Below are 114,393 nucleotides of genomic sequence, written 5' to 3'. Positions count from 1 at the left end.
CGGCGCCGAATTTACGGCGGCCGTATTCCCGTTCATCCTTCGCGGCGTGAACCTGCTCGGCATCGATTCCGCCTACTGCCCGCTCCCGCTCCGGCAGCGGCTCTGGGAACGGATGGCTTCCGATCTGAAGCCGCCGCGGCTCGAAGCGATGGTCCATGCGGAAACGACGCTCGACGGGCTGCCGGACGCTCTGCAGCATATCCTGCAAAGCGGCGTCCGCGGGAAGGTGATTGTGAAGCTGAAGTAAGCGCTCCGCCTGCGGGAAGCGACAACTTCTCTTCGAGAAAGAAAAGCCCGACCGGTCAAACCCGGTCGGGCTTTCGTACGGCTGCCGTCCCAACTGCAAGCCGCTTATCCGGCAGCAGGAAGCTTAACCTTCTGCCCCGGGAAAATCAGGTTCGGGTCGTTGAACTGATTCAGCTCCTGCAGCTTCTGCCACGTGGTGTTGTGCTTCTTGCCGATTTTCCAGAGCGTATCGCCGGACTTCACGATGTACACCCCGCCGTCCGTCGCCGCTGGAGCCGCCGGAGCAGGCTTTGCAGCTTCCGGTGCCGGTGCTGGCGTCGTCGGTGTAGGAACGGCCGGTACCGTTGGCGCAGGAGGCGCCGGTGGCGTTACCGTGCCGGATGCCTTTTTGACCGCGATGCGGCCTTCGACCTGCGGGTTCACTTCGCCCTTCTTCTGGAAGTACTTGATCAGCGATTCCTCCAGCGAAGAATAGTCGCCCGCGAGCGGGTAGTCCTTGAACATCTTGTAATCATCTCCGCCTGCAGCCATAAAGTCGTTCGTCGCGAGCAGATACATTTTGTCCGGGTCAATCGGCTGGCCTTTCACTTTGACCCCGGATACCCGTTGGCCTTTCGGCTGCGCAGGATCGAGCTCGAAGGTAATGCCGCCGACCTGCGGGAAGCCGCCGAGCGGGTCCGGATAAGCGGATACGCCGTGCTCCAAGGCGGCTACGATGTCGGAGCCCTTCACTTTTTTCGTCTGAATGTAGTTGCCGAACGGCAGTACGGTGATGACCTGCCCCTTCGTAATCGGGCCTGCGGCGATCGAATCGCGGATGCCGCCGCCGTTCGTGATGGCGACGTCGGCGCCCGTCTCGTCGATCATCGCGTCGGCGATCAGGTTGCCGAGATTCGACTCGCCCTTGCGCACGACTTCGCGGTCCCCGACGAGCTTGACGGAGGTGGAGCCCACTTTTTGCTGCAGCACTTTCTCCTGCTCTTTTTTCACGGAATGAATAATCTCCAGAACGGCCGGGTCGCCCGGCGTCTTGTCCTCGTCGGCGGCTTTTTTCGTGATCAGGCTGGACACCTTGTCCTTCAGCTTCCCGTTCTCGAACGTCAGGTCGACGCGACCGAATTGCTTAAGATACTCACCGGTCTGGGCGATCAGCACGTTGCCGACCTTCATGCCCGTATCCAGCTTCGTATGGCTATGTCCGTCGATGATGACGTCGATGTCCGGCACCTGCTCGGCCACCTTGATGCTCGTGTCGATGCTGGACTTGTCGACGCCGAGATGCGTCAGCGCAATAATCGCGTCGACTTTGCCTTTCAGCTCTCCTACAATCGCCTTCGCCTCGACGGCAGGGTCCGTGAACGTGAGGCCCGCGACGTTGTTCGGATGCGTTTTATAAGCGGTTTCAGGCGTCGTCAAGCCGAAAATGCCCAGCTTGATGCCGTCCACTTCCTTGATCACGTAAGGGTTCAAAATGCGGGTGCCGTCCGCTTTTTTCGTATTGGCGCTCAGCACCGGAAATTTCGCTTTGCCCGCCAGCTCCACAAGCCGCTCGTAGCCGTAGTTGAAATCGTGGTTGCCCGCGGCCATGGCGTTGTATCCTGCGGCATTCATGATGTTCACGATGCTTTCTCCGCGAACCAGATTCGCAATCGTTTGCCCGTGGAACGTATCGCCGGCATCCAGCACAAGCGAATTCGGGTTCGTTTTCGCGTACTCCTTGATGAGCGCGGCCATTTTGGCGAAGCCGATCCCTTCCTTGCTCTCGTCCACCCGGGAATGCGTGTCGTTCGTGTGGAAAAGCGTAATTTTCGTCGTGCCCTTCTTGCCGCCCGCGTCCGCTGCCGACGTTTCCGCCGCCGCTGCCGGGGCTGCCGCCGATACGAGCATGAGCGCGGCCAGCGCCGGGGACATCCATTTTTTCCAACCCTTCATTCGAAGCTTCTCCTCCCAATCGAATCAGTTTGGCATGTCCCTTTTAGTTTAGCACAGATATATAAATGGAAATTCTGCCCTGTGTAAATTTTTCGTAAATTAAAACGGTTCGATGGGGGAAGCAGACCCGGCCATGTATAAAAAACACAATTGTGTTTTTTCAACTGGTATCATACAATGAAAATGCTTAATTTTGGCAAAAGGGGAACGTAACACATGTTTGGAAGGTTGGCAAAAGGCTTGCTCGCGGGCTGCATCGCGGTCGGGATTATCGCCGGTTCGGTGTATCAATGGGGGAGCTATCCGTATGCGGACCAGGTCGCGGTGCTGGCCTATCATCATTTGGACGATACGGATCGGAGCAACGTCACGATCACACCGGAGCTGTTCCGCAAGCAAATGAGCTACTTGAAGGAAAAAGGCTATAAGTTCCTGACGGTATCGGAATTCCGCGATTTCATGAACGGCAAGGAGGTGCCCCGGCAATCGGTGCTCGTTACGTTTGACGATGGCTACGAAAGCTTCTATACGCACGGATACCCGATTCTCAAGGAGCTTGGCATACCTGCGGTCAACTTTGTCGTGACCAAGGATTTGGCCGATCCGAAGGCGCCTACCTTAACCGCTTTGTCCGAGGAGCAAATCCGGCAAATGGCCTCGGAAACGGACTTTATCGATTTTCAATGTCATTCGCACGATCTGCATCAAAAAGTGGACGGCAATCCGCTGCTCACCAGCCTGCTGCATACGGAAGGCCGAATTGAAACGGTGGCCGAATACGGCGAGCGGATTCTGAAGGATACCCGGGCTTGCGTAAGCCGGCTCCATGCCCTTCATCTGCAGGACGTGGATATGTACGCCTACCCGTACGGCATGTACGACCGGCAGGCATCGGAACTGGTCGGGCAGGCCGGCATTCGCTACGCTTTTACGGTAAAAAGCGGCATGGTGACGCGAAAGGACGACGTCATGCAAATTCCGCGCATCAATGCCGGGAATCCGAGCATTACGCCGGAAAAGCTGCACCGCACGATCATGCGCCGCGCCGTGAAGGCGAAACTTCCTTCTTTTGGAAGCGGGGAATAAGGCAGGTTAGTTTAGCGACGAAAGCTCGGCGTCCCGCTTCCTCCGTCTTCATGGCGGCCGTCGAACCACAGCTTGCGGTAATCGACCCAGCCGAGCGAGCTGATCGAGACGTCCCGCAGTCCTGGCGGGTACAAGGCGGACTGCTGCCAGCGGTACCACAGGACGACGGCTCGCTCCCGCAGGAGCGCTTCTTCCAGCCGGCCGAGCAGCTCTAACCGGCGAGTGCGGGAAGGCTCCCCGGGAAGCTCGGCGCACAGACGACCGGCCCATTCACTCAGCTCCGGAGGCAAGCAGCGCCTTACGGGGCTGTTTGCGTTTGCCAGCAGGGCGAGCAGCGTCCACTCCGCATCCTCTTGCACCGGCTGCTCCAGCAGATACAAATCCGCCGCAGCGAGCGTTTCTTCCTCGAACAAAGCCTCGTACGGCACAAACGAAAGCTCCAGGCGAACGCCGTGCGGAGCGAGCGCCCGCTGCAGCCACGCCGCATCCCGCTCGTGGCCCGCTCCGGCGTACGTGACGAGCCGCAGCGTCAGTTCGCGCCTGCACGCCGGGGTTCCGTAGGCATGACGAGATGTGGCATGAAGGCCGCTGCTCTGGCCATCCTTACGGTCTGGTGCATGAGGCGAAGCTGTGGCGTCGGCGCTTCCCTCCAAGTCCCGGATAAACCGGTTTGCCAACGGACCCCGGTTGCCGTCCAGCTCTAACTGGACCGAACCGCTTCGCAGCACGGCGGCCAGCAGCTCCCGCAGTCCGGCGTCCGCCCAAGGCGAGGCGGGGCCGCCACGCCAATTCAGTACGATAAACTTACAGCCCCGGTCGATGTTCGTTTCCTCCAGCCAGTGCTCCTGCAATCGGCTCTCTCCGCTTTCGCGGTTAGGACGGAAGTGGCGGAAGTTCAATCCGCCCAGCTCGGCTTCGTCCTCGGCCTCCGAAGCTTCATTGCCGTCGTAAGCGGATGGCAAGCACCACATCTCCACGCGGTCCAAATGCGCCCTACGCTTGTAATAATCCGCAAATGCCTCAAGCGCAAGGAACCGGCTCTCCCGTTCCGCCAAGCGGAACGGTCCCGTGCCGACAGGCCGGAAAGCAAAATCCGCCGTCAGCCCGGCCGGAACGATGGAGGCCGCCGGAGAGGCAAGCAGCCCGAGCAAAAAGCCGAGCGGCTTTCGAAGCCGGATTTCCAGACGGAATTCGTCCAAGGCCGCGACGGCTTCGAGCCCTTCGTACAACGGCGCATAGGGCGACTGCGGCTGACCGGCGGTGCCGCGAAGCCGCTCCAAGGTGTAGGCGGCATCCCGGGCCGTCAACGGTTTTCCGTTATGGAAGCGCACATGCTTTTGAAGCGCGAATATCCAGCGCTCGCGGCTTTCCTCGTCCGCCGCCCGCTCCCAGTGATGAGCCAGCCCCGGCAAAAAGCGGTCTGTCCCCCGGTCACACCTTACCAACGTATCGAACAACTGCCTGATCATATGCAGCTCCGTACGCCGCGTCGTATAGGCCGGGTCCAACGGGCCGAGCTGCCGGTAGGACGGGAAACGGAGCACCTCGACGGGTCCCGCTTTCTCGTCCGGCGCCGGTTCCCTGCGGTACCCGAACGCCTCCTGCAGCAGCTCCGCGAGCTGTCTGCGGCCGTCCGGCGTGTCCGGGCCCAGCTCCGCCAAAGCCATAGCCTCGCGGAGCCGTCCATGGGCCAGCCGCTCCTTCACCTGCTCCAGCAGCAGCCTGTCGGGCTCCGCCCGTAGCTCCAGACGCGAACGGTTGCCGCGACCGCGTCCCGGTTCCCACCTGATCCACTCTCGCGCCTTCATCCCCCGAAGCAGCAGCTTCACGTTGCGCTCCGTGCAGTGAAGCACTCCGGCCAGCTCCGCCAGCGTCGCTTCCGTTCCGCCATCCAAGCCCCGGGGGCGCAGCCCCCGGTACAGCTTCAAGTAATGCTCCTCCAGCCGCATCGCCCTCCGACTCCTTCTTCCATTTCATAGTGTATCTACGAACCAAAAGGGGAAATGATTTGCTCCCAGTTTACACTTTTTATTCCCCTTTTTCCATTTACAATTAGAGCTACGTCAACGCACAAAAAAGGGGCTGTTTGCATGAAAGCACAGGAGCCGTCCGTCCGCGCGATCGCTTGGGTGACCGCAGTCTGCCTGCTCGGCGATTCCATGCTCTATATCGTGCTTGCGGTGTACTGGCAGCATTACGGCTTGGACGCCCTCTGGCAGGTCGGAGTTCTGCTGTCGGTCAACCGCTTCGTCCGTCTGCCGCTCGGGCCGCTGATCGGCTGGCTGTACAGCCGGCTGCCGAAGCGAACCGGCGTGCTTGCCGCCGTCGCTCTGGCCTGCGCCACGACGCTGGCGTTCGGCTTCTTCAGCGGCTTCGCGCCGCTGCTTGCGGCACGGGCCTTATGGGGCGCAGCCTGGTCGATGCTGCGCATCGGCGGCTACCTGACGGTGCTGGAGGCCAGCGGCAGCGGCGAACAGCGCGGACAGCTGCTCGGCCGCTACAACGGGATCATGGGCGTCGGCAGCCTCGTCGGGATGCTGGCCGGCGGCCTGCTCGCCGACCTGCTCGGCGTACGCGCGGTGGCGCTGCTGCTCGGCACGGTCACGCTGGCCGGCCTGCCGTTCGCATGGCGCTTCGTACCGCCCACCGTCACGCCGTCCGCCCCGCCGCGTTCAGACGCTTCGGTACCGCGGCAGCCGCGGCTGGCTGCCGCAGCGCTCCTGCCGCTGCTGTCCGGCTTCACGACCGCGCTCGTCTTCTTCGGCTTGCTGATGTCCGCCCTCAGTCCGCTCATCGCCGCCCGCCTGCCGGACCGCGGCACGCTCACGCTCGCGGGCTTCACGCTCGGCGCAGCCTCCGCCGCCGGCGCTCTGCAGGCTCTGCGCTGGGGCTGGTCGCCCTTCCTGTCTCCCTGGTTCGGGAGACAGGCGGACGGCCCCCGCGGCCGCCTGCCGCTTTACCTCGCCGCGCTCGGTCTGGCGGCTGCCGCCTTCGCGCTGCTGGCGCTGCCGCTGCCCTTCGGCCTCTGGCTTGCGGTCCTGCTCGCGGTGATGCTGGCGAATACCGCCATCACCACGCTCTCGGACACGCTCGCCGCCGACGCCGCCGCGGGCAGCCGCGCCGTCGCGTACATGACGACGTATACGATCGTCGTCGATATCGGGGCCGCGCTCGGTCCGCTGGCCTCCTTCGTCCTGCTGGGCGCGTTCGGCCCCGGAGGCGTAGGCTTCGCCTGCGCCGCACTGATGGCGCTCACCGCCGCAGCCTGGCTCATTTTTCATCGCAGACCGCGTATGCTATAATGTGCGGCAAAAGGACAACAAAGGAGCGAATCGAGATGCAGCGGTTCGAAGCGGTGCTGCACCGGCCCGAAGGGACGGGGACGTGGACGTACTTCACGCTGCCCTTTTCCGTGGAAGCCGTCTTCGGCAGCAAAGGACAAGTCAAGGTAAAAGGAACGGTCAATGGCGTGCCGTACCGAAGCTCCGCGATGCCGCATGGCAACGGCACCCACTACATGGTCGTAGGCAAAGCGATCCGCGATGAGGCCGGGGTCGCGCCAGGCGATACGGTGCAGGTCACGATGGAGCCGGACACGGAAGAGCGGACCGTCGGGGTGCCCGGAGATCTGGCCGACGCTCTGCGCCAAACGGCGGAAGCCGCGGCCCGATTCGACCAGCTGGCGTATTCGCACCGGAAAGAGTTCGTGGACTGGATCGAGTCGGCCAAGCGGCCGGAAACGCGGGCCAGCCGGATCGGAAAAACCGTAGCGATGGTGCTGGAAGGAAAAAGGCCCAAGGGATAACGGGCGCTAAGAGGGGGTGCAGCATGGAACTGACAGAAGTAATGACCCGGCTTGAAGCGCTGGGCACGGAGCAAAACCGCAAAGTGTACCGAAAACACGGCGCCAAAGAGCCGCTATTCGGCGTCAGCTTCGGCAATCTGGACAAGCTGAAAAAAGAGATGAAAACGAACGACGCCTTGGCCGAACAGCTCTGGAACACGGGAAATACGGACGCCCGGACGCTGGCCGTCATGATCGCCGATCCGAAAACCCGAACGCTTGAGCAGTTGGAACGGTGGCTGAGCGATATCGACTATTACTGCTTGACGGATATGCTGGTGACCCATCTGGCAAGCAAATCCCCTTTGCTGCCAGAGCTTCTGGAGCGTTGGACGGCTTCGGACCGGGAATGGGTCGGACGGGCCGGCTGGCAGCTCATGGCGCACGCCGCCATGAAGAGCAAAACGCTCGGCGAGGACTACTTTCTCCGGCAGCTGGAGCGCATCGAAGCCCGCATCCATTCCAGCCCCAATCGCACCCGCGATGCGATGAACGCCGCCCTGATCGCGATCGGAATGCGCGGCGAAGCTTTGGAAGCCGCGGCCTTGGCAGCCGCAGCCCGCATCGGCAAGGTCGAGGTCGACCATGGCGATACGGGCTGCAAGACGCCGGACGCGGCGGCTTACATCGCGAAGGCAAAGAGCCGGAAGCGTTGACCGCCGCACGAAGCACGGACACAAGCAAAGGAGCGCATCGCCGCAGAAGGGATGCGCTCCTTTTTATCCTAACGTGCACCTCTCCGGCGCGTGTTGCGGCGTTGCACGGCGGGTGAGCGGCTCTCATGGGCGGACGACGGGACGTATCCCGGGGAAAAAAGTATGTGCAGGCGCAGAGCTTATTGGAAAATAGAGGAACGCCAGTTCCTTTATTTTCACCATCGTGAAGTAGTTAGGCAAAATAGAGGAACGCACGTTCGCTAAACATCCGATTTGAGGTGGAACAAATAAAATTCGACAAGAATAACGAATCCGGGTTCCGCTACTTCCCACAACCTCTTCGACTCCGGCCATATAAAGGAACTGTGGTTCCTTTATATGGAAACCACTGCACTCATCGCGCTCAGAAACGCTGCCAAGAGAGCGGCAAAGCGAAGACTCCCAGCCTCGGACCGCTTGTCCCCCTGCTCCTGCCTTACTGCGCCGCAGCCAGGATCGAACGCTTATCCCCTGCCTTACTGCTATCAGGATCGCACGCCATCTTCCCACGCCTCACTCCGCAGCACCCGGCAGCGCTCGCCCTCTCCCCCGCCTTACTCCACAGCAGCAGGCAGCGCTCGCTTCTTCCCACGCCTTACTCCACAGCAGCAGGCAGCACTCGCTTCTTCCCCCCGCCTTACTCCGCAGCAACCGGCAGCGCTCGCCCTATTCCCCGCCTTACTCCCCAGCAGCAGGCAGCGCTCGCTTCTTCCCACGCCTCACTCCGCCGCAACCGGCAGCGCTCGCCCTCTCCCCCGCCTTACTCCACAGCAGCAGGCAGCGCTCGCTTCTTCCCACGCCTTACTCCACAGCAGCAGGCAGCGCTCGCCCTCTCCCCCGCCTTACTCCACAGCAGCAGGCAGCGCTCGCCCTCTCCCCCGCCTTACTCCACAGCACCCGGCAGCGCTCGCCTCCTCCCTCCGCCTTACTGCGCCGCAGCCGGGATCGGCCGCCGCATCAGCTCCAGCCGTTCGAAGCCGTACTGCTCATACAGCCCGTGAGCGTCCTTGGTGCCAAGGACCATCCGGGTATCCCGCACCGCCGGATGCTCCACCAGAAACTGCATCAGCGACTTGCCGAGCCCACGGCCCCGGTGATCGGGGTGCACGATCACGTCGCAAACCCAGGTGAACGTGGCGTAATCCGTCACCACCCGCATGAAGCCCACCTGCGTCTCCCCATGGTAAAGGCCGAAGCAGAGCGAGTTTTCAAGGCTGCGCAGCACCGTCTCCCTGCTTCGGTGCGCAGCCCAGTAGCTTGTCTGCAAAAGCGCATAGATGACATCCGGCTCCAGCTCCTCCCAGCTATCGTTAATGCGGTACGGCAGTGTATCGTGCTTCCATTCCATCTGTACCCCTCCTGGTTGATTTGGTTTCGTTCATGTCGTTCAGTATAATGGAGACAGATGACACCGGCATACTTTTTTCTCTCATCTGTACCCGTACAAAATCAAGGAGGACTCTGCGCATGAGCACGAGCATGAACATGAATACGAGCACGGGGAGTACGGGCTGCAAGTTCGAAGCCATCAAAGCGGACATCCAGCGCAAGCTCGCTTCCGGCGGCATCCGGCCGGGCGCCAAGCTGCCTTCGATCCGCGACGTTTCCGTCCAGTACGGATGCAGCAAAAATACGGCCATACGCGCGTACGACGAGCTGGAACGGGAACACTTGATTTATTCGGTTCCCAAAAGCGGCTATTACGCCGTCGTCCGTTCCGAACAACCCTCCTCCGCCGAGCAGTTGGAGCGAATCGACCTCGCCACCGCAACGCCGGACCCGGCGGTTATGCCGTATGCGGACTTCCAGCATTGCTTGGACCAAGCGATCGAGCTGTATCAGGACCGGCTGTTCTCGTATGCGGACCCGCTCGGTTTTAGGTCGCTCCGGCAGGCGCTGCAGAAGCATCTGACCACGGCGCAAGTCTTCGCCGAACCGGAGCGGATTGCCGTCGTCTCCGGCTCGCAGCAGGCGATTCACATGCTGGCCAGCATGCCTTTTCCGAACGGCAAGACGGCCATTCTCGTCGAGCAGCCCACCTACTTCGGCATGCTCCGCACGCTGGAGCTGCTGGGCATGACGGCCATCGGCATCGCCCGCACCGACGAAGGCATCGATCTGGACGAGCTGGAGCGGCATTTTCGGACGAACACAATCAAATTTTTTTATACCGTGCCGCGTTATCACAACCCGATGGGAACGAGCCTGAGCCAGGAGCAAAAGCAGGCCATCGCCCGGCTGGCCGAGCGCTACGACGTCTACATCGTGGAAGACGATTACTTGGCCGATCTGGAAACGAAGCGCCGCGCGGACCCGATCTACAGCCTGAACCGCTCCGGCCATGTCATTTATGTCAAAAGCTTCTCCAAAGTAACGCTGCCCGGTCTGCGGCTCGGTACGGCCGTCGTGCCCCAGCCGCTGCTTGAGACGTTCCGCCTGTTCAAGACGTCTACCGATTCGAGCACGTCCGCCTTATCCCAAGCGGCGCTGGAGCTGTACTTGACGTGCGGCATGTTCGACCGCCACGCCGCGCAGATGCGCGAGCATTACCGCACACGGATGGAGGCACTCCGTACGGCGGCCGCCCGTTACCTGCCGCAGGAGGTCGGCCTGCGCGTGCCGGACGGCGGCGTCTTTGCCCGGCTGCTCGTGCCGCTGCCGCTTGAAGCAGACGATCTGCTGGCGGCGCTGAAGCAGCAGAACGTCGCAGCCTTGCCCACCGCGCGAAGCTATCTGCGCACGTTCGCGAAAGACAACGGCCTGCGCCTGAGCGTCATGCGCGCGAACGAAGCGCAGATCGACGAAGCGGTCCGCCGCATCGCCGACTGGATCGGGCAGGCGCGCCGCCGCAAGCCGCAGCTGCAATGGGAACCGGTCGTGGACTGGATCTAGACGAGAAAGGGGATAACCAAGTGGCCTACGAGGAACGCCTGCCGCACGAGCGGCTCCAGCCTTTTATCAAATGCTTGTGGCGCTTGGAGCGTACCTATGACCAGACGAATGCTGCCAACGACGGCGAAGTGCTTTGGCCCGACGGATGCGTCGAGCTCATTTTTCATTACGGCGCGCGGTATTCCAACGATCAGGCGGATCTGCCCCGGGCATTCCTGATCGGAACGCTGTCGCGGTACCATCACCTGAAGACGCACGGCGCCGTCCGCTTGTTCGGCGTCCGGCTGCTGCCCTGGGGACTGCGCGCTTTTCCCGCCTTCCGGCAGACGGCCCACAAGGACCGGATGCTCCCGCTGAGCGACGTGATCGACCCGGCACGGACGCAAAGCCTGGAACGGCAGCTGGAGCAGGCCGGCCCGGACCAAGGCATGCGGCTGCTCGAAGCCTTCCTGCTGGCCGAGCTGGAGCCGGGAGGCCTGGACCTTCGCTTGCTCGGCGTTTTGGCGAAGCTGTACCGGGAGCCGCTAACGTATGACGTTCCCGCCGCGGCCAAGGAAAGCGGCTATTCGCTGCGTCAGTTCGAGCGCATTTGCTCCAGGCTCACAGGCATGCCGCCGAAGCAGCTCAGCAGAGCGTCCCGCTTCAATCAGGCGCGGCTCCGGATTTTTTTCAATCCGGCCGTCGATTTGCATGAATGCATGACCCATTTCGGATACTACGACTATGCGCATTTTTCCAAAGACTTCAAGCAGTGTCTCGGCATCACGCCCAGCGAATACCAGAAATGGATTCTGCGCCTGCGGAAAGGCATGCGGAAAACAAAGGATGTCGTTTTTTTACAAGACGAGAGCCCGAACGGGATGCTATAGTTCTAGCAGTCGAAGCTCTTGAACCACGCGAAGGAGGACAAGTCATGATTAAAAAAATGGCAACGGCTGCCGTTTATGTGGAGGACCAGCAAAAAGCGAAAGCGTTCTGGACGGAGAAGGTCGGCTTCGAGGTTGTAGCCGAGCGCCCAATGATGCCGGGAGCGAGCTGGCTGGAGGTGGCGCCGAAGGGAGCGGAATCCGCGCTGGTGCTCTATCCGAAAAGCATGATGAAGAACTGGGCCGAGCTGAGACCCTCCATCGTATTCGAATGCGACGATGTCGAGAAGACCTACGAGACGATGAAAGCGAACGGGGTCGCCTTCGAGGGCGAGCTGCAAAAAATGCAGTGGGGCACCTTCGCCACCTTCCTCGACGAGGACGGCAATTCATTCTTGATCAAAGGCTAGAAAAAAAGAGACCGCCCAAACGCCGAAACGTTTGAGCGGTTCTCATCGTTTAAGGCATACTCCGAACCGTGCGGACGGACGCGCGCTGTTCTCATTTCCCCGCCGTATACTCGGCTACGACCGAGTCCGAATTCAGCCTCCCGCTCACCGCCTTGATCACGAACCGATACGATTGAGATGGGTCCTTTTTCGCTACGGTATAGCTGTAGGCGGTCGTTCCGTCAGAATGACGGACTGTGTCCGTCCAGTTCGGGCCCACTGCATCGTTCTGCTCGTAAATGCGGTAGCACCCTCCACGGCCGATCCCGTGCCCGGAGCGTTCCAAGTCAGCTTGACTTGCCCGTCCGCCGTCAGCGTCGCTTTGGCGTTTTCCACCTTGTTCGGCTTCACCGCCGTTTTCTTAATGCTGTAGGCGTCGTATAGCTCCGTGCTTCCGCCCTTCGTCGTCGTATAAGCTCGGAAAGACAGCGTATCGTCCCGGACGGTTACCCCGGTGAACATCTGCTTTTTCGGCTGGCCGGATACGGCCGCGTACGGTAAATCCTGATCTTTGGGCTTTTGAACACTCCCACCACCTGCGCTAATGGCGCTGAGGTAGGGGATTCTTGCGAACAGAGAAGCATCCTTCTCTTCTTGAGCAAGCGATCCCTGCGGTTCCCGCAGTTCAGTTGGCCTTCGCCAACAAACGCAGTCCTTCTTGCAAAATGTTCATGCTGGCATTGTGGTCACGGTCATGGTGCGTGCCGCATCCTGAACAGGTCCACACTCGCAAGTTTAGATTTTTCACTTCGGGGTTGCGCCATTGGCATACATGACAAAGCTGACTGCTTGGATAGTTTTTGGCGACCGTGCTGATCGTGCGACCATACCACATTGCTTTATATTCAAGCATCGTGCGAAGGGTTGACCAGCTTGCTTCAGCAATGGACTTTGCTAACTTGTGATTTTTCATTAGACTTAGAACCTGCAAATCTTCCAGACAGATCGTTTGGTTTTCACGGATCCACTTGGTCGAGAGTTGATGCAGAAAGTCTTGCCGAGCGTTAGCGATTCGCTCATGCATGCGAGCGACTTTTTGCTTCGCTTTTAGATAGCCCGATCCACCTTTCAGTCGACGAGACAAACGTCGCTGCCAAAACGCAAGTTGCTTTTCGTAGGTGCGCAGGTGCTTGGGACTCAGAGCGTTTTCTCCGCTGCTGCAAACGGCAAACGACTTGATGCCGAGGTCTATGCCGATGGCAGTATCAACCTGGGGAAGCGGCTGGATGTCTACTTCACACAGGATCGAAACGAAGTACTTGCCTGTACCGTTTCGACGCACCGTAGCAGACAAGATCCGTCCTTCGATTTCACGGGACTTGGCGAAGCGCACCCATCCCAGCTTCGGAAGTTTCAGCAGATCGCAGGCAACGGCAATATTGCCGTTCGTGAACTTCGTGGTGTAGCTTTGGACGGGATTGCGTTTGCTCTTGAAACGAGGCGGATCGTTTTGCTTTCGAAAGAAGCGATCAAACGCATCTGCCAGGCTGCGAACAGCGGATTGCAAAGCAATGCTGTCCGCGTCCTTGAGCCAAGGCCATTCCTTTTTCAACGCTGGCAGCCCGGTTGCACAGGTCTGGTAAGACAAGCCTCTGCCTGTTTCTTGGAAGGTGTCGTTCCACCTCGCAAGGAAGTGGTTAAAGACAAAGCGAGTGCATCCAAACATCTGATGGATCAGCGTCGTTTGCTCCTCCGTAGGATAGATGCGAAAGCGAAAAGCTTTATGATGCAACATGCAGGAATTTACCTCTTTTGGTGATTTTATGACAATTATAGCACATATGTTCTTATTCATATACAAGAGATGCTGATTCATCTCCCCCTTATCGAAGAGGGAGTCTTCTCCGCCTTAACGATAAAATTAATCCACCTGCCACTTTCAAAGAGAAAAAGGGACTCTTCCATACGCCTCAAGACAAGCGTGCGGAAAGTCCCTATTGTATTGTTATTGTGAAATGTTTTGTCCGGTCCAGCTAGTACGCCAGCCGCCCTTCCCGGACGACGACTTTCCCGCCCTTGACGACCGTATCGACGTGGTTAATGCCGAAATGATACGGCACGTAGGCCAAATTGGCTGCGTCGAAAATGACCAAGTCGGCCTGCTTGCCAGGCTCCAGGCTGCCGACCCGGTCGCCGCGCCCGATGGCATGCGCCGCGTTGACGGTCACGGCGGTCAGCACTTCTTCCGGCGTCAGCCCGAGGTTCAAGCAGCCGAGCGTCATGACGAGCTGGATCGACTCCGTCGGCGAGCTGCCGGGGTTATAGTCGGTCGACAGCGCGACGGCGAGGCCGAGCTCGATCATGCGGCGCGCGCGGGCATGCTGCTTCAGCCGCAGGTTGAACGAGGTCGCCGGCAGGCAGACGGCGATCACGCCGGCATCGCGCATCGCCTCGAAGCCGGCGTCGGTTGCGGCCAGCAGATGCTCGGCCGAGATGCAGCCGAGCTTGCCCGCAAGCTCCGCGCCGCCGAGCGGCTCGATCTCGTCGGCGTGGATTTTCACGCCGAAGCCGAGCGCCTTGGCCGCCGCCAGAATCTCCTCGGATTCGGCGGGCGAGAACACGCCGTGCTCGCAGAACACGTCGCAGAACTCGGCGAGTCCGAGGCGCTTCACCTCCGGCAGCATTTCGCGGATCACGAGCTTCACGTAATCGGCCGAGCGGCCCTTGTATTCCTCCGGCACCATGTGCGCGCCCATGAACGTCGAGACGAGCTCGACCGGATGCGCTTCGTTCAACCGCTTCGTCACCCGAAGCTGCTTCAGCTCGTCCTCCAGCGTGAGGCCGTAGCCGCTTTTCGCCTCGCACGTCGTCACGCCCTGCAGCAGCAGCGTATCGAGACTGCGCTTTGCCTTGGCGTACAACTCGTCCTCCGTCGCCCCCCGCGTGGCGCGGACCGTGCTCAGAATGCCGCCGCCCTGCGCCAGGATTTCCAAATACGTCGCGCCCTGCAGCTTCATCGCCAGCTCGTGCTCGCGCGAGCCGCCGTGCACCAGATGCGTGTGCGGGTCGACCAGCCCCGGCGTCACCAAGCGGCCGCCGGCGTCAAGCTCCTGCGCGACCGGCAGGCCCGCGAGCTGCGCGCGCACGTCGGCTTCGGAGCCAGCGGCGACAACGACGCCATCGCGCATGGCTACGGCGCCTCCTTTTACAACAGGCACGTCCGCCATCCGGCTGCCCGTGCGCGGACCCGCTTCCCCCGCCATCGTGATCAGCTCGCCGATATTGTGCACGAGCAAATCGATCCGTTGTTGCTCCATTTTCCATCACCTCGACAAAGTCGTCCGACCCGGTTTCGTTCGGGCCGGACGGAATATACAGCAGCAGGCGGTTCACGCAGCCCGCCGCTTCCCCCGGCGGGTGCGGCGAACCGCAGCTAGGACGCTTTATTCAGCCGCGCCTTCTTAAATGCCCAGCATCGGGACGCGGACGCCGCGTTCCTTGGCCGTCTGAATCGCCAGCTCGTAGCCCGCGTCCGCATGGCGGATAACCCCCATGCCCGGGTCCGTGTTCAGCACGCGGGACAGCCGCTCCTCCGCTTCCTGGGAGCCGTCCGCGACGACGACCATGCCGGCGTGGAGCGAATAGCCCATTCCGACGCCGCCGCCGTGATGCACCGAAACCCAGCTTGCGCCGGACGCCGTGTTCACGAGCGCGTTCAGAATCGCCCAGTCGCCGACCACGTCGCTGCCGTCCTTCATCGCTTCCGTCTCGCGGTTCGGCGAGGCGACGGAGCCGCAGTCGAGGTGGTCGCGGCCGATGACGATCGGCGCGGACAGCTCGCCGCTGCGCACCATCTCGTTGATCGCGAGGCCCATCTTCACACGCTCGCCGTAGCCGAGCCAGCAGATCCGCGACGGCAGGCCCTGGAAGGCCACTTTCTCGCGCGCCATTTCGATCCAGCGGCGCAGGTGCTCGTTTTCCGGGAACAGCTTCAGCACGAGCTCGTCGGTCTTGTAGATGTCCTCCGGATCGCCGGACAGCGCGGCCCAACGGAACGGCCCTTTGCCCTCGCAGAACAGCGGACGGATGTACGCCGGCACGAAGCCCGGGAAGCTGAACGCGTCCTTCACGCCTTCATCCAAAGCGACCTGACGGATGTTGTTGCCGTAGTCGAACACGACGGAGCCCAGCTTTTGCAGGTCGAGCATCGCCTGCACATGCGCCGCCATCGACTGCTTCGACAAGCGGACGTATTCCGCCGGGTTGCTCGTGCGCAGCGCCGCCGCCGCTTCCAGCGAGTAACCCGCAGGCACGTAGCCGTTCAGCGGATCGTGCGCCGACGTCTGATCGGTGACGAAATCCGGCACGATGCCGCGGCGCACGAATTCCGGGAAAATTTCCGCCGCGTTGCCGACGAGGCCGATCGCGAGCGGACGGCCCTGCTCCTGCGCCTCGCGCGCCAGCTTGAGCGCTTCGTCCAGATCGTGCACCATCACGTCGCAGTAGCGCGTATCGATCCGGCGCTGAATGCGGGTCGCATCGACGTCGACCCCGATGACGACGCCTTCGTTCATCGTGACGGCCAGCGGCTGCGCGCCGCCCATGCCGCCGAGACCCGCGGTCAGCGTCAGCGTCCCGCGCAGCGTGCCGTTCGCATGCTGGCGCGCCGCTTCGGCGAACGTCTCGTACGTGCCCTGCAGAATGCCCTGCGTGCCGATGTAAATCCAGCTGCCCGCCGTCATTTGCCCGTACATCATCAGCCCTTTTTTGTCCAGCTCATGGAACGTATCCCAATTCGCAAAGGCCGGCACGATCACGGAGTTGGAAATGAGGACGCGCGGCGCTTGACTGTGGGTTTTGAAAATGCCGACCGGCTTGCCGGACTGCACGAGCAGCGTTTCGTCCGCTTCGAGCTCCGTCAGGCACTCGACGATTTTGTCGTACGCTTCCCAGTTGCGCGCCGCCTTGCCGATCCCGCCGTAAACGACGAGGTCTTCCGGACGCTCGGCCACCTCCGGGTCCAGGTTGTTCATCAGCATGCGCAGCACCGCTTCCTGCTGCCATCCTTTGGCCGTCAGCTTCGTGCCTCGCGGCGCGCGAATCGTACGTTTATTTTCCATCGTAATCTCTCCCCTTGGGTTTAAAAGTGAGGCGTTACACAGACAGATCATTCTTCCGATCGCTGTTGTCCCCGGATTTCTGGATTATATAACCCCCTTAAAGGTTGAAATCCGGAGACAAAGGCGAACACTGCGTTTCTCCAGAACGATTCTGTCCGCTTCGCTAACTTTTTCACTGAATTAATACAACCTTGGCTAATCTCGCTTCATCGTGCCGGCCAGAAAGTTAAGAATGACGTGCAGTGCCGTACGCACGGTGGCCCGGCGCGGGTCCTGCATCGGATCGACGCAGACGATATCGAAGCCCTTTACCTTCGGATGACGGCCAAGCATGAACACCGCTTCCATCAGCTGCCAGCTCGTCATCCCCGCAGGCACCATCGCCGGGACACCCGGCGCATAGGCCTGATCGAGCACATCCATATCCACCGTGACGTAGATCGCGTCGGTGCCGCTTCCGGCCACTTCAAGCGCCTGCGCGACGAACTTCTCCACGCCCTCCAGCGCGACCTGCCGCGCCGTAAACTGCGTAATGCCCTGCTCCCGCGCATAGTCGCGGTACGGCTTCGAATTGGCGAAGCTGTGCAAACCGATCTGCGCAATGTGCTTGCCTTCCACGGCGCCGGATTCGATCAGGCCGCGGATCGGCGTTCCATTGGATGGTCCGCCATCCTGCAGGTTGCGCACATCCATATGCGAATCGATCTGGACGATGCCGACCGGCCCGCCGATTTTGTTCCGGAACGCCTTGACGGACGGGCACGTGATCGAATGATCCCCCCCGGCGATAATCGGGAACAAGTCCGGCAGCGCCTCATACACGTTCGTCAGCCCCTGCTCGATGTTCGTATGACAGCGCAGCAGGTCGGTAACGTGCATTTGAATGTCGCCGAGGTCGCGGGCTTTCAGCTCCTGCAGATCGACGTCATGGTCGATGCTGTACGTCGTCACGTTCGCGAACAGCTCGCGCAGCGCATTCGGCGTCATCGACGCGGCGGAGACGCTGATCGACGTCTTGGACAGCGGCACCCCGATGAAGCCGAAGTCGACCGGCGCTTCCCCGTCCCACGGCGTGAGCCACTGGGCCACCTTCGTCTCGAACCGGTCGCGCCAGTTCGACCGCCGCGCCAGCTCCGGCGGGTTTAACAGATCAATCGTTTTCACGCATAAGCCTCCTTTTGCCTTAACGCGGATTCCAGCATCCTCTGCCGCCGAAGAACCCGCCGTTTAACCACCTATATCGTTAACAGCATCCTATGATTAGCTGTCTTAACGGTTAATGGCCCAAATAAGCCTGCTTGACGACATCCTGCGAGCGCAGATTGTCAGCGGTGTCGTGATGGCTGATCTCGCCGTGCTCCAGCACGTAGCCGCGGTCCGCCACCGACAGCGCCATCGCCGCATTCTGCTCGATCAGCAGAATCGTCAGCCCCTGGCGCTTGATCGTCTTGATCGTCTCGAAGATCCCTTTTACGACGATCGGGGCCAGTCCCATCGATGGCTCGTCGAGGATGAGCAGCTTCGGCTTTGCCATCAGCGCCCGCCCGATCGCGAGCATCTGCTGCTCGCCGCCGCTCATCGTGCCGCCCAGCTGGGTCCGGCGCTCCGCCAGCCGCGGAAACATCGCATAGACGGCATCCATCTCCTGCTTCAGCTCTCCCTTGCCCGCTTTGCGCGAATAAGCGCCCATTTGCAGATTTTGCTCCACCGTCAGCTTCGGAAAAATGCGCCGCCCTTCGGCTACCATCACGATGCCTGCCTCCACAAGTTTATGCGTCGGCTGGCCGATGATGTCTTTGCCTTGATACAGAATGGAGCCCCTCGAAGGGATGACGCCGCAAATGGCGTTCACGGTCGTCGTTTTCCCCGCGCCGTTCGAGCCGATCAGCGTCACTACTTCCCCCTGCTTGACCTCCAAAGACAAGTTCCTCACGGCGTGAATGCTGCCGTACGATACGTTCAGATTGCGAATCTCAAGCAACGGGAATCCCCTCCTCGCTCGCCGTCTTGCCGATGTACGCCTCGATGACGGCCGGACTGTTCATGATCTCGTGCGGATCGCCGTCGGCGATCTTCTCGCCGTGGTCGAGCACCGCTACGCGGTCGCACAGCTTGCATACCATGCCGACGTTGTGCTCAATCAGGATCAGCGTCGTCCCGCTGCTTCGAATGGTACGGATCAGCGCTTCCATCTCATGAACCTCCTGCCCGTTCATCCCCGCCGTCGGTTCGTCCAGCAGCAGCAGCTTGGGGCCGGAAACGAGCGCCCGGGCGATTTCCACCCGCCGCTGGTTGCCGTACGACAGGCTGCCCGCCTGCTCCTGCTCGAAGCCCCGCAGCCCGACAAGCTCCAGCACCCGCAGGCTCGCTTCCGTCACCTCGTGCTCCTCCCGCTTGGCGGAGCCCAGGCCGAGAATCGCCGACCAGAGGCCGGACCGCGTGCGGCCGAACATGCCGACCTTCACATTCTCCAGCACCGTCTCTTCCTTCAGCAGCCGGATATTCTGGAACGTCCGCGTCATCCCCTGCTGCGCGATGCGGAACGGCTTCAGGCCCTGGATCGTCCTGCCTTCGAACATGATCGACCCTTCATTCGGCTGATACAGACCGGTCAAAATATTAAAGAACGTCGTCTTCCCGGCGCCGTTCGGGCCGATCAGACCCAAAATCTCGCCCTGCTTCACCTCCAGGCTGACTCCGCTGACGGCGGTCAGGCCGCCGAACCGTTTCGTGATGCCTTCCACCTTAAGCACGGCCGCCACCTCCCTTGCCGCGCGGCTTGAGCTTGATGCCCGTCTGCCCGAAAATCCCCTTAGGGCGATAGCGCATGACCAAAACCATCAGCAAGCCGTAAAACATCATTTTGTACATATCCAGATATTTCATATCGAACATTTGAAGATCAAACAGCCGGAACAGCTCCGGGAGCAGGTACAGCAGCGTAACCCCGAACAATGTGCCGCGGATGCTGCCGAGGCCGCCGATCACGACCATGCTGAGCACCGTCGCCGAGACGGTAAAGCCGAACGAATCGGCGCTGAGGAACGACACTTTGTGGGCGAACAGCGCGCCCGCCGCACCGGCATAAGCGCCGCCGATCGCAAAGACCAGCACCTTGTAGTACGTCGTGTTGATGCCCATCGAGGCGGCCACCGTCTCATCCTCCCGGATCACCATCCAGGCACGGCCGATCCGCGACCGTGTCATTTTCCGCAGCGCATAAATGCCAAGGAGAAGCACGATCAGGACGAACAGCAGGTAGCCGACATTTTTCATCTCGATGCCGAAGAACGACAGCCCGGGAATCGAGTCGAGACCGTAAGCGCCGCCGGTCAGCTCGGAGTTTTTGAAGTACGATTGGATGATGAGTCCGAGCCCGAGCGTCGTAATGGCGAGAAAATCTTCCCGCACCCGCAAGCTCGGCAGTCCGAGCACCGCGCTGATGACGAAGGTCAGGACAATGGCGAGCACGATGGCCAGCCACGGGTTCAAGCCCGCTTTTACCGATAAAATCCCCGAAGCGTAAGCCCCGATGCCGAAAAACGCCCCGTGTCCGAGCGACACTTGGCCCGCATAGCCCGTAATCAGGTTCAAGCCGAGGCCGAGCAAAATATAGATGATCAGAAAGACGACGATATCGACGTAGTAAGGGTTAAACAGCGCATCCATACGATCACCTACACTTTATCGACGTTCTTCCCGAACAGCCCGGAAGGCTTGAAGAGAAGAATGACGATCAGAATGATAAACGCGATGGCGTCCTTGTCGATCACCATGCCGGTCATGAAGCCGTCACTCAGCGATTCGACGACGCCGAGAATCAGGCCGCCGACGATCGTGCCGGGAATCGAGCCGAGGCCGCCGAGCACCACGACACAGAACGCCTTGAGTCCCGGAATCGCCCCCATCGCCGGGAACAGCGAGTTGAAATTCCATGCGACGATTACGCCCGCCGCAGCCGCCAGCGCCGATCCGATGACGAACGTGACCGAGATGACGCGGTTCACGTTGACGCCCATCAGCGAAGCGGCCCGCGTGTCCTGTGCCGTCGCCTGAATGGCGAGGCCCATCTTCGTAAACTTCAGGAAGGCGTACAGCAAGCCGAGCCCGACGATGCCGGCCGCGATGATGTACAGCTTCGTATTCGTGAGCGAAATCGATTCGGTGAGGTTCACGACCGACACCTCGATGCCGGTCTCGGGAAACGCCTGCGTATCCGACGTGAAGACGATTTGAAACAAGTTTTCGAGAAAAATGCCGACCCCGATCCCGCTGATCAGCGTGGTGATGGGGTGAGCGCCGCGCAGCGGACGGTAGGCGAACCGTTCGACCGCCATTCCGGCGATGGCCGAGATGATCATGGCGAACACGATGGCCCCCAAGAACGGCAGGTGCAGGTACGTGATGCCGATCATTGCCGCGAACGCGCCGATCATGTAGATGACGCCGTGCGCGAAGTGCAGCAGCTTCAAAACGCCGTAAACCATCGTTAACCCGACGGCGATCAAGATGTAAATGAACCCGAGCGATATGCCGTTAAGCAGCTGTTGCAGCAGCATAAGCCGTTCTTCACTCCTTTCCGTGGAGGTCGCGGGGATAGAAAAGGAGACCCCAAGGGCCTCCTCCCTTTGCCGTTGACCGACTGGCTGTTCTTAGTTGTACATTTGCGATTTCACGAATTGGAATTTGCCGTCCTTCACGGTCATAAAGATCACCGGTTTCATGACCTCATGGTCGGTGCGGAAGCGGATTTGGCCCGAAGTGCCTTCCAGCTCGCTCGTCTCGTTAATGGCCTGCTTCAGCTTCTCCTTGTCGGTGCCCGCTTTCTTCATCGCTTCGAGGATGACCATCGCGGCGTCATAGCTTTGCGAAGACAGCATGTCCGGCTCGCCCTTGTACTTGTCGTGCCATGCTTTGACGAACTTCTGGACCACAGGGCGGTTGTCGGTCGTATAGAACGACGTGGTGAAGATAGACCCTTCCGTATTCGATTTTCCAAGCTCCAAATATTTCGGCGAATCGAAGCCGTCCACGCCGAGGAGCTGGGCGTTGATGCCGCTTTCCTTCGCCTGCTTCACGATCGCGGCCGCTTCGTTGTAATAGGCGACCACGTACAAGGCATCCGGATTCGTGGCTTTGACCGCCGTCAGCACGGAGCTGAAATCTTTGTCGCCCATCTTGTGCGGACGGTCGATGGGGATCTTCGCGCCAAGCTTCTCCGCATTTTCTTTAAACGACGTGTAGATCGATTTGCCGTAGTCGTTGTCCACATACAGCACGGCGATGTTTTTCTTCTTCAGCTCGTTTACCGCGTACTCGGCCATCGCCCGGCCCTGCACCGGACCCGTATAAATGACCCGGTTCACGTAATCGCCGCCCTTGGTCGCATCCGGGTGCACTGCATACGCGACGACCATCGGCACCTTCAGCTCCTGCACTTTCGCCGCCGCCGTCTTGGTCGGGCCGCTGTATGCGCCGCCGACCAGCGCTGTCACTTTATCGTTGTTTACCAGCTTTTGCACGGCTTTAATCGCTTCCTCCGGTTTGCCTTGGTCGTCCTCCGCGACGAGCTCGACCTTCTTGCCGTTGATGCCGCCGGCCGCATTGTACTGCTCGACCGCCAGCAGGGCCGCGTCGCGGCTGTGCGTGCCGTCCGTCGCCGTCGGCCCGGTCAGCGGACCGAACCAGCCGATCTTGATCGTGTCGCCCGCCGCTTCTTTGGAAGCGCCTCCATTTGCCGGAGAAGAAGTCGTTCCCCCGCCGCTTGCACAGCCGCTGAGCAGGAAAGCTGTCATCATTGCGCTCGCGGCAAACATCGAAAACCGTTTCATCGTTAAGTGCCCCCTTATGCTGTATGTGAATGAAGTGTGAACTTTCCCGGTGCACTTTTATCGTACTTGTAAACGCTTTCGAAAGCACTAGTGTATTTTGCGAAAGTTTAGCACAATTTTGCTGCGCGATATTCGTTTGGGCTGCAGCGAAGATATCGTTTGAACAGCCGGCAGAAGTAATTGGAATCCTGAAAACCGGCGAGCGCAGCGATCTCCTTCACCGGTTTATCGGTGTTTTCAAGGTAATATACGGCTTTTTCGATCCGGAGCTTGTTTAAGTAGTCGACGAAGGTGCTTCCCGTTTCTTTGCGGAACAGGTGGCTGAAATGGTAGGTGCTAAGGTAACAATATTGTGCTATCTCTTCGAGGGGAATCTTGCGCTGATGATGCTGCTTCATGTAGGCGATGGCCGTCCGGATTACCGGCGACACCTCCGCCGTCTGCGCCTCGCCGATCCGTGCGGTCAGCTTGCTCCAGTGCTCGCTGACTTTGGCCACAAACTTGTCGTAGCGGATCGTCATGTACAGATCTTGAATAAACCGGGCGTTCTCCGACAAAATGCTCTGCGCATGGCCGCCGACATCGAGCGACAGGCGCGTTAACTGCATGACGAGGTCGATGACCTCCGACTTGAACATATCCACATTGCCGCGGTACGTCTGCCCCATGCGCTCCAGCAGCAGGTGCAGGTACGAGACCGCTCCCTGCACGTCGCCCAGGCGGACGCGGGCCATCAGCTCCGTCCGTTCCGCTTGCGAGACCGGGTTGTGCGGCTGCTCGCCGGGCTGCTTTTGCTTTTCGTATTGGAAAATGAGCCGGTTGCCCTGGAAAAAGCGGTCGATCATCGACTCCTTCGCTTCCTCGTACGAGTAGTGGAGCATGTACGGATTATCGTAGAAGGTGCCGATGCCGACGGAAACCGAAAAGCCCTGCGCGTCAGTCAGCCTCTGCACCTGCTTCGCCATCGCGAAGGCGGTCTTGGCGGGATGGGGGTCGCGCCGGTCCTTCGTCCCCAGCTCGACGAGCAAAGCCAGCACGCCCTCGGCCACCCATACCCAGACGAACGGCGCCTGGATGCCCGCATGCAGAGCGTCGACCAGCTTCTGCCCCATATCAATGCGCCACTGGATAGGCTGTCCGAGCGCAAGGTCGGGATACCGGTCCATCGAGACGACCATCGCCAGATTGGGCCGGAGGTAAATATCGAACTCCGCCTGCATCTCCGCAAACGTCGCTTCGTGGACCAGCGTACCGGAGATCAGCAGGTGGGTAAACGTCGCTTGAGTCGGATTTTGCCTCATGGAAGCCTCCTAACGGTTATATCCTATCGTTCCGGGAGTTTGCTATTCTGGCGCATTAATTTTTTGATCCCGGATCAGCTCTCTTATCATAGCACGATTGGCGCAGCAGGACAGGGGACGGCGGCAAGGGAATTTTTCACTGTGGACGTTATACCGCGCTTTGTCTCACGATTTCAGCCAGCTCGTTGACGAACGAGTCCTTGTCGTTATCTGCCGGAGATTCAACGAACACACAACGTTCGACTTCAACACCGCTTAGCTGCAGAGCGGACAGCACCCAGGGCTTGCTGTCCCCATGCAAACAGACGATAGATAACGGACGATGGGCAGCGATTTGCTGCGCGAGCCGGGCGACGCTTTGTTGCCTGACTTGCAGTCTGTCCGCCTCCGGCATTTCCTTGACCGATCGGGAACACAGATGAACCAGGAACCATTCCCTGCTTCTGAAAAAATGAAGAAAATCCCAGTGGTCTTCAGGAACGTCTTCCCCCAAAGCCGCCGCAAACGCTTCCTTGACCCGTTCCAGCAGCACGGAATCGCCATTAAAGAAAAACGTGCCGTCGCCGGGAGGCGCATCCCCGATCATCAGCGTGTTCACGCACTCCGGTTGGAACATCCGGTCATTGACGTAGATCGTAATCACCGTTTCATTCGGGCAATCGGCTATCTTCTGCCGCCACGTCGAATCCTCCATCGCTAAATAACGCTCCAGATTGTCCAGCAGCGTGTCCCAGCCTTCGGCGGTATCGCTGATTTCCACGAACTCCCCGTTCTCATAATCAAAGATCAAGCCTCTATCTACGTACAATTCGCTTTCGCATCTGGAATAATGAATACGGAAAATTTCCGCCCATTCCATCAAGGCTTCATAGCTGCCATTCGTTATCGACAAGCCTTTCTCGTTCACCGTGATTTTGTCGGGGTGACTCATGCCTTCCGTTCCTTCCTTTCACTCTCATATTTCATGCTGCCTCTAGCCTCTATCCCTGTGTCCTGCAAACGTTCTTGTTATAGTTCGGGAGTAACCGGTTTTTTCAACCCCGAGCCTACCCCGTCTCTTCCGCCTCCACGGGCTTGAACCGGCTTTTGCCGAAAAAAACGTAGAACAACACCGAAACGACCGTATACACCACCGCCGTAATGCTGAACGCGTAAACGTAACCGTAATAGCTGCCGTATTGAGCGACAAGTCCGGTGCTGACCGGCGAGGCCAGAAACCAGCCCAGATTAAACACCGCTTCCCCGGAGCTGGAGGCAAGTCCGCGCAGCGAGCGGTCGACGTATTTCATCTTGATCGTGTTGTAGAACGGATTGGCCGCATTCATTAAAGCCTGCCGGAACAAATACCCTCCGCTTGCGATCAGCAGATTGGTTGAAAACGCCGTAATGAGCAGAAACGGGATCGAGCACAGCTGAAGCACGATCACCGCTTTTGCTTCCCCGAGCCGCCGGGCGATGACCGGACCGATCAAGTACGCGAGCGCGGTCGCGCCCTGCCCCAAGGAGACGATGACGCCGATCACCGATTTCGACGCGCCGAAGCGGTCTTCGAAATAGACGTTCAAATAGGGCACCACCATGCCTCCGGCCGTCGAAGTCATCAGCCCGAGCAGAACGAAGAGGCCGATCACTTGAAGCGACGCTTTATGATGCTGTACCGTATACCGCCACGAAAACTTTCCGCCGGACGGCCGTTCCTCCCGAGTCCCCTTCAGCATCAGGACGGGAATCAATCCGAGCGCCGCTATGCCGACGCCCGTCAGCAAGGTCAGACGCAAGCTCAGCACACCATCAAGACCGAAGGCAAACTGAAGCGTGTCAGTGAGAAATCCGCCGAAGACGTTGCCGATAACGCTTGCAAACATGACGAGAGCCAGATTTAAACTAAACAGATGCACCCGCTGCGACGGAGTAGAGTGGTTCGCCATGAACGGAATGACGGTCGCCGACACGATAGCCAGCGTCATGCCCCCCAGAAACGCGGAGACGAGCAGTCCCTGCTCGCCGTCGATCAGCGAACGGGCCGTAAGCGCACCGATAACCAAAAATCCCCCCGTCGTCACGAGCCGCTTCGGACCGAACCTATCGTTCATGATTCCGGCCGGCACCAGCACGATCGCTGCGGCCGCAGCCGTCATTCCGACGATGTGCCCGACCATTGTCTGGTCGTAGCCGAGCGCTTTGACATAGAGATTATAGACGAGGCCGAACATCCCGAGCCCCAAATTCCATACGAAATTAAAGCAAAGGAACAATCGGAGATTCCGGCTGTACCCGAGAAACTGCATCTTCCATTCATATAATAAAACCGACATCGGCTACCCGTCCTTCGGAGTTACGCAGCGTTTTTACCATATTTTAAGAGTAACCGATTCCATCGATGATTTGAATCTCTTTTTTTCCAACGGTCAAAAGAGAATCGTTCAAAATCATAGAAGATTCCCTTTCCAAGGCTTGGATAAAGATGTTATGCTTGACAGATACGGAGCGGACGGTCCATACAACAGCTCCGGATCGGAAGGAGAGACGGCATTGACAAGCTGGCATCAGAGCTTTAATCAAGAGTTGTTAAACCAAGCAGCCCGCGCATACGGCGTAGCTCCGGAGACGGTGAACCATGTGGGAGGCTTTGAAAATCTCATATACGGGTTCCGGCGCGACGGCCGGGACCTGATTCTGCGCGTGACCCACAGCTCGCACCGCTCGCGGGAGCTGATCGAGTCGGAGCTGCATTTCGTCAGCTATCTTGCAGAGGGCGGCGTACGGGCGGCCAAGCCGGTGCCGTCTTACTCGGGCAGGCGGACGGAAACAGTCCACGCGGAAGACGGCTACTTCACGCTGGCCTGCTTCGAGCAAGCGCCGGGCGGTCTCGTCCAGGCCGGACATCCGGCTTGGGGTCCCCGCCTCTTCGAAGGCTGGGGCGAAATTACGGGCCGCATGCATAAGCTCGCCCGGTCGTACACCGTCCCTGCAGACATGACCCGCAGGCCGGACAAAGATATTTTGACCTTGGACCCTGCTTATTTGTCCCATCCCGACATTGCCTTGGCCCATCGCCGATACGCCGAGGTGGAGGCGCGCATCAACGCGCTTGAGCCGGAAGAGGGCGGCTATGGCTTATGCCATCGGGATTTGCACCACAAGAACTTTTTTGTGCACGGGGAAACGATCACGGCGTTCGACTTCGACGATTGCGGGTACGACTATTTCGTGCAGGATATCGCCATGGCCGTCTATTACGCCTCGGTGCTGGGGGACTGGGCCCGTCCCGAAGCCGACCCGAAGCGCGTGTCCGAATTCGCCAACCGGTTTCTGGACAGCTTTATGAACGGATATCGCCGGGAATATGAGCTGGACAGCCGCTGGCTGAAGCAGCTGCCGCTGTTCGTCGAAAGACGCCGCTGCGATCTGTGTATGATCTTCCTGCAAAACGCCATCTCCGAGCCAGCGGTCCGCGAGTGGCTTGACCGGAATCTGGAGGAAATTTCCCGCGGGAATGCCTTGCTTGACCTATCCATTTCGTAGTAAATTTAGGTAAATATTTGGTTTAGGCGTAGCCCAAAGAAGCATTAGATAATGCTCCGCCAAAATAATTCAATAAGCATCGCAAATGGCTGCACTTTTGTGTTGTGTCCCAATCAATGGAGATTCGCTAAGAACCAATAAGCCCCTGGCTTCAAGGCCTGGGGCTTATTCTTACGATTTTACCATCTTACCATTTCGCTGCTTCAACGTCCGCTTTCAACCACGCTTCCCACTTCGGATCTTCGATTTTAAGAAAACTGAGCGAAATTCCTTCCATATCGAGCGAAGTCAAATGCGTGCCGATTTTGACGAACCGGACATCCAGGTTTTCCAATTCGCACAAGCGGCGAATATCATTGGCAAACGCATACTGTTCGATCAGCGGGGTCGCGCCTAAACCGTTGACCAATATCGCGAAAGGGTCTTGCCTTCTCCAACGGTATACGCTTTTCAGCTTATTGAACAGCTCGACCGCGAGCTTTTCCGAAGAAGAAAACACCTCTTTGCGGTACCCTTTCTCCCCGTGGATGCCGACGCCGTAATACGCTTCGTTTTGTTGCAGCGTAAACGACGGTTCGCCCTTCGTCGGATCGTTCGCCGGCGACAGCGCCACGCCCAACGTGTGCAGCCTGCCGATCACTTGCTCGCCGAGTTCCTTCAGTTGCTCCAGCGTGCAGCCTTCCCGCGCGGCCGCCCCCAATATTTTATGGACCAGAACGGTACCGGCGACACCTCTTCTTCTTTTGTTGTACGTCACGTCATCTTCGATCGACACATCGTCGTTAACGATCACATGGTCGACCATTCGCCCTTCTTCTTTCGCCAAAGCTTCCGCCGTCAAAAAATTGCCGACGTCCGCGGTAAAGTTTTTAATGATGAGCAGCACGCTTCTGCTCCTGTCCACGAGGCGGATCGCCTCCAACACTTGCTCCGGCGTCGGCGGCACGAAAATTTCACCCGCAACCGCAACGGAAAGCATACCGTCGCCCACATAGCCGAAATCCGCCGGCTCATGGCCGCTTCCTCCCCCGCTGATGAGCACAACTTGCTGGCCCATGTCCGCAAGGTCTTTACGGAATATCAAATTATATTTCGCATTATAAGACACCCGGTCTTTATGCTCAAAATAGAATCCATGCAGCATATGGCGGACGATATTTTGAACATCGTTGATGAGTTTCGTCATTTGTTTCTCCACCTTACTCTGGTTTGTTTCCGGACTGCTCGAGCAGCAGCAGTTGATTACGAATCATCTCTTTGATGAGCGAAGACAACACCGAAGGTTGAACGGAACAATGGTGTTCAATCCAATCTTTGATCGTCCCGACAAACCCGTGACTGTAAAACGACGCCACCATATTTTTGTTCGCCTCGGAGATATGGATCGGCTTGTCCGTCAACAGTTCATCGATGATTTTGATATATAAATTTTTCGTATGTTCAAATAAATACTGGTTAAACGAATTTTGATCGGTTACTTTAAACGCCCTGCGGTAAAACCGCTGATTCTCGTAAAAATAGTCCATCAGCAAGTCGAAAATGTTCTCCCACTTCTCATAATCCAAAAAGTCCTCGATGTTTTCCTTCGTTTCTTCTTTGTAAATCCAGCCCAAGAGCTCGTACTTGTCCACAAAATGATAGTAAAACGTTTGCCTGCGCATCTGGCAAGACTGCATGATATCGCTTACGGAAATTTCGTGGAACGATTTGGTTTCCATCAGTGTTTTTAAGGAATTCGCTATGATCTTTTTGGTAATGAGCGAATTGGTCATGATCATCTTCCCAGCCCTAGGTTTACTGTTAATCTTAACAAAATCATCATGATTATTGAAGCAAGCGTAATTTGACAGTTTGCCGTTTTTGTCCGTTTACGATAAAACGTTTTCATTCTATCATAGGGGATAATCAAACGATTTGGAATTGATTGATCGGGAGGTAGCAAAATGAAAAAGATCATCAACAAACCAGAGACGCTCGTCGCGGAAATGTGCAACGGGCTCGTCATGACCCATCCGGAGCTGGAGTTTATCAAGAAATATAAGGTAATCAAGAAAAAAGAAATTAACGAAACCAAAGTCACCTTGATCAGCGGCGGCGGCAGCGGGCACGAACCGGCTCACGCCGGGTTTGTCGGCAAAGGGATGCTGGATGCGGCCGTATGCGGCGATGTGTTTGCATCTCCCTCCCAAATTCAGGTGTACCAGGCCATTAAAGCGACAGCGAGCCAAAAAGGGACGCTGCTGATTATCAAAAACTACAGCGGCGACGTCATGAACTTCAAAAACGGCGCTCAACTGGCCGCAGAAGACGGCATCCAAGTGGAATATGTGCGCGTCGACGACGACATTGCCGTTGAAGACAGCTTGTACACGGTCGGACGCCGCGGCGTTGCCGGAACGGTGCTCGTCCATAAAATTGCCGGAGCTGCTGCGGAAGAAGGCCGCGATTTGATGCAAGTGAAAGCGGTCGCGGAGAAAGCGGCGCATAACGTGCGCAGCATCGGCGTGGCGCTCACTTCGTGCACCGTTCCTGCACACGGGGCGCCGACGTTCAACCTCGGCGAAGATGAAATGGAATACGGCGTGGGCATTCACGGCGAACCGGGCCAGCGGCGGGGAAAAATCGTCAGTGCGGACGAACTGGCGAAGCGGATGACGACCGAGCTGTTAAAAGATTTGAGCATCCAAGACGGGGACAACGCGGAAGTTGCCGTGCTCGTCAACGGCTTCGGCGCGACCCCGTTGCAGGAGCTGTACTTGTTTAACAACGCGGCGGTTCGCGAGCTTGCAGGCCGGAACATCCGGATTTGCCGCACGTTTGCCGGCAACTATATGACGAGCATCGATATGGCGGGCATTTCGCTGACGATCTTGAAGCTCGATGACGAACTAAAAACGCTCTTATCGAAAGAATGTCATGCGCCTGCATTCCGGGTAGACGGTCCGGTACCGCAAGTCGAGTATGCGGACATCGCGGAAGCCGACGACGATCGACCGGTTTCCTTCTTAACGGAAACGCCGGAACATTACGCGGCGGTTCAAGGCGGCGTGGTGACGCTTCAAAACATGATCTACATCGTCGATAAAATGAGCGAAATCATTATCGACAATGAAGTTCCGTTCTGCGAACTCGACTCGCACGCGGGGGACGGCGATTTCGGGATGAGCGTCTCCAAAGGATTCAAGCAGTTAAAGCGGGAATGGAGCGCGATTTTGGCCCAAGAGCCTTTAACGATCGGTTCTTTCCTGGGCGCGTGCTCCATGGTCATTATGGAATATTGCGGCGGCGCTTCCGGACCGATTTGGGGCTCCGCGTTCCGCGCTGCCGGCAAAGCGGCAGGAGATAAAGCGGCGCTGACTGCTGCGGAGTATGCGGAAATGCTGCAAGCCGCGGTCAAAGGCATTCAGGCAACCGGGGAGCGTTCCTTCGGCAGAGGCGCCGTGGTTGGCGACAAAACGCTGATTGACGCGCTGGTGCCTTTCACGGATACGTTCACGGCAAGCGCCGCGGCAGGCGATGACTTTAAACTCGCTTTTGAAAAGGCGGCGCAAGCTGCGGTGGAAGGCGCCGAAAAAACGAAGCAAATCGTCGCCCGAATGGGGCGCGCCGGCAATGTCGGCGAACGCAGCCTGGGCTATCCGGATGCAGGCGCCTACGCGCTTGGCGTCATCTTTACGGAAATCGCCCGCAGCTTGAAATAATCCAGGGAACAGCGGCCGGATGAGGACATCACGCTTGTCTTCGCCCGCCGCTTTTTTTCTTTTCATCCTCCCTATGTTCAGGCCGGAACTTGCCCTGTTGTATAAATCAGAAAAAAACCGCCGTAAAGAGCGGTTTTTTGCTGGTATCCCTAGTTTGATGTCCGAAATCCTGCACTACCCGTACAAAGACTGCGCATCCCGGGGCAGGCGTCTGACTTTTTCCACATACTCCCTTACATTGCGCTCCTCGTCCGCCGGATAGTCGTAGCCGAGCTTTGCGGCAAGCGGCACGCCGATCCTCCGGATGAAATCCCCCGCCTCGAGCAGTTTTTCCCACTGTTCTTCCGGGTCGGCCCCGCAGTACAGGGACAGCAATTGCTCGTAGACATCGGGCTCCAGATACCGTTTGAACCATTTGCCGGCGCTGCCGACGTTGACCTTCCAATCATAGTTCGCGCCCACGTGCCATTCCAGCAGAAAGCGAAGCGATTCCATGAAGTATTGGTCGTATAAATTTTTCGCCCGCGGGATTTCGTCGCGCCACAGCTCCTTGGCAATGCACACCTGAAGCCACCACAGCTCGACGATATGCACATTCCACATATAGCGGGAAGGCTTTTGGACCAGATAGCTGCTGTCGTTCGGCTCCGGCAGCTTCAAATCGAGGTTGTCTTTGTCGAGCAGCACTTTGCTCAGCGAGTCCTGGTACACCTCTTGAATAATGCCAATATCCTTGAAGCTGAGGTCGATCCGTACGCTGTCTTTGAACTGCATCATGTAGATGGACGAGCCGTCTTCGAAATATTCGTACTGCACGACGACGCGCTCGCCGAACGCATCAATCCAGCTTCGGTCCGTATTGTAGGGATGATCCCTCAGATTCGTCATATAAAAGTCAATATCGTAATCCTGCATAAAATCGACCGGGGCGTTAGGGTTTACCCGCGAACCGTTCATGACGACGCAGCGAATCCGCTCGTCCCGTTCGGCAAATTGCAGGAGCTGCGCCAGTACCTCTTGTTCGTTTCTCATCTTGTTTAACCGACCTCCGCATTCTTTATCGTTAATGAAACCGTACCGGATGTCGGCAGGAGGCGGTCCGCGTGCAAGATAAGAAACGAAGCGCGCGTAAGAATACGGTTAGAGCTTATCGAGCAGTTTCTTCATGGCATGTCTCCTTCCCGAAGTAAATTTCTGTAATTCTATTCTACTCGTTCCAGCGCCGGTATGCCAAATTTTGTCCGGCCGGGAGCCTCTCACGACCCGGTTGTCTGCGCCCGCCAATATTGGCGCGTCCCTTCGTCCCGGACAACGAAGCCGAGCTTGCTAACCTCGCGGCGCAGTTCTTTGGCTTCGCCCTTTTCCTTCTTCTGGAGCGCAATTTCGCGGGCCTTCAACAGCGCGTTGACCGCTGGCGGCAGATCTGGAGTGTCGGGCACCCAGCGGCGGAAGTGCTCCTTGTACGGGTCGCCGCCCGGCGACCAAAGATATCCGTGCTCCGTCAAAGCGCCGGCGATACGTCCGCTCGCCCACTCATAGGTTTCGCGGGCAAGCTCCTCTCCCTTATTTCCAAGGACCACAAGCTGCTTGCCGTCAAGAAAGACGGCACCGATCGTTTCTCGCGTGAGCTCTTGAGCGGCCCCGTCCTTCTCCAGCCGGATCGTTTCGCCGGAGACGACCACATGCAGCGTATCTTTGATCACTTCCTGGGCGAACCAGAGGCCGGCAGCCAGGCCCAGCAGCGAAGCGATGACGGTTGCCCACAGTCCGGAGACCGATGTGATCAGCTTGAGCGGCCCTTCATACGGTACCCAAGGCAAGGTCAATGCCCACTTGGCGATCAGCGGAATGAAATACCCGAGCGCAAGACCGAGGACGGAGCCACCCACAAAGAGCAGAACACGAACAGCGCCGGAAAAGCCGATGGCGGTCGGTTCCCGGTACGACGGCCGCGATACGTTCATAGGATAAGACCTCCTGACTTGTTCCGGAGATGGCAGCAATTATATAGGTACTGCACCTTCAATTTACCTACCGGTAAGTAAATATTATCACAAAAAATAACATTTGAAAATAATGGATTCAAAAAGCACCCCAAACAGCATCTGTGCTGTCGAGGGTGCTTCCCTTCAAATCCAATCGCCAGGCGATCTCTTTATGCGGGTTTCTTGACGGCTACGATGCGCAATCGGCTGGTGTCGGCCACCCACTGATCTTCCCGGCCGAGGTACGGCTTCACCTTTGCCTCGATGGCGCGGTAGATCGACGCTTGATCTGCGGAGGTGACGTCCGGGAAGAAATAATCGGCGAACTTGTCCAGCCAGTCCCGAACCCCTGTATTTCCCTTGAGCGGAGTGGGCCTGTCAAAGTGCTGAGCCAACGTGACGCGGAAGCCGGTCTGCTCCAACAGGCTTGCGTATTCGCCAATGGTGGGAAAATACCATGGATTCCGTCCCGCCCACGCGTAACCATGCTCCTCCAGCACCTGCTCCATGGCGTCGGTCAGCACGGCGACATTGCCGCTGCCAGCGAATTCGGCCACGAATCGGCCGCCCTCCCGGAGCGCCAGCCAGATGGTGCGTGCGACAGCCGCAGCATCCTTGATCCAGTGCAAAGCTGCATTGGAGACAACAGCGTCAAAGCGGATATCCGTCCGGTAATGACAAGCGTCGGCCGCTTGAATATTCAGCTCCGGGTACTTCTGTCTGGCCCGCCTCACCATCTCTTCCGACAGGTCGATACCCGTGGGGATCGCTCCGGCGGCTGCGATCTCGGCCATCAAATCCCCAGTACCGCAGCCCACGTCCAAGATTCGTTCCCCGGGTTGGGGCAGCAGCAAGGACAAGACCGCGGCTCCCGGCTTGGCGGCAAAATCCCGCTTATCATCATAGGCATCCTGATTCCGGTGATTGGCAGATGGCTCGCTAAACATAGGCTTCGTCTCCTTTTTGTATTGATACGGGGTCCCTTAGCAAGCACAAGGAAAATAAAGCTTGACGAGCAAGCTCGATCATTTTGCGTTCTTTAGTCGGTGCCTGAAGCCGAATCGATCAGCGCGCAAAGGCAATCAATTAAAGGCTTGTGCGGGCATAGGGCATCTCTTTCGAATGCGTCCTCTTCCCTGTCCTCAATTAAGGACTTTATGTATCTATAATAACCGTAATATTACCGGCCTGTCAAGAAGCTTTTGAAGACGCCCGCTTGACGAAAGCTTCCGAATGTCAAAGCGAGTCATGCTCTCCGCCTTGCCTTATTTTCCATGGGTATTCGGATTTTTTAGTGGAGACAAACTCAAAACATCTCACTTATAAATCGGAGAATATGGTGGTATTTTGCTAAAGACTTGATTTGTAGCAATATCTTAGTACAATGGTTTTATGACTACTCAAAAACCATTGAATAATGAGCACAGGGTCAAAATGTTTCAAGCATTAGCTGATGAAACAAGATTGGAAATCATACGAGTTCTATACGCCAATAAGAAGGAGATGAATTGCGGAGAAGTTGGGGACATTTGCAATACTTCGAAGTCGAATACTTCGTATCATTTACGTACTTTAAGGGAGGCGAAATTGATTAAGGTACGAAAAGAAGCTCAAACGAAGTATACGAGTATCGACATGGAGACCTTTGAATCTTACTTGCCGGGATTTCTTGATACGTTGTAGAAAGAAATTCTTTTTTTTCTTCATTAGTTGAAAAGTTATTGAACAATGAAACTATGATCGATAGGAGAAGATGCATCACATGATTAAGTTAACAGCTTTATTTTTTCTCATCATGTTTGTTATCGGTACGGATACATTTTTGATTTCTCCACTCATCCCTACTCTTCAGAAATTGTTTCATATTCCGACCGAATATGCCGGTTGGATGGTCGGGGCATATGCGTTGGGATATGCCATATTTGCTCTGATAGCCGGACCACTTTCCGATGGATGGGATCGCAAAAAAGTAATGTTTTCCGGCATGGTTTGCTTCTCGGTTTCAACCATTTTATGCGGCTTTGCGACAGGATTTTGGACGATGTTTTTATTCCGTTTTTTAGCCGGAGTCAGCGCAGCATTCACAGCGCCGCAAGTCTGGGCCTCTATTCCTGCTTTGTTCCCTTCGGCAAAGACCGCCAAAGTATCAGGAATCGTAATGGCAGGCTTAGCTGCTTCCCAAGCGTTCGGCATACCGATTGGAGGCCTGCTTGCTGCAACCCATTGGTCTTATCCTTTTTTTACAATCGGCGCGTGCTCGTTGTTGGTGGCGATATTCATCCCCTACGCTTTGCCCGAAATGAAACCGAATCAAGACCAAAGAACCAGGCTTCCGATATTTAAAAGATACGTCCCGCTATTGACAAGCCGAATCGCGAGAAGATCTTTCCTGGCTCATTTCTTATTTCAATGCGGATTTTTTGCTGCCTTTTCTTTCATTGGAAAATGGATGACGGACCGCTTTCACCTTTCGGTTGATCAAGTGGGGTACGTAATGTTTTTTCTTGGCCTAGGGAATATAGTGGGAAGCTTTAGCGGTGCTTATGTGATCAAAATGTTGAATCGTTTCAATACGATGGTTGTGGGCATTCTCGTCTCTATTGCATGTTTTATTGCTTTGCCTCACCTGCCATCGGTTGCGTCTTTCGAAGGGGTATACTTTTTCATATTCGCAAACATGGGCATCGTCTTTCCGCTCATAATGGGAATGCTGAATTCATTAAATCCGACAATTCGTGGCACGATCTCTAGCTTGGCCAATTCGATCATGTACGCTGCGACAACACTCGGCTCTTGGTTCGCCGGCTTGATTTATGCGACATTTAACGGTTTTTCCGCCGTAGGCATATTTGCGGTTATATGTTTTGCCGGTTCGTTGTTCTCTTTTATAGCAAGTGGTATTTTGACTAATCACGCTAAAACAAAAAAGGATCATGCATCATAAATGCATACAAGAAATTAAAATGGATATTCCAAATCTTCCAAAATTCAACATCCTAAGTATTAGTGAGAATGAAAATGATTTTCTAATACAAGTAGTCACGAACTCTCCACCTTTAGCTTGCCCTCATTGTGGATGCAAAGCGAACCTCTACAAGCACGGTAACAGGGAACATGTTTGTATGGACTTACCTATTCACGGTAAGCGTGTAGGGCTTCTCATAAAGCGTCAGAGGTATCGTTGTCGTGAATGCTCTCAAACCTTTTGGGAACGCTTGGACCACACCATTGACGCAAAGCGGAACTGTACTAAGCGATTGTTGTCCTACGTAGAGAAGCAAAGCCTTAACCGTACATTCGTCAGTATTTCAGAAGACGTTGGGCTTAACGAAAGGACGATCCGTAATATCTTTCGCGATTACATTAACCACCTCGAAGAAACATTTCGGTTTGTGACACCTAATTGGCTTGGCATAGATGAAATTCATATAATCAAGCCTCGTTGCGTATTAACCAACATTGAAGAACGAACATTGCTGGACATTCTTCCTAATCGCAATAAGGAAACAGTTGTTGGATATCTCTCACGACTTCCGAACAAAGGGAAAATACAGTATTTCACGATGAATATGTGGAAACCGTATAAAGACGCTGTTAAGGCTGTATTGCCAAAAGCTACTATCATCGTCGATAAGTTTCACGTTGTCCGTATGGCGAACCAAGCGTTAGAAACCATTCGCAAACAGCTTAGAGAGGGTTTATCACCAACGGAACGGCGTGGGCTCATGCACGACCGATTTATCCTTCTGAAACGCCATAAAGAGCTCACAGAGATGGATAAAATAACACTTGACCTATGGACGAAGAATCACCCCACTCTCGGTATTGCGTATAACTTGAAGGAATCATTCTTCGATATTTGGGATTGCGATTCAAGACAAAAGGCATTCATCAAATATAACGATTGGAAAGCCCAAATACCGAAGGAACTCCAATCCGCTTTTGAGCCTCTTACAAAGGCCATGATGAATTGGGACGAAGAGATATTCGCTTACTTCGACCACCGCATGACTAACGCTTATACGGAGTCTCTGAACAGCCTTATCCGTGTCATTAACCGTTTGGGAAGGGGCTATTCATTCAAGGCCCTACGAGCTAAAATTCTCTTTACAGAGGGGCTTGTAAAGAATCATAAGCCTAAATATCAAAAGCGTATGGATGACTACGAACTCCGAGATTACAACTTCCCGATGTTCGAGAATATGCCTCCTGTCGGTGTGGTTCGTGAGCGTGGCGGACAGCTTCGTGGCATCGACATTTCCACCTTGATTGAAAAATTGGAGAAGGGCGAATTATAAGCCTTTTCCATAAGAGGATATTTCAACGCAAAAAGACCGCCGGTCCACACACAGAGAAGACGGTCTTTTCGCAATACTGCATATTCAAATCGCGGAGGCTAACCGCCGGCGCCGCGGAGCGTCAGCAACCCGATGCCGTAGTCGGCGCTGGCAAACAGGAGCAGGACCGACTCTCCCTCCCGAAGCCGGCCGCCCGATACCGCTTCCTCCAAGGTGAGGAACGGATCGCTGCCCAAAAAATTAATCGCTCTCCGCGTTTGCCTTACATAGCCGGGAATCCCGCATCGTTCCCCGGCTTCGCCGACAGATGTCACGAAGGAATCGGACACGTTCTGAATCACCAGCCGATCGGGTGCGTTCCCCGCCGCTTCCATCTCCCGAAGCGCTTGCTCCGCTTGCCGGGCCAACGTCAGCATCGTCCGCTCGTAATCGGCCGTCGTCCATGCGTGCATCGAGCCTTCGGAAAAGTGAGGCTGTAAGCTGCAGCCTACCACCTCGTAATCGCCGGCTTCGGCGCTTACGGTACACAGCACCGCGGCATCGCCTTTAACCGAGCCGGTCCAGGACGTCCGGCTGAACGGATAGTCCGTGCGGTCCGCAATGCAGAGCAAGCCCTCCGTCCCTTCTCCTTGCTCCAGCATGCGTCCGCTCCAGTGAAGCGCTCTAAGGCAAGCGAGGCTCCCCAGTTGTCCAAGTGTAAGCGGCAGCACCTGGCGCTGTCCGAACGCCCCGGCGAGCATCATGCCCGGCACAGTGGTCAGCGGACGCTGCACGGTCTCGTGACAGTAGCAGATCAGATCGAACTTCCGGTCCGAACCGAAGTGCCGGCTCCCTTCCTCGCATACGTACTCGACGGGATGCTTGTCGAACACCGGAATCCGGATCGCGGACAGCGAAGAAGCCGACGGCCCCGGCCCCATAGGCGGCCATGGCGAAGACATGCCGGCATGCGCGAACAGCCATTTGGGCGGACCGTCTTCCCACGGCTGTCCGGCCTCCGCGCAGTACGCCTCCAAGGAGCGTTCCGCTGTCGGCACGATGCACCGGAGCCCGCGGATATAAAGCTTTTTCCCGCTCGCAAGGCGATGAGCGTTCATGACTTACCCTCTTTCCGCTTCGCCGGCACATACTGATGCAGGGCACATCCGAACGTGCCGGCCATGCTCACGGTCACCGTCAAATAATAATCCCCCGGCCGCAGCGCTCCGCCGGATAACGCATGCTGAAGATTGGAAGGGATGTCCGAATTGGTAATATGTCCGGTTTCCCGCATGGTCGCGTAGTAGAACATTTCCGGCGGAACCCGCAGCGCTCCGGCTACCGTCTCCCAAGCCTGCCGGTTAATATTGCCGCACACGACAAGACGGATGTCGGAGAGCGTGAACCCGGCTTCGCCGAGCGTCTCCAGCATGATCTTGCGGATGCCCAGGTAGTACATCGCATGGAACTGCCGGAGCCGCGACGGGTCGTCGTCGTAAACTGTGCCTGCCGCTTTGTACTTCACGACTAACGTCCGGTGATCGCCATGCTCCCGCCGGAACAGACAGGCGCTGGCGCTATCCCCGCAGATCATGAAGTCGTCGATATAGTAGAACGGGTGGATACCCAGATCGGCGGTCACAAACAGCACCGCTTTGTACGGATCGCAGGCGAATTGATGGCCGGCCATGCGCAGCACCCAATGGAACGTCGAGCAGGAATGCTCCTCGACCGGGTACAAGGGAACTTGCTCCCATCGCCAGCGCCGCAGCATCGTCTTGAACAGGTTGGACTCATGCCAAGCCACCTTCGACGTATGCGCGAACCAGATCTCCCCAAGCTCGATGCCTTCCTGCATGCAGCGTTCCGCTATCGGCTCAAGCGCCCGCTCCGCCATCTCCTCCAGCGACAGGCGTCTTTCGACCGAGACCGTCTCGAATCCCATCTTCCGGTAATGGGCCTCATTCTCCTTGAAGGGGTACCCGCATTGCTCCGCGTCCTGGATGACGTCGGCAATCGGCACGGTCAGTCCGGGCCGATAGACGGAGAGACCGTCCATATGGAACCGTCCTTGCACATCCGCAGCCCTCTCGCCTGCCGCCGCTTGCTTGCGGCTTTTATCGCCCATAGTTGTACAGCAGCACGCATCGCGAGCAGATCGGCGTCAATCCGAGGCCGAGCGTCTCCCGGTGCCGGCGGAAATTTTCGCCGTGATACACGTCCTTCAAGTCCTTCCCGTTCAAGTCCCCAAGCGTAAACTCCGGGAAAAATTTGCACGGATTGACCTTCCCGTCCGGCATCACATCCACCCGGTTGGCAATGGCCAGGCATTGCTCCCGCTTCATCGCCGGCTTCTCGGAGCCAAGAATGAAGTCCCTGATTTCCTCCCGCTCCAGCGCCGGTTGAAACCGGATGCGGCTGTTCCACACCCGCTCGTTGATCCGGTCCATCTCGGCGATGAGCGGCTCGATATTCGATTCCGAGACGCGGAAGGTGAAGGAATGCCAGCTGTACCGCTGCTGCTGCTGCGCCGCTTCCAGCCAAGGGAAATACCGCGCATAATAGTCGTCCATCTTGACCGCGATCTCGCTTGGAATGTACCAGGGAAACACGAAGTAGACCGTATCGACGCCGAGCTCCTCGAAGTAGGCCATGAAATCGTACAGCTTCGTGACCATCGCATCGCTAATGGTCAGACTGAGCGAAATGCGGCCTTGATACTCGCCGGTCCGCTGCAGGTCCAGCAGCAGCTTCACCATATGAACGACCTTCTTGAACGTGCCCTTCCCGCGAATGGCGTCGTTCTCCGACTCGAAGCCGTCGAGACTGATCAGCAGCGTCATGTCCTTCGAGATTTTCAGCACGGAATCCAGCTTCTGCTCGACCAGCAAAGCATTGGTGCAAATGGTCGTGTTGCGGGGATCGCGCGCCAGCAGGTCGGCGAAGTCGTCGAAGCGGCTGTAGTACAGCGGTTCGCCGCCCCAGACGAACAGCCGGGATTTCCGCTCGCGGGTTTGCTCCAGCAGACGTTCGAGCAGGGAAAACTCGATCTCCTGATTCTTCATTTCCTTCGCCATGTCGTGATGGTACCCGTCGCTCGCCCATTCGAAGCAATGCTTGCAGCGCAGATTGCAGCCATTGTTCAGCTTGATACCGATATCCTCGGGAATGTCCAGCGCGAACGTTGGATTGCGCCTTAGCGCTTTGCTCGTCACGGACATGTTGCGGATTGTCCGCTTCATATTTTGAAACGTATTCCGGTCAAAGGTGACCTTCGTTTGCGGTTGCATGAGCAATCCTCCCTTCCTTCAGTGAATGTTTTTTTCATGGTTAGTCGAAGATCGGCTGCTCTGCCGCCTGGCCGCCCGCGCCGTTCGCAACACCCGCCCGTTCCTTTTCCAGAAAAGCCGCGAAAGCTTGAATGGAGCTCAAGTGGTCGATATCGAAATTGTCAAAGTCAATTTCCACATCGAAAGCATCCTCGATGGCCAGCACGAAATTGATCATTTGCAGCGAATCGAGTCCTACCTCGTTAACGATATCCGTCTCCGGCTTTAACGTGGACAGCAGCTCCGGAGACTCCTTGATTTCGCTCAAAATTTTGATCACGGTTTGCATAATCATAAGAAACTCCTCCTCATCTAAGTCAGTGGCTCGCCCGAGGCCGGCGGATATCCGGGCAGCTTCGCCCTCGCCAGCGTCAGCAGCCGCTCGTGCACCGCCATGCGTTCGTACGATTGAGCGAGCGGCACATTGCTCTTGGTCCCGTCCAGCACGCCGCTGAAAAACGCCAATTGATTCACAAAATAATTTTGCGGCTCGAAGGCCAGCTTCTCCACCGCCCCGCTTTGCTTATCCCGGACGCGCATCGTCATCCGGTACGTGCCCAGGCTGGCGCGGAAAAAATCGTCCACGGTCACAACGGCATGCTCAAATTCGAGCGTATGCCGGGAAATCATCGGCAGCTCGAAGGAGGCGACAAGCCCGGCGCGCACCCCGCCCGCGTAATCCAACGATGCGCGAAACGTCCAATCGCAGCCGCCCGGACCCGCAAAATCGGACTCCGCATCGCAACCCGCCGGCTCCAGCCCCAATACCGCTTGAAGAAATTGCAGCCAATAGCAGCCGAAATCATAGAAGGCGCCTCCGCCGCGTTCCGGGAAGCTGCGATAGCTTTGCCGCTCCGGGTCCCGGAACGGAACCGAGATTTGCGAGCGCACCTCCAAGAGCCCCCCGTAAGCGTTCCGGTCGACCATCCGCTTGATCTCGCTCTGCCAAGGATGGTGCTGCACCATCAGACCTTCCAGCACGGGCAGGCCGGACGCAGCCTGTGCATCCATCAGCCGCCGAAGCTCCTCCGTGTTCAGACAGATCGGCTTCTCCACCAGCACCGGCTTCCCGGCCTGCAGCGCCCGAATCGCCCATTCCGCATGCAGCTCGTTGCTCAGCGCGATATAGACGAAGTCAATCTCCCCGCAGGCCAGCAGCTCCTCGTAGCCGCCGAACGCGCGCGGAATGCCATACTTTTCCGCATAGGACTCGGCTTTAGGCTTCGTCCTGCTCGCAATCGCGTGGACGCTTAGCGGTTCGAGGCTCTTGAGGGGCGTAAACAGCGCCCGGTCGAGGATGCGGGCGCAGCCGAGCACCCCGATTCGTTTCTTTCTCATGGGCACAACCTCATGCTTCCTTTATTTTTCCGTCTTCGTCTTGAAATTCAGACAGCAGGCCTGACAGATCGGGAATGAATTTTTCTTCAAATAATTGCGGTACTGCTTATACTTCGGGCCGTTCCAGATGTCGAGCAGCCGCTGCTCGTTCACGTTGCCGAGCGTCAAGTCGTAGAAGGCATGACAGGACGTCACGTCGCCTCTCGCATTGATCTCCGTGCTGAGCCAAGGGAATTCGCAGCGCTTCTTGGCATGCGCCAGCTTGTGGCTGTTCCCGCTGAAGTACAGCTCAACCGTCTCCTCGGTCATGTTCTGCGGATAGGCGTTGAAATAAACGCCCTTCTCCTTGCAGTACTCCTCAATGCTGCGTACCTGCCGGGCGATTTCCCTTGCATTCATCTCGCTAAACTCGGATAATTCGCGGACAAAACCCTTGGAAACGGCCGCGTTCGTGTCCAGATCAAAATTATTTTTCAGAATATTGCGGTAATTTACGTGATCTTCCGGCGTAATAAACGACTGAAACTCCAAGCTGATATGATCCAGCTTCGTGATATCCAGGCTTTTGAAGAAAAGCTCTTCCACATGCATGTACGTTAACGGGGTAATGATGAAAATCGTGCCGATCTTCGGAAACTCCTTGCCCTTCTCCTCCCGGAGCGCGTGCAGCTTCTCGATGCCGCGGGTTGCTCTCTTGAACACGCCCTTGCCGCGCTGCTGGTCGTTAATCTCCTCCGGACCGTCCATCGACACCCATACGCGATGCGGCTCATTCTCGATTATCATCTCCGCATGCTTCTCCAGCAGCGTTCCGTTGGTCGGGAAGGCGACTTGGCTTCCGTAATATTTTAATGCAGCCAGTACCTCATCGATCTGCGGATACATCAGAGGCTCTCCGCCAAACAGATCGTAATACGGTTTGACCGGACTGCAATCCTCGATAATTTGCTTCACCACTTTGATATCCAGCTGCGTCAGCATCGTTCGTTCCTTGTAGGCGCCGTTGTCGCCCCATTCGTAGCACATTTTGCACCTTAGATTACAGGCCTCCAGAAGCTGCAGCCATATCCACCGGGGCGCCGACGTACTCAAGAGCGGTGAAATCGGTGAAGCGGTTTCGTTGCGAAGTTGTACGGACATCGTCTAACCTCCTTCAATTTTCAAGTCGTGGTTTGGTTTAGGACCTGTCGATTCAGCCTAAGACTGCCTCCTCTGCGTAGCCTTCCCGCCTGCGCTTGGTTCCGGACCGCATCACCTCCCTATCGTAATGTGCCGCTTCGGCAAGCTTCCCGCTACAAATTCGAGCTGCTGTACACGCCCAGCGCCCGCTCCCACAGGAAGCGGACCAGCAGGAAGCAGACGACCGGCGCCAGAGCGCCCCAGGCCAATTCGGCGGCAGACAGCTTGCCGAGCACAAACATCGGAGCAAAGTTCGTAATCAAAAACACCGGAACGACAAACGTCCCTATTCGCTGGATCCATTTGTTGTACATGGATGCGGGCATGTTGTTGGAATCCCATACGGAGTACGAAATCTCGCTGGCGGCCGACGTGTTCACGAACCAGAACGAGAGCAGCGAGGGAATGATCATAATGCAGTACGTGAGGACGGTCGCGGCAAGCAGAAAAGCCGCAAATCCGGCCACATGGAGCAGCGTCAACGGAATGCCGGCGGCGCTCCAGCCGATCGCGATCATCACGGTCCCCGCAATCATATTCGGGATCGGCATCCCGACCTCGATAACCCGCAAGGAAACGAGAAATTGCAGCGAAATCGGCTTGACCATCATCAGATCGAGACTGCCCGTACGGACATGCTCGCTGAGACGCAGGAAATTGTTAAAGAACAAGCCCATGTAAATACCCGTCAGCCATAAATGCGTCCCCATAAACATGAGAATCGTATCCGGCGACAGCCCGTTGATCCGCACATTCGTTTTGTACACGACGACCGCATACAGCAGCTTGGCCATCAGGAACGCCGCCTCTACGAATATGCCCGTTATGAAATTGAAGCGGTATTCCATCTGGGAAATGACCGAGTTTTGGGCGAATAACGCCAGAATGTGCAGATGCCGACGCAGTTCGGTAACGATGTTCAAAAGCTCAGCCTCCTAGCCCCAAATACCGTTTCATCCCGCGCTTCCATGCCAGATGGCAGACGATCAGCATCAGACCGATCCATAGGCCTTGTCCGGCGATGCCTTGCCAGATCTGCCCGTCCGCAATTTTGCCGTTCAGGACGTTGACAGGGAAGTAAATCATATAGTGGAAGGGCAGGAAACGAAACAGCTGCTGCAGCCCTTCTCCGAAGATTTCAAGCGGAAACATGCCGCCGCTCATAATATTGACCAGCAGGCTGGTGACAACGAAAAAGTAGGAAATTTCCGATAACCAGAAGGCGCACGCGCAAATGGCGTACGAGATCAGAAAGCTAAGAATGACAGACAGGCACAGGGAGAGGAAAAAAGCCAGCAGTCGGTCAAATCCGGTATGCTGCTTATAGAACGAGTTCAATGCGAAGGTTAGAGCCAGAATGACGAACAGGGAAATTACGACATAGATCAAGCGCTGCCCGATAAACGAGCAGATGCGGAAGCCAAAATACGCAATCGGCTTGACCATGTATTTATTCAATCCGCCGCTTTTGATATCTTCGGCGACAGCATGCTCCATATTCGTAATCACCAGCTTGGAGACGACGGCGGCAATGATCGTATACATGATCATCTCTTGATAGGAATAGCCGAACAGGCCGCTCTCTCCGGCGCTCGCGTACACCGCCGTCCATATATAATATTGCACGACGATCGGAAATACCGCGCTGAACAGGGAGAGGAAAAAATTAAAGCGGTATTCCAGCGAGCTTTGGAAGCCGATGCGGAACGCGACGACATATTTGTGGTGAGCCATGGCGCTACCTCTCGCGGAGTCCGACGATCCCGTCTTCGGTCGTCAGCTCAATTTGTGATGGATGAGGAGTTGCTCGAAAAAGGTTGCTTGTACGGCGTGCGGCTTTCGTCAAAATTTTTGGGAATCAACAATTTTTCAGAAAAACCGCAGTTTTTTCAGCTTGTCATACCCAAAGCACTTGACAAGTTTTTTCATGGAATAAATTACCTATTTCCCTTAAGAAATTACCGTATAACATGTAAAATTAACCCATTGCTTTCATTCATTGTATTGAAATACTGGGAACTTTGTCCATAGTGCGACGGGATCAATTGCTATCCGAGCGCTTGGCGAGAACGACGGCATCTGGTATCGACAGACAGCAAACGATGTAATATTGTGTCGTATGCGGCCGGTAAGCCGGAAGCCGAGACAGTCTCGCCCCTTCCGCTTCATGTTTCGGTTCAGGAGCGTCATAATTCGCAATCGTTAAGAAATCATAACCAATGTGACCTGCTATCGTATAAGAAACGGAGAACAATGAGAGGAGCAGTGCGCAATGACAACCCTGCATCAAGCACCGGTTGCAAAAGCGGAAATGCTTATCCGCAGACCGGTAGAAGAGGTGTTCGAAGCTTTCGTCGAACCGGCGGTTACGACGCGATTCTGGTTCACCAAAAGCAGCGGAAGGCTGGAAGCCGGCAAACGCGTCCGGTGGGATTGGGAAATGTACGGCGTTTCGACCAATGTCCATGTCAAAGAAATCGAAGAGAACCAACGCATCCTCATCGAATGGGAGGAGTCTTACGGCTATACTACGGTGGAATGGACATTTACCCGCCGCGCGGATGACGAAACCTTCGTCACGGTAACGAACACAGGGTTTCAAGGAGATGGGGACGACATCGTCAAGCAAGCGATCGGCTCGACGGAAGGGTTTACGATCGTCCTGTGCGGGCTGAAGGCGCTTCTTGAGCACAACATCGTATTGAATCTGGTGCCGGATAAGGCTCCCGATGCCCATGTCAACCGGTAAGAGCCGGCTTAATGAAGAATAAGACCGATTCGACTTCTGCGAATCGCCGAGCTTGTTTGGAAGCCTTTGAAGTAGAAAAACTCAGACAAATACAGGTGGGATATATCCCACCGCAGGCTGTTGATAAAGTGGTTTTGACAAGAATAGAGAAACATACGGAGGTGGGGTATCTACTGGAGAAGCGATAGCGGCCGCCTTTGTCTTCGGGAAATGTCCGCTATTAAGCGGCTTCCAATCAAATTTCCCGAGGACCCGGGGTCCCCGCAAAGTACTCGGACTAAGCTTCCCTGATTCAACTTCACTTTGCGGGGTGGGGTAGCGGTCGGAAGTAGATACCCCACCCCTTCGTTACCTCTATAATCCCGTCTGACCACTTTCTCAACAAGCTCAGGTGGGATATATCCCACCGGCGTATGCAAAGAATTTTTTACGCGAAACGGGTATCTCAACAAGCTCAACCGGGCACTTTCACGACGAAAGGAACGGTGAACACCTTGCCTTCATGCTGGAACTGGCCCCACAGCTTATATACGCCGCTTTTCGGGAATTTCGTCATGAACTTGGCGTCCGGCCCGGAGGCCTTCTCGTCCATCGGATGGACGTGCAAATACTGCTCGGCATCGGCGCTCAAAATAACCACATGCCCGACCGCCCCGAGATAAGGCTGAAGATTCGTCACCGGCTGCTGCGAAGCGGCGTCGCGAATCGTAAAGGTCAGGTTCGCGTCCATTCCCGCCATCAGGTGATCGATCGCCAGCGTGACTTCTTTGCCGTCCACCGTTTTGACCAGCTTGGACTCGGGCTCGATCGCCGCGGCTGCGGGCGCATCGCCCTGCACGCTGATCCACTGCGTCTGCGTCACCGAGCCTTGGCCTGTCGGCACGAAGTCCGCAATCAGCTTATAATCGCCGCCGCCCGGAAACTGCGTCGTGATGTCGAACCGGCCTCCCCCTTTATAGTCGGGATGAATGTGGTTAAAGTACGACAGGTCTTTGCTGACGACGATCAAGTGGAGCTTCTTCTCGTGCGTGATGTCGAAGTTTTCCACCGGCTTGCCGCTTTTGTCCGCAATTTGAATCGTAAGCGGGGTATCGCTCTTGGCCTGCGGCTTCTCCGGCGTCAGCTTGAAGGATGTGACGATCTCTCCGCTCTTCGGCGCTTCGGACGGCTCGCCTCCGTGATTGCCGTGTCCGGCTTCTTCCTTCGGAGCCTCCCTCGGGGGAGTCGCTTCCTTCCCCGCTTGGCCGCACGCGCTTAGAAGCAGCGCCGTACCCAGCAATGTCGCTATGGCTGCTTTTTTCATAAATACCCTCCTGTTTTCTCTCGGTTGATTTTTAGTGTAAGGGAAGCTTTTGAAGATCTTGTGAAGAAAATCACCCTGCCGCCGCGCTTTACCCCGGAAAACAAATCCGCACCGTCGTCCCCCGGCCGGCCTCGCTTTCGATTTCCATGCGTCCGCCGTGCGCTTCGGCCAGTCTCCGGGCGATGGTCAGCCCGATGCCGCTTCCCCCCGTGCTGCGGTTCCGCGATTTATCCGTGCGGTAGAACCGCTCGAACACATAAGGCAGCTCCCCGGCAGGAATCCCGATCCCGGTGTCCGCGACGACGACCCGGGCCTCGCCGTCATCCTGCTCCACCTTCACCTCGACTTGTCCCCCGGAGGGCGTGTATTTCCAGGCGTTGCTCAGCACATTGGCCAATATTTGCCCGATCCGCCTGCGGTCCGCTTGGACAAGCACCGGTTGTGCCGGGGCGGCGAGCCGGAGGGCGACCTTTTTTTGCGCGAACGCGGCTTTGACGGTCTCCACGCTCTGCGCGGCGACGGCCGCCAAGTCTTCCGTCTGCAGGCGAAGCCGAAAATGAGGCGAGTCCATCTGCGTCAGCTGCTCCAAGTCGCCGACCAGATGACTCAGCCGCTCGACCTCCTCGTGACAGGCCGCGAGCCGAACCTGCGTCGGCTCCCAGACGCCGTCCATCATCGCTTCCATATGGCTCTTCAAGGTGGCCAGCGGGGTGCGGAGCTCATGGGCGACGTCGGCGGTCATCGTCTTCCGCAGATGCTCCTGCTTCTCCAGCTGCGCAGCCAGCGCGTTAATCGCTTGCGCCAAATCGGCCAGCTCGTCGTTCCCTCGAACCTCCGTACGGGCCCCCAGCTCGCCCCCCGCCATCCGGACCGCCATCGCTTTCATCGCCATCAGCGGCGCAGCCATCCGCTTCGCCGCGTACAAGCCGGCCAAGGCCGCCAGGACGATGCCTCCGGCGGCAATCCAGACGACCGACTGCACAAGCGCCTGCTCCAGATGCGCGTTGAACGCCATCATATCCGCGGTAGCCGCCGTCTGCTGCTGGTACATCATAAAATGGCGGTGTGCCTGCACGAGCAGCACCGTGAGCGCCATGATCAGAATCCCGCACGCCAATCCGATAAACACGAGCGCAAATTTGGCATACAGTCCTCTCACGGCCAAGCTCCTCCGGCAAACCGGTAGCCCGCCCCGTACACCGTTACGATATACCGCGGCTCTTTCGGAACCGGCTCGATTTTCTGCCGCAGGTTTTTGATATGCTGATCGATCGTGCGCTCGTCGCCTTCGAAATCAAAGCCGAGCACCTTCTCGATCAGCTCGTCCCTCGTGAAGCAGCGCTCCGGATGGCGGGCAAGCGCAAGCAGCAGCTTGTATTCGTTTGGCGTCAAACTAACCGGTTCGCCCTGCTTGTAGACTTCGCGCTTGAACGTTAGAATAACCAGCTCGCCGCCGCCGAACGCCATCCGGTCCGCCAGCAAAGCGTCGTCCCGCGTGCGGCGCAGAATCGCCCGGACCCGGGCGGCTACCTCGCGCGGACTGAACGGCTTCAGCACGTAGTCGTCGGCGCCGATGGACAGCCCGGTCACCCGGTCGTTCTCGGATACTTTGGCCGTCAGCATCAGGACCGGCAGCGAGGATCGTTGCCGGATGCGCCGGCATACCTCCTCGCCGGACATGTCAGGCAGCATCAGGTCGAGGATGACAAGGTCGACCGCCTCCCGCTCCAGCACGTCCAACGCTTCCGAGCCGCCGGCGGACTCCAGCGTGCGGTACCCGTCCTTTTGCAGGTAGGACGTCACGACATCCCTGATTTTCGCTTCGTCGTCGACTACAAGAATCGTCTTGTTCACCGCGGTATTGCCGCTCCTTTCCGATTCTGCCTTATTCACCGAAAGAAGGGCGCCCGGCAACCGGGCACCCGCCTTCCGCTCCGCTTAGAGCTTCACCTTCTGCAATCGGAGCGCATTGAGCACAACCGATACCGAGCTCAGCGCCATCGCGGCTCCCGCCACCCACGGGGCAAGGAAGCCCAGCGCGGCGATCGGAATGCCAAGCGTATTGTACGCCAGCGCCCAGAACAGGTTTTGCTTGATATTGGCCATCGTCTTCCGGCTCATCGCCGCGGCGTCCGGCAAGCGGATGAGATCGCCCTGCATAAGCGTCACGTCGGCCGCTTCGATGGCGATGTCCGTCCCCGTGCCTACGGCGATGCCGACGTCGGCCGTCGCGAGCGCCGGCGCATCGTTGATGCCGTCGCCGACCATGGCGACCTTGCGCCCCTCCGCCTGCAGCTTCTTCACCTCGGCGGCCTTCCCTTCCGGCAGCACCTCGGCCAGCACGCGGTCGATGCCCACTTGGCGGGCGATCGCCTCCGCCGTCCGGCGGTTGTCGCCGGTGATCATGATGACCTCGATGCCATCCCGCTTCAAGCGGGCGATCGCTTCCTGGGATGTTTCCTTAACCGCGTCCGCTACCGCGACCAGGCCGGCATACTGCCGGTCCACGGCGATCAGCATCGCGGTCTTGCCTTCCGATTCGAGCCGTTCCATGGCACCCTCAGCCTGCGCGATTTCAATCCCTTCGCGCCGCATCAGCTTGCGTGTGCCGACCAGCACCTCACGGCCTTCGACGATGGCGGCGATGCCGTAGCCCGGAATCGCCTCGAACCGTTCCGCTTCGGAGAACGGGATGCCTCGCGAGCGGATGCCTTCCACAATCGCTTCCGCGAGCGGATGCTCGGATTGCTTCTCGGCGGAAGCGACCAAGCGCAAAACCGTCGCCTCATCCGCAGCTTCGATGCTCACATCGGTCAGCTCCGGCTTCCCTTTCGTGACGGTGCCGGTTTTATCCAGCACGATCGTATCGATCCGGTGCATCGATTCCAGATGCTCTCCGCCTTTGAACAAAATCCCGAACTCCGCCGCACGGCCCGATCCGGCCATGATGGAGGTCGGCGTCGCCAGCCCCAAGGCGCAAGGACATGCTATAACAAGGACGGCAATCGCTTTTTCCAGCGCATTGGCGAATTCGCCAGGAACGACCGCAAAGTACCAGATCAAGAACGTAAGCACCGCAATCCCGACGACGATCGGCACGAAAATGCCGGAGATCCGGTCGGCGACCCGCTGAATCGGCGCCTTCGAGCCCTGCGCGTCTTCGACGACCCGGATAATTTGCGCCAGCGCCGTTTCTTTGCCGACCTTGGTCGCTTCGATCCGCAGGCTGCCGTTGCGGTTGACGGTGGCGCCGATGACGGCGTCACCCGCCTTTTTCTCGACCGGGATGCTTTCGCCGGTCAGCATCGATTCGTCGACCGCCGACATGCCGTCGAGAACGATGCCGTCAACCGGAATTTTCTCGCCCGGCTTCACCAGCACGACGTCTCCGACCACCACTTCCTCCACCGGCACGCTCAGCTCGACTCCGTCGCGGACGACCAGCGCCGTTTTGGCCTGCAGGCCCATCAGCTTCTTGATCGCTTCCGAGGAGCGTCCCTTCGCCAGCGCCTCGAACCATTTGCCCATCACGATCAACGTGATCAGCACGGCGCTTGTCTCGTAATACATGGACGGCATGCCATGGTGCGACGGGGAGCCGGCCGCAGCCCACTCCAGCGTCAGGTACAAGCTGTAAAAATAAGCCGCCGACGTGCCGAGCGCGACGAGCACGTCCATGTTCGCGCTCTTGTTGCGCAGCGCCTTGTAAGCTCCCGTATAAAACGGCCATCCGACGATAAACTGCACCGGCGTCGCCAGCGCGAGCTGAACCCACGGATTCATCAGTAGATCCGGCAAATAAATCCATGAAGTGAACGAAAAATGGCTGACCATCGCCCACAGCAGCGGGAACGAAAGAATGGCGGAGAAGATCAGCTTCGTGCGGTGCGCGGCAATTTCTTTTTGCCGGTGGTCCCCCTCGTCCTTCCGCTCCTCCTTCAGCCCCGCTTTGTAGCCGAGCTGCTCGACTTTCCGGATCATATCCTCCACCGATACCGCTTGCCCGGAGTATTCCACGTGGGCCGTCTCGAGCGCGAAATTTACGGTCGCTTTGTCGACGCCAGGCAGCTTGTTCAAGCCCTTTTCAATCCGGTTCGCACAAGCTGCGCAGGTCATGCCCGTGATGGCAAGCGAGGCTTGCTGCTGTTCCGGCCGCTGTTGTTGTTCCAATTGTTGTTCCATAGCTGTGCACCTCTCCTCAAATATACCCATATGGGGTATATTTTAATCAAAAAAAGGGAGCGGCCGGAGCCGCGCCTCGGCAAAACCGGTGAATCGCGGATTAAACCACGTCGTAGCCTTGGTCTTCAATCGCGGCTTTGATCGCATCCGGATTCGTTTTCGACTCTTCGTACGTCACTTGAACGGATTTCGCGGCCAAGTCGACCTTGCCGGTCGCGCCGATGTTTTTCAAAGCCCCTTCAATGGAGTTGACGCAATGATTGCAGGACATTCCTTCGACTTTCAACGTGATGGTTTGCATGTGTAATCTCTCCTTATTTCATTAATTTTTGGATGGTGGTAAGCAGCTCATCGACGACTTCGTGCTCGCCGGCCTGGATGCGCTCGATGACACAGGACTTCATATGGCCTTCCAGCAGCAGCTTGCCGACGCCGTTCAGCGCCGACTGGATCGCCGCGATTTGATTGAGCACGTCGTCGCAATACGTATCTTTCTCGATCAAGCCCTTCACGCCCCGGATCTGGCCTTCGATGCGGTTCAACCGGGTGATCAGGTTGGCTTTGACTTTATCGGAATGATGGCTTTTTCTCTCGCTGTCCGTGGAGCAGCAATGTTCCGCCTCCGTGATATTTTCCATTGTGTTCCCTCCTCTTGGCTTTATATTACTATACCCCCCTACCCTATGTCAACGGGGAATTGCATTTTTTTTCATGCGAGCTTCCGGCTTTAGTTTTTCATTTCTTAGGCTGTTCTAAACCGGACGAGCGCTTGATGTACCTCTAAAAAAGAATGCATTTCCCTGATTGGGGGCACCATGCGGCCTTTTCTTCCAGCTGCGGCGAACGTTGCAACCGCTACGCAAAACTTGCCGCAGTGCCCGGTTCAGCCGACTTTTTTGTCCGTTTGTAGTGACTCCCCTTATAGCATGTGCTACAATATCGTTAAATCGTAACACGATAGAGAAAGACGATAAGATAACTACGGATTTGGAGTGAGAGAGCGTGAACAAGCCCGCAATACTCAGGGTACTCGTATGGGGACTTATCCTTAGCCTTATTGTAACCGGATGCACCCCGGCAGCTAAGAAGGAAGAACCCCCGATTGCCGCTGCCAAGGACGAGCTGATCCTGGCCGTCGGCTCCGAGCCGGAGGCCGGCTTCGACCCGACCACCGGCTGGGGACGGTACGGCTCGCCGCTGTTTCAAAGCACGCTGCTGAAGCGGAATGCCGAAATGAAAATTGTCAACGATCTGGCCACCGGCTACGAGGTAAGCGGCGACGGGACGGCATGGACCGTCAAGCTGCGAAACGACGCCAAGTTTTCCGACGGGAAGCCGGTCACGGCCGCCGACGTGCAGTATACGTTCGAAACGGCGTCCCAAAACGGCTCCATTATCGATCTCACAAATATGAAAAGCGTCGAAGCCCCGGACGACGCCACGGTCAAGTTTACGCTCAAAGAGCCGCAATCGACCTTCCTGACGCTGCTCGTGCAGACCGGTATCGTACCGAAGCATGCCCACGGCAAAGACTATGCCCAAAAGCCTGTCGGGTCCGGGCCGTACAAGCTTGTGCAATGGGACCGGGGCCAGCAGGTGATCGTCGAGGCGAATCCCGATTATTACGGGCCGAAGCCGTTTTTCAAAAAGCTGACGTTTCTGTTCGTGAACGAGGATGCCGCTTATGCCGCCGCCAAGGCCGGAAAAGTGGACGCCGCTTACATTCCCGCCTCCTTCAGCAAGCAGCCGGTTGCCGGGATGCGGGTCGAAGCTGTACATACCGTGGACAATCGCGGCATCGTGTTCCCTTATGTCCGTTCCGGGTCGGTCACGAAGAACGGCATCCCTATCGGCAACGATGTGACGGCCGATATCGCGATCCGCAAAGCCGTCAACACGGCAATCGACCGCAAAGCGCTGGTCCAAGGCGTGCTGGAAGGACACGGCACGCCGGCCTACACCATCAATGACGGGCTGCCCTGGTGGAATCCGCAGACGGTCACCCCCGACGCCGATGTCGAAGGCGCGAAGAAGCTGCTCGCGGAGGCGGGCTGGAAAGACGCCGACGGCGAAGGCATCGTCGAAAAGGGGGCGCTCAAAGCGCGGTTTCCGCTCATCTACCCTGCGGGCGACGTGACGCGGCAATCGCTGGCGCTGGCCGTAGCCGACATGCTGAAGCCGGTCGGCATTCAAGTCAGCGTCGAAGGCAAAAGCTGGGACGATATCAAGAAGCTGATGCATTCCAGCGCCGTCATGATGGGCTGGGGCAGCAACGATCCGCTCGAAATGTACAATGTTTACAGCAGCAAATACCGAGGCATCGAATATTACAACAACGGGTACTACAGCAATCCGGCGGTCGACGCTTGGATGGACAAGGCGCTCCGGGCCACGAAGGAAGAGGACGCCTGGGAATTTTGGAAAAAAGCCCAATGGGACGGCACGACCGGCGTCAGCGCGCAGGGCGACGCGCCATGGGCTTGGCTGGTCAATATCGACCATCTGTATTTGGTCAAGGACAAGCTGGATATCGGGAAGCAGCGCATTCATCCGCACGGCCACGGCTGGCCGGTCACGGACAATATCGAAGAATGGAAATGGAAGAACTAGGCCCGGAAAATGAGGTTATGAGATGATGCGCAGTTTGCTTACGTTTTTCGGCTTGAAGGCGGTCCGGCTGGTCACTTTGCTGGCGGCGATCAGCGCGATTTCCTTCGTGCTCGTCAGCGCCTCGCCCATCGACCCGATTCAAGCCTACGTCGGCGCCGACATGATGCGAGTGAGCCCGGAGCAGCGGCTGCAGATCGCCGAGCATTGGGGACTCGACAAGCCGCCGGCCGAACGCTTCGCGAATTGGGGGTCCGCCCTGCTGCAGGGCGACCTCGGCACCTCGATGATTTTCCGCCGGCCGGTGGCCGAGGTGATCGGAGAGCGGTTCGCGGGCTCGCTGGCGCTGATGAGCGCCGCCTGGCTGCTGTCCGGCCTGCTCGGCTTTGCGGCAGGCAGCTTGGCCGCGATGAAGAAAGAGACATGGATCGACCGCCTGATCCAATGGTACTGCTACACGCTGGCCTCCACGCCCGCGTTCTGGATGGGCTTGCTGCTGCTTCTGCTGTTCGGGGTATGGCTGGGCTGGTTTCCGGTCGCGCTGGGCGTCCCTGCGGGGGTGCTGGCTCAGGAGGTCACGTGGAGCGACCGGGTACAGCATATGATCCTGCCCGCGCTGACCTTAAGCATCGTCGGCATCTCGAACATCGCGCTGCATACGAGGCAGAAGCTGCTCGACGTGCTGGCCAGCGACTATGTCCTATTCGCCCGGGCCCGCGGCGAGCGCGGCTTCCGGCTGTTCCGGCGGCACGGCCTGCGCAATATCGCGCTGCCCGCGCTGTCGCTGCAGTTCACCGCGTTCAGCGAGCTGTTCGGCGGGGCGGTCTTGGCCGAGCAGGTATTCTCCTATCCCGGCCTCGGACAGGCCACCGTCGAAGCGGGGCTGCGGGGCGATGTTCCGCTGCTGCTCGGCATCGTGCTGTTCAGCACCCTGTTCGTGTTCACGGGCAATCTGATCGCGGATCTGCTCTACCGGCTGATCGATCCGCGAATCCGGGAGGGTCGGGCGCTATGAATAAGTTGCGGACGATCAACGATATACCGCGTGCCCGACGTCGATCCCAGCCCCGGCTCGGCCGGAGGCACCGGGCGCTGCTCGCGGCGACCGGCGCGGCCGCGCTGATTCTGGGAAGCTGGCTTATCGGCTTGCTGCTCAGCCCGGACAACCTGTCCACCCGGCTCGAATGGCGCAATCTGCCGCCTTCGCTGCAGCATCCGTTCGGCACCGACTGGCTCGGGCGGGATATGTTTACCCGCACGTTCAAAGGGCTGGCCTTAAGCGTGCAGGTCGGCTTGCTCGCCGCCGCTTGCAGCACGGTGATTGCTACGGCGCTGGGGCTCATTGCCGCGACGATGGGACGGGCGGCCGACCGGATCGTCGCGTGGCTGATCGACTTGTTTCTGAGCGTGCCGCATCTCGTCACGCTCATTCTGATCGCCTTCGTCTTCGGCGGCGGCATGCGCGGCATTGTGATCGGCGTCGCCCTCACGCATTGGCCAAGCTTGGCGCGGGTCATCCGCGCGGAGGTGCTCCAGCTGCGCAGCGCCGAATTCGTGCAAATTTCGCGGCGGCTCGGGCAGTCCCGGTGGCAAGTGGCGGTGCGGCATATGCTGCCCCACCTGCTGCCTCAACTGCTCGTCGGCCTGCTGCTGCTGTTCCCGCATGCCATTCTGCATGAAGCCGCCGTGACGTTTATCGGCCTGGGCCTGTCGCCGCACCAGCCGGCCATCGGCATTATTTTGTCCGAGTCGATGCGGTATTTGTCGACCGGCATGTGGTGGCTGGCCGTCTTTCCCGGCCTCAGCCTGCTGATCGTCGTCCGGGCGTTCGATCGGGCCGGGGAAAGTCTGCGTCTGCTGCTCGATCCGCGGGACCTGCAGAACTGAACCATCCGGCCCCGCCGCATGAACAAAAAGAGGAGGCTCGGCGCAACGTGTCTGAATCGATACCTGAATCTACGTCTGAAACCATGCCCAGCCATATGCCGGTACTTGAAGCGGACGATTTGTCCGTCGCTTTCACGCGGTACGATCGCGGACTGCGGCAATCCACGGTCGAGGTCATCCGCAGCCTGCAGCTGACGGTCGGACGGGGCGAGCTGCTCGCGGTCGTCGGATCGAGCGGCTCCGGCAAAAGCCTCCTCGCCCACGCCATCCTCGGCATCCTGCCGGACAACGCGGCCGTCTCCGGGACACTGCGGTACGACGGCGAGCCGCTGACCCCTGCCCGGCAGGAGGCGCTGCGGGGCAAGGAGATTGCGCTCGTGCCGCAATCGGTCAACTTCCTCGACCCGCTGATGCGGGTGGGCGACCAAGTGCGGAGCTCGGTCCGCGAGGGCGACGCCATCGCTGCGGTCCGCCGGATCTTCGACCGCTACCGTCTCGCCCCCGGGACCGAGCGGCTGTACCCATTCCAGCTGTCGGGCGGCATGGCGCGTCGGGTGCTCGTCTCGACGGCGACGGTCGGCGGCCCGCGGCTCGTCATCGCCGATGAGCCGACGCCCGGGCTCGACCCCGCGGCGGTGCGGGAAACGCTAAGCCGGTTCCGCGAGCTGGCGGACGAAGGCTGCGCCGTGCTGCTCATAACCCACGACATCGAGTCGGTGCTCCCCTTTGCGGACAACGTCGCCGTCTTTTATGCCGGGACGACGGTCGAAAAGGCGCCCGCCGGCGACTTCTCCGGCGACGGAGCGCGGCTGCGCCATCCGTACAGCCGGGCGCTTTGGCAGGCGCTGCCGCAGAACGGCTTCACGCCGATTCCCGGCGTCCAGCCGCATCCGGCCGCGCTGCCGCCGGGCTGCTTGTTCGCGCCGCGCTGCGCTGCCGCCGGACCGGAGTGCAGCCGCGAACGGCCGGAAATGCGGGAGCTGCGCGGCGGGACGGTGAGGTGCATCCATGCGACTTGAAGCGCGAGGCCTTGGGTATCGGCGCGGCCGGGACGCTTGGCTGTTCCGAGGCGTCGATCTTACGCTAAACCCCGGGGAAATGGTTGGCCTCGTCGGTCCGAGCGGCTGCGGCAAGACGACGCTCGGACGGCTGCTGGCCGGGTACGAGGAGCCGCGCGAAGGGCGCATTACGTTAGGCGGCAGCCCCCTCCCGCGCAGCGGCTATCACCCGGTGCAGCTCGTCTTCCAGCACCCGGAGAAAGCGGTCAATCCGAAGTGGCCGATGCACCGCGTCCTGCGCGAAGGCGGGGAGCCCGACCCGGCGCTGCTGGACGCGCTGGGCATCGAACGGGAGTGGCTCCGCCGCCGGCCCGGCGAATTGTCCGGCGGCGAGCTGCAGCGGTTCTGCGTAGCGCGGGCGCTCGGGCCGCAAACGCGGTTTCTCATCGCCGACGAGATGACGACGATGCTCGACGCGATCACGCAGGCGCAAATCTGGCAGGCCGTGCTCGCGATCGCCCGGCGGCGCCAGCTCGGCGTGCTCGTCGTCAGCCACGAGCCTGGCTTGATCCGGCATCTGTGCACCGCCGTCGTGAATTGGAGCGAGCTAACAGGCGCGGACTGAACTTCGGACGGTTCAATGCACTATCGCGGCGGTGCTGTCCGAAGAGACGATTGACAGCCGAAAACGACCCGTGCTATAGTACTGTTAATTTATTTTTCATGAAAGACAACGATGGGGAAAGTAAGCACGGTGTATTTCCAAGCGACCCGGGGAAGGTGCGAGCCCGGGAAAGAAGCCCTGCCGAAAGCCACCCTGGAGTCGCCCTCTGAAGCTTGCAGCCGTAGGAGTTGGCCGGTGTTCCGCCGTTATAGGACCGAGTGGACTTCATAGTATTGGAGTCAACGAGGGTGGTACCGCGTGAGCCTAGCTCTCGTCCCTTTTTTGGGGACGGGGGCTTTTTTATTTGCGAAAATGCACGAACAAATCCATGAAAAGCTGGTGAATGGTCATGACTTTGAACTGGTCCGAACGCATCTCCCCCGTCATCCGGGATATGCCGCCTTCCGGCATCCGGCGCTTTTTCGATCTCGCGTCGGAAATGACCGGAATTATTTCGCTCGGCGTCGGGGAGCCCGACTTTGTGACGCCTTGGGCCATCCGGGAAACGGGGATTCAGTCTTTGCGGCAAGGGTACACGATGTATACGTCCAACGCGGGCCTGCTGGAGCTGCGGGAGGAAATTGCCGCTCACCTGCACGGGTTTTACAGCGTGCGCTACGAGCCCCGCAGCGAGGTGCTGGTGACGGTCGGGGTCAGCGAAGCGGTCGATCTCGCTTTGCGCGCTATCGTCCATTCGGGGGACGAGGTGCTGATCGCCGAGCCGTGCTACGTCTCCTACGCGCCATGCGTCACGATGGCGGGCGGCGTGCCGGTTCCGCTGACCACGACGGCGGACAACGATTTCCGGCTGACCGCCGCGCAGGTGGAAGCCGCGATCACGCCGCGGACTAAGGCGCTGCTGTTCAACTATCCGAACAATCCGACCGGCGCGACGATGCCCCGAGAGGATCTGCTCGAGATTGCCAAAGTCGTGGAAAAGCATAACTTGATCGTCATTTCCGACGAGGTGTACGACAAGCTGACCTACGAGGGCGAGCATACGTGCTTTGCGGCGCTGCCGGGGATGCGGGACCGGACGATTTTGCTGAACGGCTTCTCCAAGGCGTACGCCATGACCGGCTGGCGGCTCGGGTACGCCTGCGGACATTCCGAAGTCATCGCCGCGATGACCAAGATCCATCAATACACGATGATCTGCGCGCCGATTACGGTGCAGAAGGCGGCCATCGAAGCGCTCCGGAACGGCACGGAGGAAATGAAAGAGATGGTCAGCTCGTATAATCAGCGGCGGCGGCTCGTGCTGAAAGGCTTTCAAGAAATCGGCCTGCCCTGCTTCGAGCCCCGGGGAGCCTTCTACGCCTTCCCGTCGATCCGGCACACGGGCCTTTCGTCCGAGACTTTCGCCTGGCGGCTGCTGGAGGAAACGAAGGTTGCGGTCGTGCCCGGCAACGCTCTCGGCTCCGCCGGGGAAGGCCATATCCGCTGCTCCTATGCCTCTTCGGTGGAAAATTTGACCGAAGCGATCGAACGGATGGGCCGTTTCCTGAAGCAGTTCGCGTAAAACGGTCCGCCGCCGGCACGAAGCCGGCTAGCCGGCCGAATCGGGCGGCTCGACAAGCTTTACGACGTAATCGTGCATCGCTTCCAGCGAGCCCGTATAGGTAAGGATGCCCTGTTCGATCAAACGGCGGAGCCGGTATTCGATCCAGCTATGGGAGATCGGACGGTCCAAAGCATGAAAAAGAATTTCCCCGATCAACGGACCGATTTTAACCCAGCCTTGAGCTTCCGCTTGTATCGTGCGGATGCATCGAATGATCGTTTCGTCAAAGTAGCTTTCATCCACCGTCCGAAGACTGCCGTTCTTATAGATGCGAAGCAAGCCCGCTTCTTGTACCAGTCTCCGCCAGTCCTGGATAAGCCAATCTTTGGTTCGCGGCGCAAGCGGCTCCGCCTTTCCGATCCACAAAGCCAATTCCTCGGGGGAAGCTTCCCCCGTATGACGAAACCGTCCTCCGGAAGCGACGGTGACATCCATGACGGATACGGACACGTCGGGCGGCAGGGAAGCAAGCACGGCGCGAAGCCCGGTTTGTTCAAAAACGTTATCGGCTGCCCAGACGACAACGGGAACCGGGTCCATGGAAAGGCGGGGGAGCCACTCCCGCCAAGCTTCCATGCAGCTCCTCAGATACGGCAAGTATTGCCGGGCTTCCTCATTGGCGATGGCTTCCCCCCAGCGAAGACGCACGTCCTCCCAATCGTGCGAAGCCGCACAAACCGGAGGGCCCGACATCAAGTCGTCTTCCCAATTGAGCACCGACTTGTCGGGCCGGATTCCCATAGCAACCTTCAAGCAGCCTTCTGCTGAGGCACCGAATACGACCTGGACCGTCATCGGGACGCTGTCTCAGCCGGTGAAACGTTCTCCCCGGCAGAATCGAATGCCCCGTCTACGGCGTCCCATTCGCTATAAAACTGCTCCAAATACCGCTCCATAAAGCGGTGGCGTTCTTCCGCCAAAGCGCGGGCAGCGTTCGTGTTCATCAAATCCTTGAGCTTCAGCAGCTTCTCGTAAAAGTGGTTGATCGCCGTCCCCGGGTGGCTGCGGTATTCCTCGGGCGTCATGTGCTCCCGGACCGGCAGCTCCGGATCATGCATCGGCCGGCCCTTCCAGCCGCCGTAAGCGAACACCCGGGCGATCCCGATCGCGCCGATCGCATCGAGGCGGTCGGCGTCCTGTACGATCCGGCCTTCGGCAGTACGCATCGGCTGTCCGCGTCCTCCTCCAAAGGACATCGTCGAAATAATGTCCATGACATGAGCACAGTCCGCTTCGTCCGTTCCCGCTTCGGCCAGCCAGTTCTCCACCTTCTGCAGTCCGGCTTCCTTGCTCGGGTTCAGCTTTTCATCGGCTACGTCGTGCAGCAGGGCCGCCAACTCGCAGATGAACGTATCCGCCCGTTCGACCGCCGCCAGCCGTTTGGCCGTACGGGTCACCCGGACAATATGCCACCAATCGTGGCCGCTGCTGTCTCGCTCCAATTCGGTTCTGGCATAAACGGCCGCCTGCTCCAGCAGCTTTTCTCGTTGGATCGGGTCCATAATCGTGTTCATCCTCTCCGGTTTCTCTACTATCCCGCTATTGTACTATGCCTAAGGGCGGCACGCAAAGAAGGCCGCAATCCCACGGATTGCCGCCAGGCGGATCATTTTTTCGGATAAGCGGCACCGTTTCGCGCCTACACCTCGGTCGTCTCTTCGGCCTGCGGTACATCCGGCAGGGGAAACACAGGCAAGGACGGCGCCGGCTGCCGGGATTTGTCCGCCGTCTTCCAAGGATGGCGCTCGTCGATCCAATGGCGGATTAACGCATTCACCAAAGCCGACGATTTGGTCGGAAGCTGGTGACCGACTTTGGGCAGGAAATGCAGCGTGCTGTCGGGCAGTCTGCGATGAAGGATTTGCGCATACCGGCGAAATTCTTTATCTTTCTCCCCGTATAAGAGCAGCACCGGCACTTGAATCTGCCCAAGCCTCTCCGTGCAGTTGTATGTCAGGCTGCACTTGAAGTAGTCGTTCACGTTCCGCAGCTGTCCTTCCTTGGCCGTGCGGTACAAACGCCGGAACGTCTTCCATTTGTTCGCGTTGCCCAAAGCGATGACCGCTGCGACAATCCGTTTGGCGCGAAGCCCCATCATCCCGACCGCCGCCCAAACCTCGCTGCGCCGGTACCAGTCGCTTAACTCCGACATGCCGCTGATCAGAATCGCCCCGTAGAACCGGTCGGGGTAACGAAGCAGCGCTTCCAACGCCACCGATCCGCCGGTCGAATACCCGCACAAGTAAGCTTTTTTCAGCTCCAAATGGTCGAGCAGCCCGCGAATGTCTTCCGCGAGCAGGCCGTAGGTAAGCGGCTCCGAGGATTGCCCGCTCTGTCCGTGGCCGCGAATATCGAACGCAATAACCTGATACTTGCCCGAAAGCTGCTTCATCTGGTCCGCAAAGTTGCTGCTCGTCAGCATCGGAGGATGAATGAACACGATCGGAACGCCGTAGCCCTTCACTTTGTAGTACAGCGTCGTTCCGTTAATTTTGGCGAATGGCACGAGCGCTTCACCGCCTTTCTAAGCCAAATGGAAGTGAAATGCAATTCCTAGCATGCCCCTCCCCTTCGCAAAAGATGCGCGCCCCGGTTCCTGCCGCCGTTTTCTGCCGGATTTTCACGTTTCCATCATTAACGTAAGTCCGCAAGACGGACATTCCCGCTCTTCCGCCGCGCGCGCGTTTTAAACAGGCCGGGCGCTGCTCTTCACCCCCCGGCTTACTACCTCACGTCTGCCATGAATTCCCCTAAAACAGCCCTTAACCCATCCGGATCGCTGAGCATGGGCAGGTGCCCTGTGTCCAGACTTCGTACCCATTGGGGGGAAAGGTTCGAAATCATTTTATTTTGCAAAGAGGGACTGAACTCTTTGTCTTTGGTTAGCTTCACATACAACGTTGGAACCATCGGCAGGGATACATTGCTTCGATCCGTATACACGCGTACGGCCTCAGGTGTGAAACCATTTATGATTTCCGCAGCTTGCGCTGCTGAAAGATCGCTGCACAATCCCGCACGAATGGCAGACTCTGGCGGCTTCGTGCCGATTATTCGCAGAATCGTTGAGATTAGAATTCTTTTGGGGAATGGCAGGACGGACAAAAAGGAACCGCCATTTTTTGGAACCGCCGCCGCTACGGAGATATAGCCTGCTAATCGATCGTTTAGTTCGGATGCAAGCCGAAGACCGATTACTCCCCCGAGCGAATGCGCCACGATAACGAACCTCCGAGATCCCCATTCGTCTACTTGTCTTTTTACATGAGTAACATATTCGTCCAAAGAAAGCTTGTTCCGCGATTCTATCGAATCTTCTCTTCGAGGATAATTGGCCATCAGATGAGGATAATCAAGTCCATCCACCACTTTGCTCCAAATACGGCTATCCAGTCCTGCTCCGGTAAGTAAAACCAGACCTATCTTTTCCTGTGCGCCTTCTTGAGTGGACATCTTCTTTTCCTCCATTGCCGGTTAAGATGATTACAAGTTAAATGTAGCATTTAAATACGACAAATTATGGCTTATTTATGTGCTAAAATAAAAGTAATAAATGGAGGGGGGAAAGGTATTGCAGAAGTCACAGCGGCTAATCCAAATGATGATGAGAATAAATGCCAGCAAGTCATTTACCGTCCGAGAGTTGGCTGATGAATTCGGACTGTCCAGCCGGACGATTACGCGGGACTTGCAGGAACTAAGCGAGCTCGGTGTTCCCATCTACTCCGTCCAGGGAAGAGGGGGCGGTTACAGACTGCTCCAAGAAAGGCTCCTCCCGCCGATCAGTTTCTCCGAAGGCGAAGCCATTGCGATGTTTTTTGCCTGCCAATCCTTGGATTACTTCAGTTCACTGCCATTTGGTGAGGGGGCACATTCGGCGCTCCGCAAATTCTACCATTATTTACCTATGGATGTAAGGGAGCAGATCGATCGTTTAAAGAACAGGATTATGTTGTGGAGTCCCTATCGGTGGATGTCTCCGGAGATTCTCCAAACTCTGCTGCAGGCTATTATGATTCGCAGCGTAGTTACCATCGAGTACAAATCCAGCAGCGAGGTGTCGGAGCGGAATATTCAGCCCGTCGGGCTCTATGCGAGTTCCGGCTTCTGGTATTGCCCCGCATTTTGTTTTCTTCGGGAAGAAATCAGGCAATTTAGAGTGGATCGGATCCTATCTGCGTCTATCAATGAATCGATTCCTTGCCGGGATGAGATCACTCAGAAGACGTTAATGGATAAGCCCCAAAAAGACCATCAGGAACAAACGCTGCTCCGGTTGGAGTTGACGAAAAAAGGCGTATGGTTGTTGGAATCGAATTCGCGGATCGCTCCCTATATCCTGCGCAATGAGGACGGAAGCGGGCGTGCCGACATCCGGATCGCCGCAGAGGACTTGAGATTTTACGTAGATTTTATCTGGCAATTCGGGAGTGATATAAAGATAACGGAGCCTCATGAAGCCGTGACGTACATGAAACAAAAAATCGAGTCCATGCGGCTGCTCTATTGTTAAACACTTACGGTACTCATCTCTACCGTGCTCCCTCCTCCACAATATATATCCGAAGAGTTGGTCCGAAAAAAAACCGGCCGCTCCGCCATAAGGCGACAACGACCGGCTTTCGCTTAATATAATTCGAGCTCGTTATGGAAACGGCGGCCGGTAAACCGGCTCCCGCCGGACGCGTTACAAGCCGAGGACTTTATTGACCGACTCGATGACGCGGTCTTTTTGAAACGGCTTGACGACAAAATCCTTCGCGCCCGCCGTAATGGCTTCGAGCACCATGCCCTTTTGGCCCATGGCCGAGCACATGATGATCTTGGCGTTCGGATCGTGCTTGCGGATTTCTTTGACCGCTCCAACCCCGTCCAGCTCGGGCATCGTAATATCCATCGTGACCAGGTCGGGCCGGACGGACAAATAAGCGTTGACCGCCTCCATGCCGTTCGTCGCTTCCGCCACCACTTCGTGTCCTTCCTCCGTCAGCATCGTTCGCAGCATCATCCGCATGAAAGCGGCATCATCGACTACCATTACTTTAGCCATAGGCAAAACCCCCAACCTTCTAAGGTGATGTAATATCCCTATTATGACAGAGCTTTATTAAGAAACTGTTAGGTTAGGAAGGATTTGCCCGTTTTTTTGCCGATCCTCTCCTTGATTTTATCATTCCGGCACAAAAAAAGCCGGGCTCTCTTGAACAAGAGAACCCCGGCTTCCCGAAAGCAGCGGAAACTGTTATTGAAAATGCGTCTGGTAAGGCTGCTGCGGCTCCGCAGTCGGTTGCACGGCCTGGATCATGGTGCGCATCGTATGGTCGGCCAGCTGCGGAACTTGGTAGAAGCCCTTGTAGTTCATATACTGGAACAGCTCCCAAGCCATCTCCTGGCAGATGTTCGCCGAGGTCGCATGGTACTGGCGAATTTGCGGATCTACGCATTCGCAGGCCCACAGCATGGCGACGGCCGAGCCCGTTTTGTGCAGATTCAGCGCGATGGTCGCGATGGACACATCGGACAGCTGCGCAGCGTTCGGATTAGGCGCAGGCAGGGACGGCTGCTTCAGTCCGACTTGCGGTCTTTCGTAAATGCGAAGCTCCGGCGTATGCGGCGTCATGGCGATGCCTCTGCCTTGCATCAGGCCGATGCCGTAATCGTATCCTTCCAGCATCCGGCGCTGCTGATTGAACAAAATATCTTTCAAGTGCGTATCCTGCGCCATCGCGAACAGAACGCCGTACAGTTCGATATGCGCCGCTTTCGTGCGGATGGCCTCTTGGGTTTCCAAAAATTCGTGAGCGGCAAAACGTTGCTGCGTGTGCATAAAAACCTCCTGAACAGAATGGATATTGTCGGAACACCGATAGTATGTCCAAGGATTGGAAAAGATTATGCGCCGCATATCCAAATTTTTGCAAACACCCGCATTCAACAAGATTTATGCCGCGTCCAATGTGATAAATTTCACAAGAAAACGGGAGCCGCGGCCTCCCTTCGCGCGATAAAATAAGCCGGTTCCCCGGAAGAAACCGGCGCACGGCCTAATTGGGGGCGGTCCCGCTTGTGGAGCCGTCGGGGTATACGGTGAACGAGGAAACGCTGCGGGTGCCGTCTGCGGCTTTCTTTACCGTCCACAGCTCGTACCGGTCGACTTGTCCGCCTGCGTTCCAACGAATAAACAGCTGTCCCTCCAAGTCGCCGCGGCGCAAGCCTTCGGTGTCGGCGCTGAGACCGCCGCTGCTGTAGCCGGCCGATGCTCCGAAGTCGTAACGCCAGAGCTGCTGCTTGGAGCTGTCGATCAGCGTCAGGGATGACGGCTCGCCCAGCACGTTCTTCACGTCTTTGGCCTCCATCCCGCGTTCGAGACGGTACGTTGCGGCCCATATTTTTTTCTGTGCGTCGGTGGCGTTCTTCGGTTCGGAAACGACCGAGACGGTACGGGTTCCTTCGTCGTAGGCGGCCCCGGCCCCCAAGTTCTCGGCCATGAAGCGAAGCGGCACATAGGTATGGCCGTCATAATTCAAAATCGCAAACCGGGAACCCGTCTCGCGAACCTCTCCATTGAATTGCAATTTTACGGGAAACAGCGTCGCCCGGATTTCGTCCGAAGCGTAAACGGCGGTGGAAGCGGCAAGCACGGCTCCGCAGAGCAGTCCAAGTATAAATTTTTTCATGAGTACCTCCTTGGATTCGTTGTTGCGGTCCTATTCATTATACTAGGGATAAGACGAGGTTGGCATGGAAAAAGGTTGCAAAATTGTTAATCGGGGAGATAGCCTCACGGTTAATACTTAGCATGCGGATGTGTTGTGCCAACGGGTTGGCTGGCGGAGGTTTACTTCTCTCTTTTATGTAGTGCCCGGGCTTCCGCCCGAGTCGTACGGCCTCGTTATCTCCGCGGAAGGATGCCCACGGCTCTTGCGGCGGCTGCAGTTTTTTGAGCGAAGAGAACAGGATTGTCTATCGACTCCCAGTGGATATATTTAAAGCAATTGCTCTGGAACAGCCAATGGTTGTGAATCGCAGTTACTTTAATCCCCCGCTTACGAAGCTGCGTGACAAACGGATTGATTTCCCGTTCCAGTATAACGGTTTCCCCCAAATTTAAAGTGCGTCCGCGGCAATCTTTGGATTCGACGGATATCGCGAAGGGCAGCGTTAAAGGAGAGCGGCTTCGACGCCCCAAAATTCTCACGTTTAGATTCCGCAGCCTTTGAACGAGACAAACCCCGTTCGTAACGCTTCCTCTTCCCCCAATAATGCGAGCTAACCGATTACAAAGCTGCTTGCTCATTCGCTCCTCACCTTTCTTGTAAGATAGGATTAATCTATGGAGGATGAATGTTTTCCGACTGGGTTTTTTCTTGTCGGGCAAGCCCCTTTTGGACCGTGTCTAAGCAGCATATGCAAAAACCCGGAACGCGATAGGAACAAAGCGCATTCCGGGTTTCCCTCATTTATAAAGCCGACAGCAGCGTGTCCATCAGATCCGGTTTCAGCCGCATGTTTAGCCGCAGCGGCTCTCCCTCGGAAGGAGCCGGGCATTCCAAGTAAGCCGCTTGTTCCTTTAAGGTTAGCTTGAAGCTGCACGACACGCGCTCCTCGGCGAACGTACAAACCGCCATCGCTCCCGCTTGACACAAGGACTCAAAATCGATCGTCCGGTTCTCTCCGCTGTAAAACACGCAATCCACGCAGAGCCGGTCCCCCTCGCGGCTCCAGTCCCAGCGGGCCGCTGCCTCGCCCAGCGATGCGAACACAGGCCGGATGTTAAGCACATGGCGGCCGACCGTCACATACAGCTCTCCCTTGAGATCCTGCTCCACCTTCGCTTCGCCCCCGTCCCCGCCGATCTCAAACCGCAGCCGCAAGTCCTTGGCTTCAATTGATCCGCGGATACGGTCCAGGCTGTTATGCGTGTCGCCGCCATTCGTGCTGAAGGCGATGCCGAAGAGGACCCGGTTTTCCTGCTGAACGGAATGAAAGACCGCAGCGGCATAATCGTAGCCATCATGCAGGCAGCGCAGCCACACATAGGACGTACCGTGCTCGCCGGATAGATAAGCCAGCAGATTGCGGCGTTGATTCCACATGTTTTCGCGGCTGACCGAGCCGATAGACAACGTTTCCGTCTGATGAAACGACGCTATTTTCTCGATGCCCTTCGCCTCATTCCGGTAAAAAACTTGGGCGCCGGTGCGGACGCTCGGCTCCGTAAACCAGGGCACAACCTCGTCCGGGCATCCGATCGGACTGCCATACCACTGCGGATCGTACGCAAGCTCTTCCTCCGTCAACCATGTCACGCGGCCTTGCAGAGCGATCTGAAGAAAGGACAGCACGGCAGGCGACAACGTCGTGTCGTAGCTGCGGGCATGCGGGCCGCCCCATTGACGGGTCGCCGGATGAAAATGCTTGGCAACCGAGCCCCAAGCCAATTGGAGCAGCTTCGCGGCGAGCGTCCTCATTTCCGGCGATTGCGCCCATGCGTACAGATCCGACAGCTCGACAAGAGCGACCATCGTATAGGTCGGGCTGTTATATTCTTCGAACGCTCCACGTCGCATCGTATATTCGTAGAAGGTCTGCAGCCGCTGTCTGCCGTATGCGGCAAAGGCTTCCTGTCCATACGTTTCGCCAGCGATCAACGTGACGAAAGCGCCCATGATCGCGATGTTGGTGTATCCCGGCCCCACATTGCGCGCGATGATCGCTTCACAGGCGCGAAACACCGCTTGGCGCAGCCGTTCCTTCAGCGCATCGGGAAGCCGGTCTTCGTGTTTGCGCATGGCCAGCAGCAGCCGTTTGCCGCAAAAATCGGCCCAGTTCCAGTCGGGCGGGCGCATGTCGCCGAGCGGCTCCTCGTAAAACCACGACCAGAGACCGTACGTCGGCAGGCTGCGGTCCGTCTCCTGAAGCGCGATAACGCGGTCCAGAATCGCGCAGGCCCGCTCCAGCTCCGCTTCCCCGCCCCCGTCCAGCAGGGCGACGGCATACCCGAGCGACTCCCGTGTCGGATGTGCGAATGGAATGTCTTTCAGCGTCGTATGGTAGCCCGGGCTGCTGAACGGAACGCGCAGCAGCCGGAGCTCCTCGTTATATTCCTGCTCCTGCAGCCACCGCTGCAGAAGCCTCCGTTCCAGGTCGGAATGGGTACGCATGGTTTCTCTCCGCCCTTCTCTATCTCATGGATTCAACGTTGCTCGCGCGGCTGCGCGTCTTCCCCGGCTGCCGCCCGCATCGCAGCCGCCTCGGACGCTCCCGCCGGACGGCCGTCGATATAAGCCTTGCGCCCCGCCTTATCGACGAAGAGCGCGCGCCCTTCCGCGAGCAGCAGCAGCATGCCCTCATCCTCTACAAGCAAGGCGCGCAGCACGTCGGTTCGGCCGGCGTATTTCGCGATCGGCCTTGTGCGGAAGCCGGTGGCAGAAGCGTTCGGTTCGATTTTGCTCACAAAATAAACCCAGTCTCCCGCTTGGTATTGCGCCGCCCCGCCGTCCGTTAGCTGTACCATCAGCTTATCCGTATTGGCAAACTGCACGATCGTGCCGTTATTGTCGGAGGTTCGCACGTTCGTCGGGTCCCACAGCGCCTTCGTATACAAATCGTCCATCACTTTGCCGTTTGCCGTCACAAAACCCGCGCTTAGCTTGTCGAGGTCGGCCTTCGACAGCCACGTCGGCTTGGCCGCTCCGCCGCCCGGCGCATTCTCGGCCTTCAGCAGCGGCCAGCCGGTCACCCTCGCGGTGCCCGCCACCATCGCAGGAGCCGCCGCCGAGCCGCTGTCCGCGCTTAAATCGAGCAGCGGGCTGCCGTCCACCGCATACAAGCCGTTAATCCGCACCCGGTCCGGCTCCAGCGTACCGGGAACGTAAGGCCGGTTCGGCACGGACATGTAAGGCAGGCCGATCAGCTGGTTCAACGACGTATAGCTTTGGGCCGAGCCCATCCGCACGGCGAGCACGTTGTACAGAGACTTACCGTTCGTCACGTAATATTGCTGCGTCAGGCTCGCCCCGTCGCCGGGACCGCCGATGCTGCCCGTATCCTTGCGGATATCATAATGAGGCGTGGACCAATGGTCCGTCGTCCGCTTGACATCGTCATACTGCTTCCGGCCCGCCGCATCCGTCGCGTACCAGCCGATGAGCCGGTCGATCTTCGGAAAGCCGGGCTTATCCGGATCGGGAGCGCCCGTATCGAGCAGATGCTCGGTGAAATCCGTGCCGGATACGGACAGGTTCAACGGCTGCTTATTGTCGTTTTTGAAGTAGACGGACACTTGCCCTTTGCGCAGATGGTACTCTTCCAGCTTCTGCTGCTCGCTGCGGTTCCACGGGTACTTTTGCAGCATCCGGTGCATCGCGACCGGCCCGTGAACGGCAATGTGCCCGAGATTGGCCGTATCGCCGTAGGACGGCGTCGTCGAACCGAACGACTTGATCAGGAAACGCCCCACATCGGCCTTGAGCGCATCGCCCCAGTACGATAGTCCGGAGAAATTCCCCATGTTAAAGACCGATCCGCCGCCTTCGTTATGCCGCGATCCGGCAAAAATCCACCCGTCCGCCGCCAGCCGCGCATTGAAATAATCGGCCATCTCCAGCCCGTCCGCCCGAATGACCTGCTTCAGCTCGCCGAAGGCTGCGTCTCCGTCCGGGATGGATTCAACGATGTCCGCCAGATCGCTGAGCGATACGCCCGCGTAGCTGACGTCGAAGCCGTTGACCTCGTAAAAAATGTTTCGTCCGTCCACCAGCTGCCGCGCCCGCACGCGCATCCCTTTATCCGGCAGGTTCGTGCCTGCCAGCCCCCGGATATAATAATCCGCGATTTCCCGCTTCAGCGCCGCATCGTCGGTCACGACCGCCAGCTCCACCCCGCCGAGCAGGCCGACAAGCGCCTGATTCATCGAGTTTTGCGTGCTGAACTTGCTCACCCGGGTCAGCCAGCGCCACATCGAGTACGCTCTGTCCTTCGCCTGCGCCAGCTGCGTCTCGGTAAACAGCCCTTGTCCGTAGGTCAGCGCCGCGGCCAGATTGTGAAGCGCAAACGCCGTCGTCGGATAATCCGCATTTACCGTGCTTCCGCTGACGCTGTACGGCACGTACGCTTCCCCGCTGTTCGCCTTCCCGTTCAGCAAGCGGGACGCATTGATGGGGTTGTCGGTCGTCGTCACCCGCCGGTCCAAATAAAAATCAAGCGCGTCCTTCGCCCGCTTCGCAAGCGCCGCGTCCGTTTTTCCCGTGATGCTCCACATGTACGCAAGCAGCCCCGCGGTGCCGAAGCCCGCTTCCGTGCTGCTGTTCTGCTGGTCCACGCCGATGTAGGACATCTGATCGAACTGCACGGTGCCGACGGCCCGGTCGATCATGAGCTCGCAGATCACGTAATGCACCGGATATGGCGTATCGAACACGCCGCCGATCTCGCTCCATTGCCCGTCGGTCGGCGCGCCGTAGAAGGTCTGCTGCCCGATCTCCCGGTCCTTCATGTCCATAAAACGAAGCCGCATCGCCACGCCGCGGCCATCCTGCGCAGCGAAGCCCGGCTGCGTCCTGTACTTGACCGCCGCGATGCGGTAGTCGCCTCCGAACTGGCGCGCGCCGTTCGAGGACGCTTTCGCCGTCATCGTCAGCGCCGCCGCCGTATCGGCCGACGTCGACGTCAGCGTGCCGCTTTTACCGGCATAGCCGTCCGCCGCGGACCCGCTCCACGACTCGACGGCCGCGCCGCCGAGCGGCTTCAGCGTCCACGCCGGGGAAGCCGCTTCAAAGCCGCCGTTCGGGAAGGCGGCCGTCCCCTTCGCCGCAGCGACGACGCCGTCGCTGCCGGTCTTCGTATCGACGCGCATCAGCCGGATGCCGTCCCACTGCACCGTGCCCTTCGCCCGGTCAAGCCCGGCTTCCACCCGGATGCTTGCCGCCTGCACGCCCGGCGTCGTTATCAGTCCGCGAAGCTCCTGCCAGCCGCCGCGCGCATAGACGGCATTCGTCACCGTGAACGGCGGTGCCAACGGAGTTCCCGCCTCGTCCAAAAAGGTCACCTTCGCGTAGACCCCTTGTCCTCCTTCGGATGGGACGACCTGCTCCGCCTTGTAAAAGGCGCTGAGAATCATCACGCTGTTCGGCGCCACCGCCGCTTTCACCGGCGCCGCATAATCGGCCAACACGTCGACCGGGTTCCCGATGGTTTGCGAAACTGAGACGCCGTGGCTTGTTACCGCTTCCATTTGAAGCAGCCTCAAGCCTTCCAGCGCGGCGCTTGCGTCGTTCACCCAGCGGACCGCCCCCGCCTCCGGTGCGCCTCCTTGTCCGTCCGCTGCCGTCCAGCCGTCAGGCAGTGCGCCTGCGCCTTCTTCGAAGCCGAAGTTCGCCACAATGTTTCCTGCCGTCAAGCTGCCGGCGGCGGCATTCACATACACCTTCTGCGGAAAATTGTCCGTCCGCCCGTCCGGCTGCTGGTTGCCAAGCAGATTGCGCTGAAAAAACCGCAGCTGCCGCTCCACGGAAGCCGCGTCCGGGAAGATGTTGTCCACCCGGTCGTAAAACAAGCTCGTATCCGGCGTCATCGCCGCCTGCGCCCCCATCGGAGCCAGCGCGGATAACGCTGTCGTCCCTGCGACCAGCGCCGACAACCAGCGCAGCCGCCCTCTGCTTCCCTTTTTCATCTTGATCCCTCCCGACTGGTCTCGTCTTGTTCAACCAAGAGCCCGTCCGCCCTCATTCCCCTCGATCAGCAGCTCGCTGGCCAGCAGCAGGGCCAGCGCCTGACCGTACGGGGTCGGCGTGATTTTCACTTCGTTGTACGCCTCCACCGTCGGCATGACCGGCGTCCCGCCGGACACGCCGTGCACCGCTCCGTACACATCCACGTGGATGAGCACGGCCTGCGCCGCCTTGCGGACGGCTGCCTCCAGCTTCGCCCGCAGCGCCGCATCCGGCGCCAGCCCGTGCTTCAGAGCGAGCAGCAGCCCGTAGCCGATCCCCGCCGTTGCCGAGGTTTCCAAATAAAAATCGTCCCGGTCCAGCACGGTATGCCACATCCCGTTCGGCGTCTGGAAGCGCAGCAGCCCTTCCAGCAGCCTCGTATACCTCCGTTCCACCTCTGCGGGCACCTCGGCCAGCCCCCGTACCTCATGCACGATTTCCGGCACGCCGAAGGCAACCCAAGCGTTCGCGCGGCCCCAGCGCGCCGCCGACATATGATCGCCGCGCCGCCCGTCGTAGCCGTGAAACAGCACGCCCGTCGTCTCGTCCTGCAGCAGCCGCAGATGGATTTCCGCCTGACGGACCGCTTCTTCCGCCATCGTCCGGTCGCCTGTCAGCGAAGCGAGCCGCGCCAGAAACAAGCCGCCGACCACGAGCGTATCCGCCCACATCTGCTCCGGGAAGTCGACGCCTTCGGTTACCGTATGCTCGAAGCCGCCCTGCGACGTGCGCGGCGCCTCCTCCATCAGCCAACGGCCGTGCTCCTGCGCCAGCTCCATCCATCCCGCCTCCGCATCAGGCTGCTCGCGCAGCAGCTCCGTCAGCGCCGCGAACGGCGCCGTCGAATTCATGACGCGCAGCTCCGCCGCCTTGTGCCGGTTGTCCCGCATCCAGCGCCACAAATAATCGCGCACCTCCGGGTTTCCGGTCGCCTGCCCGTATTTCACCGCTGCGATCAGCCCGACGCCCGGCTTCCAGTCCCAGTTGTACATGTTGCGCTGCCAGTCGCTTTCCGGCGCCGTCACCATATAGTGATAAATTTGCTGCGCTTTGGCGAGCAGCTGTTGGTTGTCCATGGTCGGTCTGGCCCCTTTCTTCATCTAACGTCCCTGCGTTCCTATGGGTGATTTCATCCTTTGATCGACCCGATCATCGTTCCTTTGGCAAAATATTTTTGCAGGAACGGGTAAATCAGCAGAATCGGCACCGTCGCGATCACGATCATCGCCATTTTGACCGACACCCCGATCCGCGGCGTATCGCCGCTCATGGCCGCATCGACGGCCTCGTTCGTCATCTGCACGAGAATTTGCCGCAGCAGCACCTGCAGCGTCATTTTATCCACCGCGCTGTTGTACATGACCGCCTGAAAAAAGATGTTCCACTTCGATACCGCGTAGAACAGCGTCAGCGTCGCGAGGACCGGCAGCGAAATCGGTACGATGATCCGCGCGAGCACGCCGATATCGTTGCAGCCGTCCATCTTCGCCGATTCCTCCAGCTCCGCCGGCACCGACCGGAAGAAGCTGACCATGATCATCAGATTGAAGACGCTGAGCGCGCTTGGCACGATCAGCGCCCAGAGCGTATTGAGCATGTGCAGCTCCTTCACCAGCAGGTAAGACGGGATGATGCCCCCGCTGAACAGCATCGTGAAGAAGGCAATGAACAGCATGACCGTCGAGCCGTGCACCGATTTTTTGGAGAGCGGGTAGGCAAGCGTCGTCGTCAGCAGCATGCTGAGCGCCGTGCCGATAACGGTCACGAAGATCGTATTTTTGAACGTTTGAATGAACTGTTGATTTTTAAACACCGTATCGTAAGCAATGGTCGACCAGCCCTTCGGCCACAGCAGCAGCTGGCCCTCGAACACCAAGTGCGGCGAGGACAGCGAAGTCACCAGCACATTCCAGAACGGAAAAATCATCAGCAGCGCCAAGAGACCGAGCAGGACTCCGTTGACCGCTTCGAACAGCCGGCCTTTTTGCGGTTTCATCGGGCTTCCGCCTCCTTCCTAGAACAGATAATTGTCGCTCGTCTTCTTCGCAAGCCAGTTCGAGCCGAGAATCATCACGAGCCCGACGACCGACTTGAACAAGCCGACCGCAGCGGCGAAGCTGAAGTTGCCCTGCAGCACGCCCGCTTTAAACACATACGTATCGAATACTTCCGCCACCTGCATGACCATCGGATTGCCCATCATGTACAGCTGGTCGAACGACAAGCTCATAATGTGCCCGATCCGCAGGAGCAGCAGGACGACCACGGTGTTCATCAGCGCGGGGATCGTGATCGAGCGGATTTGCTGCCAGCGCGTAGCCCCGTCGACGCGGGCCGCCTCGTACAGCTCCGGATTAATGCCCGCCAGCGCAGCGAGGAAAATGATCGTGCCCCAGCCCGCTTCCTTCCAGATGCTCTGTACCGTAATGACGCCCCAGAAGAGCCGTTGATCCAGCAGCAGCTGCACGTTTTCAAAGCCGAGCCCCTTGACGATTTGCGTAATCAAGCCTTCCGAGTTCATCAGCGTCACGGTGAGCGAGCAAATGACGACCCAGGAGACAAAATGCGGCAAATAGACGATCGTCTGAATCGTCTTCTTGTAAAAGGCGATCCGCACCTCGTTAAGCAGCAGCGCCAGCACAATGGGCGTCGGAAAAAACAGCGCCAAATTCAAAAAGCTGATGACCAGCGTATTGCGCAGCACCATCCAGAAGTCCGGATGCTTGAACAGCCGCTCGAAATGCGCAAAGCCGACCCAATCGCTGTGCAGCACGCCCGCAAACGGGTTATAGTCCTGAAACGCCAGCACGATGCCGTACATCGGCACGTAATCGAACAGCAGAATAAACGCCATGCCCGGGAGCGCCAGCAAATACATGTAGCGGTCCGCCCACAGCTTCTTCGCGAGGCGCGAGCGTCCCGGCCTGGCCGCCGCCCCCGTTCCCGGAGCGTTCCATGCCGCGCTTTTCGGCTGGATTGCCATGGAATGTCCCCCTTCCTTATGATTGCGGTGTTTGTTCGGGTGCGCGCAGAGTTCTGACGCCCCGTTTTGTCTCATCCGAGCGAGCTTACGCTTCCTCCGTCATGCGCATTCCGGCGCAGCCCGGCCCGTTTTTGCGCATGACGGATACGCCGGCTTGGTGCGCCGACGTTTCCGTCTCGTATTCCCGGATTACTTCGCATTGCCGGACCCTGCGGCCTGGGCGATTTCGTCCATCCATTTATTTCCTTCAAAGCGGTCGTACCACTGCTTCACGATGCCGTCCCAATCGTTCACGCTCAGGCTGCCCATAATCACTTTTACGATGCTGCCGTTGATGAACGCGTCGGCCTCGGCGTTGTACTTCGAACGTGTCGGCGAGAACGCAAAGTCGAGCGGCACGGGAAGCTTCAAAAATTTCTCCAGCATCAAGTTGCCGTCGGACACGAGCTTCTGCGCTTCCGCACTGTTTTTCTTGACGACGAACACTTCCTCGGTCTTACCGACCGGCAGCGTCCACAGGAATGCGCCCGGCATGTCGCGTTTGGTCAATTCGGCGTTCACTTCGTTTTTGCCGTCTTTTTTCGTGTAGTGGACACCCTCTACGCCGTACAAGTTGAACTGCTCGCCTTCGGGGCTGGCGCCAAAGTCGAGCCATTCCATCAGCTTCTGCATTTTGGCCGGGTCCTGCGCCGCCTTCTTCGTCACGAACAACCCGCCGTAGTTCACGCGTCCGGTTGCCCCTTGGCCGTACGGCCCTTTCACCGGCTCGAACGGAACAAGCTTGCCGTTCGGATTCGACTTCTTATAGTTGTCCTCGAAATCGTTAATTCGCGAAGCATATTGGAAGAAAATCCCTGATTGCCCTTTGCTGACGACCTTCGATTCGGCGGTCCGGCCGTCGGTCACCGCGAAGTCAGGGTCGATCAAGCCGTCTTTGAACGCCTTCTGCATCCATTCCAGCCATTCCTTGAATTGCGGCGTCGCAAAATTCGGCACATACTTGTCGCCCTGCTTCACCCACTTGTCCTGAATCCCGAACGGCTGCTGCAGCCCGCTGACGCCGATGAACGCATTGTTGGCATAACCGATCTGAATGCCGATCGTATCTTTCTTGCCGTTCTTGTCCGGATCGCCCGTCGCGAACGCTTTGGCTGCGCTGTAGAGCTCCTCCGTCGTTTTGGGCGGCTGCAGCCCCAGGCTGTCGAGCCAGTCCTTGCGGATCATCGGCATGTCGCCGGAAGCGACCGGATTGCGCACGTTCGTGATGGCGTAAGTTTTGTTCTGATACTTCGTGATATAGAGATCCTTCTGCTTTTTCAGGTTCGGGTACTTGTCGATATAGTCGTCGAGCGGAACGATTTCGCCCGCCTTGATCATGCCGACGATAAAGTCGTCCATGGACCGCCAGGCGAAGGCGTCCGGGATGTCGCCCGAGGCGATCTGCACGCGGATCTTCTCTTTATAAATCTCCCACGAGTTCACGTTCAGCTCGAATTGAACCCCCAGCTTCGTTTGCAAAAATTTCAGCGCTTCGTTGCTGTCCGGCGACGTACTCGGGATCGTGTTCCCGTAATCGTAGGCCAGCTTTAGTTTGACCGGTCCGTCCGACGCCGCTCCCGTGGAGCCTTTCCCATCGGATTTGGCATCCCCGCCTCCGCAGCCTGCCGTGACGGCCAATAAAGCCACAGCCAGCATTGCGGCGCCGACGCGTTTTTCCATACGCTTCCACCCAGGCTTAAGCAATGTGTCCAACCCCTTTTCTCTGCTTCATGTCGGTCTAGTGCTTCCCTTGCTCAGTTCGGCCGGCCTGCCATGCCTTTACTGTACCCCCGCCCGCCGTCCGCCGCAATCGTCAAAACCGCGTATCCGCGATTTCCGTTCAAATGACCATACGCCCGAGCCGCGCCTCAAAGGCCGGATTTCCCCCGGGCCGGCAAGTGTTAAAACGCGAAAATGTCCGATTTGCCGGAAATGATACTTCCTGTGCTATAATTTTTCATTGTACTGTTAAGATGCGTTTTAGCGACCGGAACAGCAAGAGAGCCGGCAGAAGCTCGTACGCGCCTGCGCGCCGACGGCTGCGGCTCTGACAGAAACGGAGGGAACCGGCATGCGGCTGCAGCGCTCAAAAAAAGCACAAACCGTCATCGTCATGCTGCTGCTCAGCGCTCTCTGCATTATGGCGATGGGTTTTACGGTATATCTCGTTGCCACCCGAAGTCTGTCGGAGGAAGTAGAGAAGGCGTACCGCAGCTCGCTGCAGCGGACGCAGGACCGGGTGTCCAGCTATTTTAAACAAATCGATCAGGCCATCCTGCAATTCGAGAAGCTGCCCGCCGTCGAAAGCCTCGCCTCCCCATGGACGGAAGAGGACGGGATCGGGCTGATCAGCGTGCAGGAAACGATGCTTCGCATGCAAACGTCGCTGGAGGACGTGGACAACATCACGCTGTACCGCGTATCGAGCGGCCGGTTGTTCAGCACGAACCGGCAGGTGACAGCGTTTCAGGACGACTACCTGAACGTGATCGGAGCCTTCGAGCAGACGGGCAAAAAGGTCGCCCTGCTCAATCTGACGGTCCATGATACGCCGACGACGGTGTACGTGCGCAGACTGCCCGTTTTCCAGACGACGCAGGATTTATTAATGATCGTCCATTTGAATCAGCAATTTTTCGATCACATTCTCGGACTGCCAGACGGAAAACAGGGGACTTACTTTATATTGGACGAGCGCCGGGACATTTTGCAGGCCCGGGGCGCTCTGAACAGGACGATATTGGAAAGCGAAATTGTCCCGTTGATCAAGGAAGGCCGAACGAAGGCGGCGGACGACCTGTTCGTCGCGTACTTGCCCCCGTCCTACCAAGACTGGATATTCGGGTTCACGATTCCGAATGACGTACTGTTCGCCAAAATCGGCAGCCTTCGCAACGTCATCTTCGCCATCGCCGGCCTCTTGCTGGCGCTTGCCGTGCTTGTGACCCTGCTGGCGACGGGGCGGCTGTGGCGCGGCTGGAGCGAGCTCGTCTCGCTGGTGGACGATAGCGGCACTGCGCGCGCAGGCACGTCCTCCGGCGAACCGGTCCGTCCTTCCGCCCCGGCCCCGGACGAATTCCGGCACGTTTACGATACGGTGCAGCGGATCAAAGCGAACCGGGACGAGCTGCAGGAGAGGATCAAAGAGCTGACGCCGGAAATCAAAGCGACCATCTTCCGCAGCCTGCTGCTCAAGGGTATCCGCTCGCAGCAGGACCGCGACAAGTGTGAGCGCTATCAGCTTCCGCTGGCGGAGGAAGGCGAATTCGGCTGCCTCGCCGTTCAAATCGACCAATACCGCAGCTTGGAAACGCTCTATTCCGAGATCGATCTGTACTACTTCAAATACGGAATTTCCAGCGTCATTCAAGAGGTCATCGATACGAAAGGCAGCGGTATGGTAGCCGTTTGGGGGGAGGACCGCTTCATGGCGGCGCTCACGCTCCCTCCGGCAGCGCCGGAAGAGGCTAAAACCGCGGTGCGGGAGGCGGCGCAAACGATCCGCGATTTCATCCGGCACTATTTTCCGTTTACCGTCTCCATTGGCGTGAGCCGCATACGCAAGGATTACGCTTATTTGAACGTATCTTCGCAGGAAGCGGAAGAAGCGCTGAAGCATAAGCTGGTGGCGGGAAAAAACGAAGTGATCCCGATTGAGGAATTCGGCGGCGAGACGGACTCTCCCGAAATGCCGTTCTCGTTCCGGGAGCTGGAAAACGATATTCTGTACGCCGTCCGTTCGCTCGACCGCGGTCTGGCTTACGGTTATATCGACCGGCTGCGCGAATTGGAAGGAATTCGAACGATTCACTACCAGTGGCTGCAATCGCGAATGATCGACCTGACGCTGTTCTTGTACCGCTCGGTCGGCCAGTCGCTCTCCCGCCCCTTGGCGGAGCCTGTAGCGGCGGAATGGCTGGAGCTGTCCACGCTGGAGGAGTGGGGCGATTGGCTTAAGACGCGCGCATGCGATATGCTCATCGGCGAGCTGGAGGAGGAGCACCGCGGACTTATGCAGCGTGCCGCCGAGCAGCTAACCGGCTTCATCGATGCCCACAACGAAGAAGACGTCCGGCTGGAAAGCTGCTGCAAGGCGCTCGGCCTCCCTGTCACGCTGGGCAAGCAGGCGCTGAAGGAAGTGCATGAAGCCACGTTCTCCGACTACCTGCTCGCCAGCCGCATCGCCAAAGCGAAGCAATGGCTGCGGCATACGGAGATGAGCATTGACGAGATGGCCTCGCGGCTGCAGTACAGCAACGCGCAGAACTTCTCGCGCACGTTCAAGAAGATCGTCGGCATGCCCCCGGGGCAATACCGCAAAGAATCGCGGGGAGAGGGATGAGACGGCTCGTAGGGGGGCGGAGCGTTTTATAGACAGGCAGGGCTTACATGCTCTGGCTTGGAGAAATAAAGGAACGCGGATGCGTTATCATTAAGCGAATGCATTCGGCAAGAAGATAGAGGAACATACGTTCGTTAGTCATGTCGAATTTTATCTCGCCCGCCTGTCTTTCGGTCAATAACTCATCGTAGTTCCTCTATTGTTCGAATTGAAGTATACTTAGGCCAACTAAAGCATCTGTCGTGCGCTATTTTCACGACGACTGATTAAGGAAAGAGGGCCAGAGCTAATGACTACCGAAAAAGCAAATCCGCCTCTTTATTACGAAACTCGTGGCGACGGATACCCGCTGATCGTGCTGCATGCGCTGGCGACCGACCACCGGTCGATGATGGCGTGGATGGAGCCTCTGTTCGAACGGCGGCCGGGGTGGAAGCGGATCTACGTCGATATTCCGGCTCACGGACGGAGCCCGGTAGAGCCTTGGATGAAGACGTCCGACGACCTGCTGTCGGTTCTGCTGAACGGCATCCGGTCGATCCTGTCGGAAAACGAACGGTTCGCGCTCATGGGGATGTCGTTCGGCGGCTACATGGCGCAGGGAATTTGGCGCGCGGAGCACCGCCGGGCGGACGGGCTGTGTCTTCTCGCTCCGGCGCTTCACCGGAAAATCCGCACCCTCCCCGAACGAAGCGTGCCCGTCCGGGACGAGGCGCTGCTGGCGGAGCTTGAGCCTGAGGTTCGGGCGGCCTTCGAAACGTTGGCCACCGTGCAATCGCGGGCGAACTGGGAGCTTTTCCGGGAGGAATGGCAGCCGGGGCGGCTGCTCGCCGACCGCGCGTTTCTGTCTTCCGACTGGCGCACGCAAGGGTACCATTTTCAATGCGATCCCATCCCGGAGAACAGCCGTTTTTCGCAGCCGGCGCTGTTTCTCCTCGGACGGCAGGATGCCATCTGCGGGTACAAGGATCATTTAGCCGTGCTCGAATCGTTCCCACGGGCAACCTTTACCGTGCTGGACGGGGCCGGCCATCTGCTCCAGATCGAGCAGCGGGAGCTGGTGCAGCGCCATGTCGGCGTCTGGCTCGATACGATAGAGCGGGAGAAGCTGCCGGGCGCCGGTGCATAGCAGCAAGCCTCACGGGGGCGGCCCCGATTACCCGCTCCGAAGCTCCGGGCTCTGGCACGCGCGAGTTCCGGTGGCGACGCGTTCCCGCATGGCGGCCGGCCGGGCTTGCTGGGAAGCTGATCCGGTTCTCTCCGCCCGATCAGCTTTTCGGCTTATTCTCCCACTCTTCCAAGTAGATCATTTGCGTCAATGAAGACGTGTCCAGCTCAATCGGACAAATGAACTCCAGCAAATTGCCGTCCGGGTCCTCAAAATAAATGGCCGCGTGCGCGTGGGGACGGTTGGGCAGCACGATGGGTCCCGTCGGCGCAAACCCGAAAGCTTCCTTGACCTCGATCCCTTTGTCCGCAAGCCATTGTTTGGCCCGCTTTATATCCTCGGGCTCCACTTGAAAGGCAACATGCCTCAACGACGCATGATACGGGACGTTCACCTGTTCCGCCTCCCACAGACCAAGCCAGCTCTTCCCTTTCTCAATCCACAAAAATGTCAGGCCGGGGCCTTGATGCGCCACTTCCAAACCGACGCTTTCATAAAACGCGATGGAGCGCTTCAGATCTTTTACCGGCAAATGAGCTTCGTACAGCCCTTTGATCACAGGGATCGCCACCTTTCTAAAATTAGAATCCTCCCTTTCGGTGACAGTGTAGCACAAAATCACATAAATACCCATATGTTTCCAGTTTATTTTAACAACAAAAAAAATTACCCAGAAAATACCTAATGATTCGATCGAATTGTGTCGATGAAAAAGGAGATGACCACAACAAAGGAGAGAAACATAATGGGGAAACATCACTTCATGCTATCGGTCGGGAGAAAGCTGTTCTTGTCTTTTCTCCTCCTGATCTTGCTGCTGGCCAGCTTCGGCCTCGTTTCGCTGAGCCGGGAGGAAAAAAATGCAAGCCAAGACGGACGAAATTAGCGGCGCTTGGCTGTCAGGAGTAGGAATTGCCAATAACGTAAACTACTTGACGGAACACGTTCTTGTTCTGCAGCATAAAATTTTAACCAATCCGGAAGTCGCCAAAAAACAACAATTCATTCAGGAAGCCGATGCTACATTTGTCGAAATCGACAAGGAATTGGATCTGTACGGCGAGACGTACGCAAGCGACGAAGATCGCCTCAATGCGGAGCAGCTTCGGGCGAAATGGAATAGCTATAAAGAAGTCTACGACCGCACCGTAGCGCTGGGCAAGCAGATCGACCTGGTGCGAGGCGCGGCGAAGCAGGAAAAAGAACTGACGGCGTTGATGACGCAATCCCAGCAAACGTACGACGAAATGCAGAAGCTGCTGGATAAGATGATCGTAATCAATAACGAAGGCGCCAAGACGGCAACGCAGGAAAGCCGGGAAATTTACGAAACCAATATTCAACGAACGATTTTGTTGATCTCCATTTCGGTGGTCATCGGAATCGTCCTGGTCGTTGTCATGAACCGCATCATATCCAAGCCCGTGAAGCTTGTATCCGAAGCGCTGCACCGGGTGGCCGGCAGAGATTTGACGGTCGAACCGCTCTCGGTCAAGCAAAAGGACGAGATCGGGAGTCTGGTTGTTTCCCTGAACGACATGGTATCCCATCTAAAAATGACCGTGACGCAAATTCAAGAGGCCTCCTCGACGGTTGCCGCTTCCTCCGAGGAGCTGCAGGCCAGCTCGGAGCAAAATACGGTAGCGACCAAAACCGTCACGCTGTCCATCCAAGAGATGGCCTCCGGTACGGAGAGTCAGCTGATGCGCTCGGACGAAACCGGAAGAGCGATGGAAGAGATGGCGGCAGGCATTCAGCGCATCGCCGAAACGACGTCGGACGTGTCCGAACTGTCCCAGGAATCCGCCATCCAAGCGCAGCATGGCAATGACGCCATTCAAGCGGCGAGAAGCCGAATGAACGCCCTGAGCGAATCGGTCGGGCAGGCGGGCGCCGATATCAAGACTTTGGAGACGCATTCCGTGAACGTCGGCAGCATTCTGCAGATCATTAACGACATCGCTTCGCAAACCGGCCTGCTGGCGCTCAACGCCTCCATCGAGGCGGCAAGAGCGGGAGAGCACGGACAAGGCTTCGCCGTCGTCGCGAACGAGGTGAAGAAGCTCGCCCAGCAATCCGGCGAAGCCGTTCAAAGCATCTCGGACATCATCTCGCAGATTCAAACCGATACGTCCAAAGCGGTGCTCACGATGAACCGCAGCTTGTCGGAGGTTCGCATCGGCCTCCAAGCCGTTACCGAGGCGGATGAAGCGTTCCAGCAAATCACCCGTACCGCAAGCGACGTATCCGGCAAAATTCAGGAAGTGGCGGCGGCAGCCGAAGAAATGGCGGCAAGCTCGGAGCAGGTGTCCGCTTCCGCTTCGGAGATGAACCAGATCGCGAGACAGGCCGCCGAGTCGGCGCAGACGATCGCCGCTACCACCGAAGAGCAGCTCGCCTCTGCCGAAGAAATTGCTTCGTCTGCGGAATCGTTAAGCCGGACAGCGCAGGATTTGTCCGAATTGGTCAACCGGTTCAAACTGTAGGAGACGTTTTTGCGTCCAAAAAAGGGAGGAAGTCCCCTCGGCGTGCGGGCTTCCTCCCTTTTCCATTTCCCACCTGTGCTTCATGGCTGTATTTTAAACTTGCGGACCAGTGTCTCCAGATTTTCCGCCTCCCGGCTCAGTCCTTCGGACAAGGACGAAACCTCCCGCACCAAGGCGGTTTGCGCTTGGGTTTTGTTATTGACGATCTGTACGCCGTCCAAGGATTCTCTGGCCACATCGGCCATATCGGAGACGGAGGCGGCGATTTCCTCCGAGCCTGCCGCCATCTCCTCGGAAATGGCCGAAACCTCTTGGATTTGGGCGGCGACTTCCTTGGTAGCCTGCAATATTTTTTGGAACGAATCGCTGGCATCCCGTACCTTGCGGCTGCCCAAGGCCACCTCTTCGCTTACCCGGTGCATCGCTTTGACCGTTTCCGTCGAATCGCTGCGAATTTCCTGGAGCAGCTCGGCGATCCGTCCTGCCGAGGCAGCGGAGCCTTCCGCCAGCTTGCGGATTTCCGCCGCTACGACCGCGAAGCCCCGGCCATGCCCGCCCGCCCGGGCCGCTTCGATCGAAGCATTAAGCGCGAGCAGATTCGTTTGCTTGGACAACGTGGCGATCGTGTCCGCAATTTGCCCGATGTGGGACGAACGCTCGTCCAGCTTGGACACGATCCGGGCGGATTGGTTAACGGAATCGTCGATCTGATCCATTTGCCGCTTGGCCTGCTCCATATGTCCGAAGCCGTCCACTGCTTCTTTCTCCGTATCCGCGGCGGCCTCGGACAGCTCAGTCGCCGATTCGGCCACCCGCTGCACGCCCTTGGCCATTTCTTCGATGGCCCGCGATCCGTCCAGCGTGTTCTGCACCGAAATGACGGCCCCCTGCTCGATCACCGCCATCCGCTTGCCGATTTCCTCGGTGGCGGCAGAGGTTTGCTTCGTGTTGGCCATCAGCTTCTCCGACGTCTCCCATACCTTCTCCGAGGTACCGGTAATCTCCTTGATCATGCCGTGCAGACTGTCGAGCATCCGGTTAAGCGAGCCGGCGATTTCGCCGATCTCGTCCTTCGTATTCGAGGACAGCCTGGCCGTCAGATCCCCGCCGTTGCCGGCCAACTCGGCAATTTTTTCATTAACCGTTTTTAAAGGCCGCAGCTTGATAAATATCAACGTAAAAATGCCGAACAAGGTCAAGAACGTCACCACCAGCAGAATCACGGCGAAGCTCATCATGGCGCTTGCCGATTGACGGGCTGCGTCCGACTCCTGCTGCGCCCGCGTGTTCATCTTGGTCTGAAACTGCTGGATATACCCCATAATTTCTTTTTTGCTGGCATCGTATTGCTCTCCGAACATCAGCTTCCGGGCAGTGTCGAAATTTTTCTCCTCCACCGCTTTCATGGCGGCTTCTTCGGTTTTAATCAAGGTGTCGGAGCTGCTCTTGGCTTTCTCGATCAAATCCAGCTCTTCCTGCGGAGCGTCAAGCGCTTTCAATTGTTCGATGACCTTATCGCGGGACTTGGTCTCGTTGACCTCTTTCCAATAATTATCATGGTGCCGCTTGTCCCCGAACTGGACATATCGTCTCATCTCGTCGGTCAAGTAATCGGAGCCGTTCTTCAAGTCGAAACCGAGCTGCTTGAACTGCGCCTGCCGTTGTACCGCCAGCCGTTCCTGGGCGATGCCGTTCTCCAGCTTGCTGACGCTGTACCAGTTGAGCAGCGATAGTATCAATAAAAGTCCCCCCATCACCTTTAACCAGCTTGAAATCTTCATCCGCAGTCCCCCTGAAGTCCTGATTTTATTCGACATTTTTCAACATATTTATCGACATTTTTAGACAAAAACTTGAGATGCATTTTATATTTTTTTCGACAAACTCAACGGGAAAACAGGATACGGCGGCGGAAGAAGTAGCGTGAAAGGTAGACCTGAAACGTTAGAGCCGATGGGGGGACGGGAGCGGGAGCGGCTTAAACCACTGTGCTTAAGCGGCCCGGAGAGGGTTTGTTGCAGGGGGCGGAGGCTTAAGAGGGCAAGCTCTGCTTCACTTGGCGGCAGGCGCATAGCTTCGCTTGAGATCGCGAACGTCCGGCCGTAGAGCGTCCATGGCTGCAGGAGTTCCGGCTTGCGGCTTTTTTTGCGCCGACGGCACGACAAACCGGCATATCGTTGCGGATATGCCGGTTGTCATGCAAAGCAGCGGACTATCTCTCCCCCGCCGATTCGGCGAGAAAATCAACCAGATGCATCGCCTGCATCTTCTTGTCTTTCCCGTGGCGGTGAACGCCCCATTTCATTTGAAGCAGGCAGCCTGGATTCGCCGTCAGAATGACGTGCGCCCGGGTGCGCTCCACCTGCTCCATCTTATGATCCAGCACGCTGGCGGACATTTCCGGCTGGGTCAAATTGTAGATCCCGGCGGAGCCGCAGCAGCGGTCGGCGTCCGGCAGCTCCTGCAGCGTTGCGCCGGGCACGTTCCGGATCAGCTGCCGCGGGGCCGATGCGACGCGCATGACGTTGCGCAGATGACAGGAGTCCTGGTACGTAACCGTCACCTGCCCCGCCCCCTGGCCGAGCGGCTTCAGCGGCAGCGGACGCCCTTCGGCGAGCAGCTCCGACACGTCGCGGACCTGCGAAGCAAACCGGCGGGCCTCCGCCTCTTCGGAATCGCCGCGGAGGAGGTGGTCCGCCTCCTTCAGGGTGGCGCCGCAGCCTCCGGCGTTGCTGACGACGGCATCGACGCGGGCCGCGCGGAAGGCGGCGATGTTGGTCCGGGCCAGACGGCGGGCGCTCTCCCGTTCGCCGGCATGGGCGTGCAGCGCGCCGCAGCACGTCTGCGAGGCCGGGACAACAACCTCGTAGCCCGCCAAGCGCAGCAGCTTAATCGTGTTCACGTTCGTCTCCGTGAACAGCACATCCATGATGCAGCCGCGGAACATCCCGACCCGCCCGAGTCGTTCGCCTTCGGCCGGGATCACCAGCAGCGATTGTCCGCCTTCGGCCTGTTCCCAACGGGCAGGCAGGCCGAGCTTCTCCCAACGGCGGATGACGCCGTCGCCGGCCGCTTGCGGCAGCACCGCTTCCATCTCGCGCATATGCGCCGGGAACAGCTTCATGACGCCGAGCCCGCGCGCCAGCTTACGCAATCCGCTCGTTTGGTACAGCTTCAGCGACGAGCCGAGCAGCCGCATCCGGCCATGGTGCGGAAACAGCCGCTCCATGAACAGCCGCTTCACCGTCCGCACCGGCCACCGCTCGGCGGTTACCGCCGCGATCGACTCGCGGGCCTGTTCGATGAGCTGACCGTATTTGACATCCGACGGGCAGGCTGGCTCGCAAGCGCGGCAGCCGAGGCACAGGTCCATCTGCGAGCGGAACGCCGCATCCGGCTCCATTGTGCCGTCGTAGACGGCCTTCATCAGCGCGATCCGCCCCCGCGGCGAGGCCGCCTCCAGTCCCGTCTCCTGAAACGTCGGACAGGCTGTCTGGCAAAAGCCGCAGCGCATACAATTGGTAAGCTGATCGGGATCGAGCGTGAGCCGCAGCTTCTCGGTCAATGCTTTGATCTCCGTGCCCATGCGTCACGCACCGCCTTTCGCGTTCGGCCCGCGGCCGTCCTCAAACGAGCCTCCGGGCGGGCCCTTTTCTCCGGCGTCGGCTTGCTCCAACCCTTCGACTCCGCCCGATTCAGTTCCCGCCCCCGACTCCGACTTCAACACAATGCGCTTGCGCGTCTCTGCGAACAGCTTGCCGGGATTGAGCAAGCCGTCCGGGTCGAATGCATGCTTCAGCCGCTTCATCAGACTGATGCCGGAGGCGCCGACCTTCCATTCGAGATACGGCGCTTTGACATGCCCGACGCCGTGCTCCCCGGTGATTGTGCCTCCAAGCCGGATCGCTGCGTCGAAAATTTCCTCGAACGCCAGATCCACCCGGTGAATCTCCTCCGCATCCCGCGCATCGGTCATCGCCGTCGGGTGCAGGTTGCCGTCTCCCGCATGGCCGAACGTGCAGATCCGCAAGTTGTGCTTCGCCGCAATGCGCTGCACCTCCAGCACCATGTCGGCAATCTTCGAGCGCGGCACGGTGGCGTCTTCGAGAATCGTCGTCGGCCGCAGCCGAGACAGCGCCGCCAGCGCGCTGCGCCGGGCTTCCATCACCTTGGCCCCTTCCTCCGGCGTCGCGGCCACCTTCACCTGGATCGCCCCTTCGCGTCTGCAGATCGCCTCGATCAGCTGCAGGTCCTTCTCCACCTGCGCCTCGTCGCCGTCCTGCTCGATCGCCAAGATCGCCTGCGCATCGACCGGAAGGCCGATTTTGGCGAACGCCTCCACCACCTCGATCGTCGCCTGGTCCATAAACTCAAGCGTACAGGGGGTAATCCGGTTCGCAATAATCTGCGACACCGTCCGCGCCGCCGCCGGCAAATCGGCGAACACCGCAATCATCGCCCGCCGGTACGCCGGCTTCGGGACAAGCTTGACCGTCGCTTCCGTCAAGATCGCCAGCGTCCCCCCGGAGCCTACGAGCAGCCTCGTCAAGTCGTAGCCCGCGACATCCTTCACCAGCTTGCCTCCCGTCCGCAGCACCTCGCCGCTCGCCAGCACCGCCTCAAGCCCGATGACGTAGTCCTTGGTCGTGCCGTACTTGAGCCCGCGCAGTCCGCCCGCGCCCAGAGCGATGTTGCCGCCCATCGTGCAGATGATCATGCTGCTCGGGTCCGGCGGATAAAACAGTCCCGTCTCCTCGACAGCCGTATGAAAGCGCTTAGTATTCAGCCCCGTCTGGAACGTCGCCGTCAGGTTGTCCTGATCGATCTCCAGCAGCCGGTTCATCCGCGTCATGACCATAATCAGCCCGCCGTGCAGCGGCACGACGCCCGCGCACAGATTGCTGCCCGCCCCGCGGGTGACCACCGGAATCCGGTGCCGGGCGCAGACGCGCATCACCGCCGCCACTTCTTCCGTCGAAGCGGGAAAAATAACGCCGTCCGGCATCGATTGATACAGCGGCGTAGCATCGTAGCTGTAAGAAACGAGCGTCTCGGTATCGTCGCGGAACCAGGCGTCCCCGACAATCCTTCTTAATTCTTGACAAACCGTTGCAGCGAGCAAAGCGTTCCCTCCCGTATGCCCTGAATTAATCAGGTCATCTGATGACTTTATTATAAAAGGACCCGGCTTCCTCCGTCAATGCTCAACACGCCCCGCAGGGCGACATGATTCGCCCGGGCAAACATGGTACAATAAGGGAAATCCTGCACCTTACCGCAGTATGCCTAACGCCGCTTTAGTTCGGTCACGTCTCGATTGGAGGGAATGCCGTGGATTTTTTTCCATCTCCTTGGGGGCCTCCGCCCTTTTTCATCTTCTTCTTTGTACTTATCCTGGTGCTGATCGTAGGCACAGTCTTGTACGGAATTTTCTCTTCCGTCTCCGTCTGGTCCGCCAACAATGCGTCCGAGCGTCTCACCGTCCCCGGCCGGGTCGTCGCTAAACGCACGCAGGTGTCGGGAGGGTCCGGAGATTCGAGTGCGTTTACGAGATATTACGCGACCTTCGAATTCGAGGACGGCAGGCGCGTGGAGCTTCCTTTGAAGGGCCCCCAATACGGACTGATGGTCGAAGGGGACTTCGGCGAGCTGACGTATCAGGGCACCCGCTTCATCGATTTTGTCCGCATGAGAAAGGAAGAGCATTCATGATCCGCAAAGGCTATGAAATCGTCGCCGACGCCCTTCGCGAGCAGATTGAGCAGGGCGTCTGGCCGGTCGGTTCCCGGATCGACTCGGTCGAGCAGCTGGCCGTGAAGTTCGGCGTCGGCCGCTCCACGATCCGGGAAGCGCTCATGTCGCTTAAAGCGCACGGCTGGGTGGACGTCCGCCACGGAGGCGGAACGTTCGTGCTCCGCAATAGCGGCGCGCTTCAGATCGAAGCGCCCGAGATCGGGAACGTGGAGCAGCTCCGGCAATGGCTTGAACTGCGCTTCATTCTGGAAACCGAAGGCGCGGCACTGGCCGCGGAGCGCCGCAGCAACGACCATTTGAACGAACTGGACAAGATCCTCGGCGACATGGCTTTCCTGACGGACGAGGACAAGCTGGAGCAATGCGATATCCGGTTTCACCTGAAGCTGGCCGGAGCCTCCGGCAACGAGCTGCTCGTACGCACGCTGGAGACGCTCTTCCTGACCATGGGTCCGGCAATGCGGGAAAGCCGCCGGCTGTGGCTGTTCGCGGAGCAGAGCCAGACGACCCGGCTCTCCGAAGAGCACCGGGCCATCGTCGACGCGGTCCGGCTGCAGGACGCCGCCCTTGCCCGGGAACGCGTCGCCTCCCACTTGCGCAAGGTGGAGCAGATGCTTCGCCGCTTAACCTACGAAGCCTGATGGCAGAGGGCTTCTCTTAACGAAAAAGCCCGCCGGCATCCTCCGGCGGGCATTCTGCGTTTAATGGGCGGCTCCGCCCTTTTTCAGCCATTCGCAGCCGTCCGCGCAGGAGCAGAGCGCCTTCTGCACCGAGCACCACGAACGCTTCGCATAATAAATCGGCACTTCCTGTTCCTTCGCTTGCTGCTTGATGGCTTTGGTCAGATTGTGGTTGACGTAATCCGTCAGCACAAGCACCGCGTCCACCTTTTCCGGAATCCCCTTCTTCACCATTTGGCATTTGCGTCCGGACATATGCATCACTTCGTCAAAACCGATATTCGCCAGATGATCGGGCATATTGCCCAAATGATCCGCTCCTACGACCAAAATCGACGGCATGTTTCGAGCCTCCTTTTCGTTAACGGGCAATCTCCTGAGAGAGCCTTTCGTGCGTGTATTTTTATCGTGTCTGCCTTCGATTCTCGTTATTTCGCGCCCGCGAGCAGCTTGAGCTTCCGTTCTTCGCGCTCAGTGCCGCTCATCCGCGGACAGGTATAGCAATATCCGTGGTCCGTATCCGTCTTGTAAGCGAGACAGCAGCTGACTTTCATCCGCAGCCGCTCTCCGGGCTTGCGCGGGTCGTCGACGTAGCGGAACTTCACATCGAGCGGGTGCCGCGGCCGGCCGAACACGTCCGGCGTCAAGTCGGACAGCAGCGCCTGAAAGTCCTCCGTCAGCTTGGCCCGAAGCTTTTCGCTATCCGCTTGGGCAAGAGTCATATCACGTACATAGTACATCCGGGTCGCGATCTGTCCCCATAATTGCCCCGCATCGAGCCCTGCCGCTTGCGCCAACGATACGAGCAGCGGCCGAAGCGTCTCTCCATACAAGGCGGTGAGCACTTGACGTCTCCACCCGGCCCGGTCCCCCGCAGGCACCGACAACGTCTTCGCGTCATGGAGCCGGAACCCGAACACCGGCCGGCCTTCCTTTTGATACAAATTCACCGTCAGATTGCCCGGCGAAAAGTCGAACGCCGCATCATACCGGCTGATCATATACTGCTGCGCCGCGCACAGCATCCCGAGCCAGCCGCTAAAATAAGTGGCCGGCGCTTGCTCATCCAACGCGCGAATGTGCTTGCCGTACTTCACCAGAAGCATGTCCGCATGCCGGCGTTCGAACAGCTGTGCCAGCTTGACCGATAGCTCCCCCTCATCGGGAAGCCCCCGTATGAAAAAAAACTGCGCCTCCAGCTCGCCGAGAGCCCGCTCCGCCAGCGCTTCGTTCCTTGCCTGCTCCATGTCCCTTCCCCTTCCTTTTATTTGCGCTCAGGCGCACTTTCGATGCTCCCCTGAGCCTTCCCCTCTTCCGACCCTTGAACCGATACCCTCTTTATGTATGAACCGTACCGGCGCTCTTCCGGCTGCGGCTGTGGTCTGACGGGAGTCGAACGGTCCGGAATGCTGCCTGCCCGGCTAAGGTTTCTTTGCCTGATCAGCTCATACAGCAAACCCACGGACGGCCCTCCTTATATTATATGATAATGATTCTCAATAACATGTATATTACAAATGATAATGGTTATCATTCTCGTTGTCAATGGGTCGCCGCTTTCCGTGTTCTGACGGAAGCCGTTCTTGCGGGCAGCAAGATAAATGCGCCTCTGGAGCTTTAATAAAGGTAAACCTCTTTACTCCAAAAATGCTCGTGGCCCCGGCTGCCGAATGATGCATAAATCTTGAAATCCGTTCCAAATTAATGCAGGGAGGTGCTGCATTTGCATCGCAGGTGGAACGGATTGCGGCTGAAAGCAATTCTATGCCTCGTTCTTGTCTTGGCCCCCGTGCTGCTTCCTGCTCCCTCACCCGGACTTTCGTTCAGCGGACAAACGCTCCGTCTTGGCTCCCGCGGCGACGACGTTTACGAGCTGCAGGGACGTCTGAAGTTTCTCGGATACTACAACGGAAGCATAGACGGCATCTTCGGGAAGCAAACACAAGGTGCGGTATTTTGGTTTCAGGACCGATTCGGCGTCACCGTTGACGGGATTGCCGGGCCGCAGACGCAGAACAAGCTCTGGCAGGCGACCAAGCATTGGCGGGCTTCGGGCTCCGCGTTCAGCAGCGAAGATATTACGCTGATGGCCCGCACGGTTTACGGGGAAGCCCGGGGCGAGCCCTATACCGGGCAAGTGGCGGTGGCCGCCGTCATTTTGAACCGGCTCTACAGTCCGCAGTTTCCGAATACCGTATCGGGCGTTATTTTTCAGCCCGGGGCATTCACCGCCGTGAACGACGGCCAGATCTGGCTGACGCCGGACAGCACGGCCTACAAAGCGGTCCATGACGCCGTGAACGGCTGGGACCCTTCAGGCGAAGCGCTGTACTATTTCAATCCGGCCACGGCCACCTCGAAATGGATCTGGTCCAGACCGCAAATTAAACAAATCGGCCGCCATATTTTTTGCAAGTGAAAACGCGGCTTCAAATGGAAAGAGCCGGGCCCTCACAGGTGTCCGGCTCGGCTTGTTGCCGTTGCTTTCGCGCGCGAAGCTTAGATGAACAAAACGCTGCAGCTGATGATCACGAGCAGAATGAACAGAACCAGGATGACGCCCGTGGATGTGAAACCGCCGTAATAGCCCACCATGATCACTCCTTCAATAAAATTGAATATCCGCCATTCTCTCCATGTCGGACATTCATAGTATCAATGTATGTGAACGATGAATGACCGGTATGGACGAGTGTGGGGGATCATTCCTTTCGACGGACCCATTCTTTCTGGGCTGAGCCATATTCCGGCGATTGTGCCGTTCCGCATCCGCCGCACAGCGGAAGCCGATATTGCCGGTGGAGCTGTCCGCCGTATTTTGGTTGCGTGCCGCGGCCCGGTATCCGTTGCAGTACGAGTTGTGGCACAAGAAGGAGCCCCCGCGAATCGCCGCAGTCCGGACCCTTCGGATTGACGCGCGGACCATTGACAATGCAACGGCAAAGCGACAGGATAATCCACTTTTCGACTGTGTGATTTTTTTCACATCATTTTCCTCTTGGACATGCTATAGTAAAGGCGTAGGGAGGAAGCAAATCCCGACATCAATCAAAGGAAAGGAACATGCGATATGAACACCGTGCTTCGTTCCCGCTCCGGCCGACGACACTGCTATAGCAGCCGATCTTGCCTTTAAGAAAGGCTCTTATCTTATTAAAAGGCAAGCGAACGACTTTTCTTTACAGTAATTTGTGAATATTTTCACTAATTCTGATGAAAAGCCGAATGACTTCGAGAGACCGTCTAATCCTGTAAGTTTAAATGGATATTATCCCTTAATGATGGTAATTTATCCCTCTTCATCTCTTTAGCGATGTGCAATAATGAAAAAAATGAATGTGTCAAAATTTAGACACAATTTGATAACAAAGGGAGCGATTATGATGCTTATGAAATGGCTAAGAGAAAACGTGTATGCTGCCGGATTACTGTTCGTATTACGCGTATATGTCGGCTGGACATGGCTGACGGCCGGATTTCACAAACTGACCGGCGGATTCGACGCCACCGGCTTCCTGAAGGGCGCTATTGCCAAACCGGCAATGGACAAGGCCACAAACGAATTGATTTACCCGACCTTCACGGCGTTCCTGCAAAACTTCGCTTTGCCTAACGTGAAGCTGATCAACTTCATGATCCCGCTCGGTGAATTCCTCGTCGGCCTCGGCTTAATTCTCGGGACACTGACGACGGCGGCCGCGTTCTTCGGATTAATGATGAACTTCATGTTCCTGTTCGCCGGAACCGTAAGCACGAACCCTTGGATGGTCCTCCTCGGCTTCATCGTCTTGGCCGCAGGAGCCAACGCCGGCAAATTCGGCGGCGACTACTACGTGCTGCCTTACCTCCGCAAAGCGTTCCGTAAGCTGAACAAAGGCGGGGACGGTCACGATCCCAACAAAACCGCCGGCGGCACCCGTGCCCCGATGGGCGTGTAACGCAAGCCAATAACAAGAAGACCACGGATCGATTCCGTGGTCTTACTTTCTTTTATTCACAATCAGCATCATCATAAACGAAATAACAATGATCGAGCCGCTCCACCACCACGCGAGCGTCATGCGGCCGGATTCCACCGCCATATAGATCGCGGTCGGAACGGTCTGCGTCTTGCCCGGGATGTTCCCGGCGATCATCAGCGTCGCCCCGAATTCGCCGAGCGCCCGGGCGAAGCCCAGGATATAAGCGGTAGCGAGGGAGCGCCAGGCCAGCGGCAGCGTAATGTAGCGGAGCACCTGCCACTCGTCTGCGCCCGCGGAACGCGCGGCGTCCTCCAGGCTGCGTTCGACCGAAGCGAAGCCGACCTTCATCGTTTGGTACACGAGCGGGAACGCGACCACGACCGCAGCGATGACGGCGGCCCACCATGTGAAGATGAGCGGAGCCGCGAACCAGGCTTCGATCCAGCGGCCGAACCAGCTCTTCTTGCCGAGAAGCACCAGCAGGATGAAGCCGATCACGGTCGGAGGAAGCACCAACGGGAGCATCAGCGCGGTCTCCAGCAGCGTTTTGCCCGGAAACGTCCGGCGGGACAAGCCCCATGCCGCAGCGATCCCCAAGACGAACACCAGCGCGCTCGCCGCCAGCGATACTTTGACCGACAGCAGGACCGGCGACAAAAAAGCGTTCCAATCGATGCCAGGCATGCCGGCTACTTCCCGGCAGGGACGGTGAAGCCGTACTTCGCGAACACGTCAGCCGCCTCTTTGCTTTGCAGATACGTGTAGAAGGCTTCGGCTTCCTTGGCGTGCTTCGTCGCCTTGACGATACCGGCCGGATATTCGACCGGCTTGTAGGTTTTCGGATCGACGTTGAAGGCGATCTTCACCTTCTTGGATGTGAGCGCATCGGTCTTGTAGACGAAGCCCGCTTCCGCGTTGCCCGATTCGACGTAGGTCAGCACCTGCCGCACGTCTTTCGCCATGACGAGCTTCGGCTGCAAAGCGTCCCACTGCTTCGCGTTCGTCAGCGCTTCCTTGGCGTAACCGCCTGCGGGTACGGATTCCGGCTCCCCGATGGCGACGTGCTTCACTTCCGGCTTCGCCAAATCGTCCACCGTGCCGATCTGCGCTCGGCCGCCTTCCGGTACGACGACGACGAGCTCGTTGACGAGCAGGTTTTTGTGCTGCGCCGCATCGACAAGCTGCTTGTCCACCAGCGCTTTCATATTTTTGGCGGCGGCGGACAGGAACACGTCGGCGGGAGCGCCCTGCTCGATCTGCTGCTGCAGCGCGCCGGAGGCCCCGAAGTTGAAGTTCAGCTTGATGCCCGCGTTCTTGCTTTCATAAGCGGTCTGGATTTCCTTGAGCGCGTCGGTCAAGCTCGCCGCGGCGGAGACGGTCAGCTCGACCTTGTCGGCAGGGACGGCCTGTTTGTTGTCTTGCCCGGCCTTCGGCGCATCCGCCGGATTCGGCTTGGCTTCGCCACAGCCCGCAAGCCCGATGGCTAAAGATAAAGCAAGCAGCAGGAATAAACAAGAAGCGGCGATTTTACGCACAATATCCTCTCTCCTATCTATTTAATTATGTTTAGATATAACTAGGTATAATTAACATGGAATTCATTATAAGCGAAACAAAGGAACCCTGTAAACAGCGGTTTGAATCGCTGCCGCATCCATCGTATGATAGACGTGACGACTTTGTGTCCAAGCCGGGAATGCGGGCATGGCCTACGAAGACGAATGCAGGGCAGGAGGTTTCCGCGTCATGACCAACGACGTTTCCTATACAACCGAAGAAATCGCGAAGCTTTTGAAAATATCCAAGCTGACGGTGTACGACCTGATTAAAAAGGGCGAGCTTCCCGCCTACCGCGTCGGCAAGCAAATGCGTATCGACGCCGCGGAGCTGGAAGCCTATAAAGCAAGGGCCCGCGAAGGCCGCATGCCGCCCGCAGCCGCTCCAGGGCCGTCCGGTTCCTCAAGGCCGGAGGCCGGTTTGTCTCCGGGCAGCCGTCCGCTCGTCATCACGGGGCAGGACATCAGCCTCGACATTCTGGCCAAGCATCTGGAGAAACAAGCGCCCGGCATCCGCCCGCTGCGCTCGTACGTCGGCAGCTTGGACAGCCTGATCTCGATGTACCGCGGCGAATCCGATATTGTGAGCACGCATCTGCTGGACGGCGATACCGGGGAATACAATATTCCGTATATCCGCAAGCTGCTGGTCGGCTTTCCGTATATCGTCGTGCATCTGCTTACCCGGAATGCCGGGTTTTACGTGCCGCAGGGCAATCCGAAAGGTCTGCGGAGCTGGGACGATCTCGCACAGCCCGGCCTGCGCATCGCCAACCGGGAGAAAGGCTCCGGCGCCCGCGTGCTGCTGGACGAGCAGCTCCGGCTGCACGGCATTGCACCGGAAAGCGTGGCGGGCTATGCGGCGGAGGAATCGAGCCATATGGGCGTGGCCGGCAAAGTCGCTACAGGCGAGGCCGATGTCGGAGTCGGAATCGAGAAAGCGGCAAGCATCGTCGGAGGCGTCGACTTCGTCCCGCTGATCCGGGAGCGCTACGATCTCGTGATGCTGAAGAAGCCGGAAAACCGCGAATGGATCGAAGCGGTCCGGCGCATCCTGCAATCGGACGCTTTTCTCGGCGAGCTGCGCTCCATCAGCGGATACGACTTGACCGAGACGGGCAAGGTGTTACTGGAAACGTGACGGACCGGTTCCGGTAAGTGCAGCCCGGCAGGACTGGGGGCGGGGGCATTTGGAAAAATGGGGATGGATCACGATCGCCATCTGTGTCATTATTGTGGCCTGTCTTCCCTTCGATCCGAGACTGCGTTACGATCTTTATGAGCAAGAACGATTGCCGAGCGACTGCGAAACCTATGGTTCGAGGTATAGGATAGAGGGCAATAGGGGAAGGACGGCTCGCTCGCAGCGGCCAGAACGTTTACGCTCCAAGGAAAAGGCCCTGGCCCGAATACATCGTGACGGCCGCTTGGCACAAAATCTAACCGGACTCGGGTGATCGCATCGCCATGGATTTTTCAATCATCGAGCATTTGACAGAGGACAACATCAAGCATTGGCTGGAGCAGTACCGCTCCCTGGGGCCGCTTCCCGGCATCCTGCTCACGTTCGCCAAGTCGTTCGTACCTCCGCTGCCTACGCTGGTTATCGTCGGAGTCAACGCGGCGGTATACGGCTTATGGTTCGGCTTTCTGTATTCGTGGATCGGGATGATCGCCGGCTGCCTGACGACCTTCCTCATCATTCGCAAAGCGGCGGACCATCCGTACTTCGAGCGCTGGAAGCGCAAGCCCAAAGTCGAAAAAAGCATGCGGTGGGTCCGCCATAACGGGTTCAGCTATGTGTTTCTGCTGAGCGTGTTTCCGGTCGGTCCGTTCGTGCTTGTCAATATGGCGGCCGCCGTCGCGCGCATGCGGCTGCATACGTTTCTGATCGCCGTGGCCGCAGGCAAAGCGATTATGATTTTCTCCGTCTCGTACATTGGGCACGATCTGGAACGATTCGTCCGCGAGCCGCTCCAGCTGCTCTATGTGGTGTTGTTTATCGGGGGTTCGCTGTTTCTCAGCAAAAAAATCGAGGCGCATTTTACAAAAGCGGCTGCGGCCAAAGAGGAGCAGCGAGGTATGAACAGAGACGGGCGGGGAAGCGAATGAAGCCCGGCGTACCGCGCCAAAGGCATTAATCCCTCCCCCTTTGAGGGGGGCGTTTACTCGCAAACCTTTTCCAGATCGGCCATGCTGGCGATGCTATTCGCGTCGTTGATTCGACAGCTTAGTTCCCTTCTATCTTTTTTAGACCGTATTTCAATCCACATCCTGTTCATATGAAAACTTTTCGCCAGTTCGACCACTTGGTGCACATTTTTCAATTCGTCTCCAGCAGCCGTCCCCTCTTCCATTCTTTCATATCGGACATCCAGATAAACAAGCTGCCGGTCAATCGCTTCTTGAAAAGAAATATACTTGGCTCCAAAAATAATGGCGTTCTCGTCCGGAAACTCTCCGTATAGGGAATGGGAGTCCGATACTTTTTTTATGCGGTATTTTTCCTCCGGAAGCAGCTCTTGCAGTTTCGGATAAAACGTCTCCTTCAGTTCAGCGTTCCAAAAAGCATGCACATAGTCGTCTCTAAACATGAACTGCTTATTTTTCTCCGAAATATCCACTCTGATCGTATAATCGGGTTTTGCAACAGAATGTACTTCAGCACGATACTCGTCAAGCGTGCCGTTATACTCGACCTTTTCAATCCTGAATTCTTCCTGATATTTGTTTTTCAAATGAATGGCCAGTTCTTCCTGCACTCTCTTTTCCTCGGACGAGAATTGCTTGACAATGGCATCCAGCATTAAAAAGACCATCCCGCCCATTAGCAAGTAGAGAACCAGCAAAACGCAAAAGACGGCTGCAATCATGAAAAGCATGGTCTTAAGACCTGCCTTAACGTACTTATTTGCAAAAAATTGATCAAGAAGCGTTGGTTCCTTATTTTCTTCCGCGATCTTTTTAAACTTGTCCGCACTTGAATGCATTGCCTCAAATAAATCCCGATCCATTTGTATCATCCCATTCTCTTCAATCTGCTCATCGCCAAAAAACGGCGTTCATGCCGCTCGCCCGACAAAATGACGAAATCCGGAAGCATTGGCTTCCGGATAACCCCCTTGGCTTTCAGCCCTCAGGGAGACGATTTTCATTGGGGGAGCGGCGGCTGCACGGCGACGCAAGGCAAGCACCTGCTCCGTTACACGGCATGGATCCAAGTCACGCCCGAAGCTTGAAGGTCGGCCCCCCATTCCTTCGGCATGCTGACATCGCTGATAATGATGTCGATTTCCTTGAGATCGGCCAGCTTGTAAAACTGTCCCTCGCCGATCTTCGAGCGGTCGGTCATCACGATCGATTGCTTGGAATGCTCGATCAGCTTGCGCGCGAGCTGCCCCCGCTCGGCGTCGAAGCTGGTAATTCCGCGGTTCACCATAATCCCGTCGATCGAGATAAACGCCTTGTCCGCATAAAACTGCTCGACCATCCGTTCGGCCATCGAGCCGGACACCCGCGCCTGCGCGGCGTTGACCTTGCCTCCGATAAAATAAACGTCGCCGGAGAACAGCTCCTTATTCTTGTAATCGATGAGCAGATAGAGCGCCGGAGCGGAAAAGGCCAGCACCGTAATATTTTTCTTATTGAGCAAAAAATGAATCATCTGCTGGGTCGTCGTGCCGTCGTCGATGAAGATCACGTCGTTGTCCTCCACCAGAGACGCAGCCGCCCGGCCGATCCGCTTCTTCTCCTCGGCGTACAGCTCTTCCCGCTTCAGGTGCGGCGGCTCTTCCCGCGCCAGATTGATTTTGACCGCGCCGCCGTAGACCCGCTTCAGCTTGTTCTCCGCCTCCAGTTCCTCCAAATACCGGCGGACCGTCTCCGAAGATACCTTCAGCTTTTCGACCAGCTCGTACGTTTTTACTTTTCCTTCCAGATTGAGCGTGTTCAAAATGAAATCCTTGCGTTCTTCCCCCACCAAAGACATTCGGCGCAACCTCCAGCCCTGCTTATGATACTTGCATTATAGCACCCGGGCGCCGCGGCTTACACGATTTTCCGGTCCGCGGCTTTATAGCCAGAACCGGTTCCGACCGACCGCCTCCAGCAGCCGCCCGATATCGTCCGCATGCACGTCCCCGATATTGCCGATGCGGAATGTATCCGCGGACGAGATTTTGCCCGGGTACAGCACGAAGCCTTCAAGCTTCATCCGTGCGTAAAATTCCGCAAACGCGAACTGCGGATGCGCCGGGTATACAAACGAAGTGATGATCGGCGATTGGCACGAAGCCGGAAGCAGCGCCTGAAATCCAAGCTCCTCCATCCCCCGCACCAGCAGGCGCTGGTTGTTCTCGTACCGCTGCTGCCGCTTCGCGATGCCTCCCTCGTCCTCCAGCTCCAGCAGCGCTTCGTGGAACGCGTGCACGACATGGGTCGGCGAGGTGAACCGCCACTTGCCCTGCTGCCGTTCCATTGTGTCCCATTGATCGTACAGGTCCAGTGAAATCGAGCGGGCGCGTCCGGCGCAAGCGGCCAGCTCCTCCGTTTTCGCGATGACGAAGCCGAAGCCGGGAACGCCTTGAATGCACTTGTTGCTGCTGCTGATCAAAAAATCGATTCCGAGCGCCGACACGTCGATGGCGATGCCGCCGAAGCTGCTCATCGCATCGGCGATCAGCGTTTTGCCGTGCTTCTTCGCCGTCCGGGCGATGTCCTCCAGCGGATTGCGCATCCCGGTCGTCGTCTCCGTATGAACGACGGCCACATGCGTAATGTCCGGCTGCGCGGCCAAGACGGTTTCCAAGGCAGCCGCGTCCGCAGGCGTGGTCTCGCCGAGCGCGATCCGGACGGTCGGGATGCGCAGCCGCTCCGCCATTTGCGCGATCCGCTCGCCGTAAGCTCCGTTAATGAGGACGGCCAGCTTGCCGTCCGCCGGGATCGCCGAACCGATCACCGATTCTACGACGAACGTGCCGCTTCCCTGCATCAGTACGGCCGTATACCGGTCCGCCTCCGTCGTCGCCAGCCGGACCAGCCTGCCGCGAATGTCCTGTACCAGGTCGTTGTACTCGCGGTCCCACGTGCACCAGTCCTTCAGCATGGCCGCCTTCACCCGCTTCGTCGTAGACAATGGGCCCGGCGTCAGTAACAGGTAGGGATTATCCGGCATCGCCGGGACTGTCATCGTTTCTGTCATGAAAGCTCATCCTTTCGCTGCGGCCGCTGTGGAGCATGGGGATTCCCCTGCCGCCAAGCGCCGGTTGATGTCTGCAATGACCGGGTCCAACGCGCCGATGGAATCAATCACATAGTGCGCCCCCTCCGACCGGTAACGCCGCTCGATCTCTTCAAGCTTCCGCTTTAGAACGGCTGGGTCGCATGCGCTTACTTCCGCCTCCGCCATGCCGAGCTCGCTGCTGCCTTTGAGAATACCGACCGTCCATACTCCGGCGTTCAGCCCTTCGCGGATATCGCTGATCGTATCTCCGACTTTAACGATATGCTTCATCGGGTAAATGCCAAGCCGGATCGCATTCTCGTAGATCATCCACGGATACGGCCGGCCCGCAGGCATTTCGTCCGGCGTTACCAGCCCGTCCGGCGCATAGCCCTGCTTCTTCGCCTCGGCGGCGACGATCTCCATCATCTCCGTCGTATAGCCCGTGGTCGAGCCAACCTTGATCCCTTGCGACCGCAGCCGCGCCACCAGCTCGACCGCTCCCGGAATCGGAGTCGCATACTGCTTCAGGATGCCAAACAGCATCAGCTCGAAATCCGCGTACAGCGAATCGACGTCGGCTTCCTCCGGCGCCCGGCCGAAGGCTGCCTTCCACTGCTCCGCCACGCTATCCAATCGGCACAGCTCGCGCAGATGATCGCGCTTCAGCATCCCCATCGGCCCGCGCGCTTCCTCGGCCGTCAGCGTAATTCCCCGCTTCGCGAACACTTCCACGAATACCGCCACCGGCGCGAAGCAGCCGTAATCGACTGCGGTTCCCGCCCAGTCTAAAATAACCCCTTGAATCGTCATGATCCTCATCCTTTCCAACCTATTTATGCGTTTGCCAAGCTCCCGTCCGCCGCTTCACACCCCGCAGAATCAGCTCGTAGAGCAGCCGGACGGCCATATTCGTTCCCAGGATCAGCACCGACATGGCCGCGGCGGCCGCCGTGTCGCCCGCATCGTCCATATTGACGATAGAGACCGCCGCCAGCTTGAAGTCCGGCGAAGTCAGGAAGACGAGCGCCGACACCGTGACCATGGAGTTGACGAAGAAGTACATCGACATCTCGATCATGGCCGGCAGCGACAGCGGCACCGTCACCTTCAGGAACGTCCGGTAGAACGGCACCCGCATCGACTCCGCCACCAGCTCGAACTCCTTGTCCTGCTTCTTGAGCGTCGTCGTTGCCGTGATGAAGGGCACCGAGAAAAAGTGAACGACGTTCGCCAGCACCAGAAGAGCTATCGTGCCGTACAGCGGATAAAGCGGGTTGTCCGGCTCGTTGAAGAAGAAAATGTACCCCAGCCCGACGACCATGCCGGGCAGCGACAGCGGCAGGATGGACAAGAAATAGCCGAACTGCCGGGCGCTTCGCAGCCTCCGCGTTTTTTCGATCAAGTACGCCGTGACGAAGGCGAACAGCGTGCCCAGAATGGCCGTCAGCAGCGAGAGAACCAAGCTGTTCCAGTACGGCTCGAACCCGGCCGCCGCCTTCGCGGAGAAATCGAAATGCTTCAGTGACAGCGTCAAATTATAAGGCCATACGTTCACCAAGGAAGCATAGACGATCGTCAGCAGCGGAATGAGGATTCCGACGGACACCAACGCGCAGAACAGCGTGAACAGCATGTCCCGCAAGCGGCCGTCCGTAATCCGGTACGGCGTCGATTTGGACGTGATCAGCGCATTTTGCTTGCGCTGCACGAGCCGGTCCACTATGAACGCCACAACCGCCGGGATCGTCAGCAGAATGCCGACCGCCGCGCCCATGGACATGTTTTGCTGCCCGATCACCTGTTTGTAAATATCCGTCGCGAGCACGTTGAACTTCCCGCCGACCGCCTGCGGCGCTCCGAAATCGGTGAAGCACGCGGTGAAGCAGACGAAAATCGCACTGATAAGCCCGAACTTGACCGACGGCAGCGTTACTGTGAGCAGCCGCTTGAGTCTGCCCGCGCCCAGCGTCTCCGCCGCTTCGTACAGCCGGTAGTCGGTTACGGCGAGCGACGCCGCCAAGATCAGAAACGCCTGCGGAAACAAGTAGATGACCTCCGCCATAATAATGCCGATCGGGCCGTACAGCTCGATTTTGAACCCGGGCAGCAGTCCGAACAGCCCGTTCGAGACAAGACCTTGGTTGCCGAACAAGTACGTCAGCGCGATTCCGTGCATCATCGTAGGCGCGAACAGCGGCACAAGCGCGATGTATTTGAAGAACGCTTTGCCCCGGATCGCCGTCCGGATCACCCCGTACGCATAGAAAAATGCCAGCGTGACGGCGATGCCCGTCGCAACGACCGAGACATAGATCGTATTCGCAAGCGACTTGGACAACGCGGGGGTGGAGAAGTAACGCACAAAGTTAGCCAGCCCGACGAAAGCTCCTTCGCGGTCCAGGAACGCCTTGGCGAACAAGACGCCCAGAGGGAACAAAACGGATGTGAGCAGCAGCAGGACGACGATGACGACAAGCGACATCTGCCACAGCTCCGCGCCCCCCGCTTTCGGGCTGAGCGCCCGGGTTCGTGCAGTCCACATGATGCCATCTCCTTCAATGGATTCAATTCGCCAAGGCTTCCGCCCGGAACGACAACAGCTTCTCCGCAGGCACGTTCAGCAGGACGCGGGCGTCCTTAGCCAGCGGCAGCCCGCGGGAGGCTTGGGCGGGAACGTCCACCGTGACCAGTCCGTCTGCGCCGGCATGCAGCAGTTGGAGGTTCAGCCGGTAGAACGGACCGCGGAATTCGACGTTACGGACGACGGCCGGGATGCCTTCGCCCGCATCGCCCGCTCTGACCTCGATATGCTCCGGCCGGACGGCGAACCTCCGCTCGCCTCCCTTGCCCGCCGGCCACACCCCGTCTTCCAGGAAGTTGACCGCCCCGACAAAATCGGCCACGAACGGACAGTTCGGGCGGTCGTACACGTCCTGCGGCGTGCCGGTCTGAACGACCTCCGCATTGTTCATGACGACGATCCGGTCGGCCATCGTCAGCGCCTCTTCCTGATCGTGCGTCACCATGATGGTCGTAATGCCGAGCTTCGTCTGCAGCTCGCGGATTTCCTGCCGCAGCTTCACGCGCACCTTCGCATCCAACGCCGACAACGGCTCGTCCAGCAGCAGCATGTCCGGCGACAGCACGATGGCCCGGGCCAAGGCGATGCGCTGCTGCTGGCCGCCCGACAGCTGGGACGGGTAGCGCTGCATGACATGCTCCAAATCGATCAGCGCGAATGCTTCGCGAACCTTGAAATCGATGTCCTTCTTGGACCACTTCTTGTTCTGCAGCCCGTAAGCGACGTTCTGGTAAGCCGTCAGGTTCGGGAACAAGGCGTACGACTGGAAGACCATGCCGAAATTCCGTTTCGCCGGCGGCAGAGCGGTAATATCTTTGCCGTCTACGGCAATCCGGCCTTCGGTCGGGCTTTCGAGACCGGCGATCAGGCGGAGCAGCGTCGTCTTGCCGCAGCCGCTCGGGCCGAGCAGGCAGACGAATTCGTTTTTGTTCATATCGAGATTGACCTGCTTCAACGCCGTGAACGAACCGAATGATTTGGACAACTGCCGGATCGATAAATACGGTTGCATAAAAGCCTCCTTCAGACCGTCCCGACGAGGGATCGGCTTGCTTGCTTCTAAAACCAAGTATAGGCCGGTTTTGTTAACGGAGTATCAAACACAAGTAAAGATTATGTTATTTGTTTTGTTTAATTGTGTTTACGTTGTTTTTACTGGAGGTTGGGACAAAAAAGCGCAGAACCCAGGGCTCTGCGCTTTCATTTGGTTGGGATTTGTTCGGCTAGATGCTACTTCTTGGCTTCGCTCTTGTTGTCGTAGCGCTTGCTCCACTCGTTCAAGACGCTTTCGCGGTTTTTGGCCGCCTCGTTCAGGTCGTTCTTGATCAACTGCTTGATCGGGTCTTGATCATAGCCTTCCGGAATTTGGCTGCCGTCGCTTTTCACGGCCAGAATCGCATAGTTTTTGCCGTATTCCTTCATGGCATCGTCGCTGATGGCCCAATCGAGGAAGTCTTTGGCCGCCTGCTTGACCGTTTTCTTCTTAAGCAGCGCATTGGCCTCGACATCCCAGCCGGAGCCTTCCTTCGGAAACACGACCTCGACCGGTGCGCCGGTTTTCTTCTCTTGTATCCCGCGGTAGCCGAAGGAGATCCCGATCGGGTACTCGCCCGTTCCGGCCATCTTCGCCGGTTTGGAGCCGGAATGCACATACATCGCGATGTTGTCGTGCAGCTTATCCATGTACGCCCACGCTTTGTCCTTGCCTTCCAACTGCACGAGCCCCGACACGGTCAGGAAGCCGGTTCCGGAGGAGGCGGGATTCGGCATCGTAATCAAGCCCTTGTACTCCGGTTTAACCAAATCGGCGTAGCTTTGCGGAACCGGGAGGCCGCGCTTCTCCATCTCTTTCTTGTTCACGATGAACGCCGTTTCCCAAGCGTCGATGCCGACCCAGCGCGTCGGGCTGTTCTTATCCTTGAAGTCCGGCAAAACCCGGTCGACGCCCTGCGGCGAATAGCCTTCAAGCATTCCGTTCTGATCCAAGACGAGCAGGCTCGTTGCGGCAAGCCCCCACACGACATCGGCCTGCGGGTTATCCTTCTCCGCAATCAGCTTCGCCGTAATGACGCCCGTCGAATCGCGAACGATGTTCAGCTTCACATCCGGATGCTTCGCTTTATACGTCTCCAGATACTTTTTGATCTGATCGTCTTCCAGCGCGGTATACACCGTGAGCTCTTTGCTTTTCGTATCGATGCCCGCATCGGCGCCCGCGCTTCCGGTATTGCCCGCTTCCGCAGCCTGCCCTTTTGGCGCAGGCTCCGTTTTTCCGCAAGCGGCCAGCAGCATGGAAAGCGCCAGCGTAAGGATGACCATAAGCGATAGAGACTTTTTCACGTCATTCTCTCTCCTTTAATTGGATATGACACCTTGGGCTTAGCCCGTTATCCTAACTATAAAGGAGTTTTGTAAAATACATATTAAATACACGTTAAGCTATTGTGTTGTTATTCTTTTTATTGGTTTTCGTTTTGTTTTAATTGAAAATGAAGCTCTTCTGTCCGTCGCCCCGATAGGCTGTTGTGCATATGGTAGTAGCATACTTGCGAATTTTATGCGAAGGAGCTGCTTCCTATGCCATACCGCATTATCGTCGATTTGTCACAACGGATGCTTCATCTGCTGGAGGGCGACCGGGTGATCCGTTCGTATCCGGTCGCGGTCGGCAAAGTGCTGACGCAGTCGCCCGTTGGCGAATACAAGATTGTGAACAAAGTACCGAATCCGGGCGGACCGTTCGGCGCATTCTGGATGGGCCTGTCGCGCCCGCATTACGGCATCCACGGCACGAACAACCCGGCGTCCATCGGCCGCGCCGTCTCCAAAGGCTGCATCCGCATGTACAACGAGGACGTGCTGGCGCTTTCCCGTCTTGTCCGCCTCGGCACGCGGGTCACGATCCGTCCTTAGCTTCCGTACACGGCAGGAGCTTCCCGCCCGGTTCCTGCCTGCGGCTCCCTGCGCTTCTTTACGATTCGGAATTCTCGTCGCTTGTCAAAACGGCACTCGGCCGTGTTTTAAATCGCGATAGCGAATGCATCAGCTCTTCCGCCATCTTGCTTAGCGATTCGGCCAAGGCGGAAATGTCTTTCATCGTCTCATATTGACTTTGGGCCGAAGCCGAAATCCCGGCGGAATGCTGAACATGCATTCGATGATTCGTTACGACGTCCGCCATGGAAGCCGCTACTTGCTCGGTTCCGGCAGCCATCTGTTGGGCCGTTGCGGTCACGTCCTGAATCTGAACGGCGATCGCCTGGAAAGTCCCCGTAATGTTCTTAAATACGGTGCTGACCGAATCGATCACCTCCGAGCCCTGCTCCACATCCTTAACGCCTTTCTGCATCGTTTGCGTCGCTTTTTGGGCGGAAAGCTGAATGTTTTTCACCAATTGCGAAATGCCCTGCGCCGACATCGCGGACTGCTCGGCCAGCTTCTTCACTTCGCCCGCGACGACGGCAAATCCCCTGCCGTGCTCGCCCGCCCGCGCCGCTTCGATCGAAGCGTTCAACGAGAGCAGCTGCGTCTGGTTGGAAATATCGGCGATCATGCCGATAATGTCGGTAATCTTCTGCGAATAATCGTACAGCTGCTGCATATCGTGCGCCGTCTGGCCTACCGATTCGCGGATCGACTTCATTTGGCCGACCGCCTCCTGAATCGCCCGGTGCCCTTCCTTGATTTCCTGCATGGACGCATCCGATACTTCCGCCACGATGCTGGACGATTCGGCCACCCTTTGGACCCCGATCGCCATTTCCTCCATCGCCCGGGAGGTTTCTACGGCGCTGTTCAGCTGACTTTCGCCGCCGTCGGTCATTTCCTTCACCGCCGCTCTGATGTGATCGGAGGCCCGGACCGATTCGACGGAGGAAGCCGTAAGCTGCTCCGAGGCGGCGGCCATTTGTTCGGAAGCCAGGTGGAACCGGTTGATCATCACGGAGAACGCATCCAGCATCCGGTTGAGATTATCAGCCACCTGCCCGACCTCGTCCTGGCTGTCCACTTCCAGTGTCGGTGTCAAATCGCCATGCGAGATTTGCTTGATCGTTTCGGACATTTTCGGGATGGTGCGCAGCATGTAACGAAGCAGCAAATAAACGGCCGAGATCAGCACGAACGTCGAACCCGCGAAATATAGGATCGTTGTCCAGACAAAAGACCGCAAGCCTGCCAGCGCTTCGGCTTCCGGCATGACGCTGACGACCTTCCAGCCGGTGAGCGGTACGGTGGAATAGCCGAAATACGCGGCCGTCCCGTTGTCGTCTTTCCCGAACATCAAGCCTGCTTCATTCTTGTCCAATTGCGCCGCGAGCTGCCCGAGATCGCCGGCCATCTCGCCAAGCTTCCGCTTCATGACGTATTCTTTGTCCGGATGGTACATCATCGTGCCGTTATTATCGAGAAGGAAGGTATAACCGCTCTGTCCGAGCTTGTACGACTCCATAATCTGCGGAAGCGTGTCCAAAAACAAATCGATGGCCACAAAGCCGATCAATGCTCCTCCGTCCCTTACCGGGTGCAGGATGCTGACGACCAGCTTGCCGCTCTGCGCATCGAGATACGGATCGGTATAGGCCATGTCCTTCGCCTTGGACGCTGCCGCGTACCAGGGCCGCTGCTTCACTTCATAGTCCGGCTTGGACAACGCGCCGCCGCTGCCGACATAGAAGCCCCCTTTGTCGCTGGCAATCCATGTAAACGCTATCGTTTTGTCCGTTGCGGAAATTTCATTCAGGGTCGTGGCCACGCTTTTATAGAGAGGGACGCTTTGCGCATGATCGCGGAGCTGCACGGTTTTTAAATAGTTGACGATTTCCTGATTGGTGGCCATTTGACGGACCAGCGTTCCCTTTTCCTTGAACAAGGCGCCTGCCTGATCGGCGATCGCTTCGCTCTTGGTGGCCAGATTCGTTTCGATTTCGTTCTGCAGCAGACGGCTGGTATGAGAATAAATCAGATAGCCGGTGAGACACGAGGAGAGGATAATGACGGCAAGCATAGCTATAGCCAGCTTGGTGGAAATGCTTTTCCTAATGTGTGTGGCAGAAATCCATTGGCGGATGATATTCATGTTGTCGACGACCTCTTTCGGAGTCTTATGTAGTTTCCACTAACGCAGCCTTCCGGCTATTGTTGTCACACTGTCCCGATCTTGACTCTCCGTCCCGGCATGGCCGGGTTGTCTTTCACCGCCTTATGTCCCCCGATTATCGCTTTTATGTACTTCATTAAAACACAATTCGACCATTTTCGACAATATCCAAGTTAACCAATGCGTATTTTTCTAACCGCTTTCCCCTCGATGCCCCAATTTTCCATGCCCGCAAAATCGGGTATACTGGCTTACAGGACGGAATAATTGAACATAAGGTCAGGTGAGCGGGTTTGCTGCGGATATGCGCCGTTACTCACGATTCAGATTTACTTACCGATATTGGGCTGGAGAGGCTGGACGATCCCGACATCGCCTGGTATTGGGTCGATTTCAATCAACCGACGGAGCAAGAAGCGAAGCTGCTGGAAAGCCATTTTCGTTTCCACCCGCTTGCGATCGAGGATTGCTATCATTTGCTGCAGCGGCCGAAGGTGGACCATTACGAAACCGTCCATTTTTTCGTGCTGCACGCGCTGAATCCCCGTACGCTGTCGGCGCAGGAGGTGGATATGTTTCTCGGCAGCCGCTTTCTGGTGACGTTTCACTTCGGCCAGCAGCCGGAGCTTGACGAGGCGTGGCAGCGCATGCAGGAGCAGCCTTCCTGCCAGGAGAAAGGACATCTGTACGCGGCCTATCTGGTGATGGACAAGCTCGTGGACGAATATTTTCCGGCGGTGTATGAGCTGGAGGACGAGCTGCTGGGAATTGAGGCCGGAAGCCGCAAGCGTTCGGTGCAGCAAATGATGGACGATATTTTCGAAATTCGGGGACGATTGCTGAAATTGCGGCGGACGATCGTGCCGATGCGCGATCTGCTGTACCGGGTCGTGAACTCGGAGCGGATCGAGGGCGTCAAGGAGCATCTGTTTTATTTTACGGACGTGTACGACCACCTGCTCAAGCTGGCGGAGATGATCGAATCGAACCGGGACATGACCGCCGACATGCGCGACAGCTACATCTCCATGAACTCCAACCGGATGAACACGATCATGAAGACGCTCACGGTCATCACGACCATTTTCATGCCATTGACATTTATCGCCGGCATTTACGGGATGAACTTCGATTATATGCCCGAGCTGAAATGGCATGGCGGGTACTTCTTCGTGCTCGGCGTCATGTTCGGCATCGGGGCGGGGATGTTCTGGTGGTTCAAGCGGAAGGGCTGGTTCGACTGAACCGGCGATCCGTGCTATACTTACAGCAGAGCTTATGGAAAGGCTCTGTTTCGTTATATAAGGAGAGTAGGCTTCCATGATCATCCAGTTTATTCGCTATCGTTAATATAAGGTACAGAACAGGCAGCCCCCCATTTTTTTGAGCTATGGGAAGGGTTTCTTTGCGCTGTGCCTTTTTCATTCACGATAACGAATGAACGGGGTGTTTTTTGGTGTTGAAAAAAATCGATGCGGCCGCCCGATTGATCGGCCGTCACAGCTCTCTGTTTCAATGTCCCGTCTGCGGGCTTGCTATGGAAATGAACGAAAACCGGACGCTGCTTTGCCGGAACCGGCATGGCTTTGATACCGCGAAGCCGGGCTATATCTCGTTATTGACGAAATCCGTCAAAAGCGACTACGGAAAAGCGATGTTCGAAGCCCGGAATCTTGTGTGCCGGAGCGGCTTTTTTCATCCTCTGATCGGGCAGATCGGCAAGCTGATCCTTAACGGCCGCACAGAACCGGTCACCGTGCTGGATGCCGGATGCGGCGAGGGCTCTCCGCTGGCGCAGCTTGCGGACGTGTGGAAGCGCGGAACGTCTGCCGGCTTTCTCGGCATCGGGCTCGATCTGTCCAAGGAAGGCGTCGCGATTGCCGCGAGAGAGTATGCAGGCTTCCTCTGGTGCGTAGGCGATCTGGCGCGGAGTCCTTTTCGGGACCGGTCGTTCGATGTCATTCTGAACGTGTTATCCGCATCGAACTATGGGGAATTCCGCCGCTTGCTGCGCAAGGACGGCATCTTGATTAAGGTTATTCCGGGCAGCGGGCATTTGCGGCAGCTGCGGCACGCCTTGTACGACCGCTCGCCCAAGCAAGCTTATTCCAACGACAAGACAAGGGCCCTCTTCCTGCGCCATTTCGACATGCTGGACGAACGGCAGATCCGATATGACGTCGCTTTGCAAGAGGAGCAGCTCGAACCGTTGGTCCGGATGACGCCGCTGTCGTGGGGAGCCCGGGACGAGCAGATTCAGCGTGTGCTGCGGCTGGCGATCCGGGAGGTTACCGCGGATTTCACCGTACTGGTCGGGCGCGCAAAAGTCCGGTAGCCCAGCCCAGGCATAGATATAGAGGACACCTCCGCTGCATTGGAAGCATGCGGAGGTGTTCATTTTCAGCTTGCCTTCAGGTTCATGTCACGATTTCTTCATGTTTGTCTGCCATAATGCTTAAAAAAGCAGGCATCCTGTGCAAGAAAGGCTGGACGGAATTGGAGCGCAGACACAATTTCTTTTATATCCAGGCAGCCCGCGGCGTTGCCGTTCTGCTGGTCATGCTGTTTCACGCCTCGCAAACGGGGCAGCATTATTTCGGCTACAATTATCTCGGGATCAGCGAAATGGGACGCTCGGGGGCCTATACGTTTTTTTTCGCTTTGACCGGTTATTTAATGTTCACGCTGTACCGCGAACAATTCGGAAGGACGGAGCTGTTCGGTACGTTTCTGCTGAAACGGTTCTACCGCATTTATCCGTTATACTGGATCATCATGGCCGCTGTCGTCCCGGTTTATTTTCTGGTGCCGTCGTTCGGTTTCGGCTATGAGCGCAATCCCAGGGTCATCTTCGAATCGATGCTGCTGTGGCCGCAAGCTCAAGCGCCGATTCTCGGCGTCGCTTGGTCGCTGACGTACGTCGTGTGGTTTTATCTGATGTTCTCCTTGGTGTTTCTCTTGAAGGAAAAAACCGTCGCCGCGGTCTACTCAGGGTGGCTGACGATCATCGTCCTGAACGCGGTCGGGTGGATTCGGGTGAAGGATGGGCTGCTGGAGCAATTTTTGGTTAACGAGGCGCACTTGGAGTTTTTCGCCGGAATGCTCGTGGCCTATCTCGTCTGCAAGCGCCCGCTCGGCCGCAGCCTGTGGTGGATCGCAGGGGGCGGCGCCGTCTACGCGATGCTGTGGGTGCTGCGGTACGAGCAAGCCGGTTTGCGTTACACGGATCTGCTGCATACGTTCGGGTCGGCATTGGTGCTCGTCGGGGTAACGACGTGGAAAGGCCCGGCGTACCGCTGGCTGAAGCCGCTCGCGCTGTGCGGAAACGCCTCTTATTCGATCCTGCTCGCCAGTCTGCCGATGATGTCGGTCACCTTCAAGCTGGCGCGGGCCGCGCATGCGGTGGAGCGGATCGGGCCGGCGCTTACGGTCACGCTGTGCTTCCTGTCGGGACTGCTCCTGTGTCTCGCCGTATACCGCTGGGTCGAAAAGCCGCTGAACGCATTGACCAAGAAAGCCGTACAAGCGCGGAGCCGCAAAGCCCAGGAAACCTGTCCGGGCACAATGTAAAGCCAAAAGCCGTATTCCTTGGGAGGAGGGGAAGCCCCTCTTTACGGAATACGGCTTTTTAGGCTGCGGCAAGGCTTATTCCAAAGCGTGGTCTGCCGGGGTATACCCGCCCGACCATGCTTTGCGGGACGTCCAGTCCGCCGCTGCATCCTGCCAGAACGGGCGGTCCGCCGGCAGCCCGAGCGGCAGGAACACGGCGGCGCACAAGTACAAGCTGCCGGTGGAAATGTACGGCTCCCCGATTTCCGGCTGATGCCCGCAGAAGCCGATCGTCAGCCAGCCGCCTGCATCGAACGTGCCCGGCGCTTCGATCATGCGGCGCATGACCGCGGTCAGCGCACAGCGCACCTGGGCCGGCACGACATCGTCAGGCAGCTGCTCGCGCAGCGCCATCTGGGCCAGCAGCTGGAACGCGCCGAAGCGGTAAGCGAGCGAGCGCCCGACGACGGGAAACGTTCCTTCCGGCGAGATGGACCGCTCCTGCACGGCGGCGTGACGAACCCCCCGCCGCTGGACGCGCTCCCGGAGGCCCGCCCATTCGGGATAACGGTCGCCGACCGCATCCAGAAGATCGAGCAGCATCGGCTGGATGACGAAGCTGTTGTAATAGTCGGCGTGGTACTCCGGTCCGTCGCCGTACATGCCGTCGCCGAGGTACCACTGCTCATGCTGCTTCAGCGCGTAATCGATCCGCATCGGGTCCCACGAATCGTCGCCGACGACGCAGAGCGCCGCTTCGATCATGGCCGCGAACAGCAGCCAGTTGTTGAACCACGGCTTCCGGGAACGGGTCGCGCGCAGCGCTTCCTTCACGTTCGCCTTGACGCGGTCGTCCAGCCCGCTCCACAACGCCGTCGGCGCCCGCAGAATCGCATGGGCCAGAAAGGCCGCATCCACGATCGGCTGGTAGCCCTCCGCGAAATTCATCCGGTCCGGCGACTGCGGATCGGTCGCCGCATCCATCGCCAGCTGCGCCAGCCGGACGTACTCGCCGCGCAGCTCCCCTTCCGCTCCCGTCCCCGGGCCGTGCTCCAGCCACGGCGCGATGCCTGCGAGCAGCCGGCCGTACGCCTCCAGATAGGTGTACAGCTCCCGATCGTCCAGCTTCGCCTCCACCGGCATCCGCTCTTTCAGCTTGCGCTGCGACAGCGCTTCGAGCACCGGCCTCGCGATGCGCTGCATCGTTTGCAGCCAGTAGTCTCTGTCGTCGGCATGAGTCGTCACGTTCGATCTTCCTCTCGTCTGATGTTTGTTCCGTTCGCGTCCGCTACATCGCGCCGGACCTTGACTTGTACTCTCCGGGCGTGACACCGATGTATTTTTTGAACACCTTGGAGAAGTACGTCCGGTCCGAATAACCGCAGCGCAGCGCGACGACCTCGATGGAATCCTTCGTCTTCTCCAGCAGATCGGCGGCGATCTTCATCTTGTACCGGTGGACGTAGTCCGTGAAATTTTCGCCGGAGAGCTTCTTAAAGTACCGGGAAAAATAGCTCGGGTTCAAATACAAATGCGTTGCAATATCGATCGAGGTGATCGTCTCCGCCAAATGCTGCGCGATGTACTGGTCGATCGTCTGCAGCTTCGGCTCCTTGCTCGTCTGCGGCTCCCCGAGCCGTCGGCCGTTCATGATCTGCCGCAGCTTCAGCCCCATCAGCCCGAGCGCGTCGCCGAGCGTGAGCGTCTGCTGCAGGCAGGCGTACAGCGTCTCGCCGCTGAACGCCCGGTACTGGAGCTCGACGAGCCGCAGCCTGTCCGCGCACTGATGGACAAATGACGCCGGTTCCGGCCGCAGCTCCAGCGCGGAACGACGAATGCCCGCCAGCGCTTTCTCCAGCAGCGCCTCGTCGTGATCCCGGACCGCCTGCGACAATTCGGCGTACTCCTGCTCGAACCCTCCGGCTCCCGGATGATACGCTTGCGGCAAGCCGGCCGCAGGCAGCACGGTCACCGGATGCTCCGTGTAGAAAGCGGCGTAACGCTCTGCCGCCATGCGGCGGTGAGCCGCGCCGATCTCCGTAACCGCCAGCTTGTCCGCACTGGAGCTGGCGAAGAACGTCGTGCCTACGCCGAGAAATTCTTTGCATTTGGCCTGCAGCTTCGCCAAAAATGCCAGCAAATGCTCCTGCGCGTTCCATTTCAACGAAGGCCGGTAATTGAGCAGCACGGCGAGCCCTTCGTCGTCGTTGAAGGTCGTGATGCCTTCGAACTCGCCCGCCAGCTCGGCGGCAATATTCGCGACGCCGTAACGGATGAGCGGCAGGTCCTTGTGCGCATAGCGCGAGAGCACGTCGTAATACGACACATAGCCGAGCGCCAGCAGAAATGACGGCTGATCCCAGACGAGGCCGAGCCGCCCGGCGGAATCGGTCAAATAAGCGGCATCTCCGCCGCGCAGCAGCTGCTTGAAAAACGAATCCCGCAGCACATTGGCATGACGGCTCCAATCCTCGCGGTACGTCAGCTGCTCCGTCTGCGCTTTCGCCGCGCGCAGGAGCCTCACGGACTTCTCCAAGCTTTGCGCCAGCTGCTCGGCCGTCAGCTCGTCCTTGATCAAGTAGTCGTCGACGCTCAGCTTGAGCGCCTTCTGCGCATAGTGGAAGTCTTCATGGCACGTCAAAAAAATGACCCGCACCTCCGGCCGCCGCCGCAGCATTTCCGAAGCCAGCTCAAGCCCGTCCATTTGAGGCAGGCCGATATCCGACACGACGAGATCCGGCCGGAGCTCGTCGAACAGCCGCAGCGCC

General features: G+C 58.0%; 105 protein-coding genes, 1 pseudogene and 1 other annotated feature (2 of these 107 running past the window's edge). Of the genes and pseudogenes, 35 read left to right on the top strand and 71 right to left on the bottom strand.

Going from position 1 to position 114,393, the window contains the following annotated elements:
* Window positions 1-247: the final stretch of an acrylyl-CoA reductase family protein gene (locus PEH01S_RS00780; protein ID WP_025850777.1), read on the top strand. It extends 746 nt beyond the left edge of the window; 247 of the gene's 993 nt are visible here — the last part of the coding sequence; the start codon falls outside the window, past its left edge; its stop codon occupies window positions 245-247.
* A gap of 104 nt (window positions 248-351) precedes the next feature.
* On the opposite strand, the gene PEH01S_RS00775 is transcribed toward PEH01S_RS00780, so the two are convergent.
* Complete coding sequence (locus PEH01S_RS00775; RefSeq protein ID WP_127483603.1) at window positions 352-2,178, bottom strand: 5'-nucleotidase C-terminal domain-containing protein; 1,827 nt, start codon at window positions 2,176-2,178, stop codon at window positions 352-354.
* Window positions 2,179-2,394: 216 nt separating this feature from the next.
* Here PEH01S_RS00775 and PEH01S_RS00770 point away from each other — a divergent pair, with 216 nt between their 5' ends.
* Window positions 2,395-3,264 (top strand): polysaccharide deacetylase family protein, encoded by an 870-nt coding sequence (locus tag PEH01S_RS00770; protein ID WP_127483602.1) that lies wholly within the window; start codon window positions 2,395-2,397, stop codon window positions 3,262-3,264.
* Between the two features lie 11 nt (window positions 3,265-3,275).
* Here the strand turns inward: PEH01S_RS00770 and PEH01S_RS00765 are convergent, their stop codons facing one another.
* On the bottom strand, window positions 3,276-5,213 hold the full coding sequence (locus PEH01S_RS00765) for an ABC transporter substrate-binding protein (RefSeq protein WP_127483601.1): 1,938 nt from the start codon (window positions 5,211-5,213) through the stop codon (window positions 3,276-3,278).
* A gap of 141 nt (window positions 5,214-5,354) precedes the next feature.
* Between PEH01S_RS00765 and PEH01S_RS00760 the strand changes: the two genes are divergently transcribed.
* Genes PEH01S_RS00760 through PEH01S_RS00750 form a run of 3 tightly spaced genes read left to right on the top strand, consistent with a single transcriptional unit; the run spans window position 5,355 to window position 7,764 of the window.
* Window positions 5,355-6,566, top strand: coding sequence for an MFS transporter (locus PEH01S_RS00760; protein WP_127483600.1), 1,212 nt, complete (start codon window positions 5,355-5,357; stop codon window positions 6,564-6,566).
* 35 nt (window positions 6,567-6,601) lie between these two features.
* Window positions 6,602-7,069: a YdeI/OmpD-associated family protein gene (locus PEH01S_RS00755; protein ID WP_164827604.1), complete on the top strand. Its 468-nt coding sequence runs from the start codon at window positions 6,602-6,604 to the stop codon at window positions 7,067-7,069.
* Between the two features lie 23 nt (window positions 7,070-7,092).
* Window positions 7,093-7,764: a DNA alkylation repair protein gene (locus PEH01S_RS00750; RefSeq protein WP_025850783.1), complete on the top strand. Its 672-nt coding sequence runs from the start codon at window positions 7,093-7,095 to the stop codon at window positions 7,762-7,764.
* A gap of 964 nt (window positions 7,765-8,728) precedes the next feature.
* On the opposite strand, the gene PEH01S_RS00745 is transcribed toward PEH01S_RS00750, so the two are convergent.
* Window positions 8,729-9,151 (bottom strand): GNAT family N-acetyltransferase, encoded by a 423-nt coding sequence (locus PEH01S_RS00745; protein ID WP_127483598.1) that lies wholly within the window; start codon window positions 9,149-9,151, stop codon window positions 8,729-8,731.
* A gap of 119 nt (window positions 9,152-9,270) precedes the next feature.
* On the opposite strand from PEH01S_RS00745, the gene PEH01S_RS00740 reads away from it, so the two are divergent.
* From PEH01S_RS00740 to PEH01S_RS00730, 3 genes are read left to right on the top strand one after another with little or no spacing between them, the layout of a single operon-like run.
* Window positions 9,271-10,695: an aminotransferase-like domain-containing protein gene (locus tag PEH01S_RS00740; protein WP_246062746.1), complete on the top strand. Its 1,425-nt coding sequence runs from the start codon at window positions 9,271-9,273 to the stop codon at window positions 10,693-10,695.
* A gap of 20 nt (window positions 10,696-10,715) precedes the next feature.
* On the top strand, window positions 10,716-11,564 hold the full coding sequence (locus PEH01S_RS00735) for an AraC family transcriptional regulator (protein ID WP_164827602.1): 849 nt from the start codon (window positions 10,716-10,718) through the stop codon (window positions 11,562-11,564).
* Between the two features lie 44 nt (window positions 11,565-11,608).
* Window positions 11,609-11,971: a VOC family protein gene (locus tag PEH01S_RS00730; RefSeq protein WP_127483596.1), complete on the top strand. Its 363-nt coding sequence runs from the start codon at window positions 11,609-11,611 to the stop codon at window positions 11,969-11,971.
* Window positions 11,972-12,163: 192 nt separating this feature from the next.
* On the opposite strand, the gene PEH01S_RS00725 is transcribed toward PEH01S_RS00730, so the two are convergent.
* The 13 genes from PEH01S_RS00725 to PEH01S_RS00665 all read right to left on the bottom strand — a co-directional run bounded on the left by PEH01S_RS00725 (window position 12,164) and on the right by PEH01S_RS00665 (window position 26,517).
* A complete protein-coding gene (locus PEH01S_RS00725; RefSeq protein ID WP_127483595.1) occupies window positions 12,164-12,472 on the bottom strand; it encodes a hypothetical protein in 309 nt (102 codons plus the stop codon).
* Window positions 12,473-12,635: 163 nt separating this feature from the next.
* A complete protein-coding gene (gene tnpB, locus PEH01S_RS00720; protein WP_127483594.1) occupies window positions 12,636-13,745 on the bottom strand; it encodes an IS200/IS605 family element RNA-guided endonuclease TnpB in 1,110 nt (369 codons plus the stop codon).
* Between the two features lie 238 nt (window positions 13,746-13,983).
* A complete protein-coding gene (gene hutI, locus PEH01S_RS00715; RefSeq protein WP_127483593.1) occupies window positions 13,984-15,267 on the bottom strand; it encodes an imidazolonepropionase in 1,284 nt (427 codons plus the stop codon).
* A gap of 144 nt (window positions 15,268-15,411) precedes the next feature.
* Window positions 15,412-17,070: a urocanate hydratase gene (gene hutU, locus PEH01S_RS00710; RefSeq protein ID WP_174807085.1), complete on the bottom strand. Its 1,659-nt coding sequence runs from the start codon at window positions 17,068-17,070 to the stop codon at window positions 15,412-15,414.
* Window positions 17,071-17,265: 195 nt separating this feature from the next.
* Complete coding sequence (locus tag PEH01S_RS00705) at window positions 17,266-18,234, bottom strand: agmatinase family protein (RefSeq protein ID WP_127483592.1); 969 nt, start codon at window positions 18,232-18,234, stop codon at window positions 17,266-17,268.
* Window positions 18,235-18,346: 112 nt separating this feature from the next.
* Window positions 18,347-19,051: an ABC transporter ATP-binding protein gene (locus PEH01S_RS00700; protein ID WP_025850792.1), complete on the bottom strand. Its 705-nt coding sequence runs from the start codon at window positions 19,049-19,051 to the stop codon at window positions 18,347-18,349.
* Window positions 19,044-19,823, bottom strand: a complete 780-nt coding sequence (locus PEH01S_RS00695; RefSeq protein ID WP_025850793.1) for an ABC transporter ATP-binding protein — start codon at window positions 19,821-19,823, stop codon at window positions 19,044-19,046. The genes PEH01S_RS00700 and PEH01S_RS00695 overlap by 8 nt, the downstream gene beginning before the upstream one ends.
* Entirely contained in the window at window positions 19,816-20,739 is a 924-nt protein-coding gene (locus PEH01S_RS00690; RefSeq protein WP_025850794.1) for a branched-chain amino acid ABC transporter permease, read from the bottom strand. Before PEH01S_RS00690 ends, PEH01S_RS00695 begins: the two co-directional genes overlap by 8 nt.
* An 8-nt stretch (window positions 20,740-20,747) precedes the next feature.
* Complete coding sequence (locus tag PEH01S_RS00685; protein ID WP_127483591.1) at window positions 20,748-21,629, bottom strand: branched-chain amino acid ABC transporter permease; 882 nt, start codon at window positions 21,627-21,629, stop codon at window positions 20,748-20,750.
* Window positions 21,630-21,722: 93 nt separating this feature from the next.
* Window positions 21,723-22,901: an ABC transporter substrate-binding protein gene (locus PEH01S_RS00680; RefSeq protein WP_025850796.1), complete on the bottom strand. Its 1,179-nt coding sequence runs from the start codon at window positions 22,899-22,901 to the stop codon at window positions 21,723-21,725.
* Between the two features lie 107 nt (window positions 22,902-23,008).
* Complete coding sequence (locus PEH01S_RS00675) at window positions 23,009-24,202, bottom strand: helix-turn-helix domain-containing protein (RefSeq protein ID WP_127483590.1); 1,194 nt, start codon at window positions 24,200-24,202, stop codon at window positions 23,009-23,011.
* Window positions 24,203-24,350: 148 nt separating this feature from the next.
* Window positions 24,351-25,133 (bottom strand): hypothetical protein, encoded by a 783-nt coding sequence (locus tag PEH01S_RS00670; protein ID WP_025850798.1) that lies wholly within the window; start codon window positions 25,131-25,133, stop codon window positions 24,351-24,353.
* 115 nt (window positions 25,134-25,248) lie between these two features.
* Window positions 25,249-26,517 (bottom strand): MFS transporter, encoded by a 1,269-nt coding sequence (locus tag PEH01S_RS00665; protein ID WP_025850799.1) that lies wholly within the window; start codon window positions 26,515-26,517, stop codon window positions 25,249-25,251.
* 154 nt (window positions 26,518-26,671) lie between these two features.
* Between PEH01S_RS00665 and PEH01S_RS00660 the strand changes: the two genes are divergently transcribed.
* The gene (locus PEH01S_RS00660; RefSeq protein WP_127483589.1) at window positions 26,672-27,727 is read left to right on the top strand and encodes a phosphotransferase enzyme family protein; all 1,056 of its coding nucleotides are present in this window, start codon (window positions 26,672-26,674) and stop codon (window positions 27,725-27,727) included.
* A gap of 187 nt (window positions 27,728-27,914) precedes the next feature.
* Here the strand turns inward: PEH01S_RS00660 and dhaQ are convergent, their stop codons facing one another.
* Both dhaQ and dhaS read right to left on the bottom strand, forming a co-directional pair.
* Window positions 27,915-28,913, bottom strand: a complete 999-nt coding sequence (dhaQ, locus tag PEH01S_RS00655; RefSeq protein WP_127483588.1) for a DhaKLM operon coactivator DhaQ — start codon at window positions 28,911-28,913, stop codon at window positions 27,915-27,917.
* Window positions 28,914-28,926: 13 nt separating this feature from the next.
* A complete protein-coding gene (gene dhaS / locus PEH01S_RS00650; protein ID WP_127483587.1) occupies window positions 28,927-29,499 on the bottom strand; it encodes a dihydroxyacetone kinase transcriptional activator DhaS in 573 nt (190 codons plus the stop codon).
* A gap of 171 nt (window positions 29,500-29,670) precedes the next feature.
* Here dhaS and dhaK point away from each other — a divergent pair, with 171 nt between their 5' ends.
* Window positions 29,671-31,428, top strand: a complete 1,758-nt coding sequence (gene dhaK / locus PEH01S_RS00645; protein WP_127483586.1) for a dihydroxyacetone kinase subunit DhaK — start codon at window positions 29,671-29,673, stop codon at window positions 31,426-31,428.
* Window positions 31,429-31,602: 174 nt separating this feature from the next.
* On the opposite strand, the gene PEH01S_RS00640 is transcribed toward dhaK, so the two are convergent.
* The 3 genes from PEH01S_RS00640 to PEH01S_RS00630 all read right to left on the bottom strand — a co-directional run bounded on the left by PEH01S_RS00640 (window position 31,603) and on the right by PEH01S_RS00630 (window position 34,360).
* A complete protein-coding gene (locus PEH01S_RS00640) occupies window positions 31,603-32,460 on the bottom strand; it encodes an aminoglycoside 6-adenylyltransferase (RefSeq protein ID WP_127483585.1) in 858 nt (285 codons plus the stop codon).
* A gap of 224 nt (window positions 32,461-32,684) precedes the next feature.
* Window positions 32,685-33,392, bottom strand: a complete 708-nt coding sequence (locus PEH01S_RS00635; RefSeq protein WP_127483584.1) for a YqeB family protein — start codon at window positions 33,390-33,392, stop codon at window positions 32,685-32,687.
* 191 nt (window positions 33,393-33,583) lie between these two features.
* The gene (locus tag PEH01S_RS00630; RefSeq protein ID WP_127483583.1) at window positions 33,584-34,360 is read right to left on the bottom strand and encodes a class I SAM-dependent methyltransferase; all 777 of its coding nucleotides are present in this window, start codon (window positions 34,358-34,360) and stop codon (window positions 33,584-33,586) included.
* Window positions 34,361-34,805: 445 nt separating this feature from the next.
* On the opposite strand from PEH01S_RS00630, the gene PEH01S_RS00625 reads away from it, so the two are divergent.
* From PEH01S_RS00625 to PEH01S_RS00615, 3 genes are all read left to right on the top strand, one after another.
* Window positions 34,806-35,096, top strand: coding sequence for an ArsR/SmtB family transcription factor (locus tag PEH01S_RS00625; RefSeq protein ID WP_025850810.1), 291 nt, complete (start codon window positions 34,806-34,808; stop codon window positions 35,094-35,096).
* Between the two features lie 79 nt (window positions 35,097-35,175).
* Window positions 35,176-36,357, top strand: coding sequence for an MFS transporter (locus tag PEH01S_RS00620; RefSeq protein WP_127483582.1), 1,182 nt, complete (start codon window positions 35,176-35,178; stop codon window positions 36,355-36,357).
* Window positions 36,358-36,376: 19 nt separating this feature from the next.
* Window positions 36,377-37,711 (top strand): ISL3 family transposase, encoded by a 1,335-nt coding sequence (locus tag PEH01S_RS00615; RefSeq protein WP_127483581.1) that lies wholly within the window; start codon window positions 36,377-36,379, stop codon window positions 37,709-37,711.
* Window positions 37,712-37,809: 98 nt separating this feature from the next.
* Here the strand turns inward: PEH01S_RS00615 and PEH01S_RS00610 are convergent, their stop codons facing one another.
* The 8 genes from PEH01S_RS00610 to PEH01S_RS00575 all read right to left on the bottom strand — a co-directional run bounded on the left by PEH01S_RS00610 (window position 37,810) and on the right by PEH01S_RS00575 (window position 45,270).
* A complete protein-coding gene (locus PEH01S_RS00610) occupies window positions 37,810-38,808 on the bottom strand; it encodes a beta-ketoacyl-[acyl-carrier-protein] synthase family protein (protein ID WP_127483580.1) in 999 nt (332 codons plus the stop codon).
* Window positions 38,805-39,818: a 3-oxoacyl-[acyl-carrier-protein] synthase III C-terminal domain-containing protein gene (locus PEH01S_RS00605; RefSeq protein WP_127483579.1), complete on the bottom strand. Its 1,014-nt coding sequence runs from the start codon at window positions 39,816-39,818 to the stop codon at window positions 38,805-38,807. Before PEH01S_RS00605 ends, PEH01S_RS00610 begins: the two co-directional genes overlap by 4 nt.
* On the bottom strand, window positions 39,808-40,980 hold the full coding sequence (locus PEH01S_RS00600) for a radical SAM protein (RefSeq protein WP_127483578.1): 1,173 nt from the start codon (window positions 40,978-40,980) through the stop codon (window positions 39,808-39,810). Before PEH01S_RS00600 ends, PEH01S_RS00605 begins: the two co-directional genes overlap by 11 nt.
* A gap of 40 nt (window positions 40,981-41,020) precedes the next feature.
* The gene (locus PEH01S_RS00595; protein ID WP_036714546.1) at window positions 41,021-41,314 is read right to left on the bottom strand and encodes an acyl carrier protein; all 294 of its coding nucleotides are present in this window, start codon (window positions 41,312-41,314) and stop codon (window positions 41,021-41,023) included.
* A gap of 17 nt (window positions 41,315-41,331) precedes the next feature.
* On the bottom strand, window positions 41,332-42,357 hold the full coding sequence (locus tag PEH01S_RS00590) for a Gfo/Idh/MocA family protein (protein ID WP_127483577.1): 1,026 nt from the start codon (window positions 42,355-42,357) through the stop codon (window positions 41,332-41,334).
* Window positions 42,358-42,378: 21 nt separating this feature from the next.
* Window positions 42,379-43,497, bottom strand: coding sequence for a radical SAM/SPASM domain-containing protein (locus PEH01S_RS00585; RefSeq protein WP_127483576.1), 1,119 nt, complete (start codon window positions 43,495-43,497; stop codon window positions 42,379-42,381).
* A gap of 152 nt (window positions 43,498-43,649) precedes the next feature.
* Entirely contained in the window at window positions 43,650-44,459 is an 810-nt protein-coding gene (locus PEH01S_RS00580; RefSeq protein ID WP_127483575.1) for an ABC transporter permease, read from the bottom strand.
* A gap of 4 nt (window positions 44,460-44,463) precedes the next feature.
* On the bottom strand, window positions 44,464-45,270 hold the full coding sequence (locus PEH01S_RS00575; protein WP_127483574.1) for an ABC transporter permease: 807 nt from the start codon (window positions 45,268-45,270) through the stop codon (window positions 44,464-44,466).
* A 538-nt stretch (window positions 45,271-45,808) separates the two neighbouring features.
* Between PEH01S_RS00575 and PEH01S_RS00570 the strand changes: the two genes are divergently transcribed.
* Window positions 45,809-46,285: an SRPBCC family protein gene (locus PEH01S_RS00570; protein ID WP_127483573.1), complete on the top strand. Its 477-nt coding sequence runs from the start codon at window positions 45,809-45,811 to the stop codon at window positions 46,283-46,285.
* 454 nt (window positions 46,286-46,739) lie between these two features.
* Here the strand turns inward: PEH01S_RS00570 and PEH01S_RS00565 are convergent, their stop codons facing one another.
* The 6 genes from PEH01S_RS00565 to PEH01S_RS00540 all read right to left on the bottom strand — a co-directional run bounded on the left by PEH01S_RS00565 (window position 46,740) and on the right by PEH01S_RS00540 (window position 52,408).
* Entirely contained in the window at window positions 46,740-47,588 is an 849-nt protein-coding gene (locus PEH01S_RS00565) for a hypothetical protein (protein ID WP_025850821.1), read from the bottom strand.
* Between the two features lie 88 nt (window positions 47,589-47,676).
* Window positions 47,677-48,747, bottom strand: a complete 1,071-nt coding sequence (locus PEH01S_RS00560) for a sensor histidine kinase (protein WP_127483572.1) — start codon at window positions 48,745-48,747, stop codon at window positions 47,677-47,679.
* A complete protein-coding gene (locus PEH01S_RS00555) occupies window positions 48,744-49,442 on the bottom strand; it encodes a response regulator transcription factor (RefSeq protein ID WP_127483571.1) in 699 nt (232 codons plus the stop codon). Before PEH01S_RS00555 ends, PEH01S_RS00560 begins: the two co-directional genes overlap by 4 nt.
* Before the next feature lie 84 nt (window positions 49,443-49,526).
* A complete protein-coding gene (locus PEH01S_RS00550) occupies window positions 49,527-51,770 on the bottom strand; it encodes a heavy metal translocating P-type ATPase (RefSeq protein WP_127483570.1) in 2,244 nt (747 codons plus the stop codon).
* A 100-nt stretch (window positions 51,771-51,870) separates the two neighbouring features.
* The gene (locus tag PEH01S_RS00545; RefSeq protein ID WP_025850825.1) at window positions 51,871-52,071 is read right to left on the bottom strand and encodes a copper ion binding protein; all 201 of its coding nucleotides are present in this window, start codon (window positions 52,069-52,071) and stop codon (window positions 51,871-51,873) included.
* A 13-nt stretch (window positions 52,072-52,084) separates the two neighbouring features.
* A complete protein-coding gene (locus tag PEH01S_RS00540) occupies window positions 52,085-52,408 on the bottom strand; it encodes a metal-sensitive transcriptional regulator (RefSeq protein WP_025850826.1) in 324 nt (107 codons plus the stop codon).
* 364 nt (window positions 52,409-52,772) lie between these two features.
* Between PEH01S_RS00540 and PEH01S_RS00535 the strand changes: the two genes are divergently transcribed.
* The 6 genes from PEH01S_RS00535 (at window position 52,773) to PEH01S_RS00510 (ending at window position 59,448) form a co-directional block, all read left to right on the top strand.
* Window positions 52,773-54,380 carry an ABC transporter substrate-binding protein gene (locus PEH01S_RS00535; protein ID WP_127483569.1) on the top strand — a complete coding sequence of 536 codons (1,608 nt, stop codon included), beginning with the start codon at window positions 52,773-52,775 and terminating at the stop codon, window positions 54,378-54,380.
* Between the two features lie 25 nt (window positions 54,381-54,405).
* Entirely contained in the window at window positions 54,406-55,392 is a 987-nt protein-coding gene (locus PEH01S_RS00530) for an ABC transporter permease (protein WP_127483647.1), read from the top strand.
* Complete coding sequence (locus PEH01S_RS00525) at window positions 55,389-56,264, top strand: ABC transporter permease (RefSeq protein WP_127483568.1); 876 nt, start codon at window positions 55,389-55,391, stop codon at window positions 56,262-56,264. The genes PEH01S_RS00530 and PEH01S_RS00525 overlap by 4 nt, the downstream gene beginning before the upstream one ends.
* Before the next feature lie 95 nt (window positions 56,265-56,359).
* Window positions 56,360-57,283 carry an ABC transporter ATP-binding protein gene (locus tag PEH01S_RS00520; protein ID WP_127483646.1) on the top strand — a complete coding sequence of 308 codons (924 nt, stop codon included), beginning with the start codon at window positions 56,360-56,362 and terminating at the stop codon, window positions 57,281-57,283.
* Window positions 57,273-57,887: an ABC transporter ATP-binding protein gene (locus PEH01S_RS00515; protein WP_025850831.1), complete on the top strand. Its 615-nt coding sequence runs from the start codon at window positions 57,273-57,275 to the stop codon at window positions 57,885-57,887. The genes PEH01S_RS00520 and PEH01S_RS00515 overlap by 11 nt, the downstream gene beginning before the upstream one ends.
* Window positions 57,888-57,986: 99 nt before the next feature.
* Window positions 57,987-58,208: a binding site (T-box leader), on the top strand.
* Window positions 58,209-58,275: 67 nt separating this feature from the next.
* The gene (locus PEH01S_RS00510) at window positions 58,276-59,448 is read left to right on the top strand and encodes an aminotransferase class I/II-fold pyridoxal phosphate-dependent enzyme (protein ID WP_025850832.1); all 1,173 of its coding nucleotides are present in this window, start codon (window positions 58,276-58,278) and stop codon (window positions 59,446-59,448) included.
* A gap of 27 nt (window positions 59,449-59,475) precedes the next feature.
* Here the strand turns inward: PEH01S_RS00510 and PEH01S_RS00505 are convergent, their stop codons facing one another.
* The 4 genes from PEH01S_RS00505 to PEH01S_RS00490 form a co-directional block, all read right to left on the bottom strand.
* Window positions 59,476-60,285: a DUF3658 domain-containing protein gene (locus tag PEH01S_RS00505; RefSeq protein WP_127483567.1), complete on the bottom strand. Its 810-nt coding sequence runs from the start codon at window positions 60,283-60,285 to the stop codon at window positions 59,476-59,478.
* Complete coding sequence (locus PEH01S_RS00500; RefSeq protein ID WP_036714553.1) at window positions 60,282-61,004, bottom strand: HD domain-containing protein; 723 nt, start codon at window positions 61,002-61,004, stop codon at window positions 60,282-60,284. The genes PEH01S_RS00505 and PEH01S_RS00500 overlap by 4 nt, the downstream gene beginning before the upstream one ends.
* Window positions 61,005-61,129: 125 nt before the next feature.
* A complete protein-coding gene (locus tag PEH01S_RS00495; protein ID WP_127483566.1) occupies window positions 61,130-61,996 on the bottom strand; it encodes an alpha/beta fold hydrolase in 867 nt (288 codons plus the stop codon).
* A 218-nt stretch (window positions 61,997-62,214) separates the two neighbouring features.
* Window positions 62,215-62,943, bottom strand: a complete 729-nt coding sequence (locus PEH01S_RS00490; protein WP_127483565.1) for an alpha/beta fold hydrolase — start codon at window positions 62,941-62,943, stop codon at window positions 62,215-62,217.
* A 118-nt stretch (window positions 62,944-63,061) separates the two neighbouring features.
* On the opposite strand from PEH01S_RS00490, the gene PEH01S_RS00485 reads away from it, so the two are divergent.
* Window positions 63,062-64,003: a helix-turn-helix transcriptional regulator gene (locus tag PEH01S_RS00485; protein WP_127483564.1), complete on the top strand. Its 942-nt coding sequence runs from the start codon at window positions 63,062-63,064 to the stop codon at window positions 64,001-64,003.
* 174 nt (window positions 64,004-64,177) lie between these two features.
* On the opposite strand, the gene PEH01S_RS00480 is transcribed toward PEH01S_RS00485, so the two are convergent.
* From PEH01S_RS00480 to PEH01S_RS00435, 10 genes are all read right to left on the bottom strand, one after another.
* The gene (locus PEH01S_RS00480; RefSeq protein ID WP_025850836.1) at window positions 64,178-64,540 is read right to left on the bottom strand and encodes a response regulator; all 363 of its coding nucleotides are present in this window, start codon (window positions 64,538-64,540) and stop codon (window positions 64,178-64,180) included.
* A 192-nt stretch (window positions 64,541-64,732) separates the two neighbouring features.
* The gene (locus PEH01S_RS00475) at window positions 64,733-65,317 is read right to left on the bottom strand and encodes a spore coat protein (RefSeq protein ID WP_025850837.1); all 585 of its coding nucleotides are present in this window, start codon (window positions 65,315-65,317) and stop codon (window positions 64,733-64,735) included.
* 217 nt (window positions 65,318-65,534) lie between these two features.
* Window positions 65,535-66,167: a stalk domain-containing protein gene (locus PEH01S_RS00470; protein ID WP_127483563.1), complete on the bottom strand. Its 633-nt coding sequence runs from the start codon at window positions 66,165-66,167 to the stop codon at window positions 65,535-65,537.
* Between the two features lie 215 nt (window positions 66,168-66,382).
* On the bottom strand, window positions 66,383-66,787 hold the full coding sequence (locus PEH01S_RS00465; RefSeq protein WP_025850839.1) for a DUF1259 domain-containing protein: 405 nt from the start codon (window positions 66,785-66,787) through the stop codon (window positions 66,383-66,385).
* Between the two features lie 163 nt (window positions 66,788-66,950).
* On the bottom strand, window positions 66,951-68,654 hold the full coding sequence (locus PEH01S_RS00460; protein ID WP_127483562.1) for a hypothetical protein: 1,704 nt from the start codon (window positions 68,652-68,654) through the stop codon (window positions 66,951-66,953).
* Window positions 68,655-68,686: 32 nt separating this feature from the next.
* Complete coding sequence (locus PEH01S_RS00455; RefSeq protein ID WP_127483561.1) at window positions 68,687-72,163, bottom strand: hypothetical protein; 3,477 nt, start codon at window positions 72,161-72,163, stop codon at window positions 68,687-68,689.
* A 30-nt stretch (window positions 72,164-72,193) separates the two neighbouring features.
* Window positions 72,194-73,279, bottom strand: coding sequence for a glycoside hydrolase family 88/105 protein (locus tag PEH01S_RS00450; protein WP_246062744.1), 1,086 nt, complete (start codon window positions 73,277-73,279; stop codon window positions 72,194-72,196).
* Window positions 73,280-73,332: 53 nt separating this feature from the next.
* Window positions 73,333-74,199: a carbohydrate ABC transporter permease gene (locus PEH01S_RS00445; RefSeq protein WP_025850843.1), complete on the bottom strand. Its 867-nt coding sequence runs from the start codon at window positions 74,197-74,199 to the stop codon at window positions 73,333-73,335.
* 18 nt (window positions 74,200-74,217) lie between these two features.
* The gene (locus tag PEH01S_RS00440; RefSeq protein ID WP_127483560.1) at window positions 74,218-75,186 is read right to left on the bottom strand and encodes an ABC transporter permease; all 969 of its coding nucleotides are present in this window, start codon (window positions 75,184-75,186) and stop codon (window positions 74,218-74,220) included.
* Between the two features lie 189 nt (window positions 75,187-75,375).
* On the bottom strand, window positions 75,376-76,905 hold the full coding sequence (locus PEH01S_RS00435) for an extracellular solute-binding protein (RefSeq protein WP_127483559.1): 1,530 nt from the start codon (window positions 76,903-76,905) through the stop codon (window positions 75,376-75,378).
* A 391-nt stretch (window positions 76,906-77,296) separates the two neighbouring features.
* Here PEH01S_RS00435 and PEH01S_RS00430 point away from each other — a divergent pair, with 391 nt between their 5' ends.
* Both PEH01S_RS00430 and PEH01S_RS00425 read left to right on the top strand, forming a co-directional pair.
* Window positions 77,297-79,567, top strand: a complete 2,271-nt coding sequence (locus PEH01S_RS00430; protein ID WP_127483558.1) for a helix-turn-helix domain-containing protein — start codon at window positions 77,297-77,299, stop codon at window positions 79,565-79,567.
* A gap of 289 nt (window positions 79,568-79,856) precedes the next feature.
* Window positions 79,857-80,696, top strand: a complete 840-nt coding sequence (locus PEH01S_RS00425; RefSeq protein WP_127483557.1) for an alpha/beta fold hydrolase — start codon at window positions 79,857-79,859, stop codon at window positions 80,694-80,696.
* A 139-nt stretch (window positions 80,697-80,835) separates the two neighbouring features.
* Here the strand turns inward: PEH01S_RS00425 and PEH01S_RS00420 are convergent, their stop codons facing one another.
* Window positions 80,836-81,294 (bottom strand): VOC family protein, encoded by a 459-nt coding sequence (locus PEH01S_RS00420; RefSeq protein WP_036714558.1) that lies wholly within the window; start codon window positions 81,292-81,294, stop codon window positions 80,836-80,838.
* 186 nt (window positions 81,295-81,480) lie between these two features.
* Here PEH01S_RS00420 and PEH01S_RS34410 point away from each other — a divergent pair, with 186 nt between their 5' ends.
* The gene (locus PEH01S_RS34410) at window positions 81,481-81,621 is read left to right on the top strand and encodes a hypothetical protein (protein WP_164827596.1); all 141 of its coding nucleotides are present in this window, start codon (window positions 81,481-81,483) and stop codon (window positions 81,619-81,621) included.
* The gene (locus tag PEH01S_RS00415; RefSeq protein WP_127483556.1) at window positions 81,596-83,221 is read left to right on the top strand and encodes a methyl-accepting chemotaxis protein; all 1,626 of its coding nucleotides are present in this window, start codon (window positions 81,596-81,598) and stop codon (window positions 83,219-83,221) included. The genes PEH01S_RS34410 and PEH01S_RS00415 overlap by 26 nt, the downstream gene beginning before the upstream one ends.
* An 80-nt stretch (window positions 83,222-83,301) precedes the next feature.
* Here the strand turns inward: PEH01S_RS00415 and PEH01S_RS00410 are convergent, their stop codons facing one another.
* The 4 genes from PEH01S_RS00410 to PEH01S_RS00400 form a co-directional block, all read right to left on the bottom strand.
* Complete coding sequence (locus PEH01S_RS00410; RefSeq protein ID WP_164827594.1) at window positions 83,302-85,002, bottom strand: methyl-accepting chemotaxis protein; 1,701 nt, start codon at window positions 85,000-85,002, stop codon at window positions 83,302-83,304.
* A gap of 271 nt (window positions 85,003-85,273) precedes the next feature.
* On the bottom strand, window positions 85,274-85,420 hold the full coding sequence (locus PEH01S_RS34405) for a hypothetical protein (protein WP_164827592.1): 147 nt from the start codon (window positions 85,418-85,420) through the stop codon (window positions 85,274-85,276).
* Between the two features lie 13 nt (window positions 85,421-85,433).
* Window positions 85,434-86,807, bottom strand: a complete 1,374-nt coding sequence (locus PEH01S_RS00405; protein WP_127483554.1) for a (Fe-S)-binding protein — start codon at window positions 86,805-86,807, stop codon at window positions 85,434-85,436.
* 3 nt (window positions 86,808-86,810) lie between these two features.
* Window positions 86,811-88,343 carry an FAD-binding oxidoreductase gene (locus tag PEH01S_RS00400; RefSeq protein WP_127483553.1) on the bottom strand — a complete coding sequence of 511 codons (1,533 nt, stop codon included), beginning with the start codon at window positions 88,341-88,343 and terminating at the stop codon, window positions 86,811-86,813.
* A 209-nt stretch (window positions 88,344-88,552) separates the two neighbouring features.
* Between PEH01S_RS00400 and PEH01S_RS00395 the strand changes: the two genes are divergently transcribed.
* Both PEH01S_RS00395 and PEH01S_RS00390 read left to right on the top strand, forming a co-directional pair.
* Window positions 88,553-88,933 carry a DUF2500 domain-containing protein gene (locus PEH01S_RS00395; RefSeq protein WP_127483552.1) on the top strand — a complete coding sequence of 127 codons (381 nt, stop codon included), beginning with the start codon at window positions 88,553-88,555 and terminating at the stop codon, window positions 88,931-88,933.
* Complete coding sequence (locus tag PEH01S_RS00390) at window positions 88,930-89,616, top strand: FadR/GntR family transcriptional regulator (RefSeq protein ID WP_127483551.1); 687 nt, start codon at window positions 88,930-88,932, stop codon at window positions 89,614-89,616. The genes PEH01S_RS00395 and PEH01S_RS00390 overlap by 4 nt, the downstream gene beginning before the upstream one ends.
* Before the next feature lie 60 nt (window positions 89,617-89,676).
* Here PEH01S_RS00390 and PEH01S_RS00385 read toward each other — a convergent pair whose 3' ends face one another.
* From PEH01S_RS00385 to PEH01S_RS00375, 3 genes are all read right to left on the bottom strand, one after another.
* Window positions 89,677-89,997, bottom strand: coding sequence for a DUF2325 domain-containing protein (locus PEH01S_RS00385; protein ID WP_025850854.1), 321 nt, complete (start codon window positions 89,995-89,997; stop codon window positions 89,677-89,679).
* Window positions 89,998-90,083: 86 nt separating this feature from the next.
* Window positions 90,084-90,902 carry an IucA/IucC family C-terminal-domain containing protein gene (locus tag PEH01S_RS00380; protein ID WP_025850855.1) on the bottom strand — a complete coding sequence of 273 codons (819 nt, stop codon included), beginning with the start codon at window positions 90,900-90,902 and terminating at the stop codon, window positions 90,084-90,086.
* 17 nt (window positions 90,903-90,919) lie between these two features.
* A complete protein-coding gene (locus PEH01S_RS00375) occupies window positions 90,920-91,117 on the bottom strand; it encodes a hypothetical protein (RefSeq protein ID WP_127483550.1) in 198 nt (65 codons plus the stop codon).
* 261 nt (window positions 91,118-91,378) lie between these two features.
* On the opposite strand from PEH01S_RS00375, the gene sleB reads away from it, so the two are divergent.
* Window positions 91,379-92,074: a spore cortex-lytic enzyme gene (gene sleB / locus PEH01S_RS00370; protein ID WP_407669400.1), complete on the top strand. Its 696-nt coding sequence runs from the start codon at window positions 91,379-91,381 to the stop codon at window positions 92,072-92,074.
* Between the two features lie 80 nt (window positions 92,075-92,154).
* On the opposite strand, the gene PEH01S_RS00365 is transcribed toward sleB, so the two are convergent.
* Together PEH01S_RS00365 and PEH01S_RS35250 are read right to left on the bottom strand one after the other, a co-directional pair.
* Window positions 92,155-92,250: a hypothetical protein gene (locus PEH01S_RS00365; protein ID WP_025850858.1), complete on the bottom strand. Its 96-nt coding sequence runs from the start codon at window positions 92,248-92,250 to the stop codon at window positions 92,155-92,157.
* Between the two features lie 172 nt (window positions 92,251-92,422).
* Window positions 92,423-92,542: pseudogene (locus PEH01S_RS35250) on the bottom strand (SUMF1/EgtB/PvdO family nonheme iron enzyme); the annotation flags it as partial.
* Window positions 92,543-93,038: 496 nt separating this feature from the next.
* On the opposite strand from PEH01S_RS35250, the gene PEH01S_RS00355 reads away from it, so the two are divergent.
* The gene (locus tag PEH01S_RS00355) at window positions 93,039-93,593 is read left to right on the top strand and encodes a DoxX family membrane protein (RefSeq protein WP_025850860.1); all 555 of its coding nucleotides are present in this window, start codon (window positions 93,039-93,041) and stop codon (window positions 93,591-93,593) included.
* 42 nt (window positions 93,594-93,635) lie between these two features.
* Here PEH01S_RS00355 and modB read toward each other — a convergent pair whose 3' ends face one another.
* Both modB and modA read right to left on the bottom strand, forming a co-directional pair.
* Window positions 93,636-94,301, bottom strand: coding sequence for a molybdate ABC transporter permease subunit (gene modB / locus PEH01S_RS00350; RefSeq protein WP_127483549.1), 666 nt, complete (start codon window positions 94,299-94,301; stop codon window positions 93,636-93,638).
* Window positions 94,302-94,306: 5 nt separating this feature from the next.
* Entirely contained in the window at window positions 94,307-95,152 is an 846-nt protein-coding gene (gene modA, locus PEH01S_RS00345) for a molybdate ABC transporter substrate-binding protein (protein WP_127483548.1), read from the bottom strand.
* Window positions 95,153-95,363: 211 nt separating this feature from the next.
* Between modA and PEH01S_RS00340 the strand changes: the two genes are divergently transcribed.
* On the top strand, window positions 95,364-96,314 hold the full coding sequence (locus tag PEH01S_RS00340) for a helix-turn-helix transcriptional regulator (RefSeq protein ID WP_127483547.1): 951 nt from the start codon (window positions 95,364-95,366) through the stop codon (window positions 96,312-96,314).
* A 326-nt stretch (window positions 96,315-96,640) separates the two neighbouring features.
* Window positions 96,641-97,285 (top strand): TVP38/TMEM64 family protein, encoded by a 645-nt coding sequence (locus tag PEH01S_RS00335; RefSeq protein ID WP_025850865.1) that lies wholly within the window; start codon window positions 96,641-96,643, stop codon window positions 97,283-97,285.
* Between the two features lie 53 nt (window positions 97,286-97,338).
* Here the strand turns inward: PEH01S_RS00335 and PEH01S_RS00330 are convergent, their stop codons facing one another.
* From PEH01S_RS00330 to PEH01S_RS00300, 7 genes are all read right to left on the bottom strand, one after another.
* Complete coding sequence (locus tag PEH01S_RS00330) at window positions 97,339-98,187, bottom strand: hypothetical protein (protein WP_127483546.1); 849 nt, start codon at window positions 98,185-98,187, stop codon at window positions 97,339-97,341.
* 188 nt (window positions 98,188-98,375) lie between these two features.
* Window positions 98,376-99,161 (bottom strand): DeoR/GlpR family DNA-binding transcription regulator, encoded by a 786-nt coding sequence (locus PEH01S_RS00325; RefSeq protein WP_025850867.1) that lies wholly within the window; start codon window positions 99,159-99,161, stop codon window positions 98,376-98,378.
* 84 nt (window positions 99,162-99,245) lie between these two features.
* Window positions 99,246-100,373, bottom strand: coding sequence for a 2-aminoethylphosphonate--pyruvate transaminase (phnW, locus tag PEH01S_RS00320; protein WP_127483545.1), 1,128 nt, complete (start codon window positions 100,371-100,373; stop codon window positions 99,246-99,248).
* Between the two features lie 6 nt (window positions 100,374-100,379).
* Entirely contained in the window at window positions 100,380-101,207 is an 828-nt protein-coding gene (gene phnX, locus PEH01S_RS00315) for a phosphonoacetaldehyde hydrolase (RefSeq protein WP_025850869.1), read from the bottom strand.
* A 19-nt stretch (window positions 101,208-101,226) separates the two neighbouring features.
* Window positions 101,227-102,939: a putative 2-aminoethylphosphonate ABC transporter permease subunit gene (locus PEH01S_RS00310; RefSeq protein WP_174807084.1), complete on the bottom strand. Its 1,713-nt coding sequence runs from the start codon at window positions 102,937-102,939 to the stop codon at window positions 101,227-101,229.
* Window positions 102,940-102,961: 22 nt separating this feature from the next.
* The gene (locus tag PEH01S_RS00305) at window positions 102,962-103,990 is read right to left on the bottom strand and encodes an ABC transporter ATP-binding protein (protein WP_025850871.1); all 1,029 of its coding nucleotides are present in this window, start codon (window positions 103,988-103,990) and stop codon (window positions 102,962-102,964) included.
* 218 nt (window positions 103,991-104,208) lie between these two features.
* Window positions 104,209-105,297 carry a putative 2-aminoethylphosphonate ABC transporter substrate-binding protein gene (locus tag PEH01S_RS00300; protein WP_407669403.1) on the bottom strand — a complete coding sequence of 363 codons (1,089 nt, stop codon included), beginning with the start codon at window positions 105,295-105,297 and terminating at the stop codon, window positions 104,209-104,211.
* A gap of 258 nt (window positions 105,298-105,555) precedes the next feature.
* On the opposite strand from PEH01S_RS00300, the gene PEH01S_RS00295 reads away from it, so the two are divergent.
* Window positions 105,556-105,891 carry a L,D-transpeptidase gene (locus PEH01S_RS00295; RefSeq protein ID WP_025850873.1) on the top strand — a complete coding sequence of 112 codons (336 nt, stop codon included), beginning with the start codon at window positions 105,556-105,558 and terminating at the stop codon, window positions 105,889-105,891.
* 58 nt (window positions 105,892-105,949) lie between these two features.
* Here PEH01S_RS00295 and PEH01S_RS00290 read toward each other — a convergent pair whose 3' ends face one another.
* Window positions 105,950-108,055 carry a methyl-accepting chemotaxis protein gene (locus tag PEH01S_RS00290; RefSeq protein WP_127483544.1) on the bottom strand — a complete coding sequence of 702 codons (2,106 nt, stop codon included), beginning with the start codon at window positions 108,053-108,055 and terminating at the stop codon, window positions 105,950-105,952.
* Between the two features lie 314 nt (window positions 108,056-108,369).
* Between PEH01S_RS00290 and corA the strand changes: the two genes are divergently transcribed.
* From corA to PEH01S_RS00275, 3 genes are all read left to right on the top strand, one after another.
* Window positions 108,370-109,320: a magnesium/cobalt transporter CorA gene (corA, locus tag PEH01S_RS00285; protein ID WP_127483543.1), complete on the top strand. Its 951-nt coding sequence runs from the start codon at window positions 108,370-108,372 to the stop codon at window positions 109,318-109,320.
* A 212-nt stretch (window positions 109,321-109,532) separates the two neighbouring features.
* Window positions 109,533-110,411, top strand: a complete 879-nt coding sequence (locus tag PEH01S_RS00280) for a putative RNA methyltransferase (RefSeq protein ID WP_127483542.1) — start codon at window positions 109,533-109,535, stop codon at window positions 110,409-110,411.
* Window positions 110,412-110,515: 104 nt separating this feature from the next.
* Window positions 110,516-111,646, top strand: a complete 1,131-nt coding sequence (locus tag PEH01S_RS00275; RefSeq protein WP_164827590.1) for an acyltransferase family protein — start codon at window positions 110,516-110,518, stop codon at window positions 111,644-111,646.
* Window positions 111,647-111,721: 75 nt separating this feature from the next.
* Here the strand turns inward: PEH01S_RS00275 and PEH01S_RS00270 are convergent, their stop codons facing one another.
* A complete protein-coding gene (locus PEH01S_RS00270; RefSeq protein WP_127483642.1) occupies window positions 111,722-112,828 on the bottom strand; it encodes a DUF2264 domain-containing protein in 1,107 nt (368 codons plus the stop codon).
* Between the two features lie 85 nt (window positions 112,829-112,913).
* A protein-coding gene (locus tag PEH01S_RS00265) for a response regulator (RefSeq protein WP_127483540.1) crosses the window boundary here: on the bottom strand, window positions 112,914-114,393 show its 3' portion. Its footprint extends 116 nt past the window's final position; the window shows 1,480 of its 1,596 coding nt (coding positions 117-1,596); its start codon lies off the right edge, out of view; its stop codon occupies window positions 112,914-112,916.

Source organism: Paenibacillus ehimensis NBRC 15659 (assembly GCF_004000785.1).
Taxonomy (GTDB): Bacteria; Bacillota; Bacilli; order Paenibacillales; family NBRC-103111; genus Paenibacillus_G; species Paenibacillus_G ehimensis.
Note: the sequence above shows the minus strand (reverse complement) of the source record. Positions and strands in the feature narration are given on the sequence as shown.

Excerpts from the sequence above, each read along its gene's own strand:
- PEH01S_RS00775 (WP_127483603.1), bottom strand. The coding sequence starts at position 2,178 with ATGAAGGGTTGGAAAAAATGGATGTCCCCGGCGCTGGCCGCGCTCATG.
- PEH01S_RS00770 (WP_127483602.1), top strand. The coding sequence starts at position 2,395 with ATGTTTGGAAGGTTGGCAAAAGGCTTGCTCGCGGGCTGCATCGCGGTC.
- PEH01S_RS00765 (WP_127483601.1), bottom strand. The coding sequence starts at position 5,213 with ATGCGGCTGGAGGAGCATTACTTGAAGCTGTACCGGGGGCTGCGCCCC.
- PEH01S_RS00760 (WP_127483600.1), top strand. The coding sequence starts at position 5,355 with ATGAAAGCACAGGAGCCGTCCGTCCGCGCGATCGCTTGGGTGACCGCA.
- PEH01S_RS00755 (WP_164827604.1), top strand. The coding sequence starts at position 6,602 with ATGCAGCGGTTCGAAGCGGTGCTGCACCGGCCCGAAGGGACGGGGACG.
- PEH01S_RS00750 (WP_025850783.1), top strand. The coding sequence starts at position 7,093 with ATGGAACTGACAGAAGTAATGACCCGGCTTGAAGCGCTGGGCACGGAG.
- PEH01S_RS00745 (WP_127483598.1), bottom strand. The coding sequence starts at position 9,151 with ATGGAATGGAAGCACGATACACTGCCGTACCGCATTAACGATAGCTGG.
- PEH01S_RS00740 (WP_246062746.1), top strand. The coding sequence starts at position 9,271 with ATGAGCACGAGCATGAACATGAATACGAGCACGGGGAGTACGGGCTGC.
- PEH01S_RS00730 (WP_127483596.1), top strand. The coding sequence starts at position 11,609 with ATGATTAAAAAAATGGCAACGGCTGCCGTTTATGTGGAGGACCAGCAA.
- PEH01S_RS00725 (WP_127483595.1), bottom strand. The coding sequence starts at position 12,472 with ATGTTCACCGGGGTAACCGTCCGGGACGATACGCTGTCTTTCCGAGCT.
- tnpB (WP_127483594.1), bottom strand. The coding sequence starts at position 13,745 with ATGTTGCATCATAAAGCTTTTCGCTTTCGCATCTATCCTACGGAGGAG.
- hutI (WP_127483593.1), bottom strand. The coding sequence starts at position 15,267 with ATGGAGCAACAACGGATCGATTTGCTCGTGCACAATATCGGCGAGCTG.
- hutU (WP_174807085.1), bottom strand. The coding sequence starts at position 17,070 with ATGGAAAATAAACGTACGATTCGCGCGCCGCGAGGCACGAAGCTGACG.
- PEH01S_RS00690 (WP_025850794.1), bottom strand. The coding sequence starts at position 20,739 with ATGGATGCGCTGTTTAACCCTTACTACGTCGATATCGTCGTCTTTCTG.
- PEH01S_RS00685 (WP_127483591.1), bottom strand. The coding sequence starts at position 21,629 with ATGCTGCTGCAACAGCTGCTTAACGGCATATCGCTCGGGTTCATTTAC.
- PEH01S_RS00680 (WP_025850796.1), bottom strand. The coding sequence starts at position 22,901 with ATGAAACGGTTTTCGATGTTTGCCGCGAGCGCAATGATGACAGCTTTC.
- PEH01S_RS00675 (WP_127483590.1), bottom strand. The coding sequence starts at position 24,202 with ATGAGGCAAAATCCGACTCAAGCGACGTTTACCCACCTGCTGATCTCC.
- PEH01S_RS00670 (WP_025850798.1), bottom strand. The coding sequence starts at position 25,133 with ATGAGTCACCCCGACAAAATCACGGTGAACGAGAAAGGCTTGTCGATA.
- PEH01S_RS00665 (WP_025850799.1), bottom strand. The coding sequence starts at position 26,517 with ATGTCGGTTTTATTATATGAATGGAAGATGCAGTTTCTCGGGTACAGC.
- PEH01S_RS00660 (WP_127483589.1), top strand. The coding sequence starts at position 26,672 with ATGCTTGACAGATACGGAGCGGACGGTCCATACAACAGCTCCGGATCG.
- dhaQ (WP_127483588.1), bottom strand. The coding sequence starts at position 28,913 with ATGACGAAACTCATCAACGATGTTCAAAATATCGTCCGCCATATGCTG.
- dhaS (WP_127483587.1), bottom strand. The coding sequence starts at position 29,499 with ATGACCAATTCGCTCATTACCAAAAAGATCATAGCGAATTCCTTAAAA.
- dhaK (WP_127483586.1), top strand. The coding sequence starts at position 29,671 with ATGAAAAAGATCATCAACAAACCAGAGACGCTCGTCGCGGAAATGTGC.
- PEH01S_RS00640 (WP_127483585.1), bottom strand. The coding sequence starts at position 32,460 with ATGAGAAACGAACAAGAGGTACTGGCGCAGCTCCTGCAATTTGCCGAA.
- PEH01S_RS00635 (WP_127483584.1), bottom strand. The coding sequence starts at position 33,392 with ATGAACGTATCGCGGCCGTCGTACCGGGAACCGACCGCCATCGGCTTT.
- PEH01S_RS00630 (WP_127483583.1), bottom strand. The coding sequence starts at position 34,360 with ATGTTTAGCGAGCCATCTGCCAATCACCGGAATCAGGATGCCTATGAT.
- PEH01S_RS00625 (WP_025850810.1), top strand. The coding sequence starts at position 34,806 with ATGACTACTCAAAAACCATTGAATAATGAGCACAGGGTCAAAATGTTT.
- PEH01S_RS00620 (WP_127483582.1), top strand. The coding sequence starts at position 35,176 with ATGATTAAGTTAACAGCTTTATTTTTTCTCATCATGTTTGTTATCGGT.
- PEH01S_RS00615 (WP_127483581.1), top strand. The coding sequence starts at position 36,377 with ATGGATATTCCAAATCTTCCAAAATTCAACATCCTAAGTATTAGTGAG.
- PEH01S_RS00610 (WP_127483580.1), bottom strand. The coding sequence starts at position 38,808 with ATGAACGCTCATCGCCTTGCGAGCGGGAAAAAGCTTTATATCCGCGGG.
- PEH01S_RS00605 (WP_127483579.1), bottom strand. The coding sequence starts at position 39,818 with ATGGGCGATAAAAGCCGCAAGCAAGCGGCGGCAGGCGAGAGGGCTGCG.
- PEH01S_RS00600 (WP_127483578.1), bottom strand. The coding sequence starts at position 40,980 with ATGCAACCGCAAACGAAGGTCACCTTTGACCGGAATACGTTTCAAAAT.
- PEH01S_RS00595 (WP_036714546.1), bottom strand. The coding sequence starts at position 41,314 with ATGATTATGCAAACCGTGATCAAAATTTTGAGCGAAATCAAGGAGTCT.
- PEH01S_RS00590 (WP_127483577.1), bottom strand. The coding sequence starts at position 42,357 with ATGAGAAAGAAACGAATCGGGGTGCTCGGCTGCGCCCGCATCCTCGAC.
- PEH01S_RS00585 (WP_127483576.1), bottom strand. The coding sequence starts at position 43,497 with ATGTCCGTACAACTTCGCAACGAAACCGCTTCACCGATTTCACCGCTC.
- PEH01S_RS00575 (WP_127483574.1), bottom strand. The coding sequence starts at position 45,270 with ATGGCTCACCACAAATATGTCGTCGCGTTCCGCATCGGCTTCCAAAGC.
- PEH01S_RS00570 (WP_127483573.1), top strand. The coding sequence starts at position 45,809 with ATGACAACCCTGCATCAAGCACCGGTTGCAAAAGCGGAAATGCTTATC.
- PEH01S_RS00565 (WP_025850821.1), bottom strand. The coding sequence starts at position 47,588 with ATGAAAAAAGCAGCCATAGCGACATTGCTGGGTACGGCGCTGCTTCTA.
- PEH01S_RS00550 (WP_127483570.1), bottom strand. The coding sequence starts at position 51,770 with ATGGAACAACAATTGGAACAACAACAGCGGCCGGAACAGCAGCAAGCC.
- PEH01S_RS00545 (WP_025850825.1), bottom strand. The coding sequence starts at position 52,071 with ATGCAAACCATCACGTTGAAAGTCGAAGGAATGTCCTGCAATCATTGC.
- PEH01S_RS00540 (WP_025850826.1), bottom strand. The coding sequence starts at position 52,408 with ATGGAAAATATCACGGAGGCGGAACATTGCTGCTCCACGGACAGCGAG.
- PEH01S_RS00530 (WP_127483647.1), top strand. The coding sequence starts at position 54,406 with ATGCGCAGTTTGCTTACGTTTTTCGGCTTGAAGGCGGTCCGGCTGGTC.
- PEH01S_RS00525 (WP_127483568.1), top strand. The coding sequence starts at position 55,389 with ATGAATAAGTTGCGGACGATCAACGATATACCGCGTGCCCGACGTCGA.
- PEH01S_RS00520 (WP_127483646.1), top strand. The coding sequence starts at position 56,360 with ATGCCGGTACTTGAAGCGGACGATTTGTCCGTCGCTTTCACGCGGTAC.
- PEH01S_RS00515 (WP_025850831.1), top strand. The coding sequence starts at position 57,273 with ATGCGACTTGAAGCGCGAGGCCTTGGGTATCGGCGCGGCCGGGACGCT.
- PEH01S_RS00510 (WP_025850832.1), top strand. The coding sequence starts at position 58,276 with ATGACTTTGAACTGGTCCGAACGCATCTCCCCCGTCATCCGGGATATG.
- PEH01S_RS00505 (WP_127483567.1), bottom strand. The coding sequence starts at position 60,285 with ATGACGGTCCAGGTCGTATTCGGTGCCTCAGCAGAAGGCTGCTTGAAG.
- PEH01S_RS00500 (WP_036714553.1), bottom strand. The coding sequence starts at position 61,004 with ATGAACACGATTATGGACCCGATCCAACGAGAAAAGCTGCTGGAGCAG.
- PEH01S_RS00490 (WP_127483565.1), bottom strand. The coding sequence starts at position 62,943 with ATGTCCACTCAAGAAGGCGCACAGGAAAAGATAGGTCTGGTTTTACTT.
- PEH01S_RS00480 (WP_025850836.1), bottom strand. The coding sequence starts at position 64,540 with ATGGCTAAAGTAATGGTAGTCGATGATGCCGCTTTCATGCGGATGATG.
- PEH01S_RS00475 (WP_025850837.1), bottom strand. The coding sequence starts at position 65,317 with ATGCACACGCAGCAACGTTTTGCCGCTCACGAATTTTTGGAAACCCAA.
- PEH01S_RS00470 (WP_127483563.1), bottom strand. The coding sequence starts at position 66,167 with ATGAAAAAATTTATACTTGGACTGCTCTGCGGAGCCGTGCTTGCCGCT.
- PEH01S_RS00465 (WP_025850839.1), bottom strand. The coding sequence starts at position 66,787 with ATGAGCAAGCAGCTTTGTAATCGGTTAGCTCGCATTATTGGGGGAAGA.
- PEH01S_RS00460 (WP_127483562.1), bottom strand. The coding sequence starts at position 68,654 with ATGCGTACCCATTCCGACCTGGAACGGAGGCTTCTGCAGCGGTGGCTG.
- PEH01S_RS00455 (WP_127483561.1), bottom strand. The coding sequence starts at position 72,163 with ATGAAAAAGGGAAGCAGAGGGCGGCTGCGCTGGTTGTCGGCGCTGGTC.
- PEH01S_RS00450 (WP_246062744.1), bottom strand. The coding sequence starts at position 73,279 with ATGGACAACCAACAGCTGCTCGCCAAAGCGCAGCAAATTTATCACTAT.
- PEH01S_RS00445 (WP_025850843.1), bottom strand. The coding sequence starts at position 74,199 with ATGAAACCGCAAAAAGGCCGGCTGTTCGAAGCGGTCAACGGAGTCCTG.
- PEH01S_RS00440 (WP_127483560.1), bottom strand. The coding sequence starts at position 75,186 with ATGGCAATCCAGCCGAAAAGCGCGGCATGGAACGCTCCGGGAACGGGG.
- PEH01S_RS00435 (WP_127483559.1), bottom strand. The coding sequence starts at position 76,905 with ATGGAAAAACGCGTCGGCGCCGCAATGCTGGCTGTGGCTTTATTGGCC.
- PEH01S_RS00430 (WP_127483558.1), top strand. The coding sequence starts at position 77,297 with ATGCGGCTGCAGCGCTCAAAAAAAGCACAAACCGTCATCGTCATGCTG.
- PEH01S_RS00425 (WP_127483557.1), top strand. The coding sequence starts at position 79,857 with ATGACTACCGAAAAAGCAAATCCGCCTCTTTATTACGAAACTCGTGGC.
- PEH01S_RS34410 (WP_164827596.1), top strand. The coding sequence starts at position 81,481 with ATGGGGAAACATCACTTCATGCTATCGGTCGGGAGAAAGCTGTTCTTG.
- PEH01S_RS00415 (WP_127483556.1), top strand. The coding sequence starts at position 81,596 with ATGCAAGCCAAGACGGACGAAATTAGCGGCGCTTGGCTGTCAGGAGTA.
- PEH01S_RS00410 (WP_164827594.1), bottom strand. The coding sequence starts at position 85,002 with ATGAAGATTTCAAGCTGGTTAAAGGTGATGGGGGGACTTTTATTGATA.
- PEH01S_RS34405 (WP_164827592.1), bottom strand. The coding sequence starts at position 85,420 with ATGACAACCGGCATATCCGCAACGATATGCCGGTTTGTCGTGCCGTCG.
- PEH01S_RS00405 (WP_127483554.1), bottom strand. The coding sequence starts at position 86,807 with ATGGGCACGGAGATCAAAGCATTGACCGAGAAGCTGCGGCTCACGCTC.
- PEH01S_RS00390 (WP_127483551.1), top strand. The coding sequence starts at position 88,930 with ATGATCCGCAAAGGCTATGAAATCGTCGCCGACGCCCTTCGCGAGCAG.
- PEH01S_RS00385 (WP_025850854.1), bottom strand. The coding sequence starts at position 89,997 with ATGCCGTCGATTTTGGTCGTAGGAGCGGATCATTTGGGCAATATGCCC.
- PEH01S_RS00380 (WP_025850855.1), bottom strand. The coding sequence starts at position 90,902 with ATGGAGCAGGCAAGGAACGAAGCGCTGGCGGAGCGGGCTCTCGGCGAG.
- PEH01S_RS00365 (WP_025850858.1), bottom strand. The coding sequence starts at position 92,250 with ATGGTGGGCTATTACGGCGGTTTCACATCCACGGGCGTCATCCTGGTT.
- PEH01S_RS00355 (WP_025850860.1), top strand. The coding sequence starts at position 93,039 with ATGCTTATGAAATGGCTAAGAGAAAACGTGTATGCTGCCGGATTACTG.
- modB (WP_127483549.1), bottom strand. The coding sequence starts at position 94,301 with ATGCCTGGCATCGATTGGAACGCTTTTTTGTCGCCGGTCCTGCTGTCG.
- PEH01S_RS00340 (WP_127483547.1), top strand. The coding sequence starts at position 95,364 with ATGACCAACGACGTTTCCTATACAACCGAAGAAATCGCGAAGCTTTTG.
- PEH01S_RS00335 (WP_025850865.1), top strand. The coding sequence starts at position 96,641 with ATGGATTTTTCAATCATCGAGCATTTGACAGAGGACAACATCAAGCAT.
- PEH01S_RS00330 (WP_127483546.1), bottom strand. The coding sequence starts at position 98,187 with ATGGATCGGGATTTATTTGAGGCAATGCATTCAAGTGCGGACAAGTTT.
- PEH01S_RS00325 (WP_025850867.1), bottom strand. The coding sequence starts at position 99,161 with ATGTCTTTGGTGGGGGAAGAACGCAAGGATTTCATTTTGAACACGCTC.
- phnW (WP_127483545.1), bottom strand. The coding sequence starts at position 100,373 with ATGACAGAAACGATGACAGTCCCGGCGATGCCGGATAATCCCTACCTG.
- phnX (WP_025850869.1), bottom strand. The coding sequence starts at position 101,207 with ATGACGATTCAAGGGGTTATTTTAGACTGGGCGGGAACCGCAGTCGAT.
- PEH01S_RS00310 (WP_174807084.1), bottom strand. The coding sequence starts at position 102,939 with ATGTGGACTGCACGAACCCGGGCGCTCAGCCCGAAAGCGGGGGGCGCG.
- PEH01S_RS00305 (WP_025850871.1), bottom strand. The coding sequence starts at position 103,990 with ATGCAACCGTATTTATCGATCCGGCAGTTGTCCAAATCATTCGGTTCG.
- PEH01S_RS00300 (WP_407669403.1), bottom strand. The coding sequence starts at position 105,297 with ATGGTCATCCTTACGCTGGCGCTTTCCATGCTGCTGGCCGCTTGCGGA.
- PEH01S_RS00295 (WP_025850873.1), top strand. The coding sequence starts at position 105,556 with ATGCCATACCGCATTATCGTCGATTTGTCACAACGGATGCTTCATCTG.
- PEH01S_RS00290 (WP_127483544.1), bottom strand. The coding sequence starts at position 108,055 with ATGAATATCATCCGCCAATGGATTTCTGCCACACACATTAGGAAAAGC.
- PEH01S_RS00270 (WP_127483642.1), bottom strand. The coding sequence starts at position 112,828 with ATGCAGCGCATCGCGAGGCCGGTGCTCGAAGCGCTGTCGCAGCGCAAG.